The following is a 115,343-nucleotide window of genomic DNA, read 5'->3' on the forward strand; positions in this document are numbered from 1 at the left end:
CGTTCTGGACCGGAGGTGTTTCCAATCCTTTGGAAGTCATGGAGCAAATCACCTATCTGCTATTCATCAGGCGGCTCGACGATTTGCAAACCCTCGAGGAAAACAAAGCCAACCGCACCAAGAAACCGATCGAGCGACGCACTTTCCCTGAAGGTAACGATCCCAAGAAACGCCCCTACGAAGACCTCCGCTGGTCAAGGTTCAAGCACTTCGAACCCAAAGAGATGTTCGAAGTCATGGCCGAACATGTGTTCCCCTTCTTGCGGACGCTCGGCGGCGATGATTCGACCTACGCCCACCACATGAAAGATGCTCGGTTCACGATCCCGACACCGGCGCTGCTCGCCAAAGTCGTTGACATGATCGATGGCGTACCGATGGAGGATCGCGATACGAAAGGGGACTTGTACGAGTACATGCTGGGCAAGATCGCCACGGCTGGCCAGAACGGCCAATTCCGCACGCCTCGGCACGAGATTCAGTTTATGGTGGAACTGCTCAAGCCGCTGCCGACCGATGTCATGTGCGACCCTGCGAGCGGCACATGCGGTTTTCCCGTCGAGGAGCAGAAGCTGGACGGGATCGTCTCGATGCCAGGCGGCGTGTTCAAGCCCTTCGCGGGCGTTTCAACAGCGATCCTGTTATTCACCAAGACCAACTCGGGCGGCACCGGTCACGTTTGGTTCTACGACATGCAGGCCGATGGCAAGTCACTGGACGACAAACGGACCGATCTGTTACCACCTGAAAAGCAAGGCCCCAAGCCGACGGTCAAATTGGCCAAGGACGAGCACGCCAAGAATAATTTGCCCGACATTCTTAGTCGCTTTTCGCTCCGCGAAAAGTCCGAGCGTAAGAACCCACGCACAGCCCAAAGTTTTTGCGTGCCCAAGTCAGATATCGTCGAGCAAGGTTACGACCTCTCGATCAATCGTTACAAGGAAGTGGTTCATGAGGAAGTCGATCACCGCCCCCCGCAAGAGATCCTGGACGAACTGGAAAGCATAGAGAAGGAAATTACGAACGGAATGAAAGAGCTTCGGAGAATGCTGAAGTGACCGAGCAACAGATTGTCGACTTGATCGCCGAACTAAGAAGACTTGGCCGTGAGTGCGAATGGACTGATTTCAAATGCAATAATCAAAACCCGGATGAAATCGCCGAGTATGTTTCGGCTTTGTCCAACTCCGCAGCGATCGCTGACGTTGAATATGGCTACGTGGTATGGGAATCCAAGACGTTACGTTGAATGTAGTTGGAACACGATTTAGTCCATTGGATGCTCGTAAAGGTAACGAGCCATTGATTAACTGGCTAATGCGTTCGATGCTAACACAACTCGACTTGCAGTTCTTTCAAGCGAACGTGGAGGGAGTTTCAATCGTTCTGTTGAAAATACCCAAGGCTCCTAACCAACCCGTGCGATTTGGCAGCGAAGCGTTCATTCGCGTTGTGAAGTACTCGGGTGACGGTCGTTTTGACATTGAGCGTCAATGGGAGGATGCGCCCGCAAACCGAGGTTACGCGACCTCTTTCGAAGCTGCCGTCGATTACATCAATTCTCAAGTGGAGCAGAACGAACCGATCGAGCATGCGTTGCGAACCAAGGTCAAGATGTATCCTGCGATTGCAATACGCGAGCTGGTTGGTAACGCGATCATCCATCAAGATTTTTCGATGCGTGGCACAGGGCCGTTGGTTGAGATCTTCGATCGCCGCATCGAGATCACCAGCCCTGGCCTGCCGCTCCTCGATCCCATTCGATTCATCGATGGTCCGCCACGGTCTCGCAATGAAGCGCTCGCTGCCATGTCGCGACGGCTGAACATGTGCGAGGAGCTCGGCACGGGTATCGATAAAGTTGTCGGTGCAGTCGAGTTGTTTCAATTGCCTCCCCCAGTATTTACGACACCGATCGATTGCACGAAATCCACATTGTGGGCATACAAGCCGCTGGATGACATGAGCCGTGAAGAGCGAATCAGAGCCTGTTTTCAGCATGCGTGTTTGTGCATTGTTGCTGGCAAACAAATGACCAATGCGACGGTGCGAAAGCGATTTGGTCTCGATAACAAGCAGTCAGCCAAGGCTACGCGAATCATCAACGAAACCCTCGAAACGGGGGGCATAAAGCCTGTCGATCCCGAGGCCAGTCGGAAGTACATGCGGTACGTCCCATCATGGAGTTAACTATGTGTATTCTTATTTTCACTTTTGATTCCGGCCTGGCCGAAATCAAACGCACGAATTTCGCAAGTCTTTTCGCGGAAAGGGTTTACGCAGAATTGTTCTATTATCGTTCTATTTTCGGCTCACGGCAAAATCCGGCAAAATCGCCTCAGGCCATACCGAGGTCGGACATCGTCGCGCAAGGTTACGACCTATCGATCAACCGCTACAAGGAAGTGGTGCATGAAGAAGTCGATTACCGCGCCCCGCAAGCGATCTTGGACGAACTGCCGAGCATTGAGAAGGTGATCACCCAAGGCATGAAGCAACTGCGGGGGATGATCGAAAGTGGAAAGTGAAAAGTCGAATGGCGAAAGTTTACCAGAAAGGGATTTGAAGAAACGGACTCAGCAGTTTGCTTTGCGGGTAATTCGTATGTACCGAAAATTGCCGAACACTGAAGAGGCAAGGATTATTGGCAAGCAGGTGTTGCGATCTGCTACCTCGGTCGGAGCGAATTACCGTTCGTCACAACGTGGGAAATCGAAGCGAGATTTCATTGCCAAGTTAGCGATTGCCGAAGAGGAAGCAGACGAGACGTGCTATTGGCTCGAATTGATTATCGAAGCCGACATCATGTCCGCTACGCTACTCGAACCTCTTTTGGATGAGGCAAAACAAATCACGGCCATTTTAACCGCCTCAGGGAGGAAAGCCAAAGAAAATGAAAAGTGAAAAGTCGAAAGTCGAAAGTGTGGTTAGGTTGGCTGAAGTCGCCGAATTGAACCCTCGTATTTCGGCAGACATAAGTCCTGATTCACTTGTTTCATTCGTCCCAATGGCCGCAGTTAGTGAAGAGTCGGCCTCGGTGATATCGGAGGAAACAAGAGTCGCGAAAACTTGTGTAAAAGGGTTTACGCCGTTCAAACGCAATGATGTGCTGGTTGCAAAGATCACTCCATGTTTCGAAAATGGAAAGATTGTAATTGCAAACATCGAACATGAGTTTGGATTTGGCTCAACTGAATTCCACGTTATTCGTCCCAAAAAAGGTGTTTTGGACGAGCGTTATCTTCTGCACTGCTTGCGTCAGCCCTATGTTCGAACGCAAGGTCAGCGTCGCATGACAGGGAGTGCTGGTCAGCGGCGAGTACCGGCGCAGTTCCTTTCGACTTTCGCCCTCCCACTTCCCCCTTTCAAAGCGCAGCGCCGGATCGCGGAGATCTTGGATCGGGCGGAGGCGCTCAGGGCCAAGCGTCGCGCCGCCCTCGCCCTCCTCGACGAACTCACCCAATCCATCTTCCTCGACATGTTCGGCGATCCGGTGAGTAATCCCAAGGGGTGGGAAATCAAGAAGTTCAGCGAATTAGGGACGCTTGATCGAGGCGTCTCAAAGAACAGACCGAGAAATTCTCCACATTTACTTGGTGGAATTCATCCTTTGATTCAAACAGGCGATATTGCAAACAGCGGCGGCTACATTCGTAAGCATGTCAGCAAGTACTCAGATGCTGGACTAAAGCAAAGTAAAATGTGGCCTGCAGGTACGCTATGCATGACGATTGCAGCAAATATCGCCAAGACAGGGATTTTGACTTTCGATGCTTGTTTCCCTGATAGCGTCGTTGGTTTCAAATCCGACCCGGCGACGGTTGAATACTCTCGTGTTTGGCTCTCGTTTCTACAAAAGACGTTGGAGGATGCAGCACCGGAATCTGCACAAAAAAACATAAACCTTGCAACGCTTCGTAATCTACCGGTTCCAACGCCACCCCTGAATTTGCAAACGGACTTTGCATCAAGAATCAATGCCGCAGAAGAATTGAAACGTGTTGAGAGAGCTAGCTAGGAACTCTACCAACTCTTTGCCTCCCTTCAACACCGAGCGTTTCGAGGGGAACTGTGATGATGGAGCAGCCAAGCGTAGAGGCTGATAGGGGTACTAACTGCTGTTCGTCCGAGGATGTTTTGTCAGAAAAACTGGGGCGTTTTTCTGACAAAACGTCGTTGATATTGTAATAAAAACAGGGTACTATTTATTACAACATGACTGGCTCAAAATCACCGCAAAGCATCGAATCTCGCATCTTTTCCCGCATCAGACGCTGGGGGGCAGGTACTGTCGTGCTTCCCAACCATTTTGTCGACATTGGCAGCCGAGACGCGGTCGGTATTGCTCTGCACCGACTGGTTAAAACTGGGCAAATCCGCCGAATAGCCCGTGGCATCTACGACCTGCCGCGAACGGATCCACTGCTCGGTCAAATGTCGCCCACGATCGAGGCGATTACCAAGGCTTTAACGTCGCGTGATCGCATTACTTTGCAACCGACCGGTTCCTATGCACTCAATTTGCTTGGGCTGTCCGAGCAGGTTCCCGCCAAGGTCGTCTTTCTCACAGACGGCGTCAGTCGAAACATCAAGATCGAGCCAATGACGATCGAGTTACGTCATACGACTCCTCGCAATATGGCAACTGCTGGTCGACTGAGCGGTTTGTTAATTCAGGCCTTTCGGTCCTTGGGTAAAGAGCATGTGACAGCGGCCAGGATTGAAAAACTCAAGAAAACAATTCCGCTTGTTGAGCGGCGCAAATTGCTCAAAGACCTAGCGCTGGCTCCGGCGTGGATGCACAACATCTTTCGCGATCTAGCCGAGAGTTCTGAAGCAGGCACAAAATGAGCTCCATGTTTTTGCAATTGTCAGAAGATCGTCGTCTTAAGGCAATAGAGGAATGCGGCGCCCGTCAACATATCTCACCGGTCATCATCGAAAAGGATTTTTGGGTTTGCTGGGTATTGTCGACTTTATTTCGATCATCCTTTGCGGATCAATTGGTATTCAAAGGCGGAACGTCGCTGTCAAAAGTGTTTAATGCCGTGGATCGGTTTTCGGAAGACATCGACTTGTCGCTCTCGCCAGAGTTTTTGGGATTGCCCGTCCCTAGTCCGAGTCGCAATCAAGCTAACAAATGGATGACGCGGGCCGAGGCGGCTTGTACGGACGCAGTTCGCGATTCCATTCAACCGGAATTGGTGCGCTTGATGGAAAGGGACTTGACCGCTGCCAGCGTTGCTTTTAGCGGGGACGAGCAACTGGTCTTCGAGATCGATCGGCAATCGAACTCACCGGTGTTGCTGTTCTACTACCCAACGATGCTGCCTGCGGGACTGGACTACTTGAAACGATCCGTCAAATTGGAATTCGGCTCGCTTACTGAACAACGTCCCACTGGACGGCATCCCGTCTCACCCTGGTTGGCCAATACTTTCCCACAAGCGTTCCCCGATTGGTCCTGCGACGTGGTGGCACTGGAGATTGAACGAACTTTCTGGGAGAAGGCAACGATCTTGCACGCAGAATTCTTTCGGCCAGAAGGTAAACCGACCCCCGACAGGTTTTCGCGACATTATGCTGATACGGTAGCCTTAGCAAAACATCCGGATGGACAGAGAGCGCGTAGGCTGGGCGAGGTCCGAGCAAAAGTAGTCGATTGGAAGTCCCGCTTTTTCGGAAGCTCCTGGGCGAGATACGATTTAGCTGTTCCAGGTTCCTTTCGTCTTGTTCCGCCAGAGAGCCGCGTAGATGCGTTACGGCAAGATTATCAGGCGATGCGAGATATGTATCTGTCCGAACCGCTCACATTTAACGAGCTCATTCGTCAGCTCTCTGAATTGGAAGCTGAAATCAATCGCGAAGCCACAGCATGAGCAACTTGCTGCTGAAAGAGGCCGGATGGCCGCTGGATCAAAAACGTGATCGCGAGTTTCCTGTTATTGGAATGCCGAATCGTAGCCTTTCGCTCCGCGAGAGTGTCGTTGATCGCTTCGCGATCATAACGTTTTGATTGCGGAGCAATCAACGACAATAAATTCACAGCCTATCCGCGAAAGTAGCGAACTGCAACGATAATTCGGCGCTACTTTCGCGGAGCGAAAGGCGACGATAGCGCAAAATCCGCTTCCACGGCATTCGATCACCAGCCATAATGGGTGCTACCCAGTTACACGATTTCCGAGGTGCTTTCATGGATACCATTCGAACAACCGTCCAGAATGGGCGAATAGACGTCCAAGTTGCCGCCGACTTACCAGACGGCACAGCGGTCGAAATTCGGAATGTCCCAGCATCAGCGGATTACAAGCCGGGTGACGGAGTCCAGGATGAAACTCCCGAGGAAATCGAAGCCTCGATAGAAAGGTTGATGTCCATCGAGCCCTTGATTTTTTCTCCTGACGATCAGGCCGCGCGGGATGCGGCCCAGGCCGAGAGAAAACGCTGGGAAAAAGAGCATTTCATGGAATGGTCCGACCGAATCGCGGACGATTTCAAGTGAAACGATTTTTGCTTGATTCCAACGCAGTCAACGATCTGATGCGCCGGCAAGAAAACGTCCTGGCCAACTACACTTACGCTCGGCGGGCTCTGGAATTGGCCGTGGCTTGGGCGTATAAGTTCGATCGGTTGCTCAAGCTGCCTTACCAAGACAATATCGCAGCACTGATCCACGAGCCGACCTTCAAGCAAACGGCTGGCGAAGCGGTCTTTAACAAGGCCAAAGTCATCGTCAAGCTGGGCAACCAAGCCGTACATAGCCACCGCGATATTCCGCAATTAGAACCTCGATAATTTTGTCGTGCGAGCGAAAAGACGATCGTTTGAGCGGCTGCGAGAACAAGTGGTCAAGATCGCGAGCCTGTTGGAGGAGAAGCATACTATCCCCATGGTTGGCAAGCAGATGACCTACATTCAGGATGTTCAAAGGGAGGAGTGGTGGCAGGACGTCAATATACCTATGCTGGAAATCATTCGACGCCGATTGCGTGATTTGGTGCAGTTCATCGAGAGAAGGGAACACAAACCGATCTACACGAACTTTGAAGACGAAATGGGTGAGGAATCCAACATCGAGCAAGCGAAGCAAGAGAATGAGAGTTTCGGTATCTTTGTTCGGACACTGGTGGGGCTGGACCGCGAAGTCGCGAAGGGGCTATTCAACGAGTTTCTGTCGGGTACGACTTACAACGCCAATCAGATCGAGTTCATCAATCTGATTATTAATCAGCTAGTGGATCACGGTATCGTCGATATCGGTCTGCTGTACGAGTCCCCTTTTACTGACATCTCGCCGACCGGCCCCGACGCTCTTTTCACCGTAGAACAAGTCAATCGCATCATGCAGTTGCTCGAAGAGATCCGATTAACCGCATTGGCAGCCTAGGGATTAAGGAACTTGGAGCCAAGGGTAACTCCCAGGGGATTCACGGTACTCTTAGAAGCCTGAGAATCTTCGGATGGGTCCTACGACGTAGCCTGGATTGTTCTGCATGGCTATAAAGGACGCTTGATTGGAATCTCGTCCAGGCACCACCACCGACAAGGGAAATCCAACGACACCAGGACCCGGGAACATATACACCTCCCAAAGCGACGTTACTCCGGCCTGTACGGAATTCATCAACAATTGCATCCTAGCTATTTCCATCATCTCCGTCTGTTGCTGTTGGTACGCAGATGCACGCGACTGCAAGTAGAGATCATGCTGACGCTGCCTTTCGGCTTGCTCCTCCGCAGAACGCTCCACCTTTAGATCCGCTTGCCACTGCTCATAAGCGGACTTTAAGCTTGCCATCGCCGATGAAGTGAAGAAGAACAAAGGAACAGCGTATTCATCCCCGTTGGGAAACTCGATAACCAACGCCTCGCAAGAATAGGTGTTGATTTTCGTGCGTTGCGAAACGACCCAGTCGTCAAACTGACGCTTGGTGTTGAACGTTCTGTTTTCAAAATGCCCGACAATGTACGGTAGCATCTTTTGATAGATCTCGGGCAGATTATCGAATAGTCGATCGTTCACGTACAGCTTGCCACGTCTTCGTTGCAACGACAAGTCTTTCTGGACAAAACTGACGGCGCGTCCAAAGACGTTGAGCCCATTCTTAAGCTCCCACGAATGCTTTTCTCCCTGCTGCCTGAACTCGTTATCCGCCTCTTGAGACAGGACGTACTCTCGGTCTTGTTCGGATAAATCCGACAGAGAAACCGCTAGCAGCTCCCGACCCTTCTCCGGCTTATCTAGCTTTATGACAGCCTCGTCGTCGTTTGCGGCGAGCAGCGTTCCCCGGATTTTAAAGTTGCCACTGGCATCGGACCATTCCCGTGTGTCGCCAAAAGTATGCGATGCCAGGCTTAGAATTGCTGTGCAAACCAAAGCTCGCCAAAATCGTTGTGTCATTCGTTCACTTTCTTAAATGTGTTTCCGCTTGTGTTTTCGCTAAGGAGCATTTTTATACCGTGCTAATTCCGCCCGCAACCGCTCTGCTTCCTGTTCCGGATCGTAGCATCGCGATGCTCGTCGGTTTCGCCCATGGGTCGCCCGTCTGATTCTGGATAATAGGTCGTCTTGATCTCGATACCACTCATCTCCACACCGCCTCAAAGCCAGACATCGCTCGCTTTCTAAACATTCGCCGATACGCCCCATTCTATCTCGTTTCCGATCAGGAAATCAGAATCCTGGCAAAGAATTATTAAGCCGCTCTTGCACCAAAACGAGATATTGCTATCCTTGTTGAGACTGAATGTCAACAAGGCTTGCGGTTTCTAGGGATTGTTTCAGAACTCCTCACCAATTGAAGCTTTTGTTGGATTTCTCAGTTGCCAAGCCAGCCAAAATCTCCGGTGCAGGGCATTTGCCCTCCCGTCTGACCAAGTAGCCAGCCAGGTTCCTTAGTACCAACGCGATAGTGATTCGCGTTCGGTTCCCCTATCTCAACCCTGGAGCTATAGAACATGAAGCGGAAATTTCCGTCGGTTCGCGGAGCATTTACGCTGGTCGAACTGCTAGTCGTCATTGCTATCATTGGAATCCTCGTTGGGCTGCTGCTGCCTGCCGTTCAAGCGGCCCGAGAAGCGGCTCGCCGAAGCCAGTGCTTGAACAATCTCAAGCAGATTTCGCTTGCCATGATGCAGTTTGAACATGTCAACAAGCACTTTCCCTATTCCCGAACGGGCTCTCTCTGGCGAACGCTCCCTTACATTGAGCAAACGACCCTCGCCGAGCAGTTCATGGCGGCTCGACATCCGACCCAGCCGCATGGGTTCAATGGACAGCTCACCGTTGGTTGGCCAGCCGACTTGCGTGCTAGTTTCAATGCTCGTGTCTCGACTTTTCAATGCCCTAGCTCCCCATCAGAGCGAGAGTTCACGCTGACCGATTCCGCCGGTCCCTTTCAAGTTCAGTCGACCGACTACACCACGCCTCGCATTCCTGCCATCCGCCCAGTTGGACATCCGCTTTGGTATCAATCCGGCGAACCGCAAATGAATTTTAACACCGCTATGAGCCCGTCGGATTCTCGCAGCACCGATCCTCGTCGACGTGGTGCAACAGCGGCTGCGATCACCGATGGTTTCAGCAACACAATGTTGTATTACGAGTGCGCCGGATCCCCGGGGCGATTCGTTCTTGGCAAACGAATGGCGACAGGTGCTGTTCAGTTAGCGTGGGCTGGAGCTGGAGACGGAGTCAAAATGCGAGCTTACCGCGCGGACAACCTCGCGGGGCTTACCTCGCCAACCAATAGCGGCCTAGGCCCCAACGGCTCACCAAATCCACCAACGAATCCCACCGATCCTACGCGTCCCTCGGCGTGGGAAGCCACGATCGACAACGGCACCTATCGATTCCTGAATCATACGAATTCCTCGCAACCCTACAGCTTCCACACCGGTGGAATCATGATCAGCCTCTGCGATGGTTCGGCTCGTATGATTTCAGACAGTATTGATGCCGCCACGTTTCTCAATTTGATGTTGCGTGATGACGGGCAGGTCTTGGGCGAGTTTTAACCAACAATATCAGTCACCTAGGCGGCGTCAGTTCTCAAAGAACTTGCGGCGATTTACATGTCAAGCATTTCGAGTCCAAAATCAGATTCGCTAACCAAGGCTCCGGCCACATCAGGGAACGCCAAGAGAACGAATCGCAAATCGTTCTTGGCGAAACAGTTCCTGGTGTGGCACTGGGTCAGCAGCGCGATCTGCTTGTTTGCCATGCTATTCTTTGCCGTAACTGGTATCACGCTGAACCATGCCGCTAGCCTTTCGTCCAAAGCAAAGGTACAAACCAATAGTTGCACCTTGCCAGAGCATTTGCTTAGCAAACTCTCCGATGACAAAATCTCTTATGTAGATTCCAACAATGCTGAAGACTCGTCGCAAGCACAAGTGGGCAAACCGCTTCCTCGGGAAGTCGCGAATTGGATTCGTAGCCAGCTCGCGGTTCATGTCTCGCACAAAGCGGCTGAGTGGGATGCTGGCGAAATCTACATCAGTCTGCCTCGGCCCGGGGGTGACGCTTGGTTGACGATTGATCGATCAACGGGCGAGGTTAACTACGAATCGACAAGCCAGGGAGTTGTTGCTTACCTGAATGATTTACATAAAGGACGCAACACCGGGGCCCAGTGGGCTTGGTTCATCGACATTTTTTCGATCGCATGCGTTGTCTTTTGCCTGACAGGCTTGGGTTTACTCTGGGTACATGCCAAGCGACGACCATCGACCTGGCCGGTCGTTTTAGCCGGAGCCCTAGTTCCCGTGTTGATCATTATTTTCTTCGTTCATTAACGCTCGGAAACACTTCATCCATTACACCTATGAATCTGAATCGCTCTCTCACAATTATGGTGCCGCTGTTGGCGACTGGAGCTCTGCACCAACAAGCTAGTTCTGCGGATATCGAACTGACTATCGAGGTGCCTCGTTTGGACGTTGGCCAATACCACCGCCCCTACGTGGCTGGCTGGATAGAGGACGCCGACAACGCACATGTCGCTGACCTCACGGTTTGGTACGACCTGGAAATGAAGAACGGTCAAGGAGAGACGTGGCTCAAGGATCTGCGTCAATGGTGGCGCAAAAGTGGGCGCAGTGCCACGCTACCGATTGACGGGATCAGCAGCCCGACGCGCCCAGTTGGTCACCATACCGTGGAATTGCCTCTCTCGAAGATCAAACTCCCCCCCAAGGAGAACAGCCAGTACAGCTTGGTCGTCGAAGCGGCTCGTGAAGTCGGTGGCCGTGAACTGGTTCGCATCCCATTTACGTGGGACGGCAAGAAAGCTGTGTCCGTGACTGGCTCTGGCAAAACAGAACTTGGTGAAATCAAATTCGTCCTCACTCCCCCTCAAACAAAATAGTCCCCTCAACCCATTAGGAATCGCACAATGAAAATGCGCAATCTGTTTACGTTAGCACTAATCGCATGTCTTTCGCAACCCGCTCTCGCACACCGCTTTTGGATCGTTCCCTCTACTACGGTTCTTTCGGGCGAAAAACCTTGGATCACGGTGGATGCCGCGATTTCCAACAGTCTTTTCTTTGCGGATCACGCAGCTCCGGCTATCGAGATGTTCACAGTGACGGGGCCCGATGGCAAGGAGGTTCCACTTCAGAATGCCATGAAAGGGAAGTATCGCACGACCTTTGACATTCAACTCCCAGTGTCTGGTACCTATCGCATCAGCACGGTTCGGGCCTCTATGAATGCCTCCTATGAAGAAAACGGCGAGACCAAGCGTTGGCGGGGTTCTGCACAAGAATTCGAGGCCGCCGGATTGAAGGATAAGCCCAGCTTGCAAGTGAGCAAGATGGTGTCTCGCGTCGAAACATTTGTCACCAGCGGAGAACCATCGCTCGAGGCACTTGCTCCTTCGGGCGAAGGCCTCGAGTTATCGGTTGCTAAGACCCACCCGAACGATTTATTCGCTGGCGAACCCGCTACATTCGTACTCCTTAACGATGGTAAACCAGCCGCCAATGTCGAGGTGGTACTGATTAAGGGTGATGATCGCTATCGTTCGGAGCCCGGCGAAGTCAAGGTGACGACAAATGCCGAAGGAGTTTTCGAGCTGAGTTTTCCCGAAGCAGGAAGATATTGGCTCAATGCCAACGCAAGTAGCAGCGGACAATCGGGCTCGCCGACCGCAAGATACTCCTACACAGCGACCTTCGAGGTATTGCCCCAGTAAAACACTAGCCCGCTAAGCAAGGGGATCAAACGCATGCTCCGTCGTTTAACCGCACGCCCAACGGGCTGCGCTGGGCGTTCTAACTCGGAGATGATCGCGCGGTTTAGGTGACTTTACCCTGGGTCGCTATCATAGGCCGAAGCGTCAGCGCATGCTCCGTCGTTTAACCGCACGCCCAACGGGCTGCGTTAGGCGTTCTAACCCGGAGATGATCGCGCGGTTTAGGTGACTTTACCTTGGGTCGCTATCATGGGCCGAAGCGTCAGCGCATGCTCCGTCGTTTAACCGCACGCCCAACGGGCTGCGTTAGGCTTTCTAACCCAGAGATGATCGCGCGGTTTAGGTGACTAAACCCTGGGTTGCTATCATGGGCCGCCCCTGGAGACCGCAGCGCAGGGCGATGCCCACGCGGATAGGTATGAAAAAGCAACTTGCTGCACCTCGAATTACAATCGAGCAGTTAGCCCATAATCCTTGTGGTGCAGCAAGTTGCTTCCATTCTATCCCAAATCCCTGAAAGTTCCATCATGTCGCAAATTCTAGATTTCCCGCAAATTCCTGTGTTCGCCGGGTTAGATTACCATCAAGATTCCGTGCAAGTCTGCGTTCTGGACCAGGATGGCAAGAAACTTCTCAACCGCTCGGTCGCCAATTCTACACCTCTGATTTTTAGTACCCTTACCCAGTTCGGTACCCCTCTTCGCATTGGTGTGGAAGCGTGTTGCGGAGCTGCGAACTTAGCCGACGAGCTGGTAACGCAATACAACCTGCCCGTTCAGTTAGCCCATCCCGGTTACGTTAACCGCATGAAACGCTCTCCTGACAAAACCGATTTCGGTGATGCACAAATGCTTGCCGATCTATCACGCGTCAACTACCTGCCCAAGGTTTGGCTAGCTCCCAGCTATCTGCGTGAACTGCGCCGACTGGTGCGGCACCGTGGCCAATTAGTCAAACGACGCACTGAAACCAAGCTACGCATCCGTGGCTTGTTACGCGAGAATCGCGTTAAGTGTCCAGAGCCTGTTACGGCTTGGAGCAAGCCTTGGTTGGCGTGGCTACAACAAGGAGCCTCACTGAGTCCTTCGGACAAATGGGTGCTCAAAGACCACCTGATAGAGCTCAATTCCTTGACCGAACGCATCGGAGCGACCGAGGCGCAAATCTCCGAACAAACCAAAGACGATCCTGTGATTGTCGAGCTTCTTAAGCTCAAAGGGGTTGGACTAATCACAGCTGTGACGTTGAGGGCTGAGATTGGCCGTGTCGACCGCTTCTTGACAGGAAAGCAGTTGGCCCGTTTCTGTGGTGTGACACCTCGCAATGCCAGCAGTGGTGCTAGGCAAGCCGATGCGGGTTTAATCCGCGCCGGTAATCCAGACTTGCGTTGCTTGTTGATCGAGTTAGCACACCGTCTGATTCGCTATGACGAGTCCTGGCAAAAGCTGGCCTACTCGCTGATCTCGCAGGGCAAACACCGCAACGTGGCCGTGGCTGCTGTGGCCAATCGTTGGGTGCGAAAGTTGTTTCACCTTTGGAGAGCGGACTTCACTCCGAACATGGATTTTTTAAGGGATGGCAGGGTCGATAGAATCTCATCTAAATCCGAGCCGTCACCCAAGAAAAAGAGCCTGAAGAAAGCTCCTCAGGCTCGACGAGATTCCCCCGCCCTGACCTGATTATCCCTTGTGAGGTTGCTTCCCAGCAGAGCCACACTCCGTTTCACCAGGCGTTTTTTAAGTTAGTAAGCGTAACGATTTAATCAAGGAAAAATTCAGTAAGACATTCAGTGATCTTCGGGGAAAGGTGAGCTCGAGTTTAACCTGGGCCACAATCAACATGGGGCTCGTCTGCGGATGGGGCAGCCTTTCCCTCTTTCGAAAACAGCCAAATGGGCTATCCCATAACTGGGAGATGCTCGGATAGAGGAAGGGGATTACCGAATGGAACAACACTGAGCATTTCCGCGAAAAAAATCGTTCACGACTACTTGACGTTATCCGTTTTTCATAGAGGTTAAACGACTTTTTCAAACTTCACCCTTCTCACTTCAAACTTCTTCCGCCCCTGGAGAACGCAGCGCGGGGCGATGCCCACGCGGTTAAACAACGAGGCTGCACTGGAGGTCGCAGCGCAGGGCGTTGCCAGTGGGAGGTAAACGATTAGGATAGAATCTCGTGTACGACTCTGGCAGGTTCCACGCCGGTCAGCTTCCAGTCTAAGCCCTGGCTCTTGTACGTGAACCGCTCGTGATCGATTCCCATCAAATGAAGGATCGTCGCGTGAATGTCGTGCACCGATACCCGATCCTCTACGGCATGATAGCCCAACTCATCGGTCGATCCGAAACTAAAGCCTGGCTTGAATCCACCCCCTGCAAACCACATTGTAAAGCCAGCTAAGTGATGGTCGCGACCGTTCCCCTGTGCCATCGGTGTTCGCCCAAACTCGGAACCGAAAATCACAATCGTATCCTTGAGCATGTCTCGCTGCTTCAAATCCGTTAGCAATGCCGCGACTCCTTGATCGACCTCTTTCGCAGAACCAGCCGAGTGCGACTTTACCTCACCGTGATGATCCCAATCTCGGTGATACAACTGAATAAATCGCACTCCACGTTCCGCCAATCGTCGCGCAAATAAACAATTCGAGCCGAACGAGCCATCCCCAGGCTTCGATCCATACATGTCAAGAGTCTCCTGAGTCTCTCCTTGCAAATCCATCAACTCCGGAACGCTTGACTGCATGCGGAAGGCCAGTTCATACTGGTTGATCCGAGTCGTGATCTCAGGATCTTGAAGCCGTTGGTTGGCGAGCCGATTCAGAATTTGTGCCGTATCGACGACACCTCGCTGCATGTGTTCCGAGACCCCTTGTGGCTGCCCGACGTAGGAAACGGGATCCCCTTTGCTTCGAAACTCCACACCTTGGAACTGGCCGGGGATAAAGCCTGAGTGCCACTGACGAGCAGCGATGGGTTGCTTTTGACCGTAGTTACCAGTTGATACCATGACGACAAAGCCAGGCAAGTTCTCAGCTTCGCTTCCTAGACCGTATAACAGCCAGGAACCCATCGCAGGTCGCCCAGGTATCATCGAGCCGGTATTCATGAACGTATGAGCCGGATCGTGATTGATGGCATCGGTATGAAGAGAGCGAACGATGCAGATATCGTCCGCGCACTTCTCCGCCACATGAGGCCAAATCTCGGAGATCATTTGTCCCGATTGCCCCCATTTCTTGAAGGGATGCTGCGGGCCGAAACAGTTGAGCTTTGCACCTTGAAGCTGCGCGATCTGCTGCCCCTTGGTTACCGATTCGGGCATCGGCTTGCCATGCATTTCGGCCAACTTCTCTTTGTAATCAAACGTGTCGAGATGGGTCATGCCACCCGCCATGTAGAGCCAAATCACTCGCTTGGCCCGTGGCGGTACGTGAAAGGGTTGGATCACTCCGGTCCAACGATTGGTTTCGCTCTTGATTTCGTCATGGATCGCGCGAGCATCCTTTCCAATCAAAGATGCTGCGGCCATCGCTCCAAGGCTTAGTCCTGAACGTGTTACAAAGGTTCGACGACCGATTGCGTTTGGCAGGGGAAACATTAGTACCTCGTAATCACTTCATGTAGGTTGAGAATGGTGCGGGCGACATTGGTCCATGCGGCCAATTCGATCGTGTCCTTACCAGCGGGTAGAGGATACTGCCCCACTTGTAAGAGCTTGCTCGCGGATTCAGGACTGTTCTTGTACTCTGTTCTAGCTTGATCGAGCAATGAAGCCAGAACGGCAATCTCCTCGGCAATTGCTGCTCGGGCGAGTCCTCGCTCCACAGCAAACGAAATTTTCTGCTCATCGGTCTCGCCTCCCTTTTCCAGGATGGCTGTCGCGAAGACTCTGGCGGCCTCGACATAAGTCGGATCGTTCAGGAGCACCAATGATTGCAGTGGTGTGTTGGATCGAGGACGATCGGCCGTGCACTCCTCACGCGATGGGGCATCAAAAGCCATAAGGCTTGGGTGCAAGTACTGACGTTGCCAGTGAGTATAAAGTCCTCGGCGATAAAGCTGGTCTGCTCGGCTGTTCTCCCACTCGCGTTGCGGAAAGTTGAGATAGGACCAATACCCCGGTGGCTGATAAGGTTTCACACTCTTGCCACCAATGCGGGTGACCAAAAGACCACTTACGGCCAGAGCGTTGTCGCGAATGAGCTCCGCTTCGAGTCGGAAACGACCCTGTCTAGCCAACCATCGGTTGTCCGGGTCCGCTTGCCACGCCTCTTCACTAGGGAGCGAGGAACGCTGATAGGCATCCGACAGCAGTATTTCTCTCACCAATTCTTTTACGTTCCAACCCGATTCGATAAATCGTGCGGCGAGGTAGTCGAGCAGTTCCGGATGCAAGGGCGGTTCGCCTTGTGCACCGAAATCATCCAAGCTCCTTGAAAGCCCTTGTCCAAAAAACAACTTCCATAGGCGATTCACAGTCACCCGGGCGGTGAGTGGATTGTCGGGGGAGGTGATCCAATTGGCGAGATCGAGTCGCGTCAGTCGCTCCCCTGCGGATACCTTTTGAAACGAGGGGACAGAAATCGCCGCAGGAAAACCAGGCTCGACCTCTTCGCCAGTTTCGTCCATCCAGTTACCCCGCGCCAAAACGCGCACCGTTCTCGGTTTAACCGGCTTCGTGACCAGCGTGATCGGAATCGATCTTTCGAGCTGCTCCTTCTGCTTGGTTAGTTTTGCAAGCTCGTCTCGCTCCGTGGCGAGCAGCGGCGTTAGCGCGAGGAAGTGTTTTCGAATTTGTTCTCGTTCATCGGCCGTTCGATCGTCGACTGGTTTAGGAAGGATCGACGCGATTTCTGGTGGTGTCATCAGCTCCGAAACGCTCTCGGTGCTGCGACTTGTTCCTGAAAGACGAAAGCGTCCCAGTGTATGTTTCGGGTTATCGAGATTCTGGGCTAATTCGATCTCGAGCAATCTGCCATCGGCGACGCTTTTTACGATGTCCTCTTGTTCGGATGATTCGTTGTTCGGTGCATCGAATTGCTGCGAGACAGGGTTTTGAAACTGAAAGACTGCTTGATTGGGCTTTCCAGCTTGTTCCATAATGGCCCAACCCCATTTGGCCCCCTTGACGTCCTTGTCGATGGCAGCGGCGACCGCCCATTTGCCGTAGGGATTGCCGCCAGCGGCACCGGTTTGTTCGTAGGACGCGATAGCTGCCGCAAAGTCGTGAACGATAGGATCACTCCCCTCTCGAAGGGTTCTCGCTACGATCTCGCTGAGAACAAAGTTCCCGTTTCCCGCTCGGCCAGGTCCCTTGTTGGGCAGAGAATCGTCGGGAAGAACTTCTAATCGAATTGCCGACAGACCTGAGGCAGGAATCTTAATTGTCGCGATGTAAGAGTCGGTGTCTGGATTGTCGCCGCTCGCCAAAATCGAACCGTCGTCCAATGTCTTGAGCTCGGCACCGTTCTTGGACCGGATCGATTGAATCTCCAACGGGAACCAATGAGTCTGCGATTGCTCCCACGACTGTTGGGCTTGCATTAGCTCATCGGTCGAGGTGCTGAGTTTCTTTTTAATGGCTTCGATACCGGCCTGAAGCTGTGCGAGTTCACTTGACTGTTCGGGAGTGGGGACGGAAACATGCGGTCCCCAAATGCCGGTGTCATGATTACCTGGGTAAAGTCCCACCTCGTCGATGTCGGCGAAGAAGGCCTCCATCTGGTAAAACTCTTTGGCTGAGAGGGGATCGAATTTATGATCGTGGCACTCAGAGCACCCCATCGTCATGGCCATCCAAGTTCCCGAAACATTGCGCACTCGTTCGGCGATGTATTTGGACAGGTACTCTTTGGGCTGAACGCCACCTTCGGCACTCATCATGCCGAGCCGGTTGTAGCCGGACGCGATTTGGTCGGTCAAGCTGGGCTCGGGAACGAGATCGCCCGCGATTTGCTCTCTGGTGAATTGGTCGAACGGTTTATTTTCGTTGAACGAACGAATCACATAGTCGCGGTAAGGGGACATGCTCATGTCTTGGTCGCCATGGTACCCGACGGTGTCCGCGTAGCGCACTAAATCGAGCCACCATATGGCCATTCGCTCTCCGAAGTGAGGTGAATTCAGGAGGCGGTCAACGACACTCTCGTAATGGGCATCCGACGGATCACGGATGTAGTCTCCCACGACCCCTTGATCGAGATCCCCATCGCGAGGCGGAAGCCCGATCGTGTCGAAGTGAATTCTTCGCATGAGAGTAAACGGATCGGCCTTTGGGGATGGCTTGATACCTCGAGCTTGCAAAACGCGATTAATGCGAGAGTCAATCGATACCTGGTTCGTTGACGAGCTTGCGTCGGATTGTGATTCGTTTCTTCGAAGAGGCAGAAAGGCCCAGTGCGATTCGTACACGGCACCTTGCTCGATCCAACGCCGGATCAAGGCGACTTGTTCGGCGGTGAGCGACTTGTGGCTCGCGGCCGGGGGCATTCGCTCGTACTCTTCGGTCGTGATGATACGTCGGAATAGCTCGCTCTCGTCGGGGCGACCTGGTTTTACAACACCGGGAAGATCTGTTTCTCCGATCAGACCTGCTTGGGTGTCGAGTCGCAAGTCGGCTTCTCGTTTGTTGTTGTCCGGTCCGTGGCAGAAGATGCAATTGTCCGACAAGATCGGTCGGATATCGCGGTTGAACTCGACGCGGTCTGCGGATTTGTCGGCAGCATTCCCGGTTGCTACTGCCGCCTCGTTAAAATCTTGCTGAGGTTGGAACGCGTGAACAGAAGCGGCATGGGAGCTGGTGAACAGTGCTGCCATGGCAAGCCACAAAAGGGAGCAGCTTGTCCAGGTCGAGTTTTGTGCAACGCAACATCTGCGACCATCGATAGAAAATCCCGTTTGCATCGACGCTGAGCTTGTGAGAGACGAAACGATCATCCGCATGGAGTGAACCCGTTGTGGAACGAAAGGAGGGACAGAACGTAGGCGATCTGGTGGCGGCTTAGGCAGGACCGAGCGGGAGTCGTGTCCCCCTTACCGGCAATCCCATTGTAATTGATTTTGCGTCTCGGTTAACATGCCCAAATCGCACTTCTGGCGAATCCCCCTTCAATTCTTCAATTTTTGTTGCTCAACGCGCGAGGAACCGCTAGCATACGGCCAGAGGGGTCCGTCGTTCTATTTGCATCAAGAAAGTTAGTCTATGGTTGAGCAAAATCGCTTGAAGAGGCTTTTGAGCCAAAGCACTCTGTTTTCGGGTAAGCGGCCTCGCACTTTTTGGCGGAAAGCTGTGCTCGCCGCATTGTTGGGCCCCGTCGTTCCCTTGACCAATGGCATTGCATTTGCCCAAGAGGAAACACCTGCTGCCAGCTCAACGACGAGTGCGGCAGACGACCATTTTAGAACAATGCTCCGTATCATCGACGAGGGCAAGAATCGCAATCAGACCATGACGCACCTAGCGTACTTGTGCGAGCAAATCGGTCCTAGACTAACCGGATCCAGTCGGCTGGAGAAAGCTCACTTCTGGACTGCTGACCAGTTTCGTTCTTTTGGCTTGCAAAATGTAGAGGTGCGGCAGTGGGGTGAGATTCCCATTCGCTTTGACCGAGGTCCGTGTTCAGGCAAAGTCATTCAACCGTTCACGCGAGACATCGAGTTTACGGCGCGAGCATGGTCGGCGGGAACCGATGGTCCACGACGCGGCCCAGTCATTCGCGAGCCTCAATCTCCAGAAGAGTTGCAGGAGATCGCAGATAAGCTCGAAGGAGCATGGGTGCTTAGGCCAGCCAATGCGAGACCATCTAACGTGGTGGAACGCCTGGAGAACGCCGGAATTGCGGGCTTCATCACCGCAGCTCGAGGTGAGACGGTGACGACCGGCGGCGTGCCTGGAATCACAAAACTCAAGATGGATTCGTTGTCGCCAACCGTTACGGTTACCGTACGTCGATCCGACTACGATGCTATCAACAGTCGGTTGGCAGACAATGAAAAAGTGATCGTTGAGTTCGATCTCAAGCACGAGTTTATCGAAGGACCATTTCCTCTTTACAACACAATAGCGGAGATACCCGGTACTGAGCTTCCGGACGAAGTGGTCATCATTTCTGCGCACCTCGATAGCTGGGATGGTCCTGGATCGCAGGGAACCGTCGACAATGGTACTGGTTCTTCGGTTACGATCGAAGCCGCTCGCATTTTGATGGCCGCTGGTGCCAAGCCGAAGCGAACGATTCGATTCATATTGTGGGCAGGCGAAGAGCAAGGTTTGCTCGGTTCACGTGCTTACGTTGCGCAGCTCTCGGAAGAAGAACGAGCCAAGATATCGGCGGTATTCGTTGACGACAGCGGAACCAATCAACAAGCGTCTTTGACCGGCGTGCCTGTGATGGCGGACATGCTTAAGAAGGCGATTGAACCGATGAACTACGCGTTCCCAGATTCGCCTCTTCGTTTGATTGTACTGCCACGCATGCCACGTGGTGGAGCGAGCGACCATAGCTCGTTCAATGCCGTGGGCGTACCGGGTTTCTTCTGGGGCAAGACGGGTGTTGCTAAGTACAACTACGCATGGCACACGCAATACGATCGCTTGGACCAAGCCATTCCAGAGTATCTCACTAAGAACTCGACCGTCTCGGCAATCGTGGCTTACAGCTTAGCAGATGCAGAGACTTTGCTACCACGACCACCTGCGGTCCAGGATGACGAGGAAGAGGTAGCAGAGCGCCCACGACGTGCTCGCGGAACTCGTGGTGCCGGGGCAAGTGGCGCAGAAGCTTCTGCTGCTACGGAAGAAAAGTCAGCGACGACCGAAACGGCTGAGCCACCGAAGACGGAAGAAGTAAAGACCGAAGAGGTAAAGTCGGAAGAGACGAAGACCGAGGGAACGAAGACAGACGATAAGTAATTCGCCGCTCTTACCTCGCAGTGATATTCCTTCGCGTCCAGCCAGCAGAATTGCTGGACGCGAGCGGCGAGGGATACACTTAGACCTTGATCTGATTTTGACACTCCAGTCACAGTCGGTATGCCCAATCACTTGGCTTCGGGAAAGTAGACGTCCTTTAGCAACTTTCTGTAGACCGAAAGTGGGGGTAACCCGACTTGTTCGCGACGTTTATCCACGTTGCCTTCGTCCTCGATGGGCTCAAACACTGGCTCACGCCCTTTCCATTCCGCAATATCTTTAGCTTGCGTGCCGTAAACCTGCGGTTTGCCGTCACCTACACGTACTCGATCAAGAAGAAGTGCGTAGTTCTGCCCTGGGATTTTGTTCTCTTTAAACGCAATTTCCACTTTCGGTAGGACTGCTTTTTGGAATTCGTGATCTGCATGTTGCAATAGCAGAAAAGCAGCTTGCACACCATCGTCGCCAACAAGTCCGGAGGTTGGCCATCCGTGCTTTGCAATGATTGTCTTCATTCGCTCTGTATTGGCCTTATCCGTTGCTTGCATCTTTGCGAGAATATTTTGATCGAGGCTCTCCATTCCCGCCTTGATTAACTCTTGTCTTATCGCTTGATCTTGTTCGGCTCTTTGGAGCAACTCTTTACGCAGCTCCGGCTCGGTAATAGTCGGGCGTGGTGCTTCTTGAGCTAGAGCGACATTACAAGCAGCGAGAAGGCAAAGAACAATCAGGCAGCAGCTAATTTTTTTCATATCGTGTTTCCTTTTTTGGCCTCGCCCCCCGTCGGCTTGCCCGACCGGAGCGTACGGTTCGTTTGGCTAGATCGCTGACATGCGAAGCCACGGGCTCCCGGACGGGCTCGTCCCCGTCTGAAGCCTTAGGTTCATTCGCTCGAAACCGAATGGAAGAGAGCAATGCACCGATCCTGCCGCGGGGGCTTCATGAACACGAGCTTAAATGTTGGCAATCTTCTGGCCCGCAAAGAAGCGAAGAGAAACCTAAGGCTCGACGCAGGCCCTCCCCCGACTATACGACGCAACTTCTAAGCCTTTTATATTATCCGGGGGTGTTTGTGCGATTCTGCGGCCCAAAGCAGGCGGTGTGCAGCCGTCGAACATCGAGTACAACCTAGCCGTAAAGGAGAATACCACGACCATAGATATTCCGCAAGAATTCGAGTCGTTCGTCGCATCGCTAGTCGCTAGGCGACGTTTTCTTTCCGAAAGGGAAGTGTTGGCAGAGAGCCTCCGTTTGTTGCAGGCCCGGGAGTCCTTGGCCGATGAAGTCCAAAGGGGGGTCGAGCAGATTGACGAAGGGCACTGCGTAAGCGGCCCCGAAGCGTTCGCAAAATTACGAGCTCGGCTTCAAGAGCGAACCGAGTCGTAACGATGCCGACCTACATTCTATCCAACAAGACAGAGTCAGACGTAACGGGAATCATTGATTACATCGCACATCGAAACGTCATGGCGGCGATCAAGATGCTCGGTAGAATTGAGGAGACGTGCCAGATGCTCGCCGAGAATCCTGGGTTGGGCGAAATCCGGCAAGGGTTTTGGGGTGCCTAGTTGCAGGTCTTTCACAATTAGTCGTTATGTCGTGGTCTTTCGCCCGAACGGCAATGGAATTGATGTAGCGAGAATACTCGATGCGAGTCGTGACCTATGATGGGTTGGTCTAGTCGGATAATGTAAAATGATCTTTCGCGTCGAGCGGGAATCGTGGATCGCCCAAGCCCCCGGAATCGAAATGCTTAATGCATCCGCAGGTTACCGGGGCATGCGTAATTGCCCGGAGGATCGAGCGCCGTCATCTGCACTGCTGACGTGTTATTCTCAGTCAGAGACCGTCACTGACATCGCACTATCGTAGCACAGGCGATGTCAACATTCAGCAGGGACAGGAGTGCAAGCGACCGATTTTTGATACCACTGGCTTGACCAGTGGAGTTTCATGTTTCTCGCTAATACGCTGGCACCACCTGCAATACCCCCACTTTGCTCGGCGGCAAAGCCGCCGAGCAAAGTGGGGGGGGGCGGGGGCTGAGCGGTTATATAGCGAGAAACGTAACAATCCGCCCGGCAAGCGGGAGGCATTCCAGAGCCATGACGCCCGTCGCGTTACTTCTGAGCTAAAGAATCCATGTAAGTCCAAGGTGTAGCGGGTGGGAGCCATTCGTGTAAAACTGGCGACTCAAACCCGTGATCTCGTGTCGCGTGAACGACAACTGTCACAATCATTACCACCCACCACTAACCGTGGATTCAATACCATGAAGATTCTCGCACTCGACCTCGGACCTGTCAAATAAATTAGGCACGGGCAACACAATGTGCTGCTTTTTCGATTCAAAAACCAGAAAGCATGAATTCCTGAACGCTACCACCGATCGAAACTACCTTGAGACCGTCTTCAAGAAGCACAAGATCGACCTCGTCGTCATGGAAGCGTGCGGCCCCTCCGGCTGGATCAACGATCTCGCACAATCGCTCGGTCTCAAAACCCTCGTTTGCTCTACCAACGAAGATGCATGGCGGGTTTTCCTTCGGCTAACGCGGGGACCTTCAGCTAACGCGGGGAGCAATGTAAAACGCAAGACCGACAAAGACGATGCTTCGAAACTGGCCCGTATGGCTGCCAACCAGTATCGCCGTCTGATGCCCAGACATCGACTAACGATTCGCACCTCGAATAGTCGCCTAATCAACCATCCTTGAATCATGAACGTATGCTGAAAATCAGAGCTGACCTCCTGCTGATCCCATGATCGACCTAGCACCGGTGCCTACGTCTCCACCGCTTGTCATTCGCCATGCGCTCCGTTCGAAGACTCACTTCGCCGGGGTGAGCGACTAACAAGCGGTTACGCCGAAGGCACCTAGTTCAGCGACCAAAATGATGTAGCCTCGAAAAATAATAAAAAACAGTGGCGACCGTCACTTGCAAACCTTGGACTTCATAGACGGCAGCCGTCACCGGGGACGGCGATTTGATTTTCCAGTTGTAAAGACCCGATGCCGTCCTCCGTGTGCACGGCTTGGTTATCCGCCGCGATGAAAATCACGGATCGGAAATTGGCACCGGCGGGCCAAGGCGAGCACTCGGTATGTCGCCCGCCATTAGCCACTGTATCAAATCGTAAACCACCGGTTGAAGCGAGCCCTGATTGCAGTAGTAAGCGTCGATTGTTCCATAGGTGGAAAACGAGCTGATGTTGAACCCGTCTTCAATGTCGTTGTACCAAATCACATTACGCCCAATCAAACCGACAGCCCAAAATCCGCCGCCTTCGTCGCCCCAAGGGTGAAGTTCCCATTTGGCAGGCGCAATCTTTATAGCGTGCCACAGTCGAGTTTGTACTGCATCAAACTCGCTGACCGACTCGATGATCAACGCATTTAAATCTTGAAGTGAAATTGGGTTCCACATTGGCTTCAGTCGGATAACGGCCGCCATCACCCAGCCCGAGCGAATTACTCAACGCGAGTCAAAACTGCCGATCGAGGGCTTGGCGTGCATGGCTTTGTTCGTCTTTGTCTATTCATTTAGGCAGTTATCAAAGAGTTCATCAAGGTTTGTAACGGGACGCACGCGATCAGTTGAGAACCATGCAGTGGAGTTTAACGAATAGCGTTTGGACGCCTCCCGTCCGCCAATGTTTCGGCAATGCACGAAAACGACTCCGCGACTCAAGTCAACTTGCTCGCCGTCGAGACGCAATCGCATTCTACCGGGCATATACACCAATTCAACACCAACAGGCAATCTATGTTTGCCATTCTTTACTATTGGCACCTCTTCAACAAACACACAACACACCTCACCCGTGGATCTAAATCTAGCAATTGCGGTATGAAGCCAGCTTTTTTGGCCCTCCTTTGAGTTGTGGTCGGTGTATTGAATCACTTCCAAATCAGACTCGATGGAGTACTGCCGGACAGATGAGAGCCAGCACCAAATTACGAAAGCCACTATCGTCGTTAGTCCAAGCAATCCTCGGATACTGATTTGCTTCATGGTAGCCGAATCTGCTAAGACGAAAACGAAATGCAATCTATCCCTACCGGAGTGTAACGGAGCGGTGGGATAGATTGTGCGTTGAACTGTATGGCTTTGCTCCGCATCCCGAAAGATTATCGCTTGACCGGACTCGGTTTGCAACCTAACTGCGGATTCTTTTCCTTTTCGCTCCTCCTGAGCTCTGTGTAGACTCCTAAGTAACCTGCTCTATCGCTCGCTAAACCCGCTTGCATTGAGAGGGCGGGCCATGCGATGGGTCTTCGTACTGCTGGTTTTGTGCGTGTTTCCTAGGTCTGGACGTGCTCGAGCGGCTTGCTCGTTAAACGGCTGTTGTAATAGTCTTGTTGTTTGTGTCTGCTATGCTTTGAGCCTGTCAGGCCGTATTCAACTCGGCTAAGCTCTCTCGCATGGCAATGATCTCGTCGAAGAGGTCGGGCTCTTCGCTCGCTTTCTTAGTCTGCGATCCGTAAGCATGCTCCCAAGACGGTTTCGGTTCTGGTGGGAATTCGCACTCGACATCCGTTGGCTTGTACCAACCAGGGTGATCATTCTTTAGAATGACCTCTCTCCAGCTCGGGCGATCATCGCACCGAAGCACCTCCATGCACTGCCCGCAGTGCGGGCAATTCGGGGCGGTCTTGGTTTTTGGTTTTTCCAATTCCGTCTTTACTCTTGTCGATTCCGACTCCTCGACGGTCGCAGGATGCAATCGCTCACAGTCTTGCCGGTACTTGGTCCGTTTCGAGCAACTCCACGCTCCATAGGTCCTGACCTTGGTGTACTCCTTGGGAAGTACATGCATGCACCAACTCCTGACGAACTCGACGCTCTCCAGCGATGTTGCGATTTGGCCTTCTCCTTTCCTAAGGCTACGGGCTAAGAACCAGATGCGACCATCCTTTTCTCCCAAGATCCTGAGATCCGAGATGGGACCTCCGGTCATGTAGCGAGCCAAGTACTTGAACATCCGCTCGGCTGGCATGTCCGGTTTCGGAGGACGTTCTATAAAGACATTCCAGTTCCGCTCAGCCAAATCGTTTAAGACTTCTGCGATATAACCTGGCTCTTCAATCCGGATTTTGTTCTTGCTGATTAAGATCTGGAGTTCGCTAAGGAACTCCTTTCGGAACTCAGCACTGAGTTCTTTATTGTCGACCAAGAAGGGGTGGCCTTCTTTGGTCATCTTGCAAGCCACCCATCGCGTGCCGTCTAAGCTGGGGCCGTTGCCGGGTACAGCTAAGTGCACGTGCGGATGATGCCCTAGTCTTTGATTCCACGTGTGCAAGACGGCTTGCCCGGCACTCCGGATCCCTAGCTCCTTCTCGATCTTGCGGCTTAGGCATCGCCAAGCGACTTGGAATAAGAGATCGTACATCTCCTTGCGATTGCCAAGTGCTAGCGAAGATAATTCCTCAGGAAGCGTAAAGATGACTTGGAAGTAGGTGACTCCGGGAGCGACAAGCTCCCGGGTCTTATCGAGCCAATCTCGTCGCTTGGCTCCCGAACAGTTGGGGCAGTTTCGGTCGCCACACGAGTTGTAGACTGTCTTCTCATAGTTGCACGGAACGCAGCGATACTGCCTGGTACCGAGCACGGGAGTTCGGCAATAGTGCATATGGAGAAGCGTGTTCTCCACATGCTGCGGAATCCCTCGCCCATGTTTGCATAGCGTGCGATCGGTATGCTTGAGGATCAGGCTATGGACCGACGGAGCGGGATCGGGCCAATCGGACTCGTTGTACGCTTTCCTTACGTTCTGGTACTGGTTTCGGGGGGAGCATCGCTTCGGAACGTGGGATCGATCCACTTCGGACACTGCCGAACCGGAAGCCAATCGATCGGGCTGGGGGAGTTTTCGAAGTGTTGGCGACGACAGTGTAAGTAGACCATCGTGGTTAAGAAGCTGCTGTGCCCCAGTAGCTTGCTGATGGCCATGAGATCGACACCCGCTTCGAGTAACCCGGTCGCATAGGAATGCCTCATCGTGTGGGGTGTGACGTGTTTGTTGATCTTGGCTTGGGCTGTTGCCAGCGAGCAAGCTTTCTGAACCACTGCTTTGTTGAGAGGTGTATCGTCGGTCCTGCCCGGGAAGAGGTAATCGGACGGGCGACATTCCTTCCAGTAGAGTCGCAAGGCTGTCAGTAATCGTGGCGAGATGGGCACATATCGATCCTTGGCTCCCTTGCCCTGCGTGACTTTGAGCATCATTCGCTGGGAGTCTATATCCGACACCTTCAATTGGAGCCCCTCGGCGATTCTCAGCCCAGCAGAATAGAGTGTCAGCAGGACCGTACGGTGCTTGATATTGGTGATACATGCGATGATTCTTGAGACTTCGTCCCCAGAGAGGACAACTGGTAGCTTTTTGGGACGTTGTCCGTAAGGGATTTGTTTGACGACCCAATCTCGCTTCGCAGTCACGGTGTAGAAGAATCGCAGGGCACAGACGGCTTGATTGAATTGGATCCAAGAGGATTTCAATTCATTGATCATCCAGAGTTGGAACTCTCGGATCTCGTCAGGTCCTAATTCTTCGGGGTGTTTTCCGAACCGCAGGGCGAATCGATCGACGTGATAGGTGTAGGCATCGATGGTTCGGGGTGAGAGATTGCGTAGTTGCATGTCTTCGGCCATGGGTTTGGTAAAGGCCGTGACACGTTTGTGATAGGGAGTCATAACTCGGTTCTTAATCCTGAAACAGAAAGTGAAAATGGCCAGCTAGAACGAAAGAGCTGGCTCTACAAATCAGGATGATTAGCGTTACAGATAGCGCAAGTGATTTAATCAGAATCTTCGTTACTGGTTGAAAAGTATTTGTGTTTGGTAATCGTTACAACCGGAAGTGGTGTTGGGTGAGTTTGCGGATGGGGTAAGGCATAGCGTGGCCGGTTGTGGGATGAATGAGAGGAGGGAAAAGAAAAGGCTTTGTCTGCTTGCAAGCAAGAAAGCGACGCAGTCATCCGTTCTTCCGAGCACGCAAGCAGAAGGCGAGGAACAGTCTACTGCACCGAAGCTATCATCGGATATAAGAGCTTGAATCCGATGGTGGTATTGAAGAGAGCAAAGCCATTTAGTTCAACGCCACACGTCACCGAGTCGCGGCAAGGAAACGTTCGATTAAAAAAACGCACCGTCCGCGATTTCGGTGCACGTGATTGTTCTGTCTTGTCTTTCGATGTCAGTATTGCCTTGAACTTCCGATAGGGGGCTGGATTCTATCGTGAACCTGCCTTTTCGACTAACCTCAGGACGACCTGGATTTCGTATTTTGCAGTCAAATTTATTTGCGTGGACGGTTTCCCAGATTTTCCCGAAATTTTGTCGTCGCTTTTTGATTCAATTGCGTCCTCCGGAAGCTCGCTTGTGTCGACAAGGAATTCTCCATTGTATGTATCAGTGCTTTGAAGTTGATGTATCGTAAGTGTGCGATTAGCTGGTTCACTGCAACCAGAAAATGTCGCGGAAGTCACAAGACATCCCGCCACAAATGTCAGCACCATCGCTATGGAAGCTTTTTTCATTCGGATACCTTGCCTAGATGGTTTAAGACAGAACGACCCGCATCACGGGGTGGCGGGAGTTGACTTTGATTTTAAGAAACGCTGGCCACCGCCACTCCCGTGCATGCGATGGTTCGTCGGATTTGAAGCTTGAACTGAGCCTAAATCGTATCAAAAAGACCTTTGTCGCGACAGTCTGCTGGAATCAACTTTGCGCCGGTTCACGGCAGGTCAAACTCTTCTTCAAGTTCCATGACAAGTTCAACGACATCGAGCGAATCAACGCCAATCGCATCGAACAAAGCGGGATTGTTGGCGATCTTATCGCGGTCAACGCCAAGTTGACTTGCAACGATCTCGAGTATTCGGTCTCTACGTTCTCGCGACTTCTGGGCATTGAATAGGTGTACTGTGTCCGCAGCTTGGATGAACCAAAGTAGTTGACCGCAATGAGGACACGTCGCATCGCCGATGAAAACGGAATGCTCGACAATCACATTTGCCAGACAAAGCGGGCATGATGTGGGCTGGCCTTCAGGCGTACGTGATGAGATTGTCATTCCATCCACCGACGATGTGCTTAATCCGACGAACGGCGGCCATCACCCGGCACGCGCGAGGAAACCCACCATGTCAAAAAAGGCCGATCGCGTGCTCGGCGTGCATGGCTTTGTTAGCCGATTATACGAGTCCACGATCAGTTAACCACTTCTCAATCTGAGTCGGCATCGTGTTCTCGATATCTGTGGTATCGAAGGGTTTGTACAATTTGCCGGTCAAATCAGTCTGCAATTGTTTAAGCGTTTTGTCTTTCAACAGCAAAACATTTTTTCCCATACCAAGCATGTAGCCTACTTCAAGCGAAACGTTCGGATTGAAGTCATCTTCTGTGATACGATCGAAAACAGCGACACCGAAATCACAAGCGTGCATGTACGTCTTGATGTTTGGGAAAAGATCGTCCATGTACTCTTTGTCGTCTGCACGTAAAGCCGTAATGCCGTGTGAATGCAATGTTTTCTTGATACAGTCGACGACGGCCGCGTGTGGCTTAGTGCTGCCAAACTGCATTATGATGAATGCAGTTTTTGAGCCCACAGGATAGTCTGACCGGAACTTCTCAAGGCCTGTTGCAATTTCTGGATTCGACACAGCCTCTTCGGAGATCTTTTGATTTGGCTTCCGTTGCGTTTCCAACGTTGTGTTTACGTACTGTTCCACGAGAGATTGAATGTAGGCGTCTAAGCTATCAGCCTTTGCATGAGCCGGAGTCGAGAACCCCCAAGTTACGTCACCGACCTCAAGACGAACCTGATGGACGATGCTCTGCAGATCTAGTCGTCCGTGTTTCGTAAGATCACGATAGTTTAAGGACGTACCGCCTGAGCCGTTGGCAAACACAAAGTGGAAATTTGCGACGTCTTTTCCAACGAATAGAAAGTTAGATTGCTGAACACCAAGCAATGATGCCGGAACTTGCAGACGTAGCCCATAGCTTCGAACTTTTTCGCCGAAGCTCTTGACGATAGCATTCGCGATTTGTTGGTCGGCATCTGCTAGATCGCCGCCGGTCTGTGCCATTCCGCCGGAGGTTAGGAACGCGATTGCGGACATAGGTTTACTTCTCTTTCGGCTAACGATAAAGTTAACCCACTTGCACCTGCGTGCACAGGGATGCCGTGGCTCGTGCTAGCAAGTGGGTTCAACGCCATGTTGAACGGGCCTGAGGGTCAGCGTTCTCGCCATCTAGGTCGCTGTCTCCCTTTTCAAGTCCCTTTAGAGTTTTATCACGCGAACTGCCCGGCCGCAATTCTTTCTCGCTCCGCTTGCCGTCTTTTCTACCCGACTACCATTCCCTCGGAGCGTACCTTCTCCCAACGCCATTTCGACGGTTCGTTTTCTTGTTCCCTTGTCTCGTTCCTCGTTAAGCAGCTTCATGATGCTCTCTCAATGGACGTGGGGCATGCCGATTGTCTTCCAGCCACTGGGGTGGACTACGGCAACCCGGGATCGTTTCATCCTCGTATAGCTCGCCCCCGCACTTCGGGCACAGTCGCAATGATTTGTAGCCAGCTTGGTCCAGTAACTCCTCGCAACGGAGCTTCCTTTGGTCTGCCCCTTCCAGCAGCGAAAGCCCCAAGCTAAGCCTCGCCTCATGGTTTTGAGAATGTTGGTTGCCTCCGTAAAGCCCATAGCCTCGGACCGTTTGAAAGCGTCGTGGGGGCACATGTTCTAACCAGCGGAGTAAAAAGGTGTCCAGTGGCAACTCATCGATCCCCTGCTTCTTGCCATCACCCCCTTCCAGTGTGCTTATTCGGTAGCGATACCTTACCTTGCCATCAACCAGATCGATCAACCGGCTCTTGCCCATCGGGCCTCCTTTGATGTACCTAGCTAAATAGGTGGCGACACCAGCAGCGTGGTCATAAGAATCGTGAATCTTGACATTCCAATCTTGTGAACGACTCTTTCGTATTGCGGATTCGAAGTCTTGCTCACTCCATTGGTGGGGAAGCTGGATCACTTTGTCATGATAAGCTTTCTTAAGCATATAAAGAAACTTGCCTCGGAATTTGAGCATCAAGACTTTACGAGGTAGCAAGCACGACTTCTTGGTGGTAACCCATTGTTGTTCATTATTAAGTCCACCTGCGGTGACCAAGACATGCATGTGGACATGAGGCAATAGCTTTTGGTTCCAAGTATGCAAGGCGGTAAGCAAGCCGGGCCGAGCTCCCAGGTATTGCGGATCCGCCAACAGTTCGATTAATGTTTCTGAAACAGCTTGGAATAGCACCTTGGCAAAGGTCTTTTTATTGAATCGCCAGAGATCGTTCAGAAGATGAGAAACGGTAAAAACGACATGATGATGGGGAACCGGTAGAAGTCGTTCCTTCCATCCTCTCAACCAACGCTCCCTGGGAAGCCAAGCGCATTGCGGGCAACAGCGATGCATACAGGAGTTGTAAGCGATTTGGGTATGGCCACAATCTGGGCAACGATTGGTGTGTCCGCCTAGCGCAGCGGTGCGACAACTGGCAATCTGGAAGATAGCGTGAACCATGTCGTGGACCAAATGGTGCCGTCGCATGAACGACAGCCCATGCTCAAGAAATAACTGTTGAAGTGTGATGGCCATTTGTCTTCCCCCGAAGGCCAGTTCAACGACCATCGTCACCGAGTCGCGGCTAGGAAACGATCCATTGAAGCAAACGCCGAATCCGCGACTTCGGTGCACGATATTGTTCGTCGAGTAGTCGCCCTCGGTTTCGCAGTGGACCACGTATCAGAACTCTACCAGATTCTAGCATGCCTTTGCCTCCAGGGAACGCTCCAGAATCGAGTTCGTTAGTTTCAAAGTGGCGGAATGAGCGGCGGGAATCAGTTGAGTAGTCCCACAAGTCTGGTGGTATTGGTATCTCACCCATTGGCACCACATCCCATGTAAACCAGAACATTTCAGCGTCGGTCGGATTTGCAATGATGGCAACCGGGCGGCCATCCAATTGTACGTACCAGCGATCGGACTCGCTTATCGATGTTTCGATTTGCGGTCTGAAGAGCCAAGAAGTATTCATCGCTTTGGTCTTGGGTACTGGTTTCGACGAACGGCTGCATTGACCGATGGGCAAGGGGTGAACTCAACACAAGTCAGGGCCGAATGATCGAGCCCTTCGGTCCAATGCTTGGTTCGTCTTCGATTCAAACTATTTTGTTGGGGGTGATTCGGGTATCCACGATTTAACAGCGAACCTCTCAGGGTCTGTCGCCACGACAATTGGGCGGTTGTATTTATGCCTTAATGATTTGTCGCTTTGATCCGCCACGGGCTTTGGTTCACTGTTTGACGCGGGCTTCGGGTCCGGAATCGACGTAATTTCTTTGGGGTCGACCCAGCCGCTTATGGTGATCACCCTCGGCTTTTCGGTCTGTGCTCCCATAAACGTGTGAAATGAGACAAAAAATCTGCCAGCTGGATCAACGTGAGTAACACACGCGATTATCTGCACAACCGGACGGACCGCACCGGGAGGAGGTGGATCGTTAGTCACTTCGATGAATTTGTCGAAGAGCTTTCCTTTAAGGTCAAGCATCACAGTGTCTCCAACAACGACAGATTTTTCGCGTTTTTCATCCGCAAAAACCTGAGTAGCTATCGCTATAAAGGCAAAAAGGACAAATGCCGCTGCAGAATTTCGATTGATCATGTCAAAAACCTATGGAAGCAACTATTTAGAAGGACGAACGGCGGGCATCACCGAGCACGAGGAGTTGGCTCAACGCAAGTCAACACGGACGACCGAGTGCTTCGCGTGCATGCCATTGTTATCGGAAATCTGACATTCTAGTCTAGCATCTCGCAAGCACGATTCCAATCATCACGGTTCGCTCGTACCATGTCGATGTATCGCGACCGGCAGATTGCAGTTTGATCCGCAGACCACTCCGTTATTTTGTTCAATGCATTAAGGTACGGAGGTAGTCCTCGGATGAGCCATCTGCCAAATATCGCATATGCAGCGTCCCAAGGATAAGAATCAGGAACCCCTGATTGGTCCATCGGGCGAAAACACTCAGCGATAGTTTCGCACGCTGACGCTATCGCATTCTCATCTGGTGCGTTTGTTTCAAGCAATTGACTTAAGTCCGCGCAAAGCTGTTCGATCAATCCTGCAGCTGCCATCGGATATCGCGTCTTCAAATCGTCGAAGAGCGTCACGACATTACGATCAATCATCGCATCACTCTGTTCCGATAACGGTGGCGGTAACCGATGCCGCCGGGTTTTAGTTAGATGTCACGAACGACGTTATCGGCGGCTTCGGTTCACCGCTTGGTTCTGTCCGCTTTCACGTTGGCAATTTGCCAAACCCGATGGTCAACAAATAGTCAATTCTCCACAGATCCAACTGCTACGATTTTGTTAGTGGAACCTACAGCCCACACTTTTCCTGTTCGTGTATCAATGATGTAAGCGCCGTTGGTTGGTCCGTGGTTACTGCTCCCGGTATATGCCCAAGCGGAGATTTGAAATCGGCCATTTTCAGGTTGCGCCTCGTTAGACAGAGTGGCATCTTGCGCCGTGATGATACGCGAGGAAATCGCCAAGGCCAATAAAGTCAGCACACATACTCCAATCAATCCTGCGATAGCTTTTGCAAATCGGTTCATAGCACTACCTCTGGTTTTGGGAATTAGAATCGACCGGACGTACCATCTGTCAGTTGAGGACAGAACGTAAAAGGATCATTCACGTCGAGCGGGGATCGTGGACCGCCCAAGACCCCGGAATCGAGACGTTGAATGCATCGTACGCCCGGCACGGGCGTGAACTAATGGGGTGCAAGTCCCCTGTACGAAAATGGGAATTGCTTGGAGGATAGTATACCAAATGTAACCAAACAACTTAAGTACTAGACGAAGGCAACTGCGGGGAGGCGACAAACCGTGGAGAGGAAGCCTGCGAAGGTGTGCGTAAACGCCGGGTTTGTCCGTTGTCCCAAAAGACAACATTCCGCCACCCGGACCCTTCTCGTCGAAGCTGTGAGGCCCTGCACATCAACACGGTACAGAAACGCCATAGAGGCCTAGAGAGACCCTGAGGTGAGCCGCCGATGGACGTGCGAAACCGTTCCCAACAGACTCCAGGGTAGATGGCGAGCTTGTGCAGCGAAAGTTCACGTTCTTATCCGGGGAGAAACTGCAACGCGTACCGGTGAGTAGGGCTTGCCCGAAAGGCCGGACGACTCGAGGCGACTCGATGCTCGTGCTTGCAGAAGTCAGCAGGTGTCATAGTACCGAGCTTCCACCCCCAGTGGAAACGGGAAGGACTAACGTCACTTAACAAGGAAACACGAAACCATGACCTCAGACCGAATCAAACACACAGAACCTAGCTCGTCCGACTCTACGAGTGACGACACGATAAAGGCACGTGCTCTTGAGGCTCCCGAACGGGAACAAACCGGTGTGGCGGCCATGGCGACGAAAGCCTTGAGTTCTAATCTAGAAGACCTAATGGAACAGATTGTCGAGGAAGCCAACGTCGAGAACGCTTGGAACAATGTTCGAGCCAACCACGGAGCCCCTGGCCCCGACGGCGTAACGCTCGCAGCATTTCCCAAAGTCTTTCGCGAACAATGGCCAACGATCCGACAACAACTGTTGGAAGGAACCTACCAACCGCAACCGGCGCGTAGGAAATCCATTCCCAAAGACGATGGCTCTGAACGACATCTTGGTATTCCCAATATCATGGAACGATTGATTCAGCAGGCCATTATGCAAATCCTAACACCGATTTTCGATCCCGGCTTCTCGGAATCGAGCTTCGGTTTTCGACCTAAACGATCTGCTCATGGAGCAATCAAGCAGGCACAACAGATCATCGGCGACGGCTACCGCTATTGCGTTGATATGGATTTGGCCAAATTTTTCGATACCGTCCAGCACGATGTCTTGATGGCAAGAGTCGCGCGCAAAGTACGGGATAAGAGACTACTTGGCCTCATCGGGCGCTACTTGCGAGCAGGCATTTTGGTAGACGGCCTATGTCTACCGACAGATGAAGGCACGATGCAAGGTGGACCTCTCTCCCCGATTCTAGCGAACATCCTACTGGATGATCTCGACAAGGAACTGGAGAAGCGAGGACTTCGCTTTGTGCGCTACGCGGACGACTTTCTCGTATTTACCAAATCCGAGACAGCGTCCAAGCGTGTCTACGAGTCGATAGGCAACTACTTGACGAAGAAGCTCAAATTGGTGGTAAACCATCAGAAGAGCCGGACAAGTCGCACCGACGGAATTGAGTTCCTAGGATTTCAATTTCGCGGCTTCGGTGGTCAACTCCACGTGAGCCCCAAGAAGATCAAGAAGTTCAAAGATCGGATACGCGAGATCACTCGACGCAATCGAGGGACCTCGATTAAATCTCGACTCGTAGAACTTCGACGATACGCTCAGGGGTGGGTAGGTTACTTTCGCTTGGTCCCTTTCAAATCCTTTTACGAAAACTTAGACCAGTGGATCCGACGCCGCGTGCGTGCCTGTATCTGGCAGCAATGGCGTAATCCACGCACTCGAGTTCGTAACTTGATTAAGTTAGGGGTTAGTCCTCGCGAAGCCCATACCCACGGCAACAGTAGTAAAGGCCCCTGGACTATGTCCTTGAGCAAGGCGATTCACATCGCCTTATCACTGGACTACCTCAAGGAGTTAGGATTGTCGAGTCTGTTAGCGATCTGGATTAAACTTGCTTCTAACGGACGAACCGCCTAGTGCGGACCCGCATGCTAGGTGGTGTGGCAGGGGTCCGCAGCAATGCGGCCCCTATGCCGATCGCTGGTTAGCGGAACACGCGTTCTTGCCCGGAGGATCGAGTACCGTCGTCCGCACTGCTGACGTGTCATCCTCAGTCAGAGACTGTCTCTGACATCGCTCTATCGTACCACAGGGGATGTCAACATTCAGCAGGGACCGGAGTGCAAGCGACACACTTTTCTGCCGTCGCGTTACTTCCTAGCTAACGGCCATGTTGACCGAGTCCCCGTCAACGCGGTCTCTAAAGTTCGAAAAGGACCGACGGGGGCTTCGGTCCAACATTTTGTTCTGAGAATTGTGTTGTAAGTTCATGCCCCACGTGCAATCAAGTGGCCACAATTGCTCCAATGTGGACCGTGATTGTATTCTGCGAGTCTGTTCATTTCAATCAGCGCGGCGGTATGATCCAAATTGTGCCATTCGCTGGACCAACCATGTCCACCAGTCATCATTTCGAACCCGGCAGAGGTTGCTCGAAATATCGAGCATGCTTCATAGTCACCCTTGCGGTGATCGGCCAACGCGAATTCATCGAAACGTTCGAGCGCTTCGAGTAAACCAATAATGGCGACATCGATTGCGTCTCGCTCGATAAAAAACTCGAATCGAATCGCCAGTCCGATGTTTCGCGAGTTAGTAATGCGGATTCCAGGTATTTCAGGAAGAAGATTTCCGTTGGTCATTTCCTCGTTGCTGTCTGCATTCTCAGAACGGTACGGATCACCGAGTCGGCGCGATGATCTCTCCACTGGCAAAACGCACCGCTCGCCGACTTCGGTGCATCCGATGGTTCGATTGCGATTCGCATAATTGTTGAAAGCACAGATTTAAGCCACGCGATAGACTCGGCGAAACACAAACCAAGCCAATAGTAGCGTGAACGCCGGTATTGTATCGTAGTACATATGATACTGAAATCGCGACCATATCTGGATCATTAAATAGGGAATTGCGATGAGGTAAACCGGTGCCAAGTAAATCAAGCTGAAAGGGTGAAGGTATCGATACACGCGACGATTTGATACGTTCGCAAATGTCCGCGAGCATTTACGGCAGCGGAATCGACCTGAGGCTAGCGAGGGATCTTTATCATCACCACAGAATGGACATTGATTGACAACGATACTTTCAAACGACGCAGATCGGGAACTCTTGTTGATGAAGGCCCAGTACTGGTGACGACAATTCTGGCAGATAGGGAACGACAGCGGCGAATAGTTTACCGCATTGCATGCGGGGCAGTAGCTCGATCTAGTGCTTTCAGGTTCAGCTTCGCTCATAAGATCTCGTTGAATTCGATAGACGACGAACAGTAGCAAAACCTAACCATCTCTAGGCAATCGAACGCCACACGTCACCGAGTCGCGGCAAGATGACGTTCCATTCCAATAAAGCACCGTCCGCGACTTCGGTGCACGTGATTGTTCGTCCGCACTTCAACTGCGGCCTGGCAGAGCGAGGCGTTGTTCTATCTCAAAAGCGATTGGATTCCATGCCCTACGAAACCGTATCATATCCGATTTTAAATCCTCATCCCACTCAAATGTTTCGAAAACATGGGTCAGCAATTGTTCTGATTCATCGATTACTCGGAGTCGATAGTCAGGCGCATCGTCCGTTGTCCCCGCATAGGTTGAATCGAGCCCTCGAATTAGGTTTGCCACCTCAGCAATCTGAGCGTCAGTAAAAGGGAATTGGAATTCTTTGCTCGTACGAGAAGCACCTTCGTACCAATACGCAACTACAGTCGCTAATCCTCCTTCAGCCGTCATTGTCCATTGCAGAAGATGCGTGGATACTCCGTCGGAATGTTGAGCAATGAGTTTCATGGTTGAGCGGACGAAAGAATCCATGTAAGTCCAAGGTGTAGCGGGTGGGAGCCATTCGTGTAAAACTGGCGACTCAAACCCGTGATCTCGTGTCGCGTGAACGACAACTGTCACAATCATTACCACCCACCACAACCAAGGATCCAATACCATGAAGATTCTCGCACTTGACCTCGGAAAATTCAACACAATGTGCTGCTTTTTCGACTCAAAAACCAGAAAGCATGAATTCCTGAACGCTACCACCGATCGAAACTACCTTGAGACCGTCTTCAAGAAGCACAAGATCGACCTCGTCGTCATGGAAGCGTGCGGCCCCTCCGGCTGGATCAACGATCTGGCACAATCGCTCGGTCTCAAAACCCTCGTTTGCTCTACCAACGAAGATGCATGGAAGTGGAGCAACGTAAAACGCAAGACCGACAAAGACGATGCCTTGAAGCTGGCCCGCATGGCCGCCATGAACGAACTCAAGGCGGTTCACATGCCATCAGAGTCCCACCGCGAATTCCGTTCTCTTGTGAAGTATCGGAAAACGCTTGACTCTCGCATCAACAAGATGAAGTGCAAAATCCGAGCATGGTTCGTCAATCACGGTATCTCGATCGACACCGGCGAGAAGGCATGGAATACAGGACGAGAACGGATCAACTCCTTTCGCAAACCGCTTACAGAGTGCGAACCCCACGAATTTTGGAAGGGGGAACTCGATCTCGAACTCACTCAGATGGATACTCTCACGACCGTCCTTGATGGAGTGGTCAAGAAGCTTGAGTCTATCGGTAAGATCGATCCCCGAATTATCCGTGTGCAAACCATTCCAGGTGTCGGGCCACGAACCGCCGAGATCCTCGTCGCCTGCATCGACGATGCGAAACGTTTCGAAAACGGTCGACAAGTCTCTCAGTACTTCGGTTTAGTGCCTCGTCAGTACCAATCAGGCGAGACCGATCGGAATGGTCGAATCACCAAGCGAGGCAACCCCTTGGCACGAACGATCCTTGTCGAATGCGCGTGGTCCTCACTTCGCTATAACCCCTGGGCCAAACATGTCTACGACCGAATCTGCGGCAAACAAAAGACTCGTAAAAAGAAGGCTGCTATCGCATTGGCTCGCAAGATCGCTGTTCTGGCATGGGCGTTACTTCGTGATGAAAAAGACTGGGAACCAAAACGTATGATCGAAGTGACCGAGTCCTATGGCCGCATCCCTCTAGGCCTAAAAGAGAAACTACTCGAAATGCCCAAAAAGGAATGCCGTCACAAGCGAAAGAATCGAAGGATCAGCGAGGAACGCGCTGCGAAACAAGCAGCTGCCCAGGCTCCCAAGATCGCTTCACGACCAACCGAATCCACTCCCAAACGATCGTCGGTACAGAGCTCTGTCGCTAGGCCCGCTAAGCGAAAACCTAAGACCATAGCACCTAAAGGAAAGCCGACAAAAACAAAAGATAAACCAACCACGAATCCAAGGCGAACAAGAAAGCTCGAAACCGCGGTCTGATGAGTTGCCATCACTAAGCAACACACATCGTCGAACGAATAAGCCTTGTTCGCCCTCATAGCCCCAAGGCTTGGAGGACAACCAGTATCGCTGGCTGATGCACACGACATCGTCGTAACGAATCGGACCTCCAAGCCCTTTACGAACCTTTTACCCCTTCTCAGGAGAATGCCTTACAACGAGCACCGAACGAATTTGACCAAGGACAAGACCTACCCACGAGGTTGAGCACTAAACACAGTTGACGCGGTCGTCTCACATAGGACACGAGGACTCGTAAGAGACTCGCCGAGATGACCAGACACGTCGCCCTAAAGAATGTGCCAACCCCATAACGGAAGGTAGCTTGCTGCTCAGCGATGCGAAGCATCCAGAAGCCTACAGGCAAGCTGCAGCCAACCACGATGAGAATTCATAGCTAACAAGCGATGAGTGGAACCGTGCATGGATAACTGAGGGGATGCAAGCCGATAGGCTTCACAAGAGTGACAAGGCATTCACACCTCGAATAGTCGTCTAATCAACCATCCTTGAACGAATAAGCAAGTGCGAAGAGTAAAGCGAGACCTTAAGAAGCAAATCAGCAAGTTCCCGGTGTCATCCTCTGCGCCGCTTGTCGATCGCCATGCGCTCCGTTCGAAGACTCACTTCGCCGGGGTGAGCGATCGACAAGCGGCTACGACGAAGACACCTAACCTTACCTCAAAATGATGTAGCCTCGAAAAATATTAAAAACAGTGGCGACCGTCACTTGCAAACCTTGGACTTCATAGTCGCCACCGATGACCGAGTGCGAGCGGTAAACCGCTCCATCTCGATTCATCATACGGCGAGCACTTCGTGTCCATCGGTTTGTTATGGCTTACCTTGTTTCAGTCTTTCCGTGATCCAATAGAGTACTAACCCTGCAATGACAGTAGCAAATATCCCTCCCATAGAAACAAGTACGGTGTTTGATAATTTTTTCAATTTAGGTAGCGGTCTTGTTTCCTCTACCTCCTTAGACCAGAGTTCATATTGCAGTTTTCCTGGAACTGTCAATCGCAGTTCGGAGACCTCTAGTAGGTCTCCGTGCATGTTTTCCGGTCCTAATCTACCTCTAATATAACCAGCACTATGGAGTTCCTCGGCTATGCGAAAATCAGATTCAGACAACACACCAGAAAAACTACCGCCGCTACCTTCGGTCTTCATTAAAGAAGACATGAAAGGTACGTATACGCTGGTGATAGTTTCGTTCATGTTGGGTATTATGTTAGGTGAGATGTCCTTGCCGTTCGTGCTGCGATACTTAGAAGCATCGCGTAAGCATGAAGCCATAACGCTACCGTTCATCCGGCCCCCGCGATGAACCTTACCATTTCAAAAGACCGTTGCCGGGGGCTCGGGTGCAACGGTTTGTTCGTCGTTCAGTGGAGTTAGTTTGATGTTGATGATTTACGAAGGATTGCCGGGCGAACACGTTTCGATGTCGGCAAAGAACGCCATTGCGTTGGCAGCAAAATATAACCGTAAGGTGCGAATGCGATTCAACGACATAGCGTTGACGGTCAACAAGAGATTGAGCGTCAAGCATGTCGTCGGAACGTGGCAGCACATGCTAGACGCAAGGCAGTTGCGTTACCAAAACTCTCCCGCCGGAAGGGCGGCGAAAGCGAAGCGAGCGGCAGAAATTGCCGAAAGGCAATCGCAGCTTGATTTGTTGATGATGAATTTCCCAGCGACGAAAGATGACGCGGCGGCGTGGATTGCCAAGTGGGTTCCGCTTTCGGATGACGTTGGCGTGGATCGTCGCGGGGCGATTGTCGCGGAGTCGTTGCGGGCGATCGGTTTCGTTTCGGGGCAACACGTCGGGGCACCCGAGTTTAAAGCCGGAACGGCATCTCCCATGATGCGGATTGAGTACATCGCGGGTCAAGTGATTTCGATGCTGGAAAGCGTCGGGTGCGTACATCCGATGATTGGCGAGTGGGCCGCAGAGTCAGCGGCCTGATACGACGAACGAAAAGGATCACTCACGTCGAGCGAGGGTGAATGGACCGCCCGAGGCCGGGGGATCGAGACGTTGAGTGCATCCGCTGGTTAGCGGAGCACGCGTTCTTGCCCGGAGGTCGAGTACCGTCGTCCGCACTGCTCACACGTCATCCTCAGTCAGAGACAGTCTCTGACATCGCTCTATCGTACCACAGGAGACTTCAACATTCAGCAGGGGCAGGAGTGCAAGCGACACACTTTTCTGCGGTCGCGTTACTTCTTAGCTAACGGCGGGCATCACCGAGCACGAGGAGTTGGCTCAACGCAAGTCAACACGGACGACCGAGTGCTTCGCGTGCATGCCATTGTTATCGGAAATCTGACATTCTAGTCTAGCATCTCGCAAGCACGATTCCAATCATCACGGTTCGCTCGTACCATGTCGATGTATCGCGACCGGCAGATTGCAGTTTGATCCGCAGACCACTCCGTTATTTTGTTCAATGCATTAAGGTACGGAGGTAGTCCTCGGATGAGCCATCTGCCAAATATCGCATATGCAGCGTCCCAAGGATAAGAATCAGGAACCCCTGATTGGTCCATCGGGCGAAAACACTCAGCGATAGTTTCGCACGCTGACGCTATCGCATTCTCATCTGGTGCGTTTGTTTCAAGCAATTGACTTAAGTCCGCGCAAAGCTGTTCGATCAATCCTGCAGCTGCCATCGGATATCGCGTCTTCAAATCGTCGAAGAGCGTCACGACATTACGATCAATCATCGCATCACTCTGTTCCGATAACGAATAAGGATCATTCACGTCGAGCGAGGATCGTGGACCGCCCAAGACCCCGGAATCGAGACGTTGAATGCATCCGCTGGTTAGCGGAACACGCGTTCTTGTCCGGAGGATCGAGTGCCGTCGTCCGCACTGCTCACACGTCATCCTCAGTCAGAGCCAGTCTCTGACATCGCTCTATCGTACCACAGAGGGAGTCAACATTCAGCAGGGACAAAGGTGCAAGCGACCGTCTTTTCTGCTGGTCGCGTTACTTCTTAGCTAACGAAAAAGGATCATTCACGTCGAGCGGGGATCGTGGACCGCCCAAGACCCCGGAATCGAGACATTGAATGCATCCGCTGGTTAGCGGGACTCGCGTTCTTGCCCGGAGGATCGAGTGCCGTCGTCCGCACTGCTCACGCGTCATTCTCAGTCAGAGCCAGTCTCTGACATCGGACTATCGTACCACAGGGGACTTCAACATTCAGCAGGGACAAGAGTGCAAGCGACACACTTTTCTGCGGTCGCGTTACTTCTTAGCTAACGACCATCGTCACCGAGTCGCGGCTAGGAAACGATCCATTGAAGCAAACGCCGAATCCGCGACTTCGGTGCACGATATTGTTCGTCGAGTAGTCGCCCTCGGTTTCGCAGTGGACCACGTATCAGAACTCTACCAGATTCTAGCATGCCTTTGCCTCCAGGGAACGCTCCAGAATCGAGTTCGTTAGTTTCAAAGTGGCGGAATGAGCGGCGGGAATCAGTTGAGTAGTCCCACAAGTCTGGTGGTATTGGTATCTCACCCATTGGCACCACATCCCATGTAAACCAGAACATTTCAGCGTCGGTCGGATTTGCAATGATGGCAACCGGGCGGCCATCCAATTGTACGTACCAGCGATCGGACTCGCTTATCGATGTTTCGATTTGCGGTCTGAAGAGCCAAGAAGTATTCATCGCTTTGGTCTTGGGTACTGGTTTCGACGAACGGCTGCATTGACCGATGGGCAAGGGGTGAACTCAACACAAGTCAGGGCCGAATGATCGAGCCCTTCGGTCCAATGCTTGGTTCGTCTTCGATTCAAACTATTTTGTTGGGGGTGATTCGGGTATCCACGATTTAACAGCGAACCTCTCAGGGTCTGTCGCCACGACAATTGGGCGGTTGTATTTATGCCTTAATGATTTGTCGCTTTGATCCGCCACGGGCTTTGGTTCACTGTTTGACGCGGGCTTCGGGTCCGGAATCGACGTAATTTCTTTGGGGTCGACCCAGCCGCTTATGGTGATCACCCTCGGCTTTTCGGTCTGTGCTCCCATAAACGTGTGAAATGAGACAAAAAATCTGCCAGCTGGATCAACGTGAGTAACACACGCGATTATCTGCACAACCGGACGGACCGCACCGGGAGGAGGTGGATCGTTAGTCACTTCGATGAATTTGTCGAAGAGCTTTCCTTTAAGGTCAAGCATCACAGTGTCTCCAACAACGACAGATTTTTCGCGTTTTTCATCCGCAAAAACCTGAGTAGCTATCGCTATAAAGGCAAAAAGGACAAATGCCGCTGCAGAATTTCGATTGATCATGTCAAAAACCTATGGAAGCAACTATTTAGAAGGACGAACATATTGTATACGGAATTTACCATACTTCCGCTGGCTCACAGTTTACCATAATCCAACCAGCGTTGGCAATTTGGCTCTCGCAAAAACGGGAGGATTTTCCGACTTTCATTCACCCTACCACCCTACTGTCGCAAATGACATTGCTCGGATATGAGGATTTTGGGTTTTCAGGATTATGTTGAATTTGCCTTTGCCAGGATATATGGAACTCCATTTTGCATGACTCAGTACCAAATCCTCCGTCGAAAAAGGCTAGCTTAATCAACCGAATGGGGCAGCTCGCTCGCACGCCGTGCGAGCAAACGGGCTCTCGAAAATGCCCGTGGTGCTCTCGGCCTACGAGATGACTCCCATCCTGCATCTGATCTAGCCTGAACCTATGAAGAAGAAGAAGGCGGGCCTCGGAGTAAAAGTGCACAAGCTCGTGCGATGAGGGCTGGGATGGAGGCAGCAGCGCAGGGCGTTGCCCGTGCGGTTAAACGATGATGCTGACGCGTGTGGGGGGGAATCGCGGTGCGACTTATTTGCGGAAAATAAAAAAGACGGCTAGCACGAGAAAGGCGAAGCCGATGGCGTGGTTCGTTCGAAAGGTCTCGGTCTTGAAGACTAAAATGGTGAACGTTGTGAATACGATCAACGTTATCACTTCTTGTAGTACCTTGAGCTGCCAAAGATTAAACGGCCCCCCATTGCCCGCGTAACCGATTTTGTTCGCGGGCACTTGGAAACAATACTCAAAGAACGCTACGCCCCAACTGATAAGAACAATCGAGGCTAAACTTAACTGGGCCGACCATTTCCATTCGGAAAATTTTAAATGACCATACCATGCGATCGTCATAAACAAATTGGAGAGTACGAGAAGACCTATCGTTGTGTAAAACTTCATGCTTTCCCACGACTCTCCGTATGCCCGTGGCTAGGTATGCTCTTGACTATGTATGCCCGTGACTATTCTTTGCTCCCGTACAACGTGATCTGGTTGAGGTGGAGCACTCCACGTCCATCTAAACCAACCTTGATGTACTTGGCTTCTTCCATGCTATCAAGCTTGATGTCGTAGCTCGCCGCTGGAGTCTCGCTCTTCCAGACTTGTTTCCAGCTTTCCCCATCGACCGATGTCCACACAGCAAGATTCTTAGCCCGCTCGTGGAACTGAGGATTGCGACGATTCTCCAGCTTGATAAACCCGATCGCTTTCGGCTCTGTCAATCGGATCATGATCGCTGGTGATTGCGCATTGGTGTCGGGTGAATGGAACGCGAACTCTCGCCTATCAGCGCCGATCGTGGTGAGAACCAAATTCGATTGCCCCATCCATTGAGCGGGGAAGTCCTTGGGATAGAGAATCTCTGCTTCTCGCGAGATTTCTACCAAATCGCCAACAGTGCGCAACGGGGCGTTGTCCAAGGCGGGCTTCAACCAACCGTCGGTCGTTGTGAGCAACTGATTTCGCTTGGACAAATACTCCATTAGGTCCAAGAACTCGCTCGGAGCGATGGTTTTAGCTAACCCCTCAGGCATCGAGCTGGCCTTCATCTCTTTGCGGTTCTCGATGTCCTCCTTAGGTATGACGACCTCTCGTCCCTTGCCGTCCTGAGTCGCTACGCCGAGCTTCAGGCTAGCTTCGGATTCATCGAGGATAAATCCCGTGAAGACTTCGCTATCCACCGTGATAACTTGTACGGTCTCGTAGCCCTTGGCGATGGTATCGTTAGGCCAAAGCGTGTGTCGGATAATTTCCGCTTTGGAATAGCGGATTCCGACGTCATCTAAGCGTGGACCGAACTCTTTGCCAGCATCGCCAATCCGGTGGCAAGCTGAACAGACGCGCGAGAAAACGACTTCGCCACGCCCTTCATTTCCGCCCCCGATTCCAGCGAGCTGGTTAATGGCACGCTCTCGCGTACGCATAGGCAACTCGGTGTTCTCGGCATCCTTCAGAGGCTTGACGGCCTGTCCGCCGGGCCCCATCGACATCTTGAACGTGGAGAAGAATTCCTTTAATGCGGGGTCGGCATCGACGAGGAATTTGTTATCTCGATCTGCGATTTCGACTGCGGGGGTCAAGGCTTGGAGCGTGTGCTCGAGGGTGTACTCGATCCAGTAGTCCATCGGCAACTGCGTCACTTGCAACGCGATCTCGGCTGCCTCCGCGGTTTGCAGGAAGCTCAAACCTCGCACGGACTCGAGTCGAACTCGTGGTGCTGGATCGGTGATCGCTTTCGCGAAGACATCCTTGGCAGCCGCAAAGCGATGAAATTCGTTCGCGACGCAGCGGACGGCAGCAGCTCGTGCTCGGAATTCGTCCGTGGAAAGGATTCGATTGACCAGCTCGCCATCTAGATCGCGGAAGCTTTCTTGTAGCCAGAGGGCTTCACAGAGCTTGTTCGGTGAACTCTTAGGATCGGCGATCCACTTTTTCACAGCGGCCATTACCTCCGCTTTGGGACGGCTGCGAAGTTCGCGGCGTGCTCGGTAGCGTGTACGCTGCTCGTACTCTTCGAGTTGAGTCAGCAGTTCCTCGACCGACTTTCCATGTTGCAGAACAGGAGTGAGCAAAGGCTTCTTTGTATTGACCAGTCTGTAGATACGTCCATGTTCGTGATCTCGATTGGGATCACGTTGTGAGTACTGCATGTGGCCGATGAGGGCATTGCACCAATCACCGAACCAAATCGCGCCATCCGGTCCGATTTGCGGATCGACGGGGCGGAAGAAGTTATCGGTCGAATCGAGCAAGTCCGGGATACGCTTGCCCGCATAGCCAGCTCCATCCTTTTCATCCTTGACATCGAACAATGGCATGCCGTGCATGTTGATGACGCACGCGTAGGTAAAGTAGCCTTGTAGCTCGTCAGGTAAATGCCGCGATAGCAAGAATTCGCTGCCGATCGCAGGCCGCATGCCTTGGTTGTCGAATTGAGCCCGAAGGGTTTTACGCTGGGGAACATCGACGCCGGAAAGCGGGCTTTCCCAGTGCTGCTGGGCTCCCGTGCCGTCGCCGACTGTTCCCATACCCCACTCGTCAAAGACCATGCACCAGGGGTTACCGTAGCCGGGAGTTCGGAAGTAATGAACTCGCAATGACTTCGGATCAAAGATATAGCCGCCCGACGGACCGTTGTTGCGGAAGGGCCCGTAGGGAGTCTCCAAGGTCGTCGACATGGCGACTCCCTCGAGCATGTAGAGCAATCCGCCGTTGGACCACTCGAATGCTCCCATCGTATGGTGTGTATCATCCGTCGCGATGCCGTCCATTAACGGAATCTCTTCGTCGGCAACATCGTCCCCGTCGGTGTCCCGAAGGAAAACGATCCGAGGTTGGTTGGTGACGATGACTCCATCTTGGTAGAACTCAAAGCCGGTCGGGCAGATCAATTTGTCATAGAACGTCTTGCAAACGTCCGCTTTTCCGTCCCCGGTGGTGTCCTCGAGGATCAGCAATTTATCGCCGGGCTTGGAAGCTCCGGGAAGCCATTGCGGATAATTGGTCATACACGAGACCCAGAGCCTACCCTTGGAATCGAATGCCATCTGGGTTGGGTTGGAAAGCTCGGGGAATTCTCGTTCTGAGGCGAAAAGCTCGACCTTCATCCCTTCGGGAACTTTCATTTGAGCGATCGACTCTTCGGGAGTCGGATAGACCAGAGTCTTGGGCTCTCGCTTTTCTCGGAAGCCGTCATCGCGAGTTCCGAACATCGTCTCGGGTATGAAGACTTCTCCGGTGCTGGAATCATCGGGTACCTCGGGGACCGCTTTGCCAGCGACCATATCCCAAACATATTGATCGCGGACGGCGACCATTTTTCGAATCTTGCGAAACTCGGTGGGGAAGGTTTCGGTATCCCATGTGCGTCGTCCGCCGTAGACGTACCAGCCGTTTAACATGCGATAGTCTTGGAGGTGGAACCAGGACTTGTCGTTGACCGCTGCGCGAACCCGTTGAAAGTCCGAAGCGTCGGCACCCGTTGGATGCGGGGCAGGGAACAAGGTCGCGTCGAGCAACTCAGCCACCATGCGGTCCCCTTGTGCGTTGAGGTGGATTCCGTTCTGGTTGTATTGAGCTCCTGGAGTTTTGGAGAAGGCGGCTTCTGTCGCGGCGTAGATATCGACGAAGGGGACGTTCAGTTCCTTTGCTAGCTCTGCCACGGCCTTCGCATAGGAACGCAGAACTTTGTTGCCTGGCTCGGCCCTTGGTAGAAGTGGATCGTTGGTATCCTCGAGAGCAGCGGGACTGACAAGAATGAATCGAACAGGCTTGTCGTCTTTTCCGAAGTCGTTCTGCTTCGCCTTGATCCAGGCTCGATATTTGCTCTTGAATGCGTCCAACGTTTCGGGAGCATCCCCGGCGAAGTGTTCATTGAATCCGAAGAAGCAGATGAATAGCTCGGGGCTAAAAACCTTGAGCGGGTCATCGATGGTGGTGTAGTTATCGGGGCGTTGTTGGCGTCCCACTTCGTCGGCTGGCCAACCAAAGTTTCTGACCACCAGGTTTTTGTCGGGGAACCGGGTGTGCAGCATGGTTTCGAAGTAGCCGAACATGTTCATTCGTTCGGCCATGGAGCCGCCGACAAAGGCGATCTTTTCACCTTGTTTGACTTCGAACTTGCCGTCCTGGGTAACAGGACTTGCAACGGGATTGATTTCGAAGTTCGCTGTAGGAACAGTCGCGTGCGATTCGTTCGTGCCGAATTTGAGTAGACTGAGGCTTGCGACGCTTATCGACAGGCCGACGCAAATTGCGGCACCAAACCAAGATCGCTTCGAGCAGCAGCTGGTAGAAAAATTCATGGGAGTCTGACAGGTCATAGGGGAGGGACGGGTGAGGGTGTCAGGGGTTGGAAAAAGTGCGGGCCCCCTCATATTCTAATTGACTCATTGGGTTTCTGACACTCCCCAAAAGTTTGGTGACAGCAGAATATGAATTTTGGGCAAAGACCCTCGGTTTCTGAGTGTTTTACGATATAGTCGAGGAAAGTTTGAGTCAGAGATTGGACGAGCAATGAGGAATGATGCAGTGAGTACGAGCGAAAAAGGGTCATTAGTCGAAGTAGTAAATGGGGATCGCGTGCCCATGAGAGACTTGATCGAGCAGTACTTCTCACGTCGGACCTTTGTAAAGGTTCTTTCGGGTGGTTTCTGCACCGCAGCATTGAGCAGCCTTACAGCCAAAGGCGGAGATTCGGCAACCGAGATGTTGGATGCTGACACTCCCGCAGCGGGGCATGCTTTGTTCCGTTTCCGCAGCATTCCTACCTCAAATGCGGACAACGTCGTGGTGCCAGAGGGCTACGTGGCGGAGGTTTTGTATCGCTGGGGAGATCCTGTCGACGGTGTCGGACCAGCCTTCAAGTCCGATGCTTCGAATCTGGCAGACGACCAAGAGCGACAGGCAGGGATGGGGCACGATGGCATGGAGTTCTTTGCCATCCCCGGTGAAGATCCGAATCAACGGGGGTTGTTGGCCATAAATCATGAATACACCGATCAAGTGTTGTTGTTCACGGACGGGATTGCTCCTTTGCCACCTGAGAAGATGCCACTCGAGAAGGTCCGCAAATCGATTGCTTCGCACGGCGTCTCCGTGGTAGAAATTCAAAAGGACTCGTCGGGTAAATGGAGCGTGGTTCCATCCCCACGGTCACGACGGATCACTGCTGACACACCCATGACGATTTCTGGTCCCGCGACCAAAAAGCTTGGACTCGAAGTACGGGGCACTGTGAATAATTGCGCCGCAGGCCGAACCCCTTGGGGTACATATCTGACCTGTGAGGAGAATTTTCAAGGCATCTTTGGTACAAATTCATCCGACTTCCAACCGACCAAGACACAGTCAGTGTACGGCTTGACATCGCTCGGATACTACTACGAGATCGACGGGAAAAAGGTCGCGGGTTATCGCTGGTGGGACCAATTGCTTCGCTTTGACTTGGCCAACCCGAACAACGATTCAGAGCGGTTTGGTTATGTCGTCGAGATCGATCCTAACAATCCTGATTCGAAACCTGTAAAGCGGACCGCTCTAGGTAGATTCCGCCATGAGAACGCCGAACTAACCGTTGCACCGAACGGACAGGTGGTCGTTTATATGGGTGACGACGAAATGAACCAGTTTGTTTACAAGTTCGTTTCTGCCGAGAAGTGGGATCCGAACGATCCTGCGGCGATGGAACCTGCCACGCGCGATCGATTGCTCGACAAGGGGACACTCTACGCAGCTCGATATAATGCGGACGGTTCAGGCGATTGGCTTGAATTGGCACCGAGCAAGAACGGTATTCCTGCTAAGAAGGACGCGACTGACATCGACGGTTTCGATGAAGCAGACATCTGCATTCGAACGAGAGAAGCGGCCGAGATCGCTGGAGCAACACCGATGGACCGGCCTGAATGGCTGGCGGTGCATCCACAGACAGGTGAAGTCTACGTCACACTGACCAACAATAAGAGCCGACATGTGCCCGATGCGGCCAATCCCCGAGCTAAGAACGTGTACGGGCATATTGTTCGGTGGACCGAGGAGAACAGCGATCCTACCTCGACGAAATTCCGATGGGAGGTATTCGTCATGGGTGGCAATCCGACTCATGATGATCCGTTGTATCAAGGGACAGCCAAGGGGGATTTCTTTGCGTGTCCGGACGGTTTGAAATTTGATCCATCTGGGGTGCTTTGGATTCAAACCGACATGTCCAGCAGCGTGATAGGCAAGAAAGGCTTTGAGGAGTTTGGTCACAACATGATGTTGGCAGCCGATCCGCGAACGGGTGAGACGCGACGTTTTCTCACGGGGCCGCGAGGTTGCGAGATCACTGGAAATGCGATGACACCGGATCGCAAGACGATGTTTATCAACATCCAGCATCCAGGCGAACCCGCCGACGAGTTGTCCGATCCGAACGAGCCGCTAAAGGTCAGCAACTGGCCCGACGGCCCCAACGGTGGCCGACCTCGCTCCGCGACCATCGTCGTGCGCAAGCTAGATGGCGGCGTAATCGGCAGCTAGAAACGCAATTTCGCTCGGGTGGCCCCCTCTCCCGTAGTGGACGAGGCAACGAGGCCCGACCGTCAGGCACGAATATGGCAAGAAGCTCGTTGAAATAAAAGCAGGCGGTCTCCAGTGCAACGGGACTCGTTACCTCGTCCACTACAAGAGCCGGGTAGTTTCGCCGGGTGCGCTCCGCGACCCCGGGCTATGTTGTGGTACTGCTTCGCAGTTCAGGGCGAGAGCCGCAGATCGTCACGGGCCAGCGTGGAGCGGTGAGGTAAAGCGTTTGCTGTGTCCACCCACCTTGCCCACCGAATCTTTCGCCCCACATTTTTCGGCAGATCATGCTTTGTGGTTTCAAGCTTCCATCCGATTCAAGGACGCCCGCAGATGGAAAATCCAGTAGGCGACGGCAGGATTCCATTTCTACTCTGAGAGAATTTGCTGGCCTACCTGAATCTGCTGGAGAACCCGGACGACTGACATCGTCCCCCGTGGTTTATTTCGATCCAAAAGCCAGGTAGGTCGAAAGATGTAGGACGAAAAATAGAAGAAACACCATTCGTTGGATGGCACCATCGCACGACCGAATTGTAGCAGTTTTAAACCCCACAGAACCAACTACCACGCAAACCAACGGAAATGCATGTTCACGCAAGGAACGAAACGGGGACGCGGGTAGATTGGCATTTTACCCCCGGCCCCTTTTCTTCAGCTGGACGAGGCAACGAGGCCCGACCGTCAGGCACGAATATGGCAAGAAGCTCGTTGAAATAAAAGCAGGCGGTCTCCAGTGCAACGGGCCTCGTTACCTCGTCCACTACAACAGCCGGGTAGTAAAGGCCCGAGGCATGCAGGGAGCATGTATTTCGTCCTCCCTATGCGTTAATGTTCCCAACGTTTAGTCTAATTTTCGTCAGGCGAGCTAGACTCTGTCTGGGGAAGTGTTCCTTTTCGAATTGTGTCGGGTCGATTACAATTCCCCCGCGGCTTGATTCGCGAAATAGGCGAGAACGGGAATAGGACTCCCTTGAGCAGCACAGTCTTGGAATGCGTCAGATGACGCGGTTGGGATAGCTACTTCACGACATGAAGCCGAATCATACAGCAAACTCGAGGCGACGCAGGGATCTACCTCGCGTTGCCGGGCGGAAGGTCTTCTCCGAATTGACCTCCTCGGAGCTATTCGTAGGATCTTTTGTCTTGTTGATAATCGTCGGGGCATTGGGGTTCCTCGTTTTACCAGGTCTCTATGTTGGTGAGCGACTAGGGCCGATCGATTGCCTTTTCACCTCGGCTAGCGCGATTTGTGTCACGGGGCTCATCGTGGTTGACACCTCGACTCACTTCACGTTTTGGGGACAGCTTTACATCGCTCTCTTGATTCAGATGGGGGGCTTGGGGATGTTGACGTTTACCTCCATGATCATTTCCGCGATTGGTGGACGACCATCGTTGCGAGTGGGAACGGCCATCGAGGGTGACGTGAAGACTCTACCTGAGGTGCCGACACGGCAATTGGTCATGGATATCGTCAGGTTTACGGTATTCTGTGAGCTAGCCGGTGCGATCGCTTTGTATGCTCTATGGGTTCCCAAGTATGGGTGGTGGGACGCTGCATGGCCAGCAGTCTTTCACGCGATCAGTGCCTTTTGCAATGCGGGGTTTTCGACTTACACCGACTCGCTCATGTCTCATGCGGAGTCGACTGCCACCTTGTCGGTCGTGTCGGTTTTAGTTTTGGTGGGTGGTATTGGGTTTATCACGCTTGAGGAGCTATCATTGCTCGCGAAATCCAAAGGGCCGCGAAGACGACGCATGTCGGTTCACACGAAGCTAGTTTTGATTGGGACTCTTGTATTGGTTGTGATCCCAAGCCCCATGTTTGCGTTCTTTGAATGGGATGTAACTCTTAAGGACATGTCGTGGCAAGATAAGATTACGAATTCCATCTTCTTTAGCATCACCCCCAGAACAGCGGGCTTTAATGCCGTCGATTATGCGGAGGTATCTGATCCGACGAGTTTGCTGACGATGATTTTGATGACGATCGGAGGTGCTCCTGGTTCCACCGCTGGTGGCATGAAGCTGACAACTTTCTTTTTGATGTTTCTTTTGGCTTGGTCGAAAATAAGTGGTCGTTCTAGTGTCAATTTCATGAACCGTTCCATTCCGGATCGGACCATTCAGCGAGCGACCGGCATCTTTGTCATCATGGTCTCTTTGACCTTGCTCGGGATTTTTGCTGTGCATATTTTCGATCCCATCGTGCCGTTCAAGGATCCGTTCCTGGTCAGGGCATTCGAAGGAGTGAGCGCTATTAATACAGTCGGGCTGTCGTTGGGAGTAACCGCTTCGTTATCGGGCGGATCAAAGTTAATCCTCGTACTAATGATGATCGTCGGCCGCATTGGACCGACGGCGCTCGTCGCTGCATTCGAATCGAGATTTGTTCAGCGAACAGACTATCGCCTCGCCTCTGAGGATGTCTTGATAGGATAGAAATGGAACCGTATGGCAAAGAAATATAAACGCTTCGTTGTTGTTGGGTTGGGTAATTTTGGATTCGCAGCATGCCAAAAGCTGGCCAGTTTGGGGCATGAAGTGATAGCCATCGATGTCGACTCGACTGTGGTGGACCGGATTGGCCCGATAGTGGAGCGGGCTGCGGTGCTCGACGCAACCGACATGCAAGCCCTCAGGCGACTCGGTGTTGAAGGTGCCGATGCTGCTGTCGTCTCGACGGGAGATGATATTACCGCCAGCATCCTCGCTTCGTTGGCTTTGCAAGATCTCAAGGTAAGGGAGATCTTCGTCAAGGTGATTTCCACCGACCATGCTCGCGTTATGGAACGGTTGGGGGTGACGGAAACCGTGTTTCCTGAGCGTGATACCGCGACCGCTCTCGCAACAAAGATTAGTGGAAACGCGCTTCGGAACTACATCGCGTTAGGTGCCAACTTTAGCATTCAGGAGATGGGGGTGCCGCAGGAGTGGCTCGGTCGTTCGATTGGCGAGCTAGGAGTGCGTCAGCAGTATGATGTAACGATCGTCGCGATTCACGACATTCTGACCGATGTCATCGTGGCAACTCCCGGTCCAGATTACAAGCTGAAAGAGTCCGATACGATTTTTGTGGCTGGTGATGACCAAGCGTTAAAGCGAATCGCGACTGTCGATTAGCTCAGATTCCCAGAGATCAAGAATTTGCTGAGCCTGAACAGCGAGTTCGAGCGATTGTTGACTGGCTTTGGTCGGTTCTGGTTGAATTTGGTTCAGCATGATTTCTTCTTGGTTCCTCTCCGAGGGGGGCATTTCGCAGAGTCCTTTCCCATCTCCATCCTCGAGCAATACCAATTCAGCTAAATCAATGCACTACCAATCCAAGATAAACCGTTTGCAAAAAATTTCGAAGAAAATTTTCGGCGTGTCAAAATCGCTAGAACCCAGCGTTTCACCAACGTTTTCCTCGATTCAGCGGAAGGAAGAATTGCTTGACCAACGCAGTTCAACCGCTTACAGTCGAAAATGGTGATGGCTCTCGTCAGGAGAACAGTTCCCTTTTTGGTTCAGCGGTCCAATATGCTTTGGGGTGTGGTATTCGACGGGGCGAAAACTTTGCCTGCGACCTACACGCGGAGAACGATCCATCGTTTTTTTGCCGCTAGGAGTGCAATGGGACAAGGAGAAAAAATGCTCATCTCTATCTTCAAATGGCCTAGCTGTTACAACCGGTTGTGGTTGCGCAGTACAAGATTTTCTTAGGGCCGATCTCAACACGAGACTCCGTTGCTCTATAATGGACGTCTCGAGTAACCGTAGTTTTAGTTGTGGCTGGGGGTGTTACGGCGATGATTCAGCAACCACAAATCATTTCGAGTTCGTTTGTACGCTGAACATTAACGATCCGATCTCGTGCGATCTCGAGGTGGATCCTCCCCTCTAATCGTGTTGCACCAGATGGGTAGGCCAATAGCTTATGAACTTACGGTTTCAAGCTCTTTGATGGTTAGATTTTTTCCAATTGGACATTGTTATGATTCGCAAACGATTTTGGCTATTGTCCCTCGTGTTTCTCACAAGCTTCTTGGCTTCCGCCAAATGCCAAGATGTTGGGAGGGAAGCAGTCGAACGATATCTCTTAAGCGCAAGTGATCGCCGTGACAATTTGGCGTATCGATTTGAGGCACAGCTTGGCTATTCTCGTCCGGGCGAAGACCCGCGTGTGCGTGTCGTCAAAGGTGTCTCAGCTGTTTCAAAGGACACATCAGTCGAATTCTACTCTTCGAGTTCAGTTCCGATAAATAGTGTATTCACCGAAACTAATCCGACCATAGAAACCTTTGAGTACCTAAGATTAGGGAAGAAACGATTTCAGAAAATCTATCTAACTCCCAGTAATGCTGGTGAATCAGAATGGTCGTCCGATGCAATTGTATCCAGTACGAGTGCTAGCTGGATCCAATTAGGGCTGGACGCTGACGGAAAACCTGTTGCGCAAATGTCCGTGCGATTTTGTCCACTGGGCCTACCACTTTCTTCGGCTATCAATGTTCTGCAGAATCGAACCGACGTTGATTATGTGGGTGATGCATTTTTCAGAATTTTTGAATTCAAGGAGGAACGGGAGAAGGAAGACAAGCTTATTGCTGAGTGGTATTCCGTGAACCGATTGGGTCTCGTAACCGTCGTGCTGGATCCATCAAAAGACTACCTGCCCGTCTTGAAATCATCTAGAGTGTTTGACGGTAATGGTAATATCTCGAACACGTTAGAGTATACGACCAAAACGAAATGGACAAAAGTTGAGGAAGAATACTATCCATCCGAGGTTGTCCTGACTCACCGATCAAAAGGTTCAGACTATGAATGGGTATTTAAGTTTGAGTATTTACTACAGAGCACGTGGGATAACCTTGCATCGACAATCGACTGGGAGAAAATGACGGGAGAGAAAGGGGATGGACTAACTCGCTCGTTGTATAAAGAATTCGATATGCAGCGAAAGAAGAATAGGTAGAGCCTCAATACCTGTAGAATTACCTCATACGGCTTTTTCCTCAACTCGATCGAGAAAGCGTACTTCCGGATGGATGAAGGGTGGCTGGCACTAAGCGAAGTTGTCGATTAGCTCAGATTCCCAGAGATCAAGAATTTGCTGAGCCTGAACAGCGAGTTCGAGCGATTGTTGACTGGCTTTGGTCGGTTCTGGTTGAATTTGGTTCAGCATGATTTCTTCTTGGTTCCTCTCCGAGGGGATCGTTTCGCAGAGTGCTTTCCCATCGTGCCCATGGATCCAGAACCTGGGCTTTTGCGAGTCCCATGGCCGGAGAAAATCATCGCAAATCATTGACGCATCGGAACCGGCGAACTCGATCCACTTGCGACCTGCCGCGTCAAAGCCACAGTCCCAGTGCGCGATGACACCTCCCTCGAGTTGGACAAGGGCTTGGGCGCTCGTCCATATCTGGCTCGTAGGCTCCTTGGTTCCGAAGGCTGCAATGTTTAGAGGTTTTAAGCCTGTGAACCAAAGGGTTGCGTACACGCAGTACCAACCTAGATCGAGCAAGCAACCGCCACCGAGTTCTGGGCTAAGCCTGTGATCGTTGCCACGGGTCATGATGTGGGATGCGCTGCATGCGATCGTCACGCGACGTAGCTTTCCGAGCCGACCGGACTGCAGCATCGATCGCATAGCCAGGCTTCTTGGATGGTAGGGAAACGAAGTCGCATGGTGGCAAGAACTGTTTCGTAGCGACGCGGTCTCGAAGATAGATCGTGCGTCCGGGGCATTAGTTGCCAGAGGTTTCTCGCAGAGAACGGCCTTTCCTGAGTTCATTGCCGCGATGGCATACTTGGTATGCAGATGCGGGGGCAAGGCGATGTAGACCGCCTCTACGTCAGAGGAGAGGCAAACCTCGTCTAGGTTTGTGGTGAGGTTCGCTGGAGAGAACCGCGTGCCCCAGGTCGATAGTTTTTCTAGGTCCCGTCCAACGGCGACCGTCAACTCGTGTTCGGGCATAGCATTGATCAGGTTAGCCATTCGTTCGGTCACGCGACCGATACCCAGAAAGCCCCATTTCATTTGCATTTCCCCGAAGAAAGAGAAGGCTTTAAACCGGAGTGGGACGCCATCCGCTCTCCGCGTTATCGTCTACCCGCACCGCTTTCTGTTCTTCAACATTGATTTGCAGGGAACGTTGTCGTTCTGCTTTTGCCCTCTGTAAGGATCTGAAGTGCTTGTAGCAATCGGTTCCCCATATGACGGCGATTACCACGGCAGCGACAAAACCCGCGAAGGGGGGATTAGCCTGAAAGCCATTAAGAAGCAGGATCAACGACGCGGAGGCAATCGCGAATGACGTGACTGCGACTTTAACCAAGATGGTGGTGCTGGCCCGTTTGGTCTCGCTGCGAGCAATCGCTCGTCGCGCATTGGAGTTTGCTAGTTCACGTAGAGCGTTCATATCGACCTGAGGAGTCGGCCCCCTGCGGTTTGTTTCCGACCGGGGTTGTTCTGCGGTCGCCTCGGAATCAGCTGGAGGCTGTCCTACAGGTGCTAATTTGGCAGCCCGATTCATAAACTCGCTTCGGCTGCGTGGTGCCGACTTGACGGTTAGTTCATCTAGCGGCGAGCCTGGATTGTCAGCACCATCCGCCCCTTGCTTAACCCGTTGCAGCAACTTCTGCATGTACTCTTCGATTGATTCTTCTCGCTCTGAATCGTCGGAGCTTACGTTACTAACACCCTCGGCCAGCCTTTGCGACGTCGGTTGCTCAAACGTTTCGGATTCCTCTGTTTTGAGCAAGCTGCCCTGCTTCCAGTCGAAGGAGGGGAGTTCTGGCGGGGCGTCAAGGATACTGGTTCTGTCTAGTTCAAACGATGTTGGCAAGGACTCTTCCTCTTCGTCAGGATCGAGGAAGTCAGGGTCTGATTCAAGTTCGATCGTTGCCTCGTCTTGTCTCGACGTGTTTGAGTACGAGAAACTATCAAATTTGTTGTGCAGAGATTCTGGAATTTCATCATTCTCTTCATACTCTACGGAGAAGCTAGGCTTTTCGACGGACTCTAGTTGCTCTTCCTCGGTTTGAATTTCCGAGAGCATCTGTCGCAAGCGAGCTGTGAGGTCTTGACTCTCGCTAGTAGGGAGGTCGTGATCGTCAATGTCGCCACTGCTGTCCGACAATTCCTCATAATTGGTTGGAGAGTAACGGAACGATTCAGAGTCGAGAGGAGGCTCATAGTGGACCTGTTGTTCAGCATACTCCCGGGGCTCGTCCGAGGCAAACTCGGGCTCGTCAGTTACAGACTCAGGCTGGTCACTAGCATGTTCTGGGTAATCCGTCATTGGTTGCTTAAGATAAGCAGCCAAGGGAGAGCTAGACAGCTCCGAGTACTCATTACTGTAAGCGTTGTCATCAATGCCCTCGAAGCCCTCGTCGATGAGAGGGTCGTCCGATGAACCATTTACGGAGGGGGACGCGGATGAATCTAACTCTTCCGAAGGCGGGGCATTTAGAAAGTACGCTTGACCGCTTAATGGCTGCGGTTCGTAGTATGTCTCTTCCAGTTGCTGCTCTAGAGCCACCTGCTCTTCGATCGACTGCTCATAGGGTGATGCTGGTTCAGACTCAAAGTACGGCTCCGACTGACCGTATGCGGGATAGTTGGTCAAGCTCTGCGGGTGTAGTTCCGCACTGTATTCCGCTGGTTGCTCGGGCTCTACCTGATGCTCGTACCCTACCTGATGCTCAGAGGTAGCCTCATGGTCTGGATAGGGAGATTCCTGTTGCGCTTGGTAAAAACTCGATCCCGAATCCTCCTGAGGAGCGTAGAACGCTTCTGACTCGTTCGATTGTCTCCAATCGTAGGAGGTGGGGGGCTCGGCGGGTGGACTGTGTTGGAGGCTGGTTTCCAGTTGTTCACGCCAGCTAAACAAGTCGGACAGTTGCGATTCTGCAGCAGCAACAAAGTTGGCTAATTGGTCGGTTGTACGTTCGCTTTGTGCTGACAGATCGCTTAACTTTGCCAGCAAGCCCTCGAGTGTTTCTTCGATCGGTCCAATCGTTTCGACTCTTAGTTGATCGACGGCATGGGCTTGCGAGTCCAGTCGGCTCGCCAAGCGTTGTTCGAGGTCATCTGCCAACGACTTGCTCATGGCGGCAAATTGCGCTGCCAAATCCACCGGTTCCGACTCGGGGGCTGTTTGGGATGCAACTTGAATTCCCTCGATGGCAGATTGCAGGTGGCCTAGAGTCGACTCGAGAGCCTCCAGGCGTGCTTCCGTTTGCTTATTGAGAGGGTTTTTGATGTCGCCGAATGAGAGAGCGTTTGCTTGAGCGGCTAGTTCATTGGATCGGATGACGCGGGGTATCGATCGAGACTGGCCCAACTCCGATTTCGGTATGATTTCCAGTTGAATGGTACCGAGTTGCAGGATAGTTGTCCGTTCGATTAACAATTCCCTTATTGGTCGCCCAGCTACTTTCGTGGTATGCGGTGCTTTAAGGAGTATGAATCGCTTGCCAAACACCAGGGTGGCGTGGATATCTGCCAAGCCTGCGTCCGGCAGAGAGACCACGCAGTTTGGGCTCGCCCCGATGGTGCAGTGTTGGTTCAGGACTGAGATCTCACCCAAAAGATGCGCAGCCTCGTCATACCATCGAACTTCGCCGAGGATTTCAGTGGTGCTGGATGCCATATCGGCCCGAACGGTGGTTTGCGAAGTCAGCATGGGAGTCCGGCGTTGGAAGCGCGAGATGTAGACGTACCTAGGGGGGGTATCGACCTCATAGCTGGCACGGACTTGATGAAAACCAACTGGGAACGGTTCTTTTTTGCTCGAAAGATGCCATATTGCAAAACTGTCCAACCGAGCCTTGCGACTAAACGGATGTTTAATGCCAAACGAATCTTCATAAGAAATTCTGCTTGAATGCGCAAGTCTATTCTGCAAAAGAGTTTACCATCTTGTTGCGAAGAGCTTAAAGAAGAAAAGCTAATTTCAATATCGCGATTCGAGAAAATCGAACTTTAAGGCGATTCTTCCGTACTATAGTTTCAGTGAACGTAGCCTCCCCCCCGGCAGGGCTACCCCTTTTTCTTTCAGGAAAGGCATAAGGTCATAGTCTATGGCGAGGAAGGATGCGTTAGATAAGCTGCGTGATGTTCTGCTGCTCAGGCGTGAGGCCCTCAAGCGTGCGTTAGATGGCGACTTGAGTATGTTGCAGACCCTTTCTCAGGAGGGAGGGGATGTGATGGATGCGGCCATGGACACTGTGCAAGACGAAATCTCCAGTCAATTGATTGAGGTGGAGAGCCGGGAGTTATCCCAAATCGAGGATGCCCTCAATAAGATCAAAGAGGGGGGATACGGCGATTGTGATGTTTGTGGCAAGGCGATTCCAATCGCACGGCTTCAGGCGGTTCCGTATGCCGTTACTTGCATTGATTGTGCACGAAATCAGGAGAATCCCTCCACTCGGGTCTACGGCGAAAACTACAGCTGAGCAGAGCTGAAGAGCAAGCTAATGCAACCAGACCCACCGAGTTCCAGTATCCTACCATCGCGTGACGCTCATAAGCGAGGGTTGCACCGAATTATGACGATGGGTGGTCAGTACGGGACTCGCAACTATACCATCAAGCACTTACAGAGCTTGAAAGGAAAAGCGATTCTCACCGAGACCATGCCCTTCACGACCAAAGAGGCGGCAGCAGCGGAGGAAGCAGGAATCGATACGCTGAAAGTCAAGTTCGATCCACAGAATCCGGCAAGCGCGATTGAGATTCGCAAGGCAGCCCCCAATACATTCATGACATTTTGTATTGGATTGACTAAGGTTGCGACGGTGCAGGAAGCTGTTCGAGCAGGCTTTGACGCTATGGACGCTGGAGCAGATGCGATCATGTGCCAATGGGGTCCCGAGTTCATCCGAGCTGTGTCGAGCGTCGGCATTCCGGTTCAGGCACACGCCGGACTGGTACCCCGTTTGAGTACTTGGACGGGAGGGCTGAGGGCGGTTGGAAAGACGATCGAGGAAGCCATCTGGGTGTTCGAGCAGATTAAATCCTACGAAGAGGCTGGAGCATGGGCAGTCGAGGTAGAAGTCGTACCGGCTGAGCTACTCGCAGAGATTTCTAAACGTACCAGCTTGGTGACGTCGTCCATTGGAGCGGGCAGCGGGGGCGACATTCAATTCATGTTTGCAGAAGATATTTTAGGCAATCATGCTCCGCCCTATCCTCGGCACACTAAGCAGTATCGAAACCTGTTCAAAATGGAGCAGGCAATTCAAGCCGAGCGAGTCGCAGGCTTCCGTGACTTCATTGAAGATGTCAAAGGCGGGTTATTTCCTGGCCCTGAACACGTTGTCAAGGCACCGGAAGGGTTGATCGAACAATTGCGTTCCAGAATCGACCAGTCCTAGGCCGCGCAATGAACCTTGCAGAGCACCAAAGTTTCCGTTGATGTTGGTACCACGTGCTCACTCAGCAACGGAATTCTATTTTGGTCGCAGGCTTGAGTTTTCTATGATGACATTCAGAAAAGTGCGACGGATTGCATCGTATCCCCGGTCGTTCGGGTCTTCGACGTTGGAAAAGAACCAGTAGTTGGGATCTTGCCATTGATATGTTGTTCGCCAGAATTGCCGGCAGTGGGAACCGTGCCCGAGGAATACCTCATATATGGGAACCATATGGACATGTTCGCGAGCTTGGACACACTCTAAAATGACACCGTTGTAAGCAGCATGGATCGCTAAACCATCCGGCCACCTGGGAAGATAGATGCTCGGGGCATCCCCGACACCGTCTGTTGGATCGTATATGTTCGCAAGATAAATTTCGCATCCGCCAGGAAATCGTTCCGTTATTAAATCTAACATTGCGGCCAGTCGCGTGCGAAACGACGCAATCCACGGTTGGGCTTGTTCGAGTGTCGCCCCATACATGGCGCATTCGCGAGGCGTTGATCGACCATAGCTGTGAATCAAGTCATTACCACCCGTTGTCAGAACCACGATACCGAAAAGATCCTCGGATTGGACCGCCAAGCGGTCTTGGATCATCTCCATGTGCTGTCTGGAGTTGGAACCAGAAACAGCAAGATTCTTTGAAGTAAGGTTGGGGAGAACGGCTAGTAACGACCGTCCTTTCATATCATCGAATTCATCCGTCGGATTTTGAATCAAGCGATTGAAGAACGTGCGGCCAGGTTTACTAGCCCCGAGTCCTGCTGTGATGCTATCGCCGATACCGACTAAATGGACTCGTCTGTCTGTCCAGACCGACTGAAATGGTTCGATGGGAACGGCGGGACCAGCTGGGCCGTTTCCTGTTGGACGCAATAGGAAGTAGTTCACATAGAAAACGGAGCCCCCAAGAGTTAATACAGCCGCTGCGATCAGTAGAAACACTCTCAGTCCGGATATGTTTATCATGTTTAGAATGGTAGGAGTTCGTTTTGTCTGGTGGCGAAACGCCAGCCCAAAACGGTTATTCTCCTTTTTGGATCGGCTCGATGATTAGGATTGGCTCGATGATTACGTGCTGGGCGTTAAGTGGGGCAACCTGATGAGTGGTTGTCTGGTCATTTGGCCAAGTAACGATCACTTCCGCCTGGGTTGCAACTCCCAGGCCAAAGTGCAAACGCTTGCCGTAATGAGATTGGTAGCCACGTCCTAAGTGTACCATACGAATTTGCTCGTCGATGTTGGAGCGAACGATTACCTTGGCGCCGCAAGCATCTCGATTCGAGGAGGTGCCCACCAGCTGGATTTGCAGCCAAGAATTCGGAGTTGAATCGGCTTTTTCATCAGACAGTTGGTTTCGAAGGAGTTGCGGTTTTGATTGTGCATTGAGAACCACGATGTCAATCCGACCATCATTGTCGAGATCATCGAACCCAGCGGCACGGCTGCTTTCCTCGACTTGCAGGGGAGGGCCGGCATTCAGGGTTGCATCGGTAAAGCGGCCTTTACCGTTGTTGCGAAGAAGATAGTTTCTAACCTTCACTTTGGTGCGGTCATCAATGTATTGGATGTTGTCCAAGAAATGCCCGCAAGCGACAAAAATGTCTATATCCCCGTCGTTGTCAAAATCCTCCAATCCGACTCCCCAGTTCACATGCGGATAAAGGGTAGTCTCGATCTTGGAGATATGAGTTACATCCTCAAAAAGACCACTCACAATCTGGCGGTAGAGAACCGGCATTTCCTCTTGGTACGTGGTCGTAAAGAAATCGATCAAAAGATCCCCGTCTAGATCGGCTGCTTCGATTCCCATATTCCCATTGGATCGACCTGCTCGATCGATAGCGACCCCGCTGGCAGCGGCATCCTCTGTAAACTTGCCTGTGCCGTCATTGATGAATAAAAAATTCGGGAAGCTATCGTTGGCGACCAGAATGTCGGGATGTCCGTCACCGTCGAAATCTCCAGCAATGACTCCCATGCCCGGTTGCGGTCTAACTCGAATGCCGGACTCTAGGGAAATATCTTGGAAGGTACCGTCTCCTAGGTTTCTAAACAGGAAATCATCCTCTGGCGGAAAGTCCTTCGGACCAGGATGAAACAGATAGTCTCCGATGCGTTGTTGAAAGTGTTTATCAAAGGTGAACTTTTGATAGTTTGCGACATAAAGATCAAGGTTTCCGTCTTGATCGATATCGATGAAACAAGCCCCTGCACTGAACTTGGGACCATTCGCGATGAGTGTCGTGCTTGGCCATGCTGTAAAGGTGCCATCGCCGTTGTTTTCGTAAAAGACATTTTCTCCGAAGTTGCTGACGTACAAATCGAGATCGCCGTCGTTGTCGTAGTCCCCAGCGACGGCACCGAGTCCATAAGAAACGTCCCCAACGCCGGCTGTTTCCGTAACGTCAACGAATCGAAAGTTTCCGAGATTTCGATAGAGCCTATTGGTGCATGGCGGTTGCGTGGCATCGGTACCGATCGCGGGAGGAAGCTCTGAACCGTTGACAAAATAGATATCGATTAGGCCATCGTTGTCGAAATCGAAGAGGGCTAACCCAGAAGCCATAGGTTCCACGACATAGCGTTCGCCGCGAGCACCGTTTTCGTGCACAAACTCGATCCCGGAATCTCCAAGCATCTCTTTAAAGTGAACGATGGGTTGCTGACTGGGGGAATCCTGCAGTCCGGAAGCAGATTCAATCCCACAGAAAAGGAGAACTAGAGTAAGGATTGTTGGGATTAGTCGCATCGCTCGATGAATTGCGATTGGGAGAAAAGGTCATTTGGAGAAATCGTACCTGGAGTACCACCATCAACCCAAGCCAACTTGATCGCAAACGGCGGGAATTTTTGTGATACTCAAGCTAGAACGCGATCCTAGCACGGAGAAATTGTTTCCGGTGCGTACTATTGTAGCTTGAGCACGTGGCGAACGGCGTTTACATTATCAAAAGCCAACCCGCAAGGTGCGTTAGGATGTCTTTAGAGTGTTGCTAACATTATGAATCAGGCCGCTAATCCCAATCCCAGCTTTACGCCCACGCTCATTCTGCTGGGCATTGTAGCTTGTTTGGCGGGAGCGGCTGCGGTTGGGATCTATCGATTCGCTGGTTCTTTGGAGGAAACTGCTCCTGAACTCAGCGATTTGCAAGGACTTGGGGATATGCCGAAGGGGCAATCGACAAGCGGGGCTGCGCAAAACGATCCGTCGGTAATAACTCGACCTGCGGCTTCCTTGCCAGAAAGCTTGGTAGGGGAGGAAAGCCGCCTCGCGACTTCAGCCTCGTCAAGTCTCGAAGTGATGGCGGGGGGGCCCAGGTTACCTACGCTCATGTTGCCTGAGTTTGTCGTGCCGTTGGATCCTGGCGAGTTCGAGATCGAGTGCGAGCGATTTGTGGAGGAATTGGCAACTCAGCAGCCCGAGAATCCCTTGGCGTTGAATGTGGTCGCGATGTATTACTCGCAAATGCAGCAGACTACGAAAGCTGATGATCTATGGCGGCGTAGCGTGAAATTGGCTCCCGAGGAGCCACTTTACTACCTAAACTGGGCCACGAATTATTTGAATCGTAGCGAAAGCGAACAAGCTATTGAGGTATTAGAACAAGCCGTTGCACAGGGGCTTGATAGGAGTTTCTTTGCGTATCAGTTTGCGATATCACTTGCTGCTTTGTCACGGGATATAGAAGTTGAAGAGTTGATCCTCGAGGATGTATCGAAAAAATCGAAATCAGCAGACATCGCTGCTCCGCTGATGCTGCTGCTTGGGCAATCGCAGGTCAAACTAGGGAAGATTGCAGAGGCTCGCGAAAGTTTTGAGGCCGCGAGAGCGGGGGGGCTATACAACAAGGCCTTGATCAATGGTTTGTTGACATGTAGCGTGCGACTCAAAGACAAGGAAGCTATCGAGCAGTTCCGCAAAGAGTTGGAGTCCTTTGCTACCGAGCAGGATGAGTTTGGCCAGAAGCAATTTGACAAACGTTCGGAAGCAGAAATGCGGCGGTTCGGATTGGGGATTATTGGCGAGTCGATAGAAGTTTTGCGACGAGCTGGTGACTTGCGATGGGCAGAGGCGGTTGGCTTGAGGGCCGTTTTCCTCGATCCGAAAAACGTGGATGTTTATCGATTGCTGGCGGAGGTCTACCGAGACAGGGAAGAGCCGCAGAATGAGATGGTGGTTTACGAACGTATTTGCAAGTTGGAGCCTAACGACGCACTCAATTATTTGTTCTACGCGAGAGCTGCGGCAGATGCAGGTCACGCTGAGAAAGCAGAGGGGATTCTCAAGCATGCGATCGCAATGGCACCTTTGGATCCCGCATTGTTTGCAGCTATGGGCGAGTTTCTATTGGAGCGTGGTCGAGCAAAAGACGCTGTTTGGTACTTGCGACAAGCCGTATCCCTAGATCCGAGTCAGGAAGGTAGGCTGCTGTACATTCAAGCCTTAAAGGGAGCCGGAGAAAACGCGCTGGCTCGCGAACAAGAGAGAATACTTAACGGAGCCACTGAGGTTCCGCGTGTAAGGGCGAACCAATGAGCAGGCCCCTCGGTAGTTTGCATTTACAGTTTTCCGGCACAACTCTTTGCGTTTCCGTTTTCTTTTTGCTTGCGACCTCCTTACCCAAAGAGAGCTTGTATGCACAAAAGCAAATTGTCCCTCCAGATTTTCGCTTGCAAGATGTGTCCTCAGAAACGGGGATAGTTTGGGAGCATACGACTGGCAAGAGCGGGCTGGGTTATTTGGTGGAGGGGGTAGCAACTGGGCTAGCGAGTTTTGATTACGATCTCGATGGTTTGGTTGATATTTACTTTCTGAATGGACGCCGCCTCAAGGACCCGGGATCTGATTCTGGTAAAGGAAACGCGTTTTACCGGAACCTCGGAGAGTTTCGTTTTGCGGATGTAACGGAAGCCAGTTCGACCAGCGAGATAACGTTTGGGTTGGGCGCGGTGGTCGCAGACTACAATGAAGATGGTTTTCCTGATTTGTATTTGAGCAACTTTGGAAAGAACCGGTTGTTCATGAATGCGGGAGACGGGACCTTTATCGATGCGACCGAGGTAAGCGGCACGGGCAACGGGAGTAAGTTTGGAGGCGGGGCTGCTTTCTGCGATTTCAATGGCGATGGAGTTCTAGATTTATACGTTGGGAATTACGTCGATTTTACCGTTGCCAATGCCGTTATCGTAAATCGGAACGGGAAGATCTTTCATGCGGGGCCGACATACTACAAATCCGTGCCCGATACGCTTTACTTTGGCACCGGGGATGGTCGCTTCTTAGATGCAAGCGTCGAATCAGGCATCGCCAAGTTTGCAGGTCCGACGATGGGGCTTATCGCAGCAGACTTGAATGGAGATGGGTACCCGGACATTTACACGTGCAATGATGGGAAAGCGAACTTCCTTTTCATTAATGATGGACAGGGGTGTTTTACTGAAGAAGCGTTAATTGCTGGGGTGGCTTTTGATTTTCGAGGTACCGCCAATGCGTCAATGGGTGTCGACATTGGTGATTATGATGGAGATGGGTTGCTGGATCTGATCACAACGAACTATCAAAACGAGATCCCCGTTCTGTATCGAAATCTTGGAGACGGAGTTTTTGAGGACGCATCGACTTCCGCTCGCGTTGCAGAAGCGATTATTCCGCATGTGACCTGGGGGACGAGCCTGGTTGATTTCGATAACGATGGGCAATTGGATCTCTTCGTTGCTGCTGGGCACTTCGATGATGCGGAAATCACGGATGATCGAACCGCAAAAAAGGTTCGAGACTTCTTGATGATGAATCGTGCCGGGAAGTTCGAGGATGTTTCCTCGCTCGTCGGTTTGGCGGCAGTCGAGTCATCCAGAGGTGTCGTATTCGAAGATTTCGACAACGATGGAGACATTGATATTGTGGTGTTGAATTCTAACGCTACGCCTACGTTTTATCGGAACGACGCAGTCCAGCGAAACGACTCATTGACTGCCGGGGCCCACGTCAAACTGAAACTTGTCGACACAGTTGGCAATCGGAACGCTATTGGAGCGAGGGTTCATGTCCAGCATTCAGTTCTCACCAAAGATTTCGTAGTACTAAGTGGACGCGGATACCAAAGTCATTATGGAGAGTGGTTGCACATCGGGCTGAATCAAGTAACTTCTCCAACCGTGTTGGCGACGGTTGTGTGGCCTGATGGTACGACTGCAACGTATGACCTAGTGCCAAACAGTTTTAATGTGTTGATTCGCGAACAAGGCGGTAGCGTGATGCCCTTAGCTCCAATTCGCCAGGAATCGAAAGCACGTTAAGAGCCTATCCTCCCTGTACTCTTCTCCTCATTCCTGTAACTATTCTTTTTGCTAGAGAGCTTTTACTATGATCAAGTTGTTGTTGGGAACCTGTTTAGTGGTTGCTGCCTCCTTTATTGCCTGGGGAGTGATATCCCAGACGCATCCTGTTTTTGTGGCGACTGAAGTCATCGAGGAGTCTAGAAAAATAGGAGTACTGACGGAGGAGATGTCGGCGGCGGTGGAATTAGAAGATTTTAAAGCCGCTCTCGTCACGTTTGCGATTTGGGGAGCAATAGTGGGGCTCGCGGTAGGAATTACCAGTCCATTGGGAACCAGCAAACTCCCGCTAAGGTTGATCGCAGGCATTCTTTTGGGATCCATTGGTGGGCTTGCTGCAGCCTACATCTCAAATCGGTACTCGAGATTTTCCGAGCCGCCCACCGATTTCCTGACGTATTGGCTAACTCGTTGGACGGTCGTGTTGCTCCCGTTGGTAGTAGCGCTCGGCGTTACCGCCTCCATCTCTGATTGCAGCCCCAAAAATATTCTGGAGAAGATCATAAGGGGGGGCGTGGGAATGGTGCTCGGAGTGTTGCTGTACGTTTTTTCCATGGGATTATTCACCCCCATCGAGCAAGCTCAGTACATTTTCCCTGGCTTCAAATCCAATTCCGGACTGCTAATCGTAGCCTTCGGTGGATTAACATATCTGCTTCTAAACCTTAGAACAACAGGCTCGTCTCCCGTAAAGTCAACGGAAGAAATCGCTACTCCGGAGCCAGAAGGGGGGGTGTGAATCCTCGTTGCAGCCCCTTTGCGGGGGAAAATTTTCCTTTTAGCTGGTCAAATGTTGTTTACGTGCCCTCTGTACTGCTGTAAACTTCAATGGTTTAGTACTCAACAATTTTTGTTGAATTTCTCTTCATTTTTGTTTGGAGTGTCCTTTTATGAAAAGATCTTTTCGCCGAGGGTTTACCCTCGTGGAGCTGTTGGTGGTGATTGCCATCATAGGCATCCTGGTTGGGCTGTTGCTACCAGCCGTGCAAGCAGCACGAGAGGCGGCTCGTAGAATGAGCTGCAGTAACAATCTCAAGCAGTTGGGATTGGCGATGTTGAATTACGAGTCAGCATTTAGGCGATTCCCGGCTATGGGGATCATGAACGATACTAGCCCAGGGCTGGGTCGCGAAGGCAATACTTATGCGTGGACGATTGCAGTTTTGCCGTTCATCGAGCAAACGCCACTTTACAACAACATGATGGCTAGAGCTCGTCCGAGTGGTCCTGGACTTCCTCGTCCCTGGTCGGGCACCCCGAACTGGGCTTACGTCGACGCGGAAGAGTTCCAATGGGGGGTGGGGCTACGAAACTGGAATGTTGATATTCCGAGCTTCATTTGTCCGTCAGACCCTCCGCCTCCTGATCGAAACGAAAGCCCCAGCTTGTTGAACTACAAAGTTTCTATGGGGGATACTTACTTCCAAAACCATTTCCCTGTTTCTGCTTGGGGAGCACGGGACAATCGAGGTGTCTTCCACATCAATCGATTCTTGCCCATGTCAGGTATCAGCGATGGCACGTCGAACACGGTTCTTTTAGGGGAAGTCGCGGGTGGTGGAGCTCCACGTGATCTCCTAGGTGGGGTCGCTCAAGACATGCAGGCTTGGGATCCGGCTAGCTGCCAAGCTCGCGTCGGGTTAGTGAACGGTAGACGACAGCTGACCGGTCCAGTCCGTGAAATCTTCCGTCCCGTTTCCGGTAGGGCTTGGGATGGACGTCCCTACTTCTGCGGCGTAACAACCATGTCCGCACCTAACGGACCTCACTGCAATTGGGGCGGTGGTGACTGGAACGAGTCCATGGTTCCCGCGAGCAGCTTTCACTCTGGTGGTGCTCAAGTCGCTATGGCTGATGGTTCGGTACAGTTCATCTCTCAAGCCATCGATACTGGTAACCAAACCATTGTGCAACAAAGCAATGCGGGAGGAATGGCACTCTATGGAGGCCCGTCGAATTACGGTGTCTGGGGTGCTTTAGGGACCAGAAACGGTGGCGAACCCAACACCAACTTCAGCAATTAATCAATTCCATTGATATCTGTTTGATGCGTGCGGATGTTGCCATCCGCACGCATTTTTTTTTAATAAATTTCTGATACTCATATACAGACAGGAACATTTCTATGCACAGATTTTTAGCTTGTGCCGCAATCGTCCTTTTGGCATCTTGCGGCGGTCCAAAACTAACAAAAGTGAGTGGCGTAGTCACCTACAAAGACAAGCCATTAGAAAATGTGACGGTTCAGTTCGCTCCCGATGGTGGGGGCGTTGTGGGGGCTGCAACCACCGATGCTAACGGGAAATATGACATCGGTTGTTCGCTTGGATGGGGAGTCCCACCAGGATCGTATACGGTCAAGATTAAACCTCAGATCACGGCAGCGGCGGGACCAGCTCCTAACCCCATGGCTGGATTGACACCTGGATCTCCCGAATATGCCGAAGCCTACAAGAAACTTATGTCAGGTGGTGGCAATCCAAACGATCAGTATAAGCCCGCAAAGAAAGATGATGTGTTTCCGGACAAGTACCAACAAGGGGCTCTGAAGGCGATGGTGCAGGCTGTCGGCTCTCAGAATATTGATTTCAAGCTTGAGTAAACCGCTTGCCGGTTTTTCGAACTTCTGCGTAAGCCAATTGCAACGCAGGCTAAATCCTAGCCGACTCGTTGCCATTGGCTTTTTGTATAGGCGATTCACGCGCCTATGCTAAGATGCATTGGACGAATGTTGGTGGTGATTCTAGAAACGTGAGTGTGAGATGGGTTGGCAGAAGCTGTTGGGGCTACTCGCTATCGGACTGTTGATGTCCGGCATGGTTATCGGTTTCGTTGTTTGGTTGACACCACTTCCCGAGCTTACGGAAGAGGAGAAAGTCGCCTATCTTGCTGCACAGGGGTTGTTGCCATCCGATGCACCTTCGGAACCGACCACTGCTTCTACAAAGCCAGCGATTCCACCGAGACGAGTCCCTCCTACAATTATCTTACCGGAGAAACCCACAGTGTTGGAAACACAGGTGGTGCACTCCAACGTGAAAGAGATGTCGGAATGGTTGATCGCAAAATATCCGAGCGATCCTGGAAGTTGGCATATTGCAGCGCAAGCGTACGCGGAATTGAGCCAATCTGAAAAGGCTGAGGAGTACTGGAAAAAGTGCATCTCTCATAAACCTCAACACTTTGGCCCGTACCTGGGACTCGCGGATGTACTAACAGAAAAAGGGCGGTTTCAGGATTCCGTCGACGTTTTGAATCAGGTGTTCGCTCTAGGAGGGTCCGCCCCCGAGGTTTATACAAAACTCGGCGAGGCTCTGGAAAATCTAGGGCAGATCCCAGAAGCAAAAATGGTTTTTGAGAAAGGATACAAAAATTTCCCTGAAGAAACCGGGTTTCTTTTGCGGCTCGGACGAACCCAAGTTCAAACGGGTGAGCTCGAACTGGCCGAGGTCAATATTCGCGAAGCTATCCGAAGAGAAGGTGAGAATCAACAGAACCTTCTCGCGCTCAATGGAGTGCTCGCTAGGCTAAACAAGCGTGACGAAATTGCGATCGTTCGTGAAAAACTTAAAAGCCTTGCTCAGCCCGAAAAAAAAGTTGAGCCTACAGCCACGTCTTTCCAAGAAGGCTACGAGCGAGCGCTCACCGGAAGTATGAGCCAGATCTACGAATCTGCAGCCTCACTTTGTTTGCAGCAAAAGGATTTTGAAGATGCCGAAAAACTGTATATGCAATCTCTTCAAATCGATCCGAAATGGACTGCGGCAATTAAAGGGCTCTCTGGCGTCTATCTGGATACCAAACGCTGGGAAGATCTAATTCTAGTGCTGCAAGAACTGATCGAACGTGAACCTGACCAACTGATTCACCATGTCAACATGGCTAGCGCGTTGGTTCAGGTGGGGGATGTCGATGCTGCGGAATTGGCATTGTTAGAGGCACTCAAGAAAGATCCCGGTTTCGACCTAGGCAAAATTGCGTTGTGCAAGCTCTACCTCGGCGCTAACCAGGCGGAAAAGGGAGTAGAACTGATTCGCGAGGTTGCCGATTCCAGTCCCGATGCTTCCATATACATGCTGCAGGCAGCCATTCTCGAGGCGGCAGGGGACAAGATCGGTGCTCAAGTGGCGAAACAAAACTCAGATCGATACTCTACCGGTGCGGGGCAGCGTTAAGTGCTCCGAATGGTATGCCCCCTGATCATGGTGTTGCGTTCGCCCGGCATCGCTAGCTGGATTGTGGTCGCTGGCCTGCTGTTGGGATTCTCCGTCTCTTCGGCGCAAGAAACTGCGACTAGCATCCGGTTCCGGGACGCGACCGAATCGAGCGGTCTCTCGTTCAAGCATCAGGATGGGAGTGACGGAAATCGGTACTTGATCGAACTGATGGGGGCGGGAATCTGTTCCTTTGATGCGGACGGCGACGGGCTCGTGGACGTTTATATGCTCACCGGTTTTGACCTTTCTAACCGAGGCGTCCGACCGGCAGAAGACGATTCTTCGAATCAGTTGTTTTTGAATCGAGGAGGCTTTCAGTTTCGCGATTGCACTGCTTTCTCGGGTGCTGGCGCTCGCGGTTACTCGCTTGGGGTCACCGCAGGCGATTTTGACCATGATGGATTCACCGACCTCTATATCTCCAACTTTGGACCGAACGTTCTATTACGAAACAACGGGGATGGCACTTTTACCGATGTGTCCGATGAGGCTGGCGTCGACGGAGGAGATCAGTTCGGAGCGGGTGTCACGTTCCTGGATGTCAACAACGATGGCAATTTGGATCTCTTTGTAGGGAATTATGTCGAATTCGATTTCGATCGCCATTTTCAGTTAGCCCCCAGAGCGTTCCCCTATTCGCCTGGGCCCAAGGATTACCCACCAGCAAAAGATCGGTTGTTTGTAAGCAACGGCGATGGAACGTTTCGAGACGCGAGCCAGGATTCGAGGATCGCGAGTGTTGCCGGACCAAGTATGGGTGTTGTGGCGGCTGATTTCGATGATGACGGAGATATCGATGTTTTTGTTGCCTGCGATGGTGCTCCGAATCTCTTGTATATCAATGACGGAGCAGGTAACTTCACCGAAGAAGCACTGTTTGTTGGGGTCGCGTTTGACCTGCGAGGCAATGCAAATGGCGGCATGGGGGTCGATGCGGCAGATATTAATGGAGAAGGGCTCATCGATTTGTTCGTCACCGACTATTCAGACCAATTCCCCGAGGTTTTCTTAAATGGGAAGCCAGCAGGAATCTTTGAAGACGCAGCCAGACGCTTGCAAGTCGGCGGGGAGGTCTTTCAACACGTGAACTGGGGCATCGGACTCGTAGATTTGGATTTGGATGGTGATGTCGATGCGTTCATCTGCAACGGCCACTTGCTCGAGAATGCGAAAGACATCGAACCGAACACAGCGTATGGCGTTGCGAACGTCATCTTGGAAAACGATGCGGGGCGTAGGTTTCGAAATGTTACCTCGCTTGTTGGGGACGCTTTGCGATTAGCGGAGAGCAGCCGGGGGGCTGCGTTTGACGACTTGGATAACGACGGAGACATCGATGCTGTAATCCTCAATTGCGATTCCTCCTGCCAAGTTTTAGAGAACGAATTGGCCGGTGGCAAAGATTGGATTGGTTTTCGCCTAGTTGGAACCAAATCGAATCGGACCGCCGTTGGGGCCAAAGTTGTAGTGCGAGCCCGAGGTGCCGAGAAAACGCTCTGGAAACTCAACGGACGAGGCTACCAAAGTCACTACGGGGAAAGGCTGCACACAGGGCTGGGCGCACGGTCTCCAAACGAGCCAAATTCAGTGGAGCCTCGCGTTGAAGAAGTCATCATCTTTTGGCCGGGCAATCCTGAACCGCAAGTCATCAAGAACCTCTCCGCGAATCAGTACCACACCATCGTAGAGCCCCATTGAAACTTTGAGAACGGTTTGGAATCGCGAGTTTGAGGTACCCTTTAGAGTGGTCTGAAGATTGGTCAGTCTCCGAACATACAGCCCCGAGCGCAGGCTGATCGCCCGCAGTTTCCTGCTTCCACGGGGGCCGAAGAGCCTTGGCCAGAAATAACGGGTGTGCTGATGACACTCAGAGTTTTCTCGAGCTTTTTAGAGCCGCACTCTGGGCAGTCCGGCTTTTGCTCCGCATTGTGCAGGAAAAGCTCGACATGGGCATGGCAACTCTTGCAATCGTATTCGTAGATCGGCATCGGTTTTGGTGTCTGCTAGGGTTTATTTTTGGATCAGCTAGGCGGTTCATTTTGGCGGGTAGCGACTTCGCCATTCTATGGATGATAGCCAGTGATGCTATAAATTTCTAGTTCGAGGATCGCCGTCAATAAACGGGAATCCCGCTGGCTCGCACAGCGGATTGTTAGGCTTCTCGCTAAAGAAGTTATAGCCCGTCCTGCCCGCGAATCCCGCCGACTTGAACGGCGGATCGTTAGGTTTCCGGCTTGCGAGGCAGCACCGGCGAGTCGGGCTGGAAACGTAACGATCACCTGGACGAGCCAGGTGCATTCTCCCGGACAGTCCGCTTGCTCAATCCTCTGTTTCGCTTAGCATACTGCCAGAGTTGTTCGTTGCGATTTTTTAGGAGATGTTGATGGAGATTGACGTAAAGACCGTTGCTGAGTGGATGAATACCGGAGTTGATTCGACAGGAGCCAAAATTGCTCTGATCGATTGCCGCGAACAATCGGAATGGGACATGGCGCGCATCGAGGGAGCGGTGCTGATTCCGATGTCCAGTTGGCCTCCCTCCGACGAGCAATTAGCGAGCATGACTGGTAAGTCAGTCGTTGTGCACTGTCATCACGGCGGTCGTTCCTTGCGCGTGGCTCACTGGTTTCGCAATAATGGCCATCCCGAGGCATTGAGCATGGCCGGTGGTATCGACGAGTGGAGCCGAGAAATCGATCCCACCGTTCCAACTTACTGATTCGCGGTACCGAGTTCGCGGTGCGAATTCTAGCGATGCAGTTTGTGTTCGAACGCATCGACCAAGGCTAACCAACTGGCTTCGATGATATTTTCGCTAACGCCGATGGTTCGCCAGGTTGTCGTATCATCCGCGCTTTCGATGTTCACGCGGATGTGGGCCGCAGTTCCGGCTTGCGCGTTGACGACACGAACTTTAAAGTCGACTAATTTCATCGAGTCCAACTGCGGATAGAACGGCAGCAACACCTTTCTCAAAGCAGCATCCATGGCATTCACGGGGCCATGCCCTTCAGCAGCTTCGACTAGGACACGATCCTCTACTTGGACCTTGAGAATGGCTTCTGCGTAGGGTTCCGAGGTTTGCGGGTTCAAGTCGCCGGCCAGAACCTGATACTTGATTGTTTCAAAATGCTTGGTATAGGTACCGGAACAGCGGCGGACGAGCAGATCAAAGGAGCCTTCGGCGGCTTCGAATTGGTAGCCCTGGTTCTCTTTGATGACGACTTCAGAGAGGATCCGATCAAGTGTCTCTCGATCGGCGGCCAGCCCTGCGTTTTGCGTAAGGGCCGCGATATTCGAACGCCCCGAGAGTTCGCTGACCAGAATACGACGCTCGTTACCCACGAGGGTCGGGTCCATGTGCTCGTAGGTATGGGTGTACTTATTGATCGCATGGACGTGCATGCCACCTTTGTGGGCGAATGCGCTTTTGCCGACAAATGGCTGTCCACTGCGCAGTTGCAAGTTGGCTGTTTCGTAGACGTAACGAGACAGTTCGGTCAGATGGTTGAGTGAACGACCACCCAATACTTGGTAGCCTTTCTTCTTGAATTGCAGATTCGCCATGATGGCAACCAAATCCGCGTTTCCGCAGCGTTCGCCAATCCCGTTGATGGTCCCTTGAACTTGGTCGCATCCAGCGTCGATGGCAGCCAGTGAATTAGCCGTGGCAAGATCGCCATCATTGTGGCAATGGATTCCCAGCTGAACCCCCAATGGTGAGAGAGTCTCGGTGGCGATCCTTACGATCTCGGAGGCTTCCTCGGGGAGCGTTCCTCCATTGGTATCGCAGAGCACAATCCACTTGGCTCCTGCTTTGGCCGCTGCGGTAACGGTCTCGAGGGCGTAAGCTTGGTTGGCTTTGAACCCGTCAAAAAAGTGTTCGGCATCGTAAACCACCAACGAATGCTTACTGAGGAATTCGACACTTTCCGAGATCATGTCGATGTTCTCTTCGAGCGAAACACCCAAGACGTTGGTCGCCTGAAAGTCCCACGTTTTTCCTACAACGGTGATGGCCGGGGTTTCGGCTGCGACGAGTGCCTTCATGCCGGGATCGTCGCAAGCAGCGATGCCTCGGCGACGAGTCATCCCAAACGCGGAAACCAGCGAGTTACCTAAGGATAGTTTCTTTACTTCCTTAAAAAACTGCGTGTCCTTTTCGTTCGACAGCGGGTAGCCCCCTTCGATCATGTCGACGCCGATCTCCGCCAATCGAGAGGCAATATTCAATTTGTCCTGCAGCGAGAGGCTCACTCCTTCCCCCTGTGTGCCATCTCGAAGGGTTGTGTCGTAAATGCAGATGGATCGGTTCGTCATAATTTCGGTTACTGAGGCAGAAACAAAAAAACCCCTGAGATTAGCTCCAGGGGTTCTACTATGGATGGTTCACTTGTAAACAGCGAAAGCCCCGGAGCAGTTATGCTCGGGTAATAATAATTTTCGCTATCAAATTCCAGGTGTTTTTTGTCATGTCTTTGGGTGGCTTCCGAGGAAGCGTACTACGCCAGTATAGCAGCCGCTTGCACTTGGTGAAACCCGGCCTTTTGAGAAACACGTGCCCAACAAAAGCAGCATTTTTGCAGCACTCCTCGCGACTGGAGGGGAGTATTCGGGTTTAAATACCGTATTATGAAAGTCACCATGGACGATAAGAACTCCGAAACACCCATTAACCAGACCTTCGACGCCAACGCGTTTTTCTCGGAATTTACCCTCGCGCGGCCCAAGCTCGAACGAATCGTAGAATTCCGGATGCACCCGAGCCTGCGCAGCCGGCTCGATCCCTGCGACGTTCTTCAGGAAGCGTACCTTCAAATGAGTCGCAGACTAGACGAGCTCGGGCCTGATTTGCCAGTTTCTTTGTTCGTTTGGATGAGGCAGAAAACGGTCCAAACCTTGATTGATATTCAACGTTCCCACTTTCGGGATAAGCGGGATGTCATGCGGGAAAAACAACATTTGGCTTTAGAGCATGGTCAGACAAGTTCTCTGTCGATAGCTCGCTATTTGATCGATGACGTGACCTCGCCCAGTCTCGCCGCAGCTCGCTCCGAGGAATTAGCCCAACTCCAGCAAGCTCTCGATACGATGAACGAAATCGACCGAGAGGTTCTGGCCATGCGACATTTCGAGCAGCTCTCCAATGCGGAAGTGGCTCAAGCTCTCGATCTAACTCCCACGGCCGCCAGCAATCGATACATTCGGGCCGTCACGCGACTTGGGGAAATCATGAAGTCACTTTCATCCAGGCCGACATGATGAGCTCGCAACCGGCCGAATCGAACGAACCAGACGAAACTTCGAGGCATCCTGTCGAGGTCTTAGCGGACGATTTTGCCGAGCGCATTCGCAACGGAGAGAACCCATCGATTGAGGAGTACGAATCGAAGTATCCGGAATGGGCTTCGGTGATACGCCAAGTTTTTGAACCGATCGCTATTGTCGAACGGATTTCAGCCGAGCATCACGCTGAAGCGACGAAGCCTGCGTATACCGCTCCCAGCCAACTCGGCGATTTTCGGATCGTACGCGAAATCGGCCGGGGTGGGATGGGGATCGTTTACGAGGCCGTTCAGGTTTCGTTGCAGCGTCGCGTCGCTTTGAAAGTGATCAACTCTCAAACGGCCGACCAAGAAAAGTTAAGGGACCGATTCCGTCGAGAAGCCGAAGCGGCCGCAGGGCTCCACCATACGAATATCGTCCAAGTTTATGGGAGCGGTGAGGACAACGGGGTTCACTATTATGCAATGCAGCTAATCCATGGAGCTCCCCTCAACGAGGTCGTCGATTGGCTCCGGCAACCGGCTCTATATAAGAAAAGAACTGATAATAGCATCGTAAGCCATGCAGGCCACAAGCTGTTGGCAACCAGCACATTCAACAGATCAGATACAAACGCTGAGCCGAACCATCACCCTACCGTCCAAGTCAGGGTATTCGACACGACCGACCTGCAAACCGAAAGCGACCTGGAATCTGACGAACAACTTGCCGCCAGCGGGCCCGTTCAGCAACAATCGTCGAGCCTCGCTGGCACATTACCGCACGCCTATTACAAGAACGTAGCACGCATCATTGCGGACGTTGCTGACGCTTTGGGTTATGCGCATCGCCAACGAATCCTGCATCGCGATATCAAACCAGCAAATTTGATTCTCGATCGTGAGGGATCGATTTGGGTTACCGATTTCGGCTTGGCTCGTCGGCTCGACAATGAAGCAGCAACACAAGCGGGCGAAGTGCTCGGGACGATCCGCTACATGGCACCCGAGCAAATCGCAGGGGGCGGCGATGCCAGGATGGATATCTACAGCTTGGGGCTGTGTCTGTTTGAGCTCGTGACTTTGCGCAATCCATTTGATGCACCGAAGCAGAGACTGCTAGATCCACTCCGATATTCCGTTCTCCCCGGTCCTCAAAAGATAAATCCCAATGTGCCCAGGGATTTGGATACGATTATTCGCAAAGCTTGTGCAATGGACGTGGATGCACGATATCCGAACGCCATTGAGCTAGAAGCCGATCTGCGTCGTTTTATTGAGGATAGACCGATCCTGGCGCGCAAATCGACGTCTTGGGAACATTTGCAGCGATGGGCAAAACGCAATCCCGCTTTAGCCAGCCTATCGGCCTTTTCGATGTTGATGCTTATGACGCTGGTGGTCATGCTAGGAATCTGGAACCGTCAGCAATCTGCCTCGCTCGCAGAGATCAATCGACTGTACCAAGAAGCCGAAACCAGTCTTGTCGAGCGAACCTCAGCTTTGGACAAAGAGAGACGTGCCAATCTTCGTGCCGAAGCCAATCTGCAACTAGCCACCCAAGCGTTTGATACCATCATCGACAACATTGCCTCGCGGGGGAACCAACTTTTCGACTACGAGGAGTTGGCCGACGATTCGCTCGATTTCAGTGGAACGATGCTCAGCCAGGCTGACGTCAGTTTGCTCGATACGTTGCTGGCTTACTTTAAACAGCTCGGTGATCAAAACGAAAAGGACTTGAGCATCGAGACAGCCTCTGCCCAAAAACGCGTTGGCGATATCCAGCAAAAAATCGGCAAGCTGGAAGAAGCCGAGAGTAGCTATCTCAAGGCACTAGAGATTTATAAGAGCTTGGCAAAGAAAAACGAGGTTCAAACCATTGATCAACCCGAGCTTTTGCGACAGCAGCTCGCGATCTATCAAGAGCTAATTTCTGTTCAGTCTCAACAAAGCAAGATTCTGCTGGCTTGGGAAGCCTATAACGATGGGCGGCGGTTGATCGAACTCGATCCCGAATTTCTAAAGTCTCAAGATGGGCGTTTCCAGCTTGCAAAGCTGCTTAATCGGATTGGCAGGATGTCCACGCAGATGCCAGGTCGCCCCATGCGAGGAGAGCGCCAACCACCTCCTCTTAACAACCGAGATATTAGAGGGAATCAGAATCGACCACGATTTATGGAGTTCGCAGGTCTTCCTATGGCAGCTCGCTTGAGAAAAGAAACAGAGCTGAACCGTGAGGCGATTGATCTGCTGAATGGTCTCATAGCCGAGTCCCCTGACAAGGCATCCTATCAAGCGGCCCTGGCTCAGGCATTGCGTGATGAGTCACGCATCGCCATGGTTCGCAATGAAAAAGAGGACTCCGAAAGAGCGTTGCTCCAGGCGGTCGAGCTACTGAATCGATTGATCGAACGAAACCCGGATTCCCCGACTTACCGATATCAATTGGCGGAGACACTATTGGCCTCTACCGCCCGCCCGCCCACTCGTGGCCCCGGCGGCGGACCTGGCGGTGGCCCCGGCGGCGGTTTAGGAGCAGGTTTGGGAGCCGGACCGGGCATGGGCTTTGGATTAGGGCCCGGTGGTGGCTCAAGTGGTGGCCGCGGCGGTGGACCCGGCGGTGGACCCGGCGGCCAAAGTCCTCCTAACGAATCGGAGCCCTTGAGCAGTCTCGATATTGAGCGTTTGGATCAGTCGCTGGAGATTTGTAACAAGCTGCTGGAGGAACATGCCCTCGAGCCCGCGTACCTCGCGTTAAAGGGGGCTATTTTATCTAGGAAAGGACAAGCCACTTCGGTCATCGGACGTCCTCAAGCCATCGCGAGTCTAGAAGAATCGGTTCGGATCTATCGCGGACTATCCGAACGATTTCCCGACTTGCCTCTTTATCGCACCCAGCTGGTCGAGTCACTGCTGAGACTGAGTCGGATCGAAACAAATCGGACCAAGGCGATGATGCACTTAGATCAGGCGACGGCGGAGGCCAGCAAGCTCGGCAGCCCGCAACTACGAAATCAAATGGGCCCCATACTCGAGCGAATTCGAGAGAGGCGACAGTTAGCGAACTAAACCATTGCTGCTCGCGTTGTTAACAACACCCTGAGATCTCAGAAGCCTTTCAACCTCGCTCAGTTCGATCAGTGGCAGGTCGCCGGGAATCGTGTACTTTAGTCTAGCCACCGTGGTGCTCCAAAGTAGCGAATCCTCAAGGGATAGGCCGCTCAATTGTGCGTGCAAATAGCCTGCTGAGAACGCATCGCCGCCTCCCAGCCGACCAATGGGTTCGACCGGTTCAATTGTTTGAAAGCAAATGCGGTCTTCATGACCGGCAATCGCACCGAGACTTCCCAATGTCATAACCGATTGGCGACCCTCGCGATAAGCCAACAGGCGTTGCATGGCAGCTTGGTAATCGGCTCCGCAATCTATTTCCCAAATTGCAGCTACATCTCGGTAAGCCGAGAACAACAGATCCGCTGATCGGAAAAGATCATCAAAGTAATTTCGAGCCTCACTTTGCAAACAGAGGAGACTCCGATAGTTAACATCAAACGCAATCTGCCAATTAGCGAATCGTGCCAACTCGACCGCGCGGTGTATGAGCCTGCGGGAGCGTTCTCCTAATGCCAATGAGATGCCACTAACAAGTAACCACCGGGAGCGGCCGGGGGCGAACAGTTCCTCCGGTAGTTCATTTGGTTCAAAGTTCGCGAACGCGGAATTAGCGCGATCGTAAAAAACGCGACTTCCTCGTGGCATTGGGCCGGTCTCTAAAAAATAGAGACCGACTCTATCCTGGTCGGTCCAGACTACATGGGACACATCTACTCCTTGGGACCGAATGGTATCTGCGATGGTTCGGCCCATGGGGTTGTTCGTAAGTCTCGACAGCCATGCAACTCGGTGTCCTAGTCTTGACAATCCAACAGCGGTGTTAGATTCGCTTCCTCCCACGTGAATTTGCATCGCGCCCGCTTGTTCCAAACGCTCATTCCCAGGTGGCGAAAAACGGAGCATGGTTTCTCCGAGAGCAACAACATCGTAACTTTGCATGGCGGGGGAGGAGTTGAGGTTATGAAATTTGGTGGGAAAAGGAGACTTCTCGCTTAACGCTACCTACTGGTTACCAGGCTCCGCCTGGAAACCCAATGTCTTTCAGGCTCTGCCTGATATTTCGGGCGATTCATAGATGCCTTAACGGCATCACAAACGAGGCAGAGCCTCCAAGGCATCTCGTTCCAAGGCAGAGCCTTGGAACGAGATGTTAACTGGTGGGGGTGGGGTATCATACCAGCGAGCTATCCTTCTTAGGTATTCCTAACACGAAATTCACTAGGACATAGATGGTACTCGAGGTAAGATCCCCGGTTTGTAGAGTTCCCCCCCTTCCAGAAGGAAAACCATGTTGAAATCATTCGTTTGTGGACTTATGTTTTCCGCACTTGTAATCGGCAGCACTTGTAGTGGGCAAATGATCGTCGCTCATCGCGGTGCATCCTTTGATGCACCAGAAAATACACTCGCGTCCTTCCAGCTCGCTTGGCAACAAAATGCGGATGCGATCGAGGGAGACTTTTACCTTACCAAGGATCAAAAGATCGTTTGCCTTCACGACAAAGATACTGCTCGAGTGTCTCCCAACAGTCAAAATCGCAAGGTTGCGGCATCGACTTTAGCAGAACTGCAAGCTCTCGATGTCGGAAGCTGGAAAGATCCGAAGTTTGCAAGCGAGCGAATGCCTACGCTGAGTGACGTATTGGCGAATGTTCCAGAAGGGAAAAAGATTTTCGTCGAAGTCAAATCCGGCCCTGAAATTATGGATGAGTTAGAGAAAACGTTGCTTGCAGCAGACCTCAAGCCAGAACAGATCGTGATTATCGCTTTCAACATCGAAGTCATCCGCCAATGTCGTCAGAGAATGCCTCAATTCAAAGCTAGTTGGCTGGTCTCCTACAAACAGGATCCAGAGACTGGAGTTTGGGCTCCTCGACTTGCTGACGTCCTGAAGATGCTCAAGGAGAATGGTGCCACCGGTTTGGGAACCAATGGAAATGCGGACGTTGTCGATGAAGCGTTTGTTCGGGCCGTTCGCGATGTTGGGTGCGAATTCCACGTTTGGACTGTCAATGATCCGACAGCAGCCCTTCACTGGAAGAGCTTGGGAGCAGATTCAATCACCACCGACCGCCCGGAGTTTATCCGGCAATCACTTGGCAATTGAGTTTCATCATTGCTGCTAGCCGAATGAATTTGCCTCACCGATCGCATTCACTTCTCGCGATCAGTCTTTGAGGCTCGACAGGTACGCCAGGAGATCCGCCATCTCCTGGTGAGTCATCGAGCGTCCCAGCCCCGAAGGCATCAGCGACTCGGAACTCTGTCGCCATGACTCGATCTCCTCCTTGCGAAGCTCGCGTCGCTCTCCCTGCGCGTTCTTAAGTGTCAACAACTCATCCGTTTGCGACTCGACAAGCCCGGTTACTTGTGTTCCGTCATCTAATAATATGCTTTGCGTCTGGTACTCAGGTGCAATAACTCGGTTGGGATAAAGAATCGATTCAAAGAGTTGTTGCGGGCTTTGTCGAATTCCAATTCGATCCAGATCCGGCCCAATTGCGATTCCTCTTCCCGATACACGATGGCACGCGGCGCATTGACTTTTGGCGGAATCAAAGAACCACTTCTCACCCCTTTCTCGATCTCCCTCCCAAGGTGCAACATCCGCAAACTGAGCGTCATCTCTGAGTCGTGGTACGCGCTCGGTCGCAGGCAAGTGGGCTTCGAAAAGGGAGCTCAGTAGCGGGTCTCCCAGAGCTATGATCCGCCTCGCCAAGTCCTGCGATCTCTCGCGTTGACTGGCATCGCTCGAGCTATACCTATCCCCGTGTAGTGGTATCCAGCTCACTGCCAGTCGCACGCCGTCCTCACGGCAGGCTGTCTCCACCGATGCCGTATCCTCGAAAGATTTTCCAGCTAGCGTTTCAGTACTAGCCCGATCCTCTTCGTATTTCGCCAAAAACCTTTCCGTCAAAACGAAAACTTCATCTATGGATTGGGGCTGCGCCTGAACAACCTCTGGTTTGTCGTTTGAGTCGATGTTTGAGTCGATGTTTGAGGCAACCACCCCACGGATCCACTGAGCGATGATGTCGCATCCTGCCCAGTCCACCTCCTTTGATCCAATGTGCGGCATGCGTCCCAGAGAGGAACTCATCATTCTCAACAAAACGATGCTCCGATTCGGTTCGCCAGGCTGAATGAGAGCGCCGCTCTGGAGGCCTAGCAACCCCTTGCTGGGAACGACCTCAACCGCTCGCAACTCCGATAAACTATCCTGAATTCGCAGCGAAAGATCGACCGCTGCACCAGCTCCGAACTGATGGCAATGGGCACAGTTAACATGCAGATAAGCTCGAGCTTGCGCATCATAATCGATGCTGCCGATACTGCTCGCATCACTAATTTTGGTAGGTCTCATTTCGAGCGACTTGCGGACGGTCCTTAACGGATCGATCTTCGTTCCCGATTCGTCGATGCATTGAATGATCTCTCGTTGAACCAGTTCCATCAGTGGCGATTGCTTGCCTCGCGACGGGCGATGCAATTGCTCAGGAGTGAAAGCAAGTGTGATTTCAGCCCATGGGTTGTGACATTGCAAACACTCACTCCGTCCTAGCACTCGATACGTGAATGGCTGAGGATCTGTAATCGTTAGCGTCGTACCTTGTGCTGGGACTAACTCAGCATCCGTTTGCTCGTTGTTCCATGCATAGCTGTAGCCGTTCCATAGTCGACCATCATAATGCAGGATCTGAGTTTCCAGCCGTCTTCCTCGCCACTGAATCGTCTTGGCTAAAACGGCGTCTTTGGGATAGTGCAAACGGCTTTGAAACATAGCCACGCTTTCCACAGGACGTGGATACTCAAAGAACTGGACCGATGTATTGGGTGGAATGTATAGCAAATGTGAAGCCTCAGCGCCATCCTGCCACTGCGGTTGGTTGATTTCAAAGGGGACGAGATCTCCTTGCGGAAGTAGGTGGATCGTGTCAGAGAACAAACCTGTTTGACCGAGCTTGCGTGGGAATTTGCTAGCAGCAATCCGCTCTCGTTCAAAGTTTTCGTTCTCGACTAATCGAAATAGGGTTGTCGGATTCTGATGACTCACAACCAAGGGGTCACCATCACGGTCTCGGGAAAATGCGATAATGCGGATCTGATCGCTTGCCACTTCGCGATAATTCCCTGCGTCCGAAAGAGGAAAGGCCCAGATACGTCCGTTGATCCAATCCCCAAACAAATAATGATCGCGTATGGCGGCTAGTCGAGTACGCGGATACACCATCCCACCCGTGATCGAGGCGGAATCAACATGCGAAAGGACAACCGTCGGGGAAAGGATCGGGGTTGGCCCGAGAGGTAGATTGGGTTGAATCCACTCGTTTCCTTCTCGGGCAGCCCAGCCATAATTTCCTCCGCGGACGACTTCGTGGATCATCTCCCACTTTTCCCAACCGACGTCTCCTAGAAAAACTCGACCGGAAGCTGGATCGACATCGATCCGCCAAGGGTTCCTGAGTCCATAGGCCCAGACCTCTCCTCTCGCATCTGGCAAGTCACGAAAGGGATTGTCCTCAGGAATAACATACGGCACGTTGGGAGTTGCACCACGGACGTCGATACGCAGAACCGATCCTAGAAGATCGGAAATATCTTGCCCGGTTTTCAAACGATCCGGTGGGCTCGGGTCCGTTGCATCTCCAGTGGTAATCAGCAAACAACCTGATGTATCGAACGCCAAATCGCAACCATTGTGCCCACCATCCAACCAAGAAATAATGGGCAGCTCACTCGACAGATCGATCGTGGGTGGTTCGCTTGGCGAAATTGGTTCCGAGATACGAAATCGTGAGATTCGGCTCCCGTCAGGTTGAGGCTCCCCGACACGTTCCAAAATCATGCAGACATAGATAAACCGATTCTCGGCGAAATCTGGATCTAGAACAAAGCTATACGTTTCTTTGCAGCCGCGAAAGCGAGCGGTATCGAATGAACGAAGCTCCTGCCTGAGGTCGGCGAGCAAATCAGCCTGTTCCACTTGTTCGTCATGTGGAAAGCTCCAAAGTTTTCCTCCTAGTTCGCATACGATGTAACGCTGCATAGCAGGTTCCCAACGAACGTGCATCGGGTCAGAGAATTTCAAGCTAGGAAAGGCCGGTGCGACTTGCAACGGGAAAGGGGCCTCTGGTTTCCCCTGGATCAAAACCTGTGCTGCCTGGTCATTATCGCCCGAATCCGAATCTACGCTTACTGGATCGCTCGCGTGTGCGAAGCAACCAAATGAAAACAGCCACGCGATCATCACAACAAACCGCGTGAGGCCGCAAAGTTGGGATCGAGAATTCAGCGATTGCCATATCATTGATGAGGAACCTGAGACGCGATTATGAAGTGGGAGGAGTAATCTCCTGGAGGAGAGCCAGCACAAGCACGTCGAGAAGCTTTGCAACCTCGAGTGTACCGTCCCCCCATGATAACGAATAAGGTAGTTCGCATGTTGCGCCTACATGCCCACTTGGTCCGAGCTGAAAGTCTCGAGCTGTTGAAAAGCTTTGCCACCCCCGTAGTGGCCGAGGCAACGAGGCCCGCCCCCCTGGACCAACGGGATGCGGTAAGTCTCACGTCTGCGAACCCGTAGTGGCCGAGGCAACGAGGCCCGCCCGCCTGGCGCGAATACGGCACGAACTCAAACGCGAAACGTTTGCCAAGCCTCAGACGATCTCCCGTGCAAAGAGCCTCACAACTTCGTTCACTACTTCCCTGCTGGCCTGACGAAACGGTGGTAAACATTGGGGATGGTTGGGATGGCACTGGGTTGCCTCTACCAAATCTTTCGACCTACATTTTTTGACAGCCCATGCTTTGCGATTTCAAAATTCCAGCAGATTCAAGGAATCCAGCAGATCGTCTCTTTAGTTTATCTCGATCCAAAAACAGGGTGTGTCGAAAGATGTAGAGCAAAAAATAGAAGCAAGAAATATGACTGGCACCCAGCGAAGCCAACCCTACTCTGGATCCCTCACAGGACTTTGTAGGGAGACGTAGCCATCGCGGTTCAATCTATTGCCTGCCCCCGCGAATGCGGGAATTGCAAAACGCACTTGCTCCCGTTAAATTTTCAACTTGGGTAGGGTTTGTTCTATTGATCAACTTGAGCTGATTGAAAAATGCTTGTACCAAGTCGACCGATGAACGCCCAGTACGCTACCATCAACCACTGGTTTCATAAACAAGGAGAGATTGAATGAGTTTCTTAAAACAGGCTCAAGGTTATGGATTGTCGGAGTTGACCTTACGAAGCACGCTTTTTGCAATCTGCTGTGTCTGTGCCGTTTCCTCTTCAGCTTGGGCACAGAGGTCGGGAGGTAGCACACTAAAAAGTATGCCGCCTGTTACGATCACGGTCCAAGCAGCTTCCTTCGAGTACCGGCCAGATCTTGGGGGAGTCTACGATCGTACGAGAGGAATCGTTTGGGGGTATTCTTTGACTGGTTACTCAAATTCAAGTTCAACTCACAAATTTGCGATGTCGTTGGGTTCTGCTTACGCTTCACAGCTAAAAAAAGCAGGTGACGACAAGGAAGCCTATTACTATTACCTATTGGTAACCTATGGCATCGATGATCCGTCCCTCTTGGAGGCTGCGGAAAAACTTTGGTCTGCTGCAGATGTCGCGGCGCTTTCCAATAATTGGCGAATTCCTACGCTTTCGGAGTCCCGAGATGCAGTATCACGCGGACTGTTCACCTACGGAGTAGGCGGACTGAACATGTGGACCGGAAGCCCAGCTGATGTTAACTTCGGACTTCCTTACGACGGGATTTTGACATGGACTTCCAATACGGAGAAGTCGAAAGGCAGTACTTCTGCATGGGCATTCTCGCCACGTGACGGTGGAGCACTTTTGATCGGAATCGGTTCTACAGCGGACGCGATCGTCGTACGCAGTTACACCGGTCCATAAACTGTAATATCGATTTGCTGAGCCATAATACAGATCAGAATTACCATGAATTATGAGCACACTTACGATAGGAACTGAACTAAAAGTTCGGCCCGACTTGTGACCTCAAATTTTTTATAGATTTCTTTGATGTAGTCTGTAATCGTATGGTCGCTTAGCTTTAGTTGACTTGCGATTGTCTTGCGGGAAGCTCCTTTTAAAAGCAGCATGAAAACTTGACGCTCGCGCGGCGATAGATCTGTGACCCGCGTGGGAATGGATTCAGCTGCTTTGAAGCGATGTATCCAATCAATAGCAGGAAATGCAAGATCAACAAAATCTGCTTCCTGCCGTGTAAATCTTGGATTTCCTGCTCTTCGGTGGAATCCAATGGAGCTGTACGTTTCGCGGTCTAGTGGGACCAGCGAGAAAATGAAGTCGTCGAAGCCTAATGAGCGCCACAAGGAAGAGACCTGTAGGGTTTGCCACTGTTCGTCACAGATGAGGTCCAGCCGCATGCGCGTAATAGATGTTAGTTCTTTTACTGCCTGGTAGAGCGGCTTGACCACGGCGGGAGCTAGCTCAGGATGAATGATGATTCTGTAGAATTCCGCACGTTCCGTTTCGTCCGTGAAGCCGTCATCAACACAAGCGGTGATCATAGCGTCGCCTGGCACGCGCTCATTGATCCTCCCTGTAGTCCATATCCACACGTCAGCTTGAATCGATTCGGCAATGCCCGTCGCAATGACCTTTTTTCGATCGACGAGGTTCATCTGAACTGACGGATCCGTCGCAGATGCAAGCAGTGCCAACAATTGACGATACCATTTACCTGATACTGACATCATTGGCTCCCGTACTGTAAACGCGGAACTTCTGGTCATTATTCGAACCGCGATGACATCCTACACGACACAACTTTGTCGATATTGTATGCGAGTTTTACCCCACTGCAATGCTTTCCCTGAAGTTGAGCGAGCGAATGATTTACCCAGATGGGTGGCACTGGGTTTCCTCCACCAAATCTTTCGCCCTACATTTTTTGACAGCTCATGCTTTGCGATTCCAAACTTCCAGCAGATTCAAGGAGGCCAGCAGATTTAAAAGCGCGTATGAGACTCCGGGATTCCATCCCTATTCTGAGATGGATTGTTGGCCTCCCTGAATCTGCTGGAGAACCCGGACTGTTCAATCGTCTCTTTAGTTTATCTCGATTCAAAAACAGGGTATGTCGAAAGATGTAGGGCGAAAAATAGAAGCTCGAAATTTGGCTGGCACCTATCGACAGCACCAAGCGAGGCCAAACCTTATTGACCTACTTTATTTTTCGGCATCTTTGCCGCCAAGCTCGCGTGAGCGTGTAACGGCACTATCGACCGCTTCGATCACGGCGTGACGAAAGCCATTTCGCTCCAATGATGCAATCGCAGCTATCGTCGTTCCACCTGGACTGGTTACCTGCTCTCGCAAAACCGCTGGATGCAATCTGGTGTCTTGTACCATGACCGCCGCACCCAAAACCGTCTGCGTGGCTAGTTCCAACGCCGCCGTGCGACTCAAACCTGCCTTGACCCCGCCATCGCTTAACGCCTCGATCATCATCAACACATAGGCTGGCCCGGAACCGGACACCCCCGTCACTGCATGCAATTGATCGTCGGTGCAGCGAATGGTTATGCCGAGTGAATTGAAGAGGGCTTCGCACCAAGCTGTATCGTCTTGGCTGACTCCAGTCGCTACTGCCATACCGCTGGCTCCCTTGCCCGATTGGCAAGGTGTGTTCGGCATGATGCGGATGATATTGCTGGTCCCAAACCACTCGCATAGCTTTGGGATGGAAACCCCCGCCACGATGGACACGAGTAGATGTCGGTTCTGGACCAAAGGTCTGAGCGATGTGGCAATCTCGCTGAGCACCTGCGGCTTGACTGCGATGACGATGCGATCACAGAGTTCAAACAATTGCTGAGCTGAATCGCAAAGTTGGCAATCAGGGAAGAGTTCTTTTAACTTCTTTTGCTGGCCAGGATTGGGCTCGCAGAATACTAATTGTGGCGAGGCCGAGCCGCTAGCTGATCGTGCTGCCCCCTTGGCAATGGCGGTTGCCATTTGCCCGCCACCCAGTAAACCAATGCTGCTCATCGTATTACTTGCCCCAACACTCGTGAAGCACTTCCGAAGTGGCTTGGGATTTGTTGAGTACGTAGAAGTGCACGCCAGGGACTCCCTGCTGGAGCAACTCTGCAACTTGTTCTCGGGCGAACTCCACCCCGACCTTGTGCTGCCAGTCAGCTTCCGAGTTGCTTTGCAGGCGATTGATGAATGATTCGGGCAAACTAGCTTTGCAGAGTGACGCAATCCGCTGGATCTGAGCGAGGTTCGTTACAGGTAAAATCCCAGGTACGATCGGAATGTTGATCGCAATCGCGCGGCAGCGATCGACAAACCGAAAGTAATCTTCGTTCTTGTAAAAGAGTTGCGTCACGACAATGTCCGCTCCCGCGTCCACTTTTCTTTTTAGATTGATCAAGTCGGTCTCCATGCTCGGGGCTTCTTGATGCACCTCGGGGTATCCAGCTACGGCGATTCCCAATGGTGAATATTCGGATTTGATGAGCCGGACCAGGTCGTTGGCGTATCGGAAACCGCCGTCGGTTTGTCGGAACTCGGTCTCCCCCTTGGGCGGGTCTCCTCGCAACGCGACGATATAATCCGTCCCAATCTCGATCGCGGCATTCAAGTACCCACGCAACTGGTCGACCGTAGAGCCCACGCACGTTAAATGGGAAGCGACGGGAATGGAAAATTGTTGTTTCACCTTCTCAAGAATCTGAAGCGTTCTATCGCGAGTGGAGCCACCAGCCCCATAAGTACAGGTGAAAAAGTCAGGGTTGAACTTCATCAGGTCACCGACCGTGTTTAGCAGCGGTCCGACCCCTTCTTCCGTCTTGGGCGGAAAGAGCTCAAATGAAAGTCCTTTTTTCGTACCTTTAAAAAAATCACCAAGTCCCATGAAGGGTTTCCTCAAAACCATAGTTTGTGGGTAGAATCGATCTGAGGTAGTGTACCTTGTTCGCTGTGATGCACCTATAGGTTTCCGTCGCGATAAATGAGACACATTAGATTCTGCCCATAAAATTCTCGAACATCCCTCCAAAACTGTATGACTGGTCCTCTTCATAACCGCCGCGTCCTTTCCTTGGTCGGAGATATCTATGAAGATTTGGAGCTTTGGTATCCCAAGCTTCGGCTCATCGAGGCTGGTGCCGAATTTGTCACCGCTGGGGAAAAGGCGGGCGAAACCTACGCTGGCAAGAACGGGTACCCCTGTATCTCCGACATAAAAATTGAAGATGCTAATCCTGCGAGCTTCGACGCAATTCTGCTGCCGGGTGGCTTTATGCCGGACCGATTGCGACGCCGGGAGGATGTCAAAGAGTTGATCCGCCACTTTGATCAGGCAGGCAAATGCATAGCCGCGATCTGCCATGGAGGCTGGTTGGCTATCTCAGCAGGTGTCTATCGCGGGGTCCGAGTCACGGGTTCGCTCGGCATTAAGGATGACTTGGAAAATGCGGGTGCCATTTGGGAGGATGCTCCTGTCGTGGTCGATCGACATCACGTCAGTTCCCGCAAACCGGACGATCTGCCATGGTTTGCTCCAGCTATGATCGATGTCATCGCTAAACAAAAGTGATGCCGATCCTCTCGTGTTCGATTTCCCCAACGCGTTGTGCCTTGAAGAGTATTGCCAATGAGTGCTGATCGCGTTGATATCGCTGCCGAGTTCCTCGAGACCCTAAGCTTTACTCCTTATCCGGTCCAAGAAGAAGCCATCTATGCATGGTTCTCGTCCGAGCAGGGAGTACTGGTCTGCGCTCCTACTGGAACCGGCAAAACCCTTATCGCCGAAGCCGCCATCTTCGAAGCCCTCAAAACCGGCAAGCGTTGCTACTACACGACACCACTCATCGCCCTTACCGACCAAAAGCTGGTCGAGATTCAGCAGAGTGCTCTTCGTTGGGGCTACCCGATCGATTCGATCGGTTTGGTCACTGGCAACCGTCGAGTTAACCCCGATGCTCCGGTGCTGGTTGTTGTTGCGGAAATTTTGCTCAACCGCTTGATGGGGAATGATGCCGAGCACTTCGAGAACGTATCATCGGTAGTGATGGATGAGTTTCACTCGTTCAACGATCCGGAACGCGGCATCGTCTGGGAACTTACTCTCGGGCTCTTGCCAAAAACGGTACGCACGATGCTTCTATCCGCAACGGTTGGCAACAGCGTCGAATTTTGCAGTTGGTTGCACCGATCCCACGGACGAAATCTGGAACTAGTCCAAGGTACCGAACGCAAAGTCCCCCTGCAATTCGAATGGATCGACGATAACTACTTAGACGAGCATCTAGAAAAGATTGCCGAAGGGGATGATGCCAAACGACGGACGCCAGGGCTGGTCTTTTGTTTTAACCGCGAGCAGTGCTGGCAAGTCGCCGAGTTGCTCAAAGGCAAAAAGCTCATCGATAAAGAGCGCCAGGCCATCATCACCAAGCGAATCGAGACGTTTGATTTCACTCAAGGGGCTGGTCCCAAGCTAAGGCAAATCTTGATTCGAGGAGTTGGGGTACACCATGCTGGAATCATGCCTAAATATCGAAGACTTGTCGAGCAACTGTTTCAAGAAAAATTGCTCAGCGTAACGGTCTGTACGGAAACGCTTTCGGCGGGCATCAATCTGCCCGCTCGCAGCGTCATTCTGCCCAGTCTCGTCAAGGGCCCCTTTGGCAAGAAGAAAATCGTCGAGCCGAGCACTGCGCACCAAATCTTTGGTCGAGCCGGTCGCCCTCAATTTGATGCCAAAGGTTTCGTGTATGTGCTGGCTCATGAGGATGACGTCAAAATCAACCGTTGGCGAGTTCAATACGATCAGATTCCCGAGGATACCAAGGACCCCAATCTCATCAAAGCCAAAAAGGCCCTCAAGAAGAAGATGCCCACGCGACGGGCCGGTGAGACGTATTGGACAGCGGAACAATTTGAAAAATTGCGATCCGCACCAGCCGCCAAGCTCGAGAGTCGTGGGCATTTGCCATGGAGGCTGCTGGCCTATTTGTTGCTGAATGACCCCAGCGTGCAACCGCTCCGAGATTTGGTCGGTCGTAGACTACAAGATACGAAATCGATCGAGCGAGGCCAAAAGGAGCTCAATCGAATGCTGGTCACGCTTTGGAAGTCCGGCTTCATCACCCTAGAGCCCACTCCCAATATCAAACATCAGGAAGCACCGAAGCCCATCGTGGAATCCAAGCCCGGTTGGTTGCAACTGCCTGCGAGCTCGCCAGCCAAGGCGACCGATACCGAGAGCATTGATGATGACGACGATGAAGAGCCAGGGATAGGCACGCTAGCTAGCGAGTCGATCTCTGACTCGGTCAGCTACGATCTGGACGATTACAAGCCCGTTTCGGCGGTACCGACCGATCGGCTAATGTATTTATCCGAACTGCGAAGTGTGAACCCTATCTACGGGTTGTACATGGTTAACATGATGCAGTTTGCGGATGAGATAGAACGCGTTCAAATCTTGGAAAGCGTTTTGGAATTGCCTGCGAATATCGCGAAGATCGTCAAGGTTCCACCCCCGGACAAGTTGCCTGCTGGAACGTTAGCGACTGAGATATTGCACCCACAACTTTTGTCGCTCGGGTTGGCTGTACCGGAAGAATTGATGGGAAAGCAGGAGGATGTGGACGAACGCTCCGATGAGGAAATCGTGCGTGATGCAGGGGGAGCAGCAGGTAAACGCCGTCCGTTTAAACCGTTCGAGGAGGCACCTTTACGGCCGTTGGCTCTCGGAGAAAAACTGCGACGGCTATTTGATTACGAATATCCTGGCGTACAAGACGTATTCACTCGCAGTGTTTGGGTAGTGGGTGAGCTGCTGGAATTCGGCGGCGAGTTTAACAAGTACATTGTTGCCAATGGTATGCAAAAGCATGAGGGGCTTTTGTTTCGGCACATACTTCGGTTCATCTTGTTGATTGAAGAGATTGTGAAGATCGCACCGAGCGAGAGCACCGAAGAGACCTGGGAGATACCTCTCTATGCGTTAGCTGACAAATTGGTGGAGTGTTGCAGAAAGGTGGATCCGGAAAGTACCGATCAAATCTTGCAAAACGAGGGGCGAGAAGACCGCAATACTCGTGAAGCACGAGGTCGCACGTTGAGCAATTCCCCAAAGCCTAACGTCGAATCCTAAAGCGTTCCAGATTTTACTTTCCTTCCGTGCGGTTTGTTCTGTTTAATTAAAATGAATTACTTAAGAAGAATCGTAGAGCAAACGGATACCCCGGCTGGGATCGCGTTTGATGTTTTTGTCCAAACGCTTGTGGTGCTTTCCGTGGTCGCCTATTCGATCGAGACGCTCCCGGGAATAAGTCCTGATCTCGCAGCGGCTCTTAGGATCTTTGAGTTGCTCACCGTAGGCGTATTTACGATGGAGTACTGTCTGCGATTGCTGGTCGCTAAACCAAGAAGCAAATATGTGTTTAGCTTTTTCGGAATCGTCGATTTAGTAGCCATTCTCCCATTCTATTTGAGTTTGGGATTCGACCTGCGAGCGGTAAGGGCATTCCGACTGCTTCGCATTGTACGGTTGCTCAAGTTAGCGAGGTACAACTCAGCAATTCGTCGATTTCATATTGCCCTTTCCATAGCCAAGGAGGAGATCGTCCTTTTTGCATGTGTAACCTTGATTCTTCTGTACCTTGCTGCAATCGGAATCCATCACTTCGAAAGTGAAGCGCAGCAGGAGACGTTTGGTTCCGTCTTTCATTGTCTTTGGTGGGCTGTCGCAACGTTGACTACGGTAGGCTACGGAGACGTCTACCCAGTCACCGTTGGCGGCAAAATTTTCACCTTTGTCATGCTTATGGTCAGTCTAGGATTTATCTCAGTACCAACTGGTCTAGTCGCATCAGCGCTCGCAAAAGCACGTCAGATCGAGGAGCAGGAAACGAAACAGCAGGAGGTTCCAGACCAGAGTGGTAAGACCCAATGAGATTTGTTTGAAAAATCCGTCATGAGGAATCCTCTTCGTTATGACTAATCTAGGAAGAGTCTCAAGTCATCAAGATGGGCAACGATTTCTGTTTTCCACTACCGTAGTTGGGCGCGACTGATGCCGGAGATTCTGAACTGCTTCAGTTGGGAAAATTGGATTCATTCTTGGTTCAATCCTGCTACAATAGTTTGTGCGCCTGACATGGGCAATTTCGTCGCCTTTATATGCCTAAGAGTATTTCGCTTTGAATTTTCGACTTCACGACCATCTTCTTGCTCGAGATCACACACTTTTAGGTGGTGTCCTGCATGGAATAAACGGTACCCTTATTGAGCTTCAGGGGAGAGCACTTTCGATACTGCCCCGCCCCCGCCCAGTCACATCGTGCTGCTCAATCACCGGAATGGCCCGTGGGCCGGTTCGCGAGGCGCTTCAACGCATACAAGGGGCATTTAGCAAGCTGCGAATTCCAGACTCGCCAGTTGAAATTTTGATCAACCTGGCGCCTGCTGCACTTGAAAAAGATGGCACATGGCTAGACCTTCCGCTTGCAGTGATGATGCTTCAAGTTGCTGGAATACTTCCGGACTTGCCACAGTCCAAAGAGGAGCAATTTATCCTATTTGGTGAGATAGGAATTCACGGAGAGGTTAGAAGAGTACCTGGTGCGTTATCTTTGGCGTATTTGCTGAAGCCAGGCCAGAAGCTGATCGTTCCTAAAGGCAATGAAAAGGATGCGCCCTTATCTTGGCAAAACCGGGGCATGAGGGGTGTGGGGTCTTTCCCGTTCAAACTTTAGAAGAGATTCTCGACTATTTCCGTGGCGTTAGACGACTCAATAATGCGCTGAGCGAACCCATTCGTTTCTCAAGTTATATCGATCGAGCTACTGACTTTGGGAAAATTCGCGGGCAGCAGCAAGCGAAGAGAGCTGCCGTTATCAGTGCTGCCGGCGGACACAACCTGCTATTAGTCGGCCCTCCCGGTGAGGGAAAGTCGCTCATCGCGAGCGCAATGTCAGGTATCCTTCCACGATTAAGTGATTCAGAAAAGGTAGAGATCACTCGAATTTACTCAGCCATGGGACTGTTGAGCGATGATGGAATGGCGGTGACTCGCAGACCATTTAGGCCAGTGCATCATTCAGCCACCATGCAGTCGCTTGTAGGGGGTGGTAGTGGCGTTCCGAAGCCGGGTGAGGTCACGCTCGCACACCATGGTATTTTGTTTTTGGATGAAATTCCAGAGTTTGCGAAAAACACTTTAGAGGCTCTGCGGCAACCTCTTGAGAATGGATACGTAAACATCACAAGAGTGTCCGCTTCGCTTGAGTTCCCTGCTCGGTTCTGCTTGGTTGCTGCAATGAATCCATGTCCCTGCGGATATGCAGGCGACCCTCGTTGTCGTTGCGAGATAAAAACCATCGAAAAGTATCAGAAGAAGCTTAGTGGACCATTTCTCGATCGCATGGACTTGCAAGTCTTCTTAAAACCGCTTTCGCAGGCTGAGCGATTTACTCATGTGAACGAGAGTGAGTCGAAACAGATTCGCCTGTACGTAGAGAAAGCGAGAAATTTACAGCTAGATCGTTTTAAAGGACAAAACATCACTTGCAACGCGGAGATTCCCGGCGGTCGAGTCGTAGATTTTTGCCGAATGTCAGCTGATGCAGAGAAAAGCTATCGCGAGACCCTTGAAAGAGCGTCGGTATCCACCAGGACTTGTGATCGACTTGCCAAGGTAGCACGTACGATTGCAGATCTGGACTCCGAGGAACTCATTGAACCCAAACACGTTGACGAGGCAGCAAGTTTTGTTGCAGCGGGAATACTCCAACGGTAATTAAATCGGAAGCGATCTTATGAGCTTAGATCACTCTACCAAGCTGTTCATCTGCTCTTATTGCGAGCAGTCGATAAAATTTCGCAGTGAACAGGAGGGGAAGCGAATCCAATGTCCCAAATGTACGAAGACAGTTTGGGTTTTCGAAAATAGAAATGTTGCGATAAACTCAAAGCTAACCTCGACTTGGATGTACGAACGCCCCAAATTGCTTGGACTCCTTGGCAGTCGGATGGTTGGTCCGATTTCTGACACTTCTTTCATCGAACTCATGGAAACGGGTGAGATTGATCGAAATGCTATGGTTCAAAGCCCAGAGCTCACACGGAATCGGGAAATAGAGGCTGGCAGGGTCAATCTCTGCGTAGTCAGAGACATGTGCAGTCAGCGTGTTGCTGAAGAGCAGCGTTTACAGCGAATCAAGGAAAGAGAGAATCAAAGAGACGCTAACAATCGCAACACTCTTCTTAATGGAATCAGGAAGGCAATTTCGGACGGCAATCTTAGCTTGATTGAACGCACTCAGATTTCTGAGTTTGCATCGAAGGTTGGTATTACTGACTCTGAAGTAGGAGAAATCCTAAAAAGAGAATCATCGATGCTACTCCGTCAAATGATAGAAGATGCTGTTTCAGATGGGTTTTTCGATGATAAAGAAAACGAAAAAATCAGCAAAGTTGCTATCGGACTTGGACTAACCCTGGAGTTCTCGAATGAACAACATTTTCGGCTCTCACTCGCTCGCATCGCCTGGAATCTCCTCCAGCAACTTCGGTCGGGACAGATGAATCCAACTTTAGAGTTTGAGGAAGCAGAAGTCTTTGAGATTGTTTCACTAAAGCGGCCTGCTGGAATTCCTTTGGGCGACGATCATTACCTTAAATCGATTGGCATTGGAGCCGTAAAACGTGTCGACAAAAATTTCATACTCGACGGTCGATTGACTGCGAAGAAGTATGCGCTTAGCTCAGTCGTCAGTGTTCAGTGGTTTTCAGACGGGCTCTTCTTGAAACGATCGAGTGGAAAGAGTCTCTTTATTCGTCCACTGCAAACTGGTTTGATTTGGCATCAATTTGCAATGACCATGGAGGTGCTAGCGACAGGTGAGCCGGTGGTTGGCGTGTTGCCAGACGAGTCCTTTATTCCGGCAACGAACGTCTTGATGGAAAAAATTGCCGATGGGCACTCGGACAATGGCGATCGTTTTGCAGAGGAAAGCCAAGAGGGTGATCTTTGGACTCCTGGGGGGCGGACTCCTCGATTTACATTCCGTGTAGTTGGAGAATCATACGACAATCGCCACTTAGATTTGGATCGTCTCTCAATCGGTGAATCTGTCTATCTAGCTCGGGAACCAAACAATCCTTACGATTCAAATGCCGTAATCGTTACTAATAGTAAACACCGATCCTTAGGTTACTTAAAACGTGAAGTGAGTGTTTGGTTTGCACCGATCTTAGACAAAGGACGAAAATTTGATTGCGTTGTAAAACAACGTACGTCAAGTGGGGGGATTATCATTGGGCTATACGAGTAATCGAGCATTGTTTTTCGATTGTTAAGCTGTCAAACTGTTTAGAATTCAAATCAACCGGCAAGACGCGACTTGAGTGCTAATCTGAAGTCCAGCTCAAACAAAAGGATTTTTGGGGCCTAAAACTGGATCTAATAAGGAAATACGCGAATCTCAAAATGCTGATCGCGTTATATTTCACCCGGACACCTGACCGGTCGTGTTGCATGTCTTTCGAGCTAGTGCATAACGGACCAACGAGGTTTTGTTGGCGTGCCAAGATGCCAACTCCGGCGCATCTAACAGGGCAACATGACTTCGAAAGTTTGGGAATCCGTTAAAACTTTTTACGCATCGAAAAGCTGGTCGCTGATACCTCGCAAGGCGGTGATGCAAAACGTGATGTGGTCGTCTAAATCGAGCCCTAAATCAGCGACCCCGTTTTGAATGTCGGACCGATTGACTGCGGCTGCGAAGCTTACGTTTTTGAGTTTCTTGCGAACGCTCTTGGCTTCGAGATCAGCGAACTTGAGCGGTCGAACATAGGCACACGCGACCAAGAAACCGCATAGCTCATCGCACGCGTAAAGAGTCTTATCCAGCTTGGAGACTCGCGGGTAATCGGGTAGATAGTCGGCATGAGAAAGGATCGCATAGACAATATCCTCCGAAACTCCTTGGGCGCGAAGGATCTTGCTCCCTTCGACGGGGTGGTCGGGACCTTGCGGGTAGCGTTCGTAGTCGAAATCGTGGAGCAAGCCAACGATGCCCCATTTCTCTTCGTCCTCGTTCCAGGCTTTCGCGTAGGCTCGCATGGCGGCTTCGACTGCATACATATGCCTACGTAATGCTACGTTCTCCACGTACTGATGCATCAGAGCGAGAGCGGCGGATCGATCCATGTTTGCTTAGCCTTGGGTTATGTTAAGAGACTACTTAGATCGCTTTTCGAAGCTTTCAGCCACCATGCGAAGCTGATCGACATCGTGAGCTGCGGAGACTTGGGTTCGAATGCGGGCCTTTTCTTTGGGAACGACGGGGTAGCTAAAGGCGATGACGTAGATTCCATCGTCGAGCATAGCCTTGGCCACTTGTCCTGCCTTGGCCGCATCGCCGATCATCACCGGAACGATTGGGTGAACACCGGGCAGGATGTTCAAGCCGCGTCGAAGCATTTCCTCTCGGAAGAATTGGGTGTTGGATTCGAGTTTGTCTCGTAGGTCTGTGGAGGAAGACAGCAGTTCGATTGCTTTGATGGCTCCACCGACGACGGGTGGGGCGACGGTGTTGGAAAAGAGGTAGGTTCGCGAGCGTTGACGCAGGAGTTCGATCATTTGGGCGTTGCCGGAGGTGTAACCGCCGCTGGCACCTCCGAGTGCTTTGCCCAAGGTTCCGGTCAGGATGTCGACTCGATCCATGACACCGCAGTGCTCGTGAGTTCCTCGTCCGTGTGCTCCGACAAACCCAACAGCGTGAGAATCGTCCACCATGACCATGGCGTCATACTCATCTGCGAGTTCGCATACGGCCGCCAAGTCCGCGATGGTGCCGTCCATAGAGAAGACACCATCGGTTGCGATGAGTCGAAAGCGGGCCGATTTGGCTTCCTCAAGCTTGGCCCTGAGGTCGCTCATGTCGTTGTTCTTGTATCGCAGACGCTGCGCCTTGCACAATCGGATACCGTCGATGATCGAAGCGTGGTTTAGTTCGTCCGAGATGATCGCATCTTCGGCGGTGAGGATGGTCTCGAACAAACCACCGTTGGCGTCCCAGCACGAGTTGTAGAGGATCGTATCTTCCATCCCCAGGAATTCGCTAAGTTGATTTTCCAGTTGCTTATGGATCGACTGGGTTCCGCAGATAAAGCGGACCGATGCCATGCCGTAGCCCCATCGCTGGAGGGTTTCGTCGGCGGCTTTTTGGACCTCGGGGTGCTGTGCCAGTCCCAGATAATTGTTAGCACACATATTGAGGAGCGTTCGTCCGTCCTCGAGGTTGACCGTTACACCTTGTGCTGAGCCGATCACCCGTTCGGTTTTGAACGTACCGGCCCGCTTCATCTCTTCGTTTTGGTGGGAAACGTGGTCTAAAAACGCTTGGTTCATAATGGATTGCAACAGGTGCTAGTGGAAGCTTGGAGATCGGCCAAAAAGTGTCGATTTTAGCGGGTGTCTGGCAAGTCCAATCTGGATTGCGGACAGGGAGACGCAGGCGAGTTGCGCATTAAGATGTTCAGAAAAGAGGCAGAGGCTGAAGTAGCTTAGCTTATAACGCTATCGAGACCGAACGCCCAGCAGCAAAAAAAATCGGGGTAACGCGGCAAAGATCCGACTGGAAGGGGGGGGGGGGAAGAAAAAGCAGCAGAACTAGGAATCCGTTGGCTGGGTCAAGAAATAACCACCCGGCCGAAGCAAGAAGTGGCCAGGGCCGGGATCGAACCGGCGACACACGGATTTTCAGTCCGTTGCTCTACCTACTGAGCTACCTGGCCAACAAGAGAGGATGTTAGGCCCTCCGGCTTATTTTGTCAATTCGGCCAATCAACGTTTCTTCGTTAGGCGTTTGCTCTATAATTGGACGGATAGCGTCATTTTGGAAAATTTCGATGAGATCCCTCGAGGTTTCCAACCCATGGTTAGGTCGGTTTCAGATATGATGGCGACGGAGTTATTTTTGCGCAAACTCAGACAAGGAATCCTATGATCAGAGATTTGTTCTTTGTACGGTCGTTTGTAGCCGCGGTCGTTGTCGCTTTGGTCGCAGTCGCTGGGCGAACAACGAAGGCCGAGGATTATGATCCCGATCACCCGTTTGTCGTAGAACTGGTGAAAAAGGGGGTTGAATACCTTAAGAAGGACGGTGGTGGGCCTCAAGGAAACGCTGGCTTCGACATCATCGTGGCGATGGCGATTTACAAGTCGGACCCTGAAGAGAATGGCTCCCATCCATCCGTATTGCGTGGGATCCAGCAGGCCGTTCGGGTTGCCCAAAGAATGAATGGGGATGCAACGCATTGGGAACATGAGGATATGTATGTCGTCCCAGTGGCTACCATGCTGTTAGCGTCGGTTTCGCCCGAAAAGTACAAGGATTCGCTGCTGGCAATGCGGGATGCTCTCATTTCCTCGCAACGACCCAACGGCGGTTTCGGGTACATGGACGCGGGGCCCTACAAGGCGAGTGGGGCAGCCGATATCTCTCAAACTCAATACCTAATGCTAGCTTTTTGGACCATGTACCAGGCTGGCATCGAGATTCCGCCCGAGACTATTCTCCGTTGCATCGACATGCTAGCGCGATCGCAGACGGGTGATGGCGGATGGCCTTACCAGTGGGGGGTGAATTTACCTAACACCATTCAGACGCGATCCCCCACGAATTCGCTTACAGCCGCAGGTTTCTCGGCGGTCTTAATCGCAGCGGACTCGATCGGGGCTTACCGCAGCAAATTCGCAGGATCTCAAGAAGAAGAGGGAATTGTCCCGGAAGCCTTTGTGCGAGTGGATCCCGATGCTAAGAAGAAGAAAAAGGTCGCTGTCGACAAAGAAAAGCTGACAATGGTTACCCGCAAGGCTGAGAATTGGTTCGCAGCACACCCCTACACCAGCAAACAGCAATTTCACTATTACTACGTCTACTCAAAGGAACGGTACGAATCGTTCTTGGAGGTATCGAAAGGGAAGACCGCAAAGAGTCCCGCTTGGTACAACGAAATGGTTGAAGAATTAGCGAGGGATCAGGATGCTGATGGTTCGTGGTACATGAAGGGGGACATCATTGCTCAGAACGTCTCCACTGCGTTTGCGGTATTATTTTTGATACGAAGTACGCAGAAGGCGATCGGCGAAATGCATGACGATCTTCTCGTTGGAGGAAATACGCTTCCCGACGACCCCAATGTGGTCATCAAGAACGGCAAAATCGTAAGCAAAACCGAATCCACCACCATGGATGACGCCTTAAAAGTCCTAGAATCAGAGGACCAGAGTGATATGAAGGCCTCCTTGGTCCCCGAAAAGATCATTCTTCCAAAGGATCCTAAAGAAAGGAAAGAACTATTGGGCCGTTTCGCGCGGCTTATGAGCTCCAAGGATCACGAGGTGAGGCGATTCGCGGCCAGACTGCTGGGCCGTGGTGATGATTTAGAATTCGTTCCGCAATTGATCTACGGTCTTTCTGATCCAGACCCCGTAGTTCCTCGTAACGCGGAGGCTTCGCTGCGATTGATCTCACGTCAATTGGACACCGCTCATATTCCCAAAGAGGGAAAGATAACCGAACCTCAACGGATTACGGCAATTTTGCAATGGCGAAAGTGGTACCTAACGGTGCGCCCCGATTACGTTTTTATTGACTAAGCGATTAACCTGGACACGAAAAAAGCCCCTGCTCGGCAGAAGCATCCTCCTTGCAATTTGTAGCATAGATATGGCCAAAACAGACCCTTCGCCTAACACGACAGACAAAAACGTATTCGATGTGGACGCTAACTCTTTGCGTACCAATAGCGTCGACAAGGTTTCGAGTTTGCTAACCGCCATGTTGGTGTTGGTTGGGCTGGCCGTCTTCTTGCTGGGTCTTATGTTCTTCCTGAGAGCTGGTCAGCCGCAGATCAAAGCCATCAGGCTGGAGCCAGAGAAGATCGCCGGGCGAGGTGAAAACGCTGAGGGCATGGAGCGTGATTTCGATCCTCCCGCTGCCGACGAAGTAGAGATGAGTGATCCGCCACTGGATCAGACGTTGCAGATGGTCGCCGATGCCATCAACTCGGTGTCTGAGCTAATGGATGGGATGCAAAACGATGGCACTGGTAAAGGGGATTCTCGTCCACCCGGACCTGAGGGAGAGGGAGACGATATCATTCCTCGATTCGAACGATGGGATATCAAGTTCCAAGCGAGAGATAAAAAGAATTACGGCGCGCAGTTGGACTTTTTCAAAATCGAGCTAGGCACTTACGGAGCGGGGATCCCGAGAGTGGAATATATCTCAAACCTATCTGGGGCACCGGTCAAAAGATCTGGACTGCCAAAGGATGATAAACGACTTTACTTCCTCAGCGTTGCTGATGGTGCATTGAAGAGGTATGACAAACAATTTCTTCAGTCCGCAGGCATTAACGTAGGTACACGACCACCCATCAAGTTTTTTCCTCCGGAGACGGAAGAGCTTTTAGCGCAGGCCGAAGCTCAACATTATGTCAAGAATCGTAATCCGGAGTTTCGAGTTACTGATGTGGGCAAAACCGTTTTCGAGAGCCGTCCCTCGGCAACGGGCAAAGGCTACGAGTTTGTTGTGATCGATCAAAGATACCGAAATAAACTGGTCAAGAAATAAGGATGGATTCGAAATGGTTGTTGTCTCGCAGCGCTACAAACTGAATTAATGAGCAACCCTCGAGTGACCGTTAAGACGCTTCTCTCGATGAAGCGTCGTGGTGAGCGTATAACGATGCTCACTGCTTACGATTATCCAACTGCGAAACTTCTCGACGAATCCAACATTGATTGTATTCTCGTTGGAGATTCCTTGGGTATGGTTGTGCAAGGACGGACGACGACTGTTCCCGTTACCGTTGAGGAAATGATCTATCATGGCGAGATGGTGGCCCGTGCTGCTAGACGTGCGATGGTCGTAGTGGATCTGCCCTTTCCTGTCGGGCAGCTCGGTGTCGCTCACACCGTGGCGACAGCGGCAGAGATCATGAAGAAAACGGAATGCCACGCGGTCAAATTGGAAGGGGGGCACCAACAAGCCGACACGATTCGAGCTCTAGTGGATGCCGGAATCCCAACGATCGCTCACATTGGCCTCAGACCTCAGAGTGTACACGCCTTGGGGGGTTATAAAGTCCAGCGGGACGCAGACCGGCTGATCCAAGACGCCACCAGCGCAGAAAAAGCGGGCGCTTTTGTAGTATTGATCGAATGCGTTCCAAGCGAGCTGGCAGGACAAGTTACCAAGCTGCTATCGGTTCCGACCATCGGGATTGGGGCAGGTTCTGAGTGCGACGGGCAAGTGTTGGTGACCAACGATATGCTGGGCTGGAACAGTGGTTACGTCCCCAAATTCGTTAGACAATTCGCAGACTTGCGAAGTGGTGCGATCAAGGCGGTGGAAGAGTATCGGTCGCAAGTTCAAAGTGGTGAGTTCCCTGGCCAGCAAGAGTCCTTCGAATGACGATTACCATCGATGAGCTTAACGAGATATACGGGTTGGAAGATTGTTTAGTCTTCGAATCCCACAGTAATGGGTTGCCGCTCGGACGAGTCACCACACCGCACTGCTCTGCTGCATTCCTGCTCTACGGCGCACATGTCTTGTCCTATCAACCTGCTTCGGAAAAAGAATCCATTCTCTTTCTGAGCGATCAAGCGGTTTATGAAAAGGGTAAACCGATTCGAGGAGGGATTCCGATTTGTTTCCCTTGGTTCGGAGCACATCCTGACAAAGCAACTCTTCCAGCTCATGGTTGGGCGAGAACTCAAGACTGGGAATTGTTGGAGACAGCCCAATCCCACGAGAACATCGTCGTACGATTGCGACTGATCTCTGGTGGTTATGAGGTAATCTGTGAGTTGGGCTTTGGATCGCAATTTTCGATCGATTTAGATGTTCGCAATCAGGGAAGCGAACCGCTAACCTATGAGGTCGCCTTGCACACGTACTTCAAAGTTGCCGATGTGGAACGAGTCCAGATTGTTGGCTTGGAGGGAGTTCCATTCATCGATCAACTAACGAATAGTGTCGTTCCAGGTCAGTCGCATGCGATCCGATTTACGGAGGAGACCGATCGCATTTATCAGGGGGACGCAGGGCAAATACAGATGCACGATGACGTACTACGGAGGACCATAGAACTCGCTGCACGTGGGGCTCGTTCGACGATCGTCTGGAATCCGTGGGTGGCCAAGAGTCAGCGGATGGCAGATTTTGGCGATGAGGAGTTTCACGAGATGTGTTGCATCGAGACTGCAAACGTCCGAGCGAATTGCGTGCAACTCGCTCCAGGAGAAAGCCAACGTACCGGCGTCTCTATTAAGACGAAGCGGATGGATCTTTAACAAGATCCTACCGCCAAAAGACTTCTTTGTCGCGATCGGCTCGATCTTTGGCGTTTTGGTCGAGGTTGCTTGACTTGATATCCACGCGATTCAATTCCTCCATCGTGACTTTGATACGCTTCCGGACATGACTCACCGTAACCCCAACACCGCCGCTTACTGTAGCCATTTGAGAGCCATCGAATCCTTTGTGGGTCGCGGCGATGCTCTCGATCTCTTTAGCAGCAACTGGCATGCGTGGTTGCACTTGAGTCGAACTCAAAGCAGTGAACAGTTCACCTCGACCGTGTTCCATTTCGAGCCGAACAATCTCTAATGCGACGGCTAGATCCATGATGTGCTGCAATCGCCCGAAGATAGGATAGGGCTCTATGAGTTCGCGATAGTTCTTTGTGAACGATTCCGCAAAACGGTTCGCTGCTGGATCGACTTTGCCGGTAGCGGTCCGTTTACCACTGGCTTCGAAATGCTGTGACTCGCTACGTAATTGCACATTGTTATTTTCTAAGGAATAGATTCGTCTCTCTTTGTCCAGCGCAATGTCGGTGTCGCTCAGGGATAGCCACCAACGCATCATGGTCGATGTCTCAGATTGACGAATCGAATCGAGTTCCGCCCAATAGGACTTTGCAGGTCTGGGGAGCGAGTCTACCCCCATACCTAATCGCTTCATTGCCGCATCGGCTATCAGCAAAGCCAATCCTGTCGGAGAATCAGCAGGAAGACCGATCACTATGGTTGCTTGATTGCCCAGCATCTTCTTCCAGGTTTCAAGCCAGCGATCGGGACTGTTTCTAAGTTCTCGCAACGATGACGACCGCTGGGCAAACGCATGAGCTTCGCGGAGTCGGTTCTCATCGGGATTGATTGTGCATCCAAAGTCTCTACCGCTGTTTAGAATTACCGGTGCTATGCTGAGCAAGTCTTCCAGCAAAATGGGAGGCATTCCAGTCTCTTGATTCACGAGTTGCCCGTCAACATGCATACCAAGATTCCCTGCCGGGCCACCGAGTAGCCAATCGTTATTCTCCTCATCGAATGCGAGGTAATCGAGGCGGTAGATACCTCCGAGCAGTTCCATAGCGACGCTGGACGGTTTGTTCCCAAGCATCCGATCTGCAACCAACTCATCCAGTGATCGCAGAGAAATCCATCGCAACGATGTCGGCTCCTGCCAGCTACCTAGCGCGGACAAGTCAGCCTTGGGCTTACCCATTTGACGCAGCTCGCGAAGAGATTCCTCGCTCGGACTGATCCGCTCCATAACACCCGAAGTCGAAATACGGACACCGTTCCGATGCGGGATCATCGACGAGGTGCCTCCCTGGCTTTCCCAGCCACCATCGACAACCGTTTCAATGATGTTCATGAGCTCATCAAAATTCGCCAGGGGCGAACCACCTGCTGCCCCACCTTTTCTAGATGGTTCCATGCCAGCTTGGAACCGATCCAGTCGATACCGATCGATTTCCGACAATTGCGATCTCAGTTGAGGATCGCTAGAAGATGAAGCAGTATTACCGGGTGGGTTGCTGCTCGATTCACCCTGCTGCCCAGCACATCTAGTCGAGCCCCAGATACCGGCGACCAGCCAAGCCATCAGCATTAATTGAAGTGGTTTGCTCAAAAAAGCCTTGGTTTTACTCAGGATAGATCTCATTAGCCAACATCCTCCGTACAGTGAGATCTCGAGACGGTACGCTGCGGAAAAACTCATCCGATTCCCTTATCAGCCGCCATCAGTACGTTGATTATAGGGGACGCAAACTCAAAATCGAGTAGCTGCAAGGCATTTCTGCTTCGTGGCTCCCATGAAGTCTCCCGATTTGTTGCTACAATCTAGGGCGATTGAACACCTCTCCGATTTTTGTTCTCGCATCCCTGCAGGCGTTTATGTCGTTTAGAAAAATACCGATTCTGTCACTTTTGACTCTTACTTTTGCCTCCCCCATGATGGTCACTCCGATGAGTTTGTCGCAAGAGCCCGTAGATAACGATCCTTATCAGTGGCTCGAGGATGTCACCGGCGAGAAAGCGATCGATTGGGTCAAGGAGCGAAATGCGAAAGCTGAGGCGGCCCTAACCTCGACCGACGAGTTTAAGAAGCTCGAGGCTGATCTATTAGCAATCCTCGACTCCGATGCTCGTATCCCCTTTGTGGGCAAGCAGGGGGAGTACTACTACAACTTTTGGCGAGACAAGCAAAACATCAAAGGGCTCTGGCGTCGTACCACCCTCGATGAATATCGCAAGCCTTCGCCGCAGTGGGAAGTCATCTTGGACCTAGACAAACTCTCGGCCGATGAAAACGAGAGTTGGGTTTGGAAGGGAGCTAGTTTTCTGCGTCCCGATTACGATCGCGTCCTGATCGACTTGTCGCGAGGGGGTGCCGATGCGTCGGTAACTCGTGAATTCCAAATCAGCACAAAGAGTTTCGTTGCAGGTGGCTTTGAACGCCCCGAAGCTAAGGGCTCGCTGAGCTGGATCGACCAGGATCACGTATTTGTCCAAACCGACTTTGGCCCGGACAGCATGACCGATTCGGGATATGCACGGATTGTGAAGCGTTGGAAACGTGGTACACCAATGTCAGCGGCTGAGGTCGTTTACGAAGCGGAACAGACCGACATGCTCGTCGCTGCCTTTCACGATGATTCACCGGGTTTCGAGCGAAATTACGTGCTGCGAAACATTAGGTTCTACAACAACGAAATGTTCGTGCTCGACGACAATGCAAAGCTCGTCAAAATCGACGCACCCAACACAGCGAGCAAGTCGGTGGCCCGTGGCACTCTCGCGATTGAATTGCGTGAAGATTGGAATCGAGGCGATAAGACTTACAAAGCTGGCTCGTTGCTCTTTACCAACCTGGATGATTTCTTGGCGGGCAAAGAAACGATTCAAGTCGTCTTTGAACCAACAGCCACGACTGCCCTCGCGAGTTTTGGTTTTACGAAAGACTTCGCCATTCTGAACGTCTTGGAAGATGTCAAAAACAAAGTGAGCGTGCTTCGCTCGACCCCTGAAGGCTGGAAATCGGAACCGATGGTTGGGGCGCCTGCGTTCGGAACGGTGAGTGTAAGTGCAGTCGATCCTGATGAGTCGAATGATTACTTCATGACCGTCACCGACTATTTGACTCCAACGACTCTTTCCATGGGAACGATCGGCCAAGCTCCTCAAAAGCTCAAGGAACTGCCAGCATTTTTCGATGCGAGTGGCCTGAAGATCTCGCAGCATTTTGCAACCAGCCAAGATGGCACGCGAGTCCCTTACTTTATGGTAGCCAAGGAATCGGTTTCACTCGATGGTAACAACCCGACCCTCCTTTATGGATATGGCGGCTTCGAAATATCGCTCCAACCTTCGTACAACGCGACCGTCGGGCGAGCGTGGACCACCCAAGGTGGTGTCTACGTGGTCGCCAACATTCGCGGTGGTGGCGAATACGGACCATCGTGGCATCAAGCTGCGTTGAAGGAAAATCGTCATCGCGCCTACGAAGACTTCGCGGCGGTGGCGAAGGATCTCTTTGCCAGAAAGGTTACGAGCGCCGAAAAGCTAGGTATCCAAGGTGGCTCGAATGGTGGATTGCTGGTTGGCAATATGACGACCCTTTATCCGGATCTTTTTAAGGCAGTCGTGTGTCAGGTTCCATTGCTAGACATGCAGCGTTACAACAAGCTTCTGGCCGGAGCGAGCTGGATGGCGGAGTACGGCAATCCTGATATTCCCGAAGAGTGGTCGTTTATCAAAACGTTTTCTCCTTATCACAACGTTTCCGAAAACCAAAAATATCCCAACGTACTCTTCACCACGTCGACCCGCGATGATCGCGTGCATCCTGGTCATGCTCGTAAGATGATGGCCAAAATGGAGGGGCAGGGGCACTCAGTTCTTTACTACGAAAACATAGAAGGTGGTCACGGTGGTGCTGCCAACAATAAGCAAGCGGCGTTTATGCAAGCGATCGCGTACACCTTTTTGAAGACACAACTATTCGGCAAAGAAAGTCAATAAACATGCATCGTAGAGCTTTTCAAAAGAATTTACTTGCGGCGGCGACAACAGCAGCCGTGGCCGGAACAACCCAGTGGAGTACAGCGGCAGCTGATATTCCACCCGGGGGCCGAACCACGAATCCGATCGGGATTTCGACTTACTCTCTGTGGCGATTCAAAAACGATGAGTTCAAGGATGTCATCAAGTGTATTGACTTTGCGGCTGATGCAGGATTCGATGGAGTCGAGATTCTGCTTTATCAAATCTCGCAAACCGAGATGCTCAGCAACGCAGCGTTGCAAGCGATCAAACGTAGGTCGTTGATCCATGGTTTGCCGCTTTATGGCATGTCCACGCACCAAGGTTTCGTTTCGCCCGATCCCGAAGTCAGGCGGATGAATATCGAACTCACATGTGGACAGATCGAGCTTTGTTACAAGCTCGGTATACCAACGATGCGGGTTAACACAGGTCGCTGGGGAACGAGCAAAGACTTTGATACCTTGATGGCGAACCGAGGGATCGAGCCACCGTTACCTGGTTTCACCGAGGAGGATGGCTATCCGTGGGTAATCGACGCACTCGAGCGATGCTTGCCCACGGCGGAAAAGTGTGGAGTGACCTTGGGGCTGGAAAATCATTGGGGCTTAGGGCTCACTCCAGAGGGTGTGCTTCGCATCGTGGATGCCGTCAACTCTCCTTATTTGCAGGTCACGTTGGATACCGGAAACTTTTTAGAGGACCCTTATACCAAGCTCCGGAAATTGGCATCCAAGACTGTGTTATTGCAGGCGAAGACTTATTATGGTGGCGGCGAGTGGTACACGCTCGAGCTCGACTACGAGAAGATTGCTAAGATCATGAGAGAGGTCAATTATCGAGGTTGGATCTCGCTCGAGTTTGAAGGCAAGGAGAATTACAAAACGGCCATCCCCAAGAGCCTCGAACTGCTCAGAAATGCGTTCAAGCTATGAACCGACAGCTTATCGAACAGTATGCCGACGGCGGGCAACAGTTGATGCAAGCCTATTGGGGGCTGACCCAGGACGAATTGTTCGTGCAGCCTCCTGACGGTTCGTGGACGCTGCACCAGATTGCCATCCACATGATGGATAGCGATTTGATTGCCAGCGATCGCATGAAGCGAGTGGCATGTATGGATCTACCGTTGCTCATCGGATACGACGAGACCGGTTTTAGCCAATTACCTGGGGTGGCTTCCATTCCAGCGTTTTTGGCCCTGGACGTTTTTTGCAAAAATCGGCAGATGACCGCCGCCATACTGCGGGCGTTGCCTGATCAAGCGTTTGCTCGATGCGGGATTCATAATGAATCTGGCAAGGTGTCTCTCGGGTATTTGGTGGAATCTTACGTCAAACACCTCGAGCATCATTTGGTATTCGTTGAGAAAAAGCGTACATTGCTCGGTCGTTAAGGATTCAACTGAACCCGCGAGTTGACGTAGCAGTACACTGTTAAATCGATCCCTCCCTTCCCCTCCCAATTCTTTAAATGAGGCACTTGAGATGAAGAAATACAAATCTTTGCTGGCTGGCGTGGTAGCTATGGCCATGGTTTCTGGTTACTTGAACTACGAAGGCAACACGATGAACGCGTTTGCGGATGAGAAAAAGGCTGATGTTCCCACGGCTCTGTCGTTCCAAATGAAGGACATTAACGAAGAGCCGATCGATCTTTCCAAGTATGCCGGAAAGGTCGTGGTGTTTGTGAACGTCGCGAGCCGCTGCGGCTACACCAACCAGTACGAAGGGCTGCAAAAGACTTACGAAAAGTACAAAGACAAGGGGCTTGTGATCGTCGGGGTCCCATGCAACCAATTCGGCGCCCAAGAGCCAGGCTCCAATCAGAAGATTCTCGAGTTTTGCCAATCGACCTACAAAGTCACCTTTGACATGTTGGCGAAAGTGGACGTGAAGAGCGACACCGCTTGTGCCCTTTACAAGTACTTGACCGCTGTCGACACCAAGCCGCAAGGCTCTGGACCTGTGAAGTGGAACTTTGAAAAGTTTGTTCTCGGTCGTGATGGCGAAGTAATTGGCAGGTTTGGCTCTTCGGTCAAGCCAGACGACGCGGCCTTCGTTAGTCTTGTCGAAGCTGCTCTGGCTAAGTCCTAGTCGGATTCCACTCCAACAGTAGAGTCGCGATGGATTCACGTCCCCGAGTCCTAGATAACCGAGCCCGAACGTTGGCAATGCTAGCGGTCGGGCTCGTTGTTTTGGTAGGGGCCCGGGCTTGGTCATGGCGGACACTTGAGGAGAGGGGTTTGGTCGAGGTAGCACCCTTTTCATTCGATCTTAATCTAGCGACCACGGAAGAACTCGACCTGATTCCTGGTGTGGGGGAAAAGCTAGCATCTGATATCATCGCCTTGCGAGAGGAGCTAGGCGGGTTTCAATCGGTTGAACAATTAGCCAAGGTTCGCGGCATCAAGGACGCCAAAATCAAAGCGATATCTCAGTACGTTTTCGTGGCTGGCGAAGATCTAAAGCCATAGCCTATGATAGCGTAGCGGGCACCAGCCCAGCGCCGCCTTAGTTTACCCGCACGGGCAACGCCCTGCGCCGCCTTCGTTTAACCGCATGGGCAACGCCCTGCGCTGAGGGCTTCAACATCTTAACCGCCCATCCGCCTACCCAGCAATCTCTCTCAGCCGGTGTTTTTTGTCTTTCATCGCCGAAGGCGACTCCCAGCTAGCTTCGCATTGCGGGACTCACCGTATGGCTTGCGCCATTACGCTCCTATTAAGGATAGATTTCCATCTGTCGATCTCTTAATTGCCTGCCACTAGCCCGATCAGGCTTGACGCCGAAATCAATTTTTGTCATTCCTCACCTGGAATTTCTCAAGAGTTTCAGCTTATTCGCTCCGTGGAGAATGCCTATGACCTCTCGTCCCTCGTTCGCAGCCTTATTCGTATCCATTTCTCTCCTTTTTTGGGCCAGCGGCTGCGCGTCGATGAAGCAATCCGACACATCCCGAACCGGCCTGGAGCAATTGCTCATCAGCAACGCTATTGATCAGTCACTAGAAAAGGTAGACTTTCGCCCGATCGCAGGGGCCAAGGTTCATCTGAAGACCGATTTGTTGGATTGCGTAGACAAAAACTACGCCATTCTTCAGACCAAATCCAAGCTGCTAGCCAATCAATGCACTCTCGTCGACTCGGTCGATGACGCTGAGGTGCAACTCGAGATTGCTTCGGGAGGGGTAGGTACCGATCGAACCGAGATGATCGTTGGAACACCGGAAATTCCACTCGGACTCATGGGAAGTATTCCGCGAATTACGTTTTATGAGCGCAACAAAGCGATGGGAACCGCCAAGCTGGCACTCGTAGCCACCGATGTAAAATCGAAACAACCCGTTATCAATTCTGGTTTCTCGTTGGCTCGAAGTGACCACCAACACTGGACCACACTTGGCATGGGCCCGGTTTTCTCCGGGTCTGTTGCAGAACAAATCCAATCCAGTACGGGACAGGTTGACGGATTAGTTGTTCCCGGAGCGGAATCGATGTTTTCTCGAACGGCTGGGCGTTGAAAACTCAACAGACTTTGAAGTCTGACTGGCAAGAGATTGTTTATTAGGTAACCATAATGACGCGTACGTTCTCGCCGAAGCAATTTTTCCGACTACAGCAATCACGAGCGATCTTGTGTGGCTTGCTTGGATTCACGACTCTGACGGGCTGTCAGTCCTGGTTTAGCAAGTCGAAAGACGAAGATTCCACGTTTATCAAAGAAACAAGGCGGATCCGAGAGTTGCTGGCCGATCCTGACCGTCCGAGACTTATCGGCGAGGTGGCTGGAATGTCTGGGATCGAGGTCAAGACCTACGAATCCTTTGGGCTCGTAACGGGCTTGCCTGGCACGGGTGGCAAGGTGAAGCCGAGCGAGCAGCGAAACATTATCCTTCAGGAGATGAGACGCAAAGGAGTCGATGTCCCCGAGCAGATTTTGGATGATCCCAGCACCGCCCTCGTCAAAATTCGCGTCTACGGAAACCCTGGCTTTACGGCTGGTAGGGTACTCGACCTAGGAATCGAAACTTCAACCGAGTGCGATGCGACCGACTTGACGGGCGGAATGCTCCTCGAAGCCAGGTTGCGTGAAATGGCATTCATAGGTGGAACGCTCCGAACGGGAAGTGATCAGGCCGCCGCCAATGGAGAGCTAACGCTGCTGCCAAGTAGTTACACGAAAAAGAACTCGGACCCTCGCTCGGCGGTTGTGGTGGGTGGTGGTAAGCTGCTGCACAGCCATCCCCTCAGCGTCCTTTTGGCTAACGAATACAAGCATGTTCTAGTGGTGAGTGAGATCGAAAAGGCTCTCAACAGTCGGTTCTACTTTCAAGATTCCTACAAGCAAAAGTTCATGGCGGAGGGAAAGAACAGCGCTATGATCGCAATCACGACAGTGCCCAAGTACCGTTTCGATCCGTCCCATTTTTCGAATGTGATCCTGGCCACTGGCTTCAAAGAAAACGATGCGGAACGCTTGGAGCGTGTGGAGGGTTGCAAGCAACTCTTAGTAGATCGAACGACAGCCAGACGCGCGGCGGCCGAACTTGAAGCACTCGGAACCAAGGAGGCTATTTCCGCACTGCTAGACGGTCTGTCATCTCTAGACACCGAAGTCCGCTTCTACTCTGCCTACTCGCTCGCCTATCTAGACCAGAAAGAAGCTCTCCCGATCTTGGTTGACATTGCAAAGAACGAACCTGCTTTTCGTCCGCTCTGCTTGGTCGCTCTAACCGTGACAGAAGTCGACGCGGCACGGGATTCGTTGATGCGTCTCCTTCAAGAACGAGAGCCAGAATTGCGGTTCGGTGCATTCCTTGCATTGAGAAACCGCAATGCGAACGAGCCCATGGTCCAAGGTGAGAAACTCACTAAAAACACCAAGCTTGTTCTGATACCCAGCTCAACTTCTTTGCTGGCCCCCTCGTTTCAAGATCGCCAGGAATTGGTTTTGTTCGGGGCCACAGCGCCGGTCAAGCTGGCTAGCCGCTTAACGCCGACACCATTCCTAACGCTCACTCCAGACCGTTCTAATGCCATACGGATTACGCGAAGAGCTTATGGCGAAACAGCTAATGTAATCGTCGACGCCGATTTAATCGCCATCCTTCGAGGCTTGGGAGCGGTCGATGCCTCCTATAACGATATCATCCAAACCCTCGACCAACTCTCAAATCTTAATGCGACTTCGGTTCCGATTGTCTTCAATCCACGTCCCTTCGCAGGCCGGATCTACAATCGCGAGGGGAAAGAAAATATGGAGCTCATGGCATTGGATCGCTCTAGCCGAGGTCGTTCCAAGTCCGCATGGGACTGGCTGAAATGGCCATCTGTGTTCGGGACAAGCACCGAAACCAAGCCGACGATCGTGGCGACTCCACCAAAGCAAGATAGCAACCCAGACTCGGCCATCTCTATGCTAGAAAAGTCTTCTGGTGCAGCCGTTTTCGTCAGCGGAACCGGCGACGGAGACGAACTGCCTGAAATTGACTGGGACGCACTCAAATAGTCATTGTGACCGGACACCTCCATGCTTAAGGCGCTAGAGCTAGTTGGCTTCAAGAGCTTTGCGGATCGAACTAGGTTCGATTTTCCTGACGGCATCACTGTCGTCGTGGGCCCAAACGGCTCGGGAAAGTCGAACGTGGTCGACGCTGTAAAGTGGGTGCTCGGCTCTCAAAGTGCCAAAGCCCTGCGTGGCGCGGATATGGCCGACGTGATCTTTAAGGGGTCAGCCGCAGGGGGACGTCGTCCCAGCAACAGCGCGGAAGTCACGCTTATCCTAGACAACACGAAACAAACGTTCCATCACGACTCAGACGAAGTTCACGTGACGCGTCGCGTCTTTCGAAGCGGTGATACGGAGTACTGTATCAACGGTGAGAACTGTCGGCTTAAAGATGTCAAGGATCTTTTTCGAGGCACCGGCGTTGGGGTCGATGCCTACAGCTTGATCGAACAGGGCAAAGTGGATCGCTTGCTCCAAGCCTCTGCTAAAGACCGGCGAGGAATCTTCGAAGAAGCGGCAGGCATCTCACGCTTCAAAGCCAAAAAGGTCGAGGCAGAACGTAGACTGCAACGCGTCGACCAAAACCTGCTCCGCCTCAGCGATATCGTCGACGAGGTTGGCCGACGACTAAACACCCTCAAAAGTCAGGCGACCAAGGCGCAACGTTATCGCGAGATTTCGCAGCAACTCTTCTCGAAACGTAGTCAGCTCGGATTCGTTGAATATCAACTGCTGAGACGACAGCAATCCAATCTGGCAAATCAAATCGCCGCTGCCGAAGAATCCAAGCTGGAGTTGACCGAACGCTTGAGGGGCCTGCAAGAAGCGGCAGATCTCGAAAAACGGAATTTGCATGACTTGCAAGCAAAGCAAGCGGCTCACCAACAGAGCTACATGGAAGCCCAAAAGCAATCCGTTTCTGCAGAGTCGAGCTACCAGTCCGCTCAACAACGAATCGAGGATCTCAACACCGAGAAAGGTGTCATTCAAGAAAGGCTCATCGCACTTCAGGAACGAGCGTCGTTGGGCACCGAGGAGTCGCAAGCCCGAGAACGCGAACTAGCCTTGCTGGAAGAGGAGAAGCTCGCCGCAGGTCACGAACTCGCCAATCGTGAGGCTACCTGTACCGAATCCAAAGAGAGGGTGATTCAACTTGAGAACCAGCTCGAACTGCTGACGCAACAGTTCAACGAATTGAATTCGAACAGCAATGAACTCCGATCCAAGATCGTCGCTTATCAGCTGCATATCGAGGAAATGGAGCGGAGCATTCAGGAGCTTGTCCAAAGCCAGTCTGATGTCGCCAACGAACTCAAGCTATATGATTCGGAATT

Annotated in this window: 102 protein-coding genes and 1 tRNA gene (2 of these 103 only partly in view); 61 read left to right on the plus strand and 42 right to left on the minus strand. The window is 51.9% G+C overall.

Features of this window, described 5'->3' with window-relative positions:
• The 12 genes from SH449x_RS23425 to SH449x_RS23480 all read left to right on the plus strand — a co-directional run.
• Window positions 1-1,058 carry the 3' portion of a type I restriction-modification system subunit M N-terminal domain-containing protein gene (locus SH449x_RS23425; RefSeq protein ID WP_482378506.1) on the plus strand. 46 nt of this gene lie to the left of the window's left edge, so 1,058 of the gene's 1,104 nt are visible here — the last part of the coding sequence; the start codon falls outside the window, past its left edge; its stop codon occupies window positions 1,056-1,058.
• Window positions 1,055-1,249: a hypothetical protein gene (locus tag SH449x_RS23430; protein ID WP_482378507.1), complete on the plus strand. Its 195-nt coding sequence runs from the start codon at window positions 1,055-1,057 to the stop codon at window positions 1,247-1,249. The genes SH449x_RS23425 and SH449x_RS23430 overlap by 4 nt, the downstream gene beginning before the upstream one ends.
• Complete coding sequence (locus SH449x_RS23435; protein WP_482378508.1) at window positions 1,225-2,190, plus strand: ATP-binding protein; 966 nt, start codon at window positions 1,225-1,227, stop codon at window positions 2,188-2,190. The genes SH449x_RS23430 and SH449x_RS23435 overlap by 25 nt, the downstream gene beginning before the upstream one ends.
• A gap of 2 nt (window positions 2,191-2,192) precedes the next feature.
• Window positions 2,193-2,528, plus strand: a complete 336-nt coding sequence (locus SH449x_RS23440; protein ID WP_482378509.1) for a hypothetical protein — start codon at window positions 2,193-2,195, stop codon at window positions 2,526-2,528.
• Window positions 2,518-2,904 (plus strand): four helix bundle protein, encoded by a 387-nt coding sequence (locus tag SH449x_RS23445; RefSeq protein WP_482378510.1) that lies wholly within the window; start codon window positions 2,518-2,520, stop codon window positions 2,902-2,904. The genes SH449x_RS23440 and SH449x_RS23445 overlap by 11 nt, the downstream gene beginning before the upstream one ends.
• Window positions 2,894-4,018, plus strand: a complete 1,125-nt coding sequence (locus tag SH449x_RS23450) for a restriction endonuclease subunit S (protein ID WP_482378511.1) — start codon at window positions 2,894-2,896, stop codon at window positions 4,016-4,018. The genes SH449x_RS23445 and SH449x_RS23450 overlap by 11 nt, the downstream gene beginning before the upstream one ends.
• A gap of 197 nt (window positions 4,019-4,215) precedes the next feature.
• Window positions 4,216-4,851 (plus strand): DUF6088 family protein, encoded by a 636-nt coding sequence (locus SH449x_RS23455; protein ID WP_482378512.1) that lies wholly within the window; start codon window positions 4,216-4,218, stop codon window positions 4,849-4,851.
• Window positions 4,848-5,879, plus strand: a complete 1,032-nt coding sequence (locus tag SH449x_RS23460; RefSeq protein WP_482378513.1) for a nucleotidyl transferase AbiEii/AbiGii toxin family protein — start codon at window positions 4,848-4,850, stop codon at window positions 5,877-5,879. The genes SH449x_RS23455 and SH449x_RS23460 overlap by 4 nt, the downstream gene beginning before the upstream one ends.
• Complete coding sequence (locus SH449x_RS23465) at window positions 5,876-6,016, plus strand: hypothetical protein (protein ID WP_482378514.1); 141 nt, start codon at window positions 5,876-5,878, stop codon at window positions 6,014-6,016. Before SH449x_RS23460 ends, SH449x_RS23465 begins: the two co-directional genes overlap by 4 nt.
• Window positions 6,017-6,196: 180 nt before the next feature.
• The gene (locus SH449x_RS23470) at window positions 6,197-6,505 is read left to right on the plus strand and encodes a hypothetical protein (RefSeq protein ID WP_482378515.1); all 309 of its coding nucleotides are present in this window, start codon (window positions 6,197-6,199) and stop codon (window positions 6,503-6,505) included.
• The gene (locus SH449x_RS23475) at window positions 6,502-6,798 is read left to right on the plus strand and encodes a DUF4145 domain-containing protein (RefSeq protein WP_482378516.1); all 297 of its coding nucleotides are present in this window, start codon (window positions 6,502-6,504) and stop codon (window positions 6,796-6,798) included. Before SH449x_RS23470 ends, SH449x_RS23475 begins: the two co-directional genes overlap by 4 nt.
• A gap of 7 nt (window positions 6,799-6,805) precedes the next feature.
• Entirely contained in the window at window positions 6,806-7,390 is a 585-nt protein-coding gene (locus SH449x_RS23480) for a type I restriction-modification enzyme R subunit C-terminal domain-containing protein (protein WP_482378517.1), read from the plus strand.
• Between the two features lie 51 nt (window positions 7,391-7,441).
• On the opposite strand, the gene SH449x_RS23485 is transcribed toward SH449x_RS23480, so the two are convergent.
• Window positions 7,442-8,404 (minus strand): hypothetical protein, encoded by a 963-nt coding sequence (locus tag SH449x_RS23485; protein WP_482378518.1) that lies wholly within the window; start codon window positions 8,402-8,404, stop codon window positions 7,442-7,444.
• 557 nt (window positions 8,405-8,961) lie between these two features.
• On the opposite strand from SH449x_RS23485, the gene SH449x_RS23490 reads away from it, so the two are divergent.
• From SH449x_RS23490 to SH449x_RS23510, 5 genes are all read left to right on the plus strand, one after another.
• Window positions 8,962-10,020 carry a DUF1559 family PulG-like putative transporter gene (locus tag SH449x_RS23490; RefSeq protein ID WP_482378519.1) on the plus strand — a complete coding sequence of 353 codons (1,059 nt, stop codon included), beginning with the start codon at window positions 8,962-8,964 and terminating at the stop codon, window positions 10,018-10,020.
• Window positions 10,021-10,077: 57 nt separating this feature from the next.
• Window positions 10,078-10,800, plus strand: a complete 723-nt coding sequence (locus tag SH449x_RS23495) for a PepSY-associated TM helix domain-containing protein (RefSeq protein ID WP_482378520.1) — start codon at window positions 10,078-10,080, stop codon at window positions 10,798-10,800.
• Window positions 10,801-10,829: 29 nt separating this feature from the next.
• Window positions 10,830-11,372: a DUF2271 domain-containing protein gene (locus tag SH449x_RS23500; RefSeq protein WP_482378521.1), complete on the plus strand. Its 543-nt coding sequence runs from the start codon at window positions 10,830-10,832 to the stop codon at window positions 11,370-11,372.
• A 27-nt stretch (window positions 11,373-11,399) separates the two neighbouring features.
• Window positions 11,400-12,203: a DUF4198 domain-containing protein gene (locus SH449x_RS23505; RefSeq protein WP_482378522.1), complete on the plus strand. Its 804-nt coding sequence runs from the start codon at window positions 11,400-11,402 to the stop codon at window positions 12,201-12,203.
• 527 nt (window positions 12,204-12,730) lie between these two features.
• The gene (locus SH449x_RS23510) at window positions 12,731-13,882 is read left to right on the plus strand and encodes an IS110 family RNA-guided transposase (RefSeq protein WP_482378499.1); all 1,152 of its coding nucleotides are present in this window, start codon (window positions 12,731-12,733) and stop codon (window positions 13,880-13,882) included.
• A 483-nt stretch (window positions 13,883-14,365) separates the two neighbouring features.
• Here the strand turns inward: SH449x_RS23510 and SH449x_RS23515 are convergent, their stop codons facing one another.
• Window positions 14,366-15,805, minus strand: coding sequence for a DUF1501 domain-containing protein (locus SH449x_RS23515; RefSeq protein ID WP_482378523.1), 1,440 nt, complete (start codon window positions 15,803-15,805; stop codon window positions 14,366-14,368).
• Window positions 15,805-19,023, minus strand: coding sequence for a PSD1 and planctomycete cytochrome C domain-containing protein (locus tag SH449x_RS23520; RefSeq protein WP_482378524.1), 3,219 nt, complete (start codon window positions 19,021-19,023; stop codon window positions 15,805-15,807). Before SH449x_RS23520 ends, SH449x_RS23515 begins: the two co-directional genes overlap by 1 nt.
• A gap of 385 nt (window positions 19,024-19,408) precedes the next feature.
• Between SH449x_RS23520 and SH449x_RS23525 the strand changes: the two genes are divergently transcribed.
• Window positions 19,409-21,118, plus strand: a complete 1,710-nt coding sequence (locus SH449x_RS23525) for a M28 family metallopeptidase (protein WP_482378525.1) — start codon at window positions 19,409-19,411, stop codon at window positions 21,116-21,118.
• A 128-nt stretch (window positions 21,119-21,246) separates the two neighbouring features.
• Here the strand turns inward: SH449x_RS23525 and SH449x_RS23530 are convergent, their stop codons facing one another.
• On the minus strand, window positions 21,247-21,870 hold the full coding sequence (locus tag SH449x_RS23530; protein ID WP_482378526.1) for a DUF6624 domain-containing protein: 624 nt from the start codon (window positions 21,868-21,870) through the stop codon (window positions 21,247-21,249).
• A gap of 349 nt (window positions 21,871-22,219) precedes the next feature.
• Between SH449x_RS23530 and SH449x_RS23535 the strand changes: the two genes are divergently transcribed.
• The 3 genes from SH449x_RS23535 to SH449x_RS23545 all read left to right on the plus strand — a co-directional run bounded on the left by SH449x_RS23535 (window position 22,220) and on the right by SH449x_RS23545 (window position 23,835).
• The gene (locus SH449x_RS23535) at window positions 22,220-22,504 is read left to right on the plus strand and encodes a ribbon-helix-helix domain-containing protein (protein ID WP_482378527.1); all 285 of its coding nucleotides are present in this window, start codon (window positions 22,220-22,222) and stop codon (window positions 22,502-22,504) included.
• Between the two features lie 2 nt (window positions 22,505-22,506).
• Complete coding sequence (locus tag SH449x_RS23540) at window positions 22,507-22,686, plus strand: type II toxin-antitoxin system RelE/ParE family toxin (RefSeq protein ID WP_482378528.1); 180 nt, start codon at window positions 22,507-22,509, stop codon at window positions 22,684-22,686.
• 762 nt (window positions 22,687-23,448) lie between these two features.
• Window positions 23,449-23,835 (plus strand): hypothetical protein, encoded by a 387-nt coding sequence (locus SH449x_RS23545; protein WP_482378529.1) that lies wholly within the window; start codon window positions 23,449-23,451, stop codon window positions 23,833-23,835.
• 343 nt (window positions 23,836-24,178) lie between these two features.
• On the opposite strand, the gene SH449x_RS23550 is transcribed toward SH449x_RS23545, so the two are convergent.
• The 10 genes from SH449x_RS23550 to SH449x_RS23595 all read right to left on the minus strand — a co-directional run bounded on the left by SH449x_RS23550 (window position 24,179) and on the right by SH449x_RS23595 (window position 32,846).
• Window positions 24,179-24,547: a hypothetical protein gene (locus tag SH449x_RS23550; protein WP_482378530.1), complete on the minus strand. Its 369-nt coding sequence runs from the start codon at window positions 24,545-24,547 to the stop codon at window positions 24,179-24,181.
• 108 nt (window positions 24,548-24,655) lie between these two features.
• Window positions 24,656-25,135 (minus strand): hypothetical protein, encoded by a 480-nt coding sequence (locus SH449x_RS23555; RefSeq protein ID WP_482378531.1) that lies wholly within the window; start codon window positions 25,133-25,135, stop codon window positions 24,656-24,658.
• 376 nt (window positions 25,136-25,511) lie between these two features.
• On the minus strand, window positions 25,512-26,945 hold the full coding sequence (locus SH449x_RS23560; protein WP_482378532.1) for an IS91 family transposase: 1,434 nt from the start codon (window positions 26,943-26,945) through the stop codon (window positions 25,512-25,514).
• Window positions 26,888-27,814 (minus strand): tyrosine-type recombinase/integrase, encoded by a 927-nt coding sequence (locus tag SH449x_RS23565; RefSeq protein ID WP_482378533.1) that lies wholly within the window; start codon window positions 27,812-27,814, stop codon window positions 26,888-26,890. The genes SH449x_RS23560 and SH449x_RS23565 overlap by 58 nt, the downstream gene beginning before the upstream one ends.
• A 1,045-nt stretch (window positions 27,815-28,859) precedes the next feature.
• A complete protein-coding gene (locus SH449x_RS23570) occupies window positions 28,860-29,198 on the minus strand; it encodes a phosphopantetheine-binding protein (RefSeq protein WP_482378534.1) in 339 nt (112 codons plus the stop codon).
• 121 nt (window positions 29,199-29,319) lie between these two features.
• Window positions 29,320-30,252, minus strand: coding sequence for a hypothetical protein (locus tag SH449x_RS23575; RefSeq protein WP_482378535.1), 933 nt, complete (start codon window positions 30,250-30,252; stop codon window positions 29,320-29,322).
• A 162-nt stretch (window positions 30,253-30,414) separates the two neighbouring features.
• A complete protein-coding gene (locus tag SH449x_RS23580) occupies window positions 30,415-30,576 on the minus strand; it encodes a hypothetical protein (protein WP_482378536.1) in 162 nt (53 codons plus the stop codon).
• On the minus strand, window positions 30,563-31,777 hold the full coding sequence (locus SH449x_RS23585; protein WP_482378537.1) for an IS91 family transposase: 1,215 nt from the start codon (window positions 31,775-31,777) through the stop codon (window positions 30,563-30,565). Before SH449x_RS23585 ends, SH449x_RS23580 begins: the two co-directional genes overlap by 14 nt.
• Before the next feature lie 49 nt (window positions 31,778-31,826).
• Window positions 31,827-32,216, minus strand: coding sequence for a hypothetical protein (locus SH449x_RS23590; protein ID WP_482378538.1), 390 nt, complete (start codon window positions 32,214-32,216; stop codon window positions 31,827-31,829).
• A gap of 129 nt (window positions 32,217-32,345) precedes the next feature.
• Window positions 32,346-32,846 (minus strand): hypothetical protein, encoded by a 501-nt coding sequence (locus SH449x_RS23595; RefSeq protein ID WP_482378539.1) that lies wholly within the window; start codon window positions 32,844-32,846, stop codon window positions 32,346-32,348.
• Between SH449x_RS23595 and SH449x_RS23600 the strand changes: the two genes are divergently transcribed.
• Window positions 32,845-32,979 (plus strand): hypothetical protein, encoded by a 135-nt coding sequence (locus tag SH449x_RS23600; RefSeq protein WP_482378540.1) that lies wholly within the window; start codon window positions 32,845-32,847, stop codon window positions 32,977-32,979. The genes SH449x_RS23595 and SH449x_RS23600 overlap by 2 nt on opposite strands.
• 4 nt (window positions 32,980-32,983) lie before the next feature.
• On the opposite strand, the gene SH449x_RS23605 is transcribed toward SH449x_RS23600, so the two are convergent.
• Both SH449x_RS23605 and SH449x_RS23610 read right to left on the minus strand, forming a co-directional pair.
• Window positions 32,984-33,376 (minus strand): hypothetical protein, encoded by a 393-nt coding sequence (locus SH449x_RS23605; RefSeq protein WP_482378541.1) that lies wholly within the window; start codon window positions 33,374-33,376, stop codon window positions 32,984-32,986.
• A gap of 152 nt (window positions 33,377-33,528) precedes the next feature.
• Window positions 33,529-33,810: a hypothetical protein gene (locus tag SH449x_RS23610; RefSeq protein WP_482378542.1), complete on the minus strand. Its 282-nt coding sequence runs from the start codon at window positions 33,808-33,810 to the stop codon at window positions 33,529-33,531.
• 690 nt (window positions 33,811-34,500) lie between these two features.
• On the opposite strand from SH449x_RS23610, the gene ltrA reads away from it, so the two are divergent.
• Window positions 34,501-35,919 carry a group II intron reverse transcriptase/maturase gene (gene ltrA / locus SH449x_RS23615; RefSeq protein ID WP_482378543.1) on the plus strand — a complete coding sequence of 473 codons (1,419 nt, stop codon included), beginning with the start codon at window positions 34,501-34,503 and terminating at the stop codon, window positions 35,917-35,919.
• Between the two features lie 350 nt (window positions 35,920-36,269).
• Here the strand turns inward: ltrA and SH449x_RS23620 are convergent, their stop codons facing one another.
• From SH449x_RS23620 to SH449x_RS23630, 3 genes are all read right to left on the minus strand, one after another.
• The gene (locus SH449x_RS23620) at window positions 36,270-36,644 is read right to left on the minus strand and encodes a hypothetical protein (protein WP_482377421.1); all 375 of its coding nucleotides are present in this window, start codon (window positions 36,642-36,644) and stop codon (window positions 36,270-36,272) included.
• Window positions 36,645-36,788: 144 nt separating this feature from the next.
• Window positions 36,789-37,241, minus strand: coding sequence for an RING finger protein (locus SH449x_RS23625; RefSeq protein ID WP_482377406.1), 453 nt, complete (start codon window positions 37,239-37,241; stop codon window positions 36,789-36,791).
• 156 nt (window positions 37,242-37,397) lie between these two features.
• Complete coding sequence (locus SH449x_RS23630; RefSeq protein ID WP_482378544.1) at window positions 37,398-37,943, minus strand: hypothetical protein; 546 nt, start codon at window positions 37,941-37,943, stop codon at window positions 37,398-37,400.
• On the opposite strand from SH449x_RS23630, the gene SH449x_RS23635 reads away from it, so the two are divergent.
• Entirely contained in the window at window positions 37,942-39,294 is a 1,353-nt protein-coding gene (locus tag SH449x_RS23635) for an IS110 family RNA-guided transposase (RefSeq protein WP_482377413.1), read from the plus strand. The two genes, SH449x_RS23630 and SH449x_RS23635, sit on opposite strands and share 2 nt — an antisense overlap.
• Window positions 39,295-39,991: 697 nt before the next feature.
• Here SH449x_RS23635 and SH449x_RS23640 read toward each other — a convergent pair.
• Both SH449x_RS23640 and SH449x_RS23645 read right to left on the minus strand, forming a co-directional pair.
• Window positions 39,992-40,120 carry a hypothetical protein gene (locus SH449x_RS23640; RefSeq protein ID WP_482377412.1) on the minus strand — a complete coding sequence of 43 codons (129 nt, stop codon included), beginning with the start codon at window positions 40,118-40,120 and terminating at the stop codon, window positions 39,992-39,994.
• 29 nt (window positions 40,121-40,149) lie between these two features.
• Window positions 40,150-40,536 (minus strand): hypothetical protein, encoded by a 387-nt coding sequence (locus SH449x_RS23645; RefSeq protein ID WP_482378545.1) that lies wholly within the window; start codon window positions 40,534-40,536, stop codon window positions 40,150-40,152.
• A gap of 184 nt (window positions 40,537-40,720) precedes the next feature.
• Here SH449x_RS23645 and SH449x_RS23650 point away from each other — a divergent pair, with 184 nt between their 5' ends.
• A complete protein-coding gene (locus tag SH449x_RS23650) occupies window positions 40,721-41,287 on the plus strand; it encodes a hypothetical protein (RefSeq protein ID WP_482377417.1) in 567 nt (188 codons plus the stop codon).
• A 368-nt stretch (window positions 41,288-41,655) separates the two neighbouring features.
• Here the strand turns inward: SH449x_RS23650 and SH449x_RS23655 are convergent, their stop codons facing one another.
• The 5 genes from SH449x_RS23655 to SH449x_RS23675 all read right to left on the minus strand — a co-directional run bounded on the left by SH449x_RS23655 (window position 41,656) and on the right by SH449x_RS23675 (window position 48,468).
• The gene (locus tag SH449x_RS23655) at window positions 41,656-42,048 is read right to left on the minus strand and encodes a hypothetical protein (RefSeq protein WP_482378541.1); all 393 of its coding nucleotides are present in this window, start codon (window positions 42,046-42,048) and stop codon (window positions 41,656-41,658) included.
• 567 nt (window positions 42,049-42,615) lie between these two features.
• Window positions 42,616-43,005, minus strand: coding sequence for a hypothetical protein (locus tag SH449x_RS23660; RefSeq protein ID WP_482378538.1), 390 nt, complete (start codon window positions 43,003-43,005; stop codon window positions 42,616-42,618).
• Window positions 43,006-43,134: 129 nt separating this feature from the next.
• Window positions 43,135-43,635, minus strand: a complete 501-nt coding sequence (locus tag SH449x_RS23665) for a hypothetical protein (protein WP_482378539.1) — start codon at window positions 43,633-43,635, stop codon at window positions 43,135-43,137.
• A 559-nt stretch (window positions 43,636-44,194) separates the two neighbouring features.
• The gene (locus SH449x_RS23670) at window positions 44,195-44,563 is read right to left on the minus strand and encodes a DMT family protein (protein ID WP_482378546.1); all 369 of its coding nucleotides are present in this window, start codon (window positions 44,561-44,563) and stop codon (window positions 44,195-44,197) included.
• Window positions 44,564-44,625: 62 nt separating this feature from the next.
• The gene (locus SH449x_RS23675) at window positions 44,626-48,468 is read right to left on the minus strand and encodes a PVC-type heme-binding CxxCH protein (RefSeq protein ID WP_482378547.1); all 3,843 of its coding nucleotides are present in this window, start codon (window positions 48,466-48,468) and stop codon (window positions 44,626-44,628) included.
• 226 nt (window positions 48,469-48,694) lie between these two features.
• Between SH449x_RS23675 and SH449x_RS23680 the strand changes: the two genes are divergently transcribed.
• The 3 genes from SH449x_RS23680 to SH449x_RS23690 all read left to right on the plus strand — a co-directional run bounded on the left by SH449x_RS23680 (window position 48,695) and on the right by SH449x_RS23690 (window position 53,851).
• Window positions 48,695-50,686 carry a PhoX family protein gene (locus tag SH449x_RS23680; RefSeq protein WP_482378548.1) on the plus strand — a complete coding sequence of 664 codons (1,992 nt, stop codon included), beginning with the start codon at window positions 48,695-48,697 and terminating at the stop codon, window positions 50,684-50,686.
• Window positions 50,687-51,871: 1,185 nt separating this feature from the next.
• Window positions 51,872-53,170: a TrkH family potassium uptake protein gene (locus SH449x_RS23685; RefSeq protein WP_482378549.1), complete on the plus strand. Its 1,299-nt coding sequence runs from the start codon at window positions 51,872-51,874 to the stop codon at window positions 53,168-53,170.
• A gap of 12 nt (window positions 53,171-53,182) precedes the next feature.
• Complete coding sequence (locus SH449x_RS23690; RefSeq protein WP_482378550.1) at window positions 53,183-53,851, plus strand: potassium channel family protein; 669 nt, start codon at window positions 53,183-53,185, stop codon at window positions 53,849-53,851.
• Here the strand turns inward: SH449x_RS23690 and SH449x_RS23695 are convergent.
• Window positions 53,825-53,950 (minus strand): hypothetical protein, encoded by a 126-nt coding sequence (locus SH449x_RS23695; RefSeq protein WP_482378551.1) that lies wholly within the window; start codon window positions 53,948-53,950, stop codon window positions 53,825-53,827. The two genes, SH449x_RS23690 and SH449x_RS23695, sit on opposite strands and share 27 nt — an antisense overlap.
• A gap of 754 nt (window positions 53,951-54,704) precedes the next feature.
• Here SH449x_RS23695 and SH449x_RS23700 point away from each other — a divergent pair.
• The gene (locus SH449x_RS23700; protein WP_482378552.1) at window positions 54,705-55,688 is read left to right on the plus strand and encodes a hypothetical protein; all 984 of its coding nucleotides are present in this window, start codon (window positions 54,705-54,707) and stop codon (window positions 55,686-55,688) included.
• A gap of 90 nt (window positions 55,689-55,778) precedes the next feature.
• Here the strand turns inward: SH449x_RS23700 and SH449x_RS23705 are convergent, their stop codons facing one another.
• Window positions 55,779-56,753 (minus strand): Gfo/Idh/MocA family protein, encoded by a 975-nt coding sequence (locus SH449x_RS23705; RefSeq protein ID WP_482378553.1) that lies wholly within the window; start codon window positions 56,751-56,753, stop codon window positions 55,779-55,781.
• 28 nt (window positions 56,754-56,781) lie between these two features.
• Window positions 56,782-59,403: an FHA domain-containing protein gene (locus SH449x_RS23710; RefSeq protein WP_482378554.1), complete on the minus strand. Its 2,622-nt coding sequence runs from the start codon at window positions 59,401-59,403 to the stop codon at window positions 56,782-56,784.
• Between the two features lie 397 nt (window positions 59,404-59,800).
• Between SH449x_RS23710 and SH449x_RS23715 the strand changes: the two genes are divergently transcribed.
• Together SH449x_RS23715 and SH449x_RS23720 are read left to right on the plus strand one after the other, a co-directional pair.
• Entirely contained in the window at window positions 59,801-60,178 is a 378-nt protein-coding gene (locus SH449x_RS23715; protein ID WP_482378555.1) for a TraR/DksA family transcriptional regulator, read from the plus strand.
• 21 nt (window positions 60,179-60,199) lie between these two features.
• Window positions 60,200-61,099 (plus strand): 3-methyl-2-oxobutanoate hydroxymethyltransferase, encoded by a 900-nt coding sequence (locus tag SH449x_RS23720; protein WP_482378556.1) that lies wholly within the window; start codon window positions 60,200-60,202, stop codon window positions 61,097-61,099.
• Between the two features lie 75 nt (window positions 61,100-61,174).
• On the opposite strand, the gene SH449x_RS23725 is transcribed toward SH449x_RS23720, so the two are convergent.
• Window positions 61,175-62,113 (minus strand): SGNH/GDSL hydrolase family protein, encoded by a 939-nt coding sequence (locus tag SH449x_RS23725; protein WP_482378557.1) that lies wholly within the window; start codon window positions 62,111-62,113, stop codon window positions 61,175-61,177.
• A gap of 55 nt (window positions 62,114-62,168) precedes the next feature.
• Window positions 62,169-63,896: a CRTAC1 family protein gene (locus SH449x_RS23730; RefSeq protein ID WP_482378558.1), complete on the minus strand. Its 1,728-nt coding sequence runs from the start codon at window positions 63,894-63,896 to the stop codon at window positions 62,169-62,171.
• Window positions 63,897-64,148: 252 nt separating this feature from the next.
• Here SH449x_RS23730 and SH449x_RS23735 point away from each other — a divergent pair, with 252 nt between their 5' ends.
• The 7 genes from SH449x_RS23735 (at window position 64,149) to SH449x_RS23765 (ending at window position 73,398) form a co-directional block, all read left to right on the plus strand.
• Complete coding sequence (locus tag SH449x_RS23735; RefSeq protein ID WP_482378559.1) at window positions 64,149-65,684, plus strand: tetratricopeptide repeat protein; 1,536 nt, start codon at window positions 64,149-64,151, stop codon at window positions 65,682-65,684.
• A complete protein-coding gene (locus SH449x_RS23740) occupies window positions 65,681-67,444 on the plus strand; it encodes a CRTAC1 family protein (RefSeq protein ID WP_482378560.1) in 1,764 nt (587 codons plus the stop codon). Before SH449x_RS23735 ends, SH449x_RS23740 begins: the two co-directional genes overlap by 4 nt.
• A 67-nt stretch (window positions 67,445-67,511) precedes the next feature.
• On the plus strand, window positions 67,512-68,222 hold the full coding sequence (locus SH449x_RS23745) for a hypothetical protein (RefSeq protein ID WP_482378561.1): 711 nt from the start codon (window positions 67,512-67,514) through the stop codon (window positions 68,220-68,222).
• A gap of 151 nt (window positions 68,223-68,373) precedes the next feature.
• Window positions 68,374-69,507, plus strand: coding sequence for a DUF1559 family PulG-like putative transporter (locus SH449x_RS23750; RefSeq protein ID WP_482378562.1), 1,134 nt, complete (start codon window positions 68,374-68,376; stop codon window positions 69,505-69,507).
• A 101-nt stretch (window positions 69,508-69,608) separates the two neighbouring features.
• The gene (locus tag SH449x_RS23755) at window positions 69,609-70,085 is read left to right on the plus strand and encodes a carboxypeptidase-like regulatory domain-containing protein (protein ID WP_482378563.1); all 477 of its coding nucleotides are present in this window, start codon (window positions 69,609-69,611) and stop codon (window positions 70,083-70,085) included.
• Between the two features lie 160 nt (window positions 70,086-70,245).
• Window positions 70,246-71,658 (plus strand): tetratricopeptide repeat protein, encoded by a 1,413-nt coding sequence (locus SH449x_RS23760; RefSeq protein ID WP_482378564.1) that lies wholly within the window; start codon window positions 70,246-70,248, stop codon window positions 71,656-71,658.
• Window positions 71,659-71,667: 9 nt separating this feature from the next.
• Window positions 71,668-73,398 (plus strand): CRTAC1 family protein, encoded by a 1,731-nt coding sequence (locus SH449x_RS23765; RefSeq protein ID WP_482378565.1) that lies wholly within the window; start codon window positions 71,668-71,670, stop codon window positions 73,396-73,398.
• Between the two features lie 62 nt (window positions 73,399-73,460).
• Here SH449x_RS23765 and SH449x_RS23770 read toward each other — a convergent pair whose 3' ends face one another.
• Window positions 73,461-73,688, minus strand: a complete 228-nt coding sequence (locus SH449x_RS23770) for an FmdB family zinc ribbon protein (RefSeq protein ID WP_482378566.1) — start codon at window positions 73,686-73,688, stop codon at window positions 73,461-73,463.
• A 395-nt stretch (window positions 73,689-74,083) separates the two neighbouring features.
• Here SH449x_RS23770 and SH449x_RS23775 point away from each other — a divergent pair, with 395 nt between their 5' ends.
• Window positions 74,084-74,419, plus strand: a complete 336-nt coding sequence (locus SH449x_RS23775) for a rhodanese-like domain-containing protein (protein ID WP_482378567.1) — start codon at window positions 74,084-74,086, stop codon at window positions 74,417-74,419.
• Between the two features lie 29 nt (window positions 74,420-74,448).
• Here the strand turns inward: SH449x_RS23775 and cimA are convergent, their stop codons facing one another.
• The gene (gene cimA / locus SH449x_RS23780; protein ID WP_482378568.1) at window positions 74,449-76,020 is read right to left on the minus strand and encodes a citramalate synthase; all 1,572 of its coding nucleotides are present in this window, start codon (window positions 76,018-76,020) and stop codon (window positions 74,449-74,451) included.
• A 324-nt stretch (window positions 76,021-76,344) separates the two neighbouring features.
• On the opposite strand from cimA, the gene SH449x_RS23785 reads away from it, so the two are divergent.
• Together SH449x_RS23785 and SH449x_RS23790 are read left to right on the plus strand one after the other, a co-directional pair.
• On the plus strand, window positions 76,345-76,962 hold the full coding sequence (locus SH449x_RS23785; protein WP_482378569.1) for a sigma-70 family RNA polymerase sigma factor: 618 nt from the start codon (window positions 76,345-76,347) through the stop codon (window positions 76,960-76,962).
• Window positions 76,959-80,036 carry a serine/threonine protein kinase gene (locus SH449x_RS23790; RefSeq protein ID WP_482378570.1) on the plus strand — a complete coding sequence of 1,026 codons (3,078 nt, stop codon included), beginning with the start codon at window positions 76,959-76,961 and terminating at the stop codon, window positions 80,034-80,036. The genes SH449x_RS23785 and SH449x_RS23790 overlap by 4 nt, the downstream gene beginning before the upstream one ends.
• Here the strand turns inward: SH449x_RS23790 and SH449x_RS23795 are convergent.
• Complete coding sequence (locus SH449x_RS23795) at window positions 80,025-81,020, minus strand: sugar kinase (protein ID WP_482378571.1); 996 nt, start codon at window positions 81,018-81,020, stop codon at window positions 80,025-80,027. The two genes, SH449x_RS23790 and SH449x_RS23795, sit on opposite strands and share 12 nt — an antisense overlap.
• A gap of 349 nt (window positions 81,021-81,369) precedes the next feature.
• Here SH449x_RS23795 and SH449x_RS23800 point away from each other — a divergent pair, with 349 nt between their 5' ends.
• On the plus strand, window positions 81,370-82,188 hold the full coding sequence (locus tag SH449x_RS23800; RefSeq protein ID WP_482378572.1) for a glycerophosphodiester phosphodiesterase: 819 nt from the start codon (window positions 81,370-81,372) through the stop codon (window positions 82,186-82,188).
• A gap of 60 nt (window positions 82,189-82,248) precedes the next feature.
• On the opposite strand, the gene SH449x_RS23805 is transcribed toward SH449x_RS23800, so the two are convergent.
• Window positions 82,249-85,329, minus strand: coding sequence for a PQQ-dependent sugar dehydrogenase (locus tag SH449x_RS23805; RefSeq protein WP_482378573.1), 3,081 nt, complete (start codon window positions 85,327-85,329; stop codon window positions 82,249-82,251).
• A 942-nt stretch (window positions 85,330-86,271) separates the two neighbouring features.
• On the opposite strand from SH449x_RS23805, the gene SH449x_RS23810 reads away from it, so the two are divergent.
• Entirely contained in the window at window positions 86,272-86,991 is a 720-nt protein-coding gene (locus SH449x_RS23810) for a hypothetical protein (RefSeq protein ID WP_482378574.1), read from the plus strand.
• Between the two features lie 62 nt (window positions 86,992-87,053).
• On the opposite strand, the gene SH449x_RS23815 is transcribed toward SH449x_RS23810, so the two are convergent.
• From SH449x_RS23815 to metF, 3 genes are all read right to left on the minus strand, one after another.
• The gene (locus tag SH449x_RS23815; protein WP_482378575.1) at window positions 87,054-87,821 is read right to left on the minus strand and encodes a helix-turn-helix transcriptional regulator; all 768 of its coding nucleotides are present in this window, start codon (window positions 87,819-87,821) and stop codon (window positions 87,054-87,056) included.
• 472 nt (window positions 87,822-88,293) lie between these two features.
• Window positions 88,294-89,115, minus strand: a complete 822-nt coding sequence (proC, locus tag SH449x_RS23820; RefSeq protein ID WP_482378576.1) for a pyrroline-5-carboxylate reductase — start codon at window positions 89,113-89,115, stop codon at window positions 88,294-88,296.
• 4 nt (window positions 89,116-89,119) lie between these two features.
• Window positions 89,120-89,986 (minus strand): methylenetetrahydrofolate reductase [NAD(P)H], encoded by an 867-nt coding sequence (gene metF / locus SH449x_RS23825; protein ID WP_482378577.1) that lies wholly within the window; start codon window positions 89,984-89,986, stop codon window positions 89,120-89,122.
• 150 nt (window positions 89,987-90,136) lie between these two features.
• Here metF and SH449x_RS23830 point away from each other — a divergent pair, with 150 nt between their 5' ends.
• From SH449x_RS23830 to SH449x_RS23855, 6 genes are all read left to right on the plus strand, one after another.
• Window positions 90,137-90,670 carry a type 1 glutamine amidotransferase domain-containing protein gene (locus SH449x_RS23830; RefSeq protein WP_482378578.1) on the plus strand — a complete coding sequence of 178 codons (534 nt, stop codon included), beginning with the start codon at window positions 90,137-90,139 and terminating at the stop codon, window positions 90,668-90,670.
• A gap of 57 nt (window positions 90,671-90,727) precedes the next feature.
• Window positions 90,728-93,235, plus strand: coding sequence for a DEAD/DEAH box helicase (locus SH449x_RS23835; RefSeq protein ID WP_482378579.1), 2,508 nt, complete (start codon window positions 90,728-90,730; stop codon window positions 93,233-93,235).
• 51 nt (window positions 93,236-93,286) lie between these two features.
• Window positions 93,287-94,036 (plus strand): ion transporter, encoded by a 750-nt coding sequence (locus tag SH449x_RS23840; RefSeq protein WP_482378580.1) that lies wholly within the window; start codon window positions 93,287-93,289, stop codon window positions 94,034-94,036.
• Between the two features lie 247 nt (window positions 94,037-94,283).
• Window positions 94,284-94,838 (plus strand): magnesium chelatase domain-containing protein, encoded by a 555-nt coding sequence (locus SH449x_RS23845; protein WP_482378581.1) that lies wholly within the window; start codon window positions 94,284-94,286, stop codon window positions 94,836-94,838.
• Window positions 94,787-95,881, plus strand: coding sequence for a YifB family Mg chelatase-like AAA ATPase (locus SH449x_RS23850; RefSeq protein WP_482378582.1), 1,095 nt, complete (start codon window positions 94,787-94,789; stop codon window positions 95,879-95,881). Before SH449x_RS23845 ends, SH449x_RS23850 begins: the two co-directional genes overlap by 52 nt.
• Window positions 95,882-96,089: 208 nt before the next feature.
• Window positions 96,090-97,418: an HIRAN domain-containing protein gene (locus SH449x_RS23855; RefSeq protein WP_482378583.1), complete on the plus strand. Its 1,329-nt coding sequence runs from the start codon at window positions 96,090-96,092 to the stop codon at window positions 97,416-97,418.
• 323 nt (window positions 97,419-97,741) lie between these two features.
• On the opposite strand, the gene SH449x_RS23860 is transcribed toward SH449x_RS23855, so the two are convergent.
• The 3 genes from SH449x_RS23860 to SH449x_RS23870 all read right to left on the minus strand — a co-directional run bounded on the left by SH449x_RS23860 (window position 97,742) and on the right by SH449x_RS23870 (window position 99,885).
• The gene (locus SH449x_RS23860; protein ID WP_482378584.1) at window positions 97,742-98,296 is read right to left on the minus strand and encodes an HD domain-containing protein; all 555 of its coding nucleotides are present in this window, start codon (window positions 98,294-98,296) and stop codon (window positions 97,742-97,744) included.
• Between the two features lie 30 nt (window positions 98,297-98,326).
• Window positions 98,327-99,499, minus strand: coding sequence for a glycine C-acetyltransferase (locus SH449x_RS23865; protein ID WP_482378585.1), 1,173 nt, complete (start codon window positions 99,497-99,499; stop codon window positions 98,327-98,329).
• A gap of 313 nt (window positions 99,500-99,812) precedes the next feature.
• Window positions 99,813-99,885: transfer RNA gene (locus SH449x_RS23870), tRNA-Phe, on the minus strand.
• A 208-nt stretch (window positions 99,886-100,093) separates the two neighbouring features.
• Between SH449x_RS23870 and SH449x_RS23875 the strand changes: the two genes are divergently transcribed.
• The 4 genes from SH449x_RS23875 (at window position 100,094) to SH449x_RS23890 (ending at window position 104,458) form a co-directional block, all read left to right on the plus strand.
• Entirely contained in the window at window positions 100,094-101,752 is a 1,659-nt protein-coding gene (locus SH449x_RS23875) for a hypothetical protein (protein WP_482378586.1), read from the plus strand.
• 70 nt (window positions 101,753-101,822) lie between these two features.
• A complete protein-coding gene (locus SH449x_RS23880) occupies window positions 101,823-102,731 on the plus strand; it encodes a hypothetical protein (RefSeq protein WP_482378587.1) in 909 nt (302 codons plus the stop codon).
• A gap of 48 nt (window positions 102,732-102,779) precedes the next feature.
• The gene (gene panB, locus SH449x_RS23885; RefSeq protein ID WP_482378588.1) at window positions 102,780-103,574 is read left to right on the plus strand and encodes a 3-methyl-2-oxobutanoate hydroxymethyltransferase; all 795 of its coding nucleotides are present in this window, start codon (window positions 102,780-102,782) and stop codon (window positions 103,572-103,574) included.
• Window positions 103,571-104,458, plus strand: coding sequence for a D-hexose-6-phosphate mutarotase (locus SH449x_RS23890; RefSeq protein WP_482378589.1), 888 nt, complete (start codon window positions 103,571-103,573; stop codon window positions 104,456-104,458). Before panB ends, SH449x_RS23890 begins: the two co-directional genes overlap by 4 nt.
• Window positions 104,459-104,465: 7 nt before the next feature.
• On the opposite strand, the gene SH449x_RS23895 is transcribed toward SH449x_RS23890, so the two are convergent.
• The gene (locus SH449x_RS23895) at window positions 104,466-106,118 is read right to left on the minus strand and encodes a DUF1598 domain-containing protein (RefSeq protein WP_482378590.1); all 1,653 of its coding nucleotides are present in this window, start codon (window positions 106,116-106,118) and stop codon (window positions 104,466-104,468) included.
• A 233-nt stretch (window positions 106,119-106,351) separates the two neighbouring features.
• On the opposite strand from SH449x_RS23895, the gene SH449x_RS23900 reads away from it, so the two are divergent.
• From SH449x_RS23900 to smc, 8 genes are all read left to right on the plus strand, one after another.
• The gene (locus tag SH449x_RS23900) at window positions 106,352-108,478 is read left to right on the plus strand and encodes a prolyl oligopeptidase family serine peptidase (protein WP_482378591.1); all 2,127 of its coding nucleotides are present in this window, start codon (window positions 106,352-106,354) and stop codon (window positions 108,476-108,478) included.
• 2 nt (window positions 108,479-108,480) lie between these two features.
• The gene (locus SH449x_RS23905) at window positions 108,481-109,434 is read left to right on the plus strand and encodes a sugar phosphate isomerase/epimerase family protein (RefSeq protein WP_482378592.1); all 954 of its coding nucleotides are present in this window, start codon (window positions 108,481-108,483) and stop codon (window positions 109,432-109,434) included.
• Complete coding sequence (locus SH449x_RS23910; RefSeq protein ID WP_482378593.1) at window positions 109,431-109,895, plus strand: DinB family protein; 465 nt, start codon at window positions 109,431-109,433, stop codon at window positions 109,893-109,895. The genes SH449x_RS23905 and SH449x_RS23910 overlap by 4 nt, the downstream gene beginning before the upstream one ends.
• 91 nt (window positions 109,896-109,986) lie before the next feature.
• Window positions 109,987-110,595, plus strand: coding sequence for a glutathione peroxidase (locus SH449x_RS23915; protein ID WP_482378594.1), 609 nt, complete (start codon window positions 109,987-109,989; stop codon window positions 110,593-110,595).
• Window positions 110,596-110,624: 29 nt separating this feature from the next.
• Complete coding sequence (locus tag SH449x_RS23920; protein ID WP_482378595.1) at window positions 110,625-110,975, plus strand: ComEA family DNA-binding protein; 351 nt, start codon at window positions 110,625-110,627, stop codon at window positions 110,973-110,975.
• 386 nt (window positions 110,976-111,361) lie between these two features.
• Window positions 111,362-112,021, plus strand: a complete 660-nt coding sequence (locus SH449x_RS23925; protein WP_482378596.1) for a DUF6655 family protein — start codon at window positions 111,362-111,364, stop codon at window positions 112,019-112,021.
• A 56-nt stretch (window positions 112,022-112,077) separates the two neighbouring features.
• Complete coding sequence (locus SH449x_RS23930) at window positions 112,078-114,009, plus strand: HEAT repeat domain-containing protein (protein ID WP_482378597.1); 1,932 nt, start codon at window positions 112,078-112,080, stop codon at window positions 114,007-114,009.
• 21 nt (window positions 114,010-114,030) lie between these two features.
• Window positions 114,031-115,343, plus strand: partial view of a chromosome segregation protein SMC gene (smc, locus tag SH449x_RS23935; protein WP_482378598.1) — the 5' portion only. Its footprint extends 2,440 nt past the window's final position; only the first 1,313 of its 3,753 coding nucleotides appear in the window; it begins with the start codon at window positions 114,031-114,033; its stop codon lies beyond the right edge, outside the window.

Source organism: Brakhagea baltica (assembly GCF_052161605.1).
Classification (GTDB): domain Bacteria; phylum Planctomycetota; class Planctomycetia; order Pirellulales; family Pirellulaceae; genus JBKCUI01.

Coding starts and splice junctions, on each gene's coding strand:
- SH449x_RS23500 (WP_482378521.1), top strand. CDS start 10,830: ATGAATCTGAATCGCTCTCTCACAATTATGGTGCCGCTGTTGGCGACT.
- SH449x_RS23670 (WP_482378546.1), bottom strand. CDS start 44,563: ATGAAGTTTTACACAACGATAGGTCTTCTCGTACTCTCCAATTTGTTT.
- SH449x_RS23915 (WP_482378594.1), top strand. CDS start 109,987: ATGAAGAAATACAAATCTTTGCTGGCTGGCGTGGTAGCTATGGCCATG.
- SH449x_RS23450 (WP_482378511.1), top strand. CDS start 2,894: ATGAAAAGTGAAAAGTCGAAAGTCGAAAGTGTGGTTAGGTTGGCTGAA.
- SH449x_RS23640 (WP_482377412.1), bottom strand. CDS start 40,120: ATGATGAATCGAGATGGAGCGGTTTACCGCTCGCACTCGGTCATCGGT.
- SH449x_RS23905 (WP_482378592.1), top strand. CDS start 108,481: ATGCATCGTAGAGCTTTTCAAAAGAATTTACTTGCGGCGGCGACAACA.
- SH449x_RS23625 (WP_482377406.1), bottom strand. CDS start 37,241: ATGAGCGAAGCTGAACCTGAAAGCACTAGATCGAGCTACTGCCCCGCA.
- SH449x_RS23635 (WP_482377413.1), top strand. CDS start 37,942: ATGAAGATTCTCGCACTTGACCTCGGAAAATTCAACACAATGTGCTGC.
- ltrA (WP_482378543.1), top strand. CDS start 34,501: ATGACCTCAGACCGAATCAAACACACAGAACCTAGCTCGTCCGACTCT.
- SH449x_RS23545 (WP_482378529.1), top strand. CDS start 23,449: ATGTGCTGCTTTTTCGATTCAAAAACCAGAAAGCATGAATTCCTGAAC.
- SH449x_RS23465 (WP_482378514.1), top strand. CDS start 5,876: ATGAGCAACTTGCTGCTGAAAGAGGCCGGATGGCCGCTGGATCAAAAA.
- SH449x_RS23815 (WP_482378575.1), bottom strand. CDS start 87,821: ATGATGTCAGTATCAGGTAAATGGTATCGTCAATTGTTGGCACTGCTT.
- SH449x_RS23580 (WP_482378536.1), bottom strand. CDS start 30,576: ATGAAGCTGCTTAACGAGGAACGAGACAAGGGAACAAGAAAACGAACC.
- SH449x_RS23750 (WP_482378562.1), top strand. CDS start 68,374: ATGAAAAGATCTTTTCGCCGAGGGTTTACCCTCGTGGAGCTGTTGGTG.
- SH449x_RS23700 (WP_482378552.1), top strand. CDS start 54,705: ATGATTCGCAAACGATTTTGGCTATTGTCCCTCGTGTTTCTCACAAGC.
- SH449x_RS23775 (WP_482378567.1), top strand. CDS start 74,084: ATGGAGATTGACGTAAAGACCGTTGCTGAGTGGATGAATACCGGAGTT.
- SH449x_RS23745 (WP_482378561.1), top strand. CDS start 67,512: ATGATCAAGTTGTTGTTGGGAACCTGTTTAGTGGTTGCTGCCTCCTTT.
- SH449x_RS23765 (WP_482378565.1), top strand. CDS start 71,668: ATGGTATGCCCCCTGATCATGGTGTTGCGTTCGCCCGGCATCGCTAGC.
- SH449x_RS23690 (WP_482378550.1), top strand. CDS start 53,183: ATGGCAAAGAAATATAAACGCTTCGTTGTTGTTGGGTTGGGTAATTTT.
- SH449x_RS23860 (WP_482378584.1), bottom strand. CDS start 98,296: ATGGATCGATCCGCCGCTCTCGCTCTGATGCATCAGTACGTGGAGAAC.
- SH449x_RS23515 (WP_482378523.1), bottom strand. CDS start 15,805: ATGTTTCCCCTGCCAAACGCAATCGGTCGTCGAACCTTTGTAACACGT.
- SH449x_RS23695 (WP_482378551.1), bottom strand. CDS start 53,950: ATGCTGAACCAAATTCAACCAGAACCGACCAAAGCCAGTCAACAATCG.
- SH449x_RS23925 (WP_482378596.1), top strand. CDS start 111,362: ATGACCTCTCGTCCCTCGTTCGCAGCCTTATTCGTATCCATTTCTCTC.
- SH449x_RS23660 (WP_482378538.1), bottom strand. CDS start 43,005: ATGAATACTTCTTGGCTCTTCAGACCGCAAATCGAAACATCGATAAGC.
- SH449x_RS23550 (WP_482378530.1), bottom strand. CDS start 24,547: ATGTGGAACCCAATTTCACTTCAAGATTTAAATGCGTTGATCATCGAG.
- SH449x_RS23910 (WP_482378593.1), top strand. CDS start 109,431: ATGAACCGACAGCTTATCGAACAGTATGCCGACGGCGGGCAACAGTTG.
- SH449x_RS23890 (WP_482378589.1), top strand. CDS start 103,571: ATGACGATTACCATCGATGAGCTTAACGAGATATACGGGTTGGAAGAT.
- SH449x_RS23620 (WP_482377421.1), bottom strand. CDS start 36,644: ATGACCAACGGAAATCTTCTTCCTGAAATACCTGGAATCCGCATTACT.
- SH449x_RS23555 (WP_482378531.1), bottom strand. CDS start 25,135: ATGAAGCAAATCAGTATCCGAGGATTGCTTGGACTAACGACGATAGTG.
- SH449x_RS23810 (WP_482378574.1), top strand. CDS start 86,272: ATGAGTTTCTTAAAACAGGCTCAAGGTTATGGATTGTCGGAGTTGACC.
- SH449x_RS23645 (WP_482378545.1), bottom strand. CDS start 40,536: ATGAACGAAACTATCACCAGCGTATACGTACCTTTCATGTCTTCTTTA.
- SH449x_RS23440 (WP_482378509.1), top strand. CDS start 2,193: ATGTGTATTCTTATTTTCACTTTTGATTCCGGCCTGGCCGAAATCAAA.
- SH449x_RS23785 (WP_482378569.1), top strand. CDS start 76,345: ATGGACGATAAGAACTCCGAAACACCCATTAACCAGACCTTCGACGCC.
- SH449x_RS23655 (WP_482378541.1), bottom strand. CDS start 42,048: ATGATTGATCGTAATGTCGTGACGCTCTTCGACGATTTGAAGACGCGA.
- SH449x_RS23900 (WP_482378591.1), top strand. CDS start 106,352: ATGTCGTTTAGAAAAATACCGATTCTGTCACTTTTGACTCTTACTTTT.
- SH449x_RS23720 (WP_482378556.1), top strand. CDS start 60,200: ATGCAACCAGACCCACCGAGTTCCAGTATCCTACCATCGCGTGACGCT.
- SH449x_RS23600 (WP_482378540.1), top strand. CDS start 32,845: ATGTCAAAAACCTATGGAAGCAACTATTTAGAAGGACGAACGGCGGGC.
- SH449x_RS23590 (WP_482378538.1), bottom strand. CDS start 32,216: ATGAATACTTCTTGGCTCTTCAGACCGCAAATCGAAACATCGATAAGC.
- proC (WP_482378576.1), bottom strand. CDS start 89,115: ATGAGCAGCATTGGTTTACTGGGTGGCGGGCAAATGGCAACCGCCATT.
- SH449x_RS23830 (WP_482378578.1), top strand. CDS start 90,137: ATGACTGGTCCTCTTCATAACCGCCGCGTCCTTTCCTTGGTCGGAGAT.
- SH449x_RS23595 (WP_482378539.1), bottom strand. CDS start 32,846: ATGATCAATCGAAATTCTGCAGCGGCATTTGTCCTTTTTGCCTTTATA.
- SH449x_RS23610 (WP_482378542.1), bottom strand. CDS start 33,810: ATGAACCGATTTGCAAAAGCTATCGCAGGATTGATTGGAGTATGTGTG.
- SH449x_RS23490 (WP_482378519.1), top strand. CDS start 8,962: ATGAAGCGGAAATTTCCGTCGGTTCGCGGAGCATTTACGCTGGTCGAA.
- SH449x_RS23585 (WP_482378537.1), bottom strand. CDS start 31,777: ATGGCCATCACACTTCAACAGTTATTTCTTGAGCATGGGCTGTCGTTC.
- SH449x_RS23630 (WP_482378544.1), bottom strand. CDS start 37,943: ATGGTATTGGATCCTTGGTTGTGGTGGGTGGTAATGATTGTGACAGTT.
- SH449x_RS23510 (WP_482378499.1), top strand. CDS start 12,731: ATGTCGCAAATTCTAGATTTCCCGCAAATTCCTGTGTTCGCCGGGTTA.
- SH449x_RS23835 (WP_482378579.1), top strand. CDS start 90,728: ATGAGTGCTGATCGCGTTGATATCGCTGCCGAGTTCCTCGAGACCCTA.
- SH449x_RS23565 (WP_482378533.1), bottom strand. CDS start 27,814: ATGACTCCCTATCACAAACGTGTCACGGCCTTTACCAAACCCATGGCC.
- SH449x_RS23790 (WP_482378570.1), top strand. CDS start 76,959: ATGATGAGCTCGCAACCGGCCGAATCGAACGAACCAGACGAAACTTCG.
- SH449x_RS23875 (WP_482378586.1), top strand. CDS start 100,094: ATGATCAGAGATTTGTTCTTTGTACGGTCGTTTGTAGCCGCGGTCGTT.
- SH449x_RS23920 (WP_482378595.1), top strand. CDS start 110,625: ATGGATTCACGTCCCCGAGTCCTAGATAACCGAGCCCGAACGTTGGCA.
- SH449x_RS23525 (WP_482378525.1), top strand. CDS start 19,409: ATGGTTGAGCAAAATCGCTTGAAGAGGCTTTTGAGCCAAAGCACTCTG.
- SH449x_RS23795 (WP_482378571.1), bottom strand. CDS start 81,020: ATGCAAAGTTACGATGTTGTTGCTCTCGGAGAAACCATGCTCCGTTTT.
- SH449x_RS23725 (WP_482378557.1), bottom strand. CDS start 62,113: ATGATAAACATATCCGGACTGAGAGTGTTTCTACTGATCGCAGCGGCT.
- SH449x_RS23730 (WP_482378558.1), bottom strand. CDS start 63,896: ATGCGACTAATCCCAACAATCCTTACTCTAGTTCTCCTTTTCTGTGGG.
- SH449x_RS23930 (WP_482378597.1), top strand. CDS start 112,078: ATGACGCGTACGTTCTCGCCGAAGCAATTTTTCCGACTACAGCAATCA.
- SH449x_RS23805 (WP_482378573.1), bottom strand. CDS start 85,329: ATGATCGCGTGGCTGTTTTCATTTGGTTGCTTCGCACACGCGAGCGAT.
- SH449x_RS23650 (WP_482377417.1), top strand. CDS start 40,721: ATGTTGATGATTTACGAAGGATTGCCGGGCGAACACGTTTCGATGTCG.
- SH449x_RS23880 (WP_482378587.1), top strand. CDS start 101,823: ATGGCCAAAACAGACCCTTCGCCTAACACGACAGACAAAAACGTATTC.
- SH449x_RS23470 (WP_482378515.1), top strand. CDS start 6,197: ATGGATACCATTCGAACAACCGTCCAGAATGGGCGAATAGACGTCCAA.
- SH449x_RS23735 (WP_482378559.1), top strand. CDS start 64,149: ATGAATCAGGCCGCTAATCCCAATCCCAGCTTTACGCCCACGCTCATT.
- cimA (WP_482378568.1), bottom strand. CDS start 76,020: ATGACGAACCGATCCATCTGCATTTACGACACAACCCTTCGAGATGGC.
- SH449x_RS23455 (WP_482378512.1), top strand. CDS start 4,216: ATGACTGGCTCAAAATCACCGCAAAGCATCGAATCTCGCATCTTTTCC.
- SH449x_RS23665 (WP_482378539.1), bottom strand. CDS start 43,635: ATGATCAATCGAAATTCTGCAGCGGCATTTGTCCTTTTTGCCTTTATA.
- SH449x_RS23520 (WP_482378524.1), bottom strand. CDS start 19,023: ATGGCAGCACTGTTCACCAGCTCCCATGCCGCTTCTGTTCACGCGTTC.
- SH449x_RS23710 (WP_482378554.1), bottom strand. CDS start 59,403: ATGCTGACTTCGCAAACCACCGTTCGGGCCGATATGGCATCCAGCACC.
- SH449x_RS23540 (WP_482378528.1), top strand. CDS start 22,507: ATGCCGACCTACATTCTATCCAACAAGACAGAGTCAGACGTAACGGGA.
- SH449x_RS23755 (WP_482378563.1), top strand. CDS start 69,609: ATGCACAGATTTTTAGCTTGTGCCGCAATCGTCCTTTTGGCATCTTGC.
- SH449x_RS23530 (WP_482378526.1), bottom strand. CDS start 21,870: ATGAAAAAAATTAGCTGCTGCCTGATTGTTCTTTGCCTTCTCGCTGCT.
- SH449x_RS23435 (WP_482378508.1), top strand. CDS start 1,225: ATGGGAATCCAAGACGTTACGTTGAATGTAGTTGGAACACGATTTAGT.
- SH449x_RS23840 (WP_482378580.1), top strand. CDS start 93,287: ATGAATTACTTAAGAAGAATCGTAGAGCAAACGGATACCCCGGCTGGG.
- panB (WP_482378588.1), top strand. CDS start 102,780: ATGAGCAACCCTCGAGTGACCGTTAAGACGCTTCTCTCGATGAAGCGT.
- SH449x_RS23760 (WP_482378564.1), top strand. CDS start 70,246: ATGGGTTGGCAGAAGCTGTTGGGGCTACTCGCTATCGGACTGTTGATG.
- SH449x_RS23895 (WP_482378590.1), bottom strand. CDS start 106,118: ATGAGATCTATCCTGAGTAAAACCAAGGCTTTTTTGAGCAAACCACTT.
- SH449x_RS23505 (WP_482378522.1), top strand. CDS start 11,400: ATGAAAATGCGCAATCTGTTTACGTTAGCACTAATCGCATGTCTTTCG.
- SH449x_RS23740 (WP_482378560.1), top strand. CDS start 65,681: ATGAGCAGGCCCCTCGGTAGTTTGCATTTACAGTTTTCCGGCACAACT.
- SH449x_RS23705 (WP_482378553.1), bottom strand. CDS start 56,753: ATGAAATGGGGCTTTCTGGGTATCGGTCGCGTGACCGAACGAATGGCT.
- SH449x_RS23675 (WP_482378547.1), bottom strand. CDS start 48,468: ATGAATTTTTCTACCAGCTGCTGCTCGAAGCGATCTTGGTTTGGTGCC.
- SH449x_RS23570 (WP_482378534.1), bottom strand. CDS start 29,198: ATGACAATCTCATCACGTACGCCTGAAGGCCAGCCCACATCATGCCCG.
- SH449x_RS23605 (WP_482378541.1), bottom strand. CDS start 33,376: ATGATTGATCGTAATGTCGTGACGCTCTTCGACGATTTGAAGACGCGA.
- SH449x_RS23485 (WP_482378518.1), bottom strand. CDS start 8,404: ATGACACAACGATTTTGGCGAGCTTTGGTTTGCACAGCAATTCTAAGC.
- metF (WP_482378577.1), bottom strand. CDS start 89,986: ATGGGACTTGGTGATTTTTTTAAAGGTACGAAAAAAGGACTTTCATTT.
- SH449x_RS23865 (WP_482378585.1), bottom strand. CDS start 99,499: ATGAACCAAGCGTTTTTAGACCACGTTTCCCACCAAAACGAAGAGATG.
- SH449x_RS23715 (WP_482378555.1), top strand. CDS start 59,801: ATGGCGAGGAAGGATGCGTTAGATAAGCTGCGTGATGTTCTGCTGCTC.
- SH449x_RS23800 (WP_482378572.1), top strand. CDS start 81,370: ATGTTGAAATCATTCGTTTGTGGACTTATGTTTTCCGCACTTGTAATC.
- SH449x_RS23495 (WP_482378520.1), top strand. CDS start 10,078: ATGTCAAGCATTTCGAGTCCAAAATCAGATTCGCTAACCAAGGCTCCG.
- SH449x_RS23575 (WP_482378535.1), bottom strand. CDS start 30,252: ATGTCCGCAATCGCGTTCCTAACCTCCGGCGGAATGGCACAGACCGGC.
- SH449x_RS23460 (WP_482378513.1), top strand. CDS start 4,848: ATGAGCTCCATGTTTTTGCAATTGTCAGAAGATCGTCGTCTTAAGGCA.
- SH449x_RS23770 (WP_482378566.1), bottom strand. CDS start 73,688: ATGCCGATCTACGAATACGATTGCAAGAGTTGCCATGCCCATGTCGAG.